Source organism: Treponema bryantii NK4A124, assembly GCF_000421345.1.
Classification (GTDB): domain Bacteria; phylum Spirochaetota; class Spirochaetia; order Treponematales; family Treponemataceae; genus Treponema_D; species Treponema_D bryantii_B.
The window spans coordinates 112,737-228,079 of the sequence record NZ_ATWV01000005.1; the positions used below are offsets into that span (position 1 = coordinate 112,737).

Genomic DNA, 115,343 nt, shown 5'->3' on the forward strand with positions numbered 1-115,343 from the left:
TTTCTGATTACGCCGCTTGGGGCGTTGAGCCAGGCTCCGTCGCCAAAATCCCAGTTAGTAATGGCCGTAACAAGAGGATGATTTTCAAAAAGATTTCTGTACATCTTTTCAAGGTCATCTGCCTGTTTTTGCTCCAGCTCCGGAGTTGCGGCATCGTCATCGTAGTGGGCATCCTGCAAATCATCAAGAGAAGGATCAACAAGAGGCCCTGCAACAATTGTGTTTTCCGTAAAGTGAATAGGAAGTCCAAAGTGCTCAAAGCGGCTTAAAATCTCTTCTGTCTTTTCATATGACCATACGCCCTGGTGCTGATGAGACTGCAGACCGATTTTCTTAATAGGAACGCCTGCATTCAGACAGCCGTCAATCAAAATCTCATAGTTTGTGGAAAGATTAAAATCATTAATAAGGAAGATTCCATCCGGATTACTTTCCTGAGCTGCATCGAAAACTTTCTTAACGAGTCCAACGCGGCCAAGCTCCTTACAGATTCTTGTGATGGCGTTATCATATTTGTCGTAAATAGGCATGATTACAACCTCATTGATAACATCCCACATATCAATTACGCCTTTAAAGTTGCCAACGTCGCGGTGAATGCGCGCCAGCTGCTTTTCAAGAATTGTCTTGTTGTCATAGTTCATAAGCCAGGGTACACAGCCGGTGTGCCAGCAGAGAGGATGGCCCTTAACTGTTACGTCCTTGCTCTTAAGAAACTTTGCGGCCGCCATGAGCTGCTCTGTGTGTGGAGAGCCTTCTTCCGGCTCAAAGCCGCCCCAGTAAAATGGCAGGGTTCCGTAGTTGAAAAGCCCCAGCCACTTTTGCATGCGGTCTTCTTGTGTGGCGTTGGGAGTGCCGTTAGTGTAAGAAAGTGTTTCAAAGGCACCGCAGCCAAATAAAAACTCGTGATTAATCTGATTAATATGAACCTTTGTATTTGCAAGAGCTTTTCCGTCTGCTCCCTTTATCTGAACCTTAGCCTCAGCTTTTCTGTGTGATAAGTCTGCCATTTTATTTCTCCATTGTCATTGCGAGTCGCTTAGCGACGAAGCAATCTGTTATTAATCTCATCAATACTCAAACCTGTCTTGCGGGCAATTGCCGCCAGGTCTTCGTATTCATATTTTTCTCTTTTTACGCCGTAGCCTTCTGCTCTTTTTATTCTGATATCTCCAAACTCTGTGTTTACAGTTTCAATGCTTCGGTCCAGAAAATAGCGTCTGCTGATATTTTCGCGGACTCCGAGAGTTGTCGTGTGCTTGAAGATTGTCTGAAGAATCTTATCTTTGTCGCTCTCGCGGCACATTACGCAAAGCAGGTTACCGGGACGCGACTTTTTCATTGTTACCGGAATTGTATAGGCTTCTATTGCGCCTGCCGCAAAAAGCTGCTCCATTGCAAAGGCAATTCTTTCTGCGCTGATGTCGTCGAGGTTGCAGGTGTATTCCAGAATCTGCTCAAGCTCTTCGTCTCCTTCTCCAAGAATTGCACGTACGCAGTTTGCCGCTTCAAAATCTTTTTTGCCCATGCCGTAGCCAATGTCTGTGATTTTCAACTGTGGCATGTTTCCAAAGCTGCTTACAAAATGCTTGAGCAGGGCAGCCCCCGTAGGAGTACAAAGCTCTTCTGTAATGTGGCCGCTGTAAAGCGGAACTTCTTTTAAGATGAAGGCAGTAGCAGGGGCCGGCACCGGTAAGATTCCATGAGCGCAGTGAACGTGACCCGAGCCCACATTTACGGCAGACGCACAAATCTTTGCGGCGCCAATTTTATTCATAAGCAGACAAACTGATGTAATATCTGCAATGGCGTCCATAGTTCCCACTTCGTGAAAGTGGATGTCTGTTACAGGAACTCCGTGGGCATTGCTTTCTGCTGCCGCAATCAGCTTGTAAACTTCTATTATATCTTTTTTTACGCTGTCCGGGATTTTAAGGGAATTAATGATTCCTTCAATTTCTGCCATGCTGGAATGATGATGGTGATGGTGCCCATGCTCGTGGTCATGATGATGGTCGTGTTCATGGCAATGCTCTTCGTCGTGATGGTGCTCATGCTCGTGGTCATGTGAATGTTCGTGTTCGTGGCAGTTCTCTTCTTCATGATGATGGTGCTCGTGTTCGTGCGCATCATGGCTTTCTTCTTCTTCGCCTTCAATCAGTACCTTAAAATGAGTTCCTGTAATTCCGCACTTAACGGATTTTTCTGCATTAACAGTTACGCCAGGAATTCCGGCCTTATTTATTTCTTCAAGAAATGCTTTCTTTTCTTCATCTGATAAAAGCTCATAAAGAGCCGCGCTGAGCATGTCGCCCGCAGCGCCCATTGGTAAGTCTAAATATAGGGTTTTCATTTTGTTTCCTTTGCCTCCACATGATTAATCATGCTTGCCTGATATCCTGCTCCAAATCCGTTATCAATATTCACAACCGAAACTCCGCTTGCACAGGAGTTCAGCATAGAAAGCAGGGCAGAAAGCCCATTGAAGGAAGCTCCGTAACCAACACTGGTTGGAACCGCAATTACCGGGCAGTCAGCAAGACCTCCAATTACACTGGCAAGGGCACCTTCCATTCCGGCAATTGCGATAATAACTGTTGCAGACATTATTTCATCAAGATGGGCAAGCGTTCTGTGAAGGCCCGCAACTCCTACGTCATAAAGACGGCATACCTTGTTTCCCAAGACTTCTGCGGTAAGGGCTGCTTCTTCCGCAACTGGAATATCACTTGTGCCGCCGGTTGCAACAACAATTGTTCCGATTCCATCAGCTTTTGGCAGCTTACCAACGATTCCTATTCTCGCATCCTTACGATAATCGAAAGGAATGGCAGACGCTACAGCCTTTGCTTTTTCTTCATCAATTCTTGTAATAAGAATTGTTTTCTGGCCCGCTCCCTGCAGCGACTTTACAATGCCGATAATCTGTTCTGCAGTTTTTCCTGCTCCATAGATTACTTCTGCAGCTCCCTGACGTGCCTTGCGGTGCAGGTCAATCTTTGCATAACCGAGGTCTTCAAAAGGTTCTTTTTTTATTTCAAGAAGGGCATCTTCAACAGAAACGCTTCCATCGCGGACGCCCTCCAGTAATTTCTTTATTTCATTCTTCATTGCGTGTCTCCAGATCTAGCAGTATTTTGCTGTAATTAACTTTTAACGCAGATAGTATTTCTTTGCGTTTTTCTATAAAGAGGGGAATCTGTTCCTCAGTAATTTCAATTTTAGCGAGCGGGGCCGCGTCGGGAGTGTCGGATGTGCCAGACTTACTGGCTCTATTTTCAAGCATCCTTACACGGAAGTTTTTAAAACCCAGTCCCATTAAAAAGTTTTCATACTTTTCAGTAACTTCCAAACGTTCGTTAGTTATATTACTACCGACAGGTAGTCTTGTGGCAAGACAGGCATAAGAAGCTTTGTCCCAGGTAAAAAGACCTGCCTCTTTAGAAAGTTCACGAATACGCTGTTTTGTTAGTCCGCACATGCGGAGAGGAGACAGAACTTTTAATTCTTTCAGCGCCTTCATGCCGGGTCTGTCTCCCGCATCATCACTTGCGTTGGTTCCATCAAGGATTTCAGTAAAACCATCTGCAGCAGCCTGCTTTACTATCTGAGAAAAAATTGTCTGTTTGCAGTAATAACATCTGTCCGGCGGATTAGAACGAACCTTTTCATTTGCTAATACATCAATAGAAATTATACAAAGCTTAATACCAAGTTCTTCTGCAAGACGTTTTGCATCATTAAATTCAAAGGCCGGCTGAAATGCAGATTTAACGTAATATGCACGAACTTCTTCGGCATATTTTTTTGCGGCATATAAAAGGTAGGCAGAATCAACGCCGCCGGAGAAAGCAAGAGCGACCCGGCGGTGTTGACGGAAAAAATCTTCTAAGTTCAAGTTATAATTAATTTTTCTTAAAGAGAGCAGCTTTTACAGTGCCCTTAGGATCGCGCACAAAAAGAATCACAAGCCAGATAATCAGCCCAAGTGCAACGACAGAAAGTCCAAGATAAAAATCATTGAGCATATCAAGAGGAGCCGGAACAAAGGCTTCTGCACCAAGTTCAGCATACTCAAAAATTGTGTCAATGAGCCACATCAAAGAAGCGCCCCAGTACATAAGGCAGAGAGTTCCAACCTTGAGAGTGCGGGCTTCTTCCTTTTTATACCAGAGAATTGTGCAGATTATTGCTGCAAAAACAGTAGTAAGAAGTGTCATACCAGACCTCCGGCAAGTTTTTCTGATTTATTGTTCTTTGCTTTTTTCTCTATCATAGAAACTACGCCAACCATAATTCCCCAGGCAGCGGTTACAAGCAGTGCCATGCAGACACCGGCCGTTGCCATTTCGTGAAGCATTTCAGAAGCTTCTCCGTCTTTTACGGCTGTAAGGAATGGGAAGAAAGGAACAACCTCTCCGTGCCAAACGTGCTCAAAAGCGAGAAGTGCAGAACCACCCCAGAGCATTTTATTGAGCCAGCCGATTTTTGTAGAAAGGCTGATTTTTGGTGTCTCATTTTCATCAGCTTTTGTATTAACAGCACCGGAAAGTGCCATTTTCTTTTCTTTAGATTTAATTATTCTCTCTGCGACTGTTGTAATGATTGCTTCTGCAGCAGGAACTGTAAAACATGCCATGTTTGTCCTCCAAGTTATAAATACATTCTATATTATATAACAAAAACTGTTAAAATATATAAAAATTTTATAGAAAAATTGTAAAAATTTATTCTGTCACACGGATTCGATTTTGCTACGCAAAATCTTTTTTTAAGGTTCTTTTAATTAAAATACAAATAAAAATAGAAACAGCGTAGCTGTTTCGAATCCGTGTGACAAATGTTGTATTTGTCTAATCGTTGTTGTTTCTATATAATAGCTTGTATTATGAAATACTCACTTGCGATTTTTGATATGGACGGAACCATCCTTAATACTCTGGATGATATGACCGACTCTTTGAATGTAATTCTTGGAAAATATAAGCTGCCCCTCCACACTCTGGACGAGGTGCGTTTTATGGTCGGAAACGGCATTCCAAAACTGATTGAACGTGCCATAGAAGGTGGCAGAGAGAATCCGGATTTTGACAAGATCCTCAAAGATTTTATTGCTTATTACGAAGAGCACTGTGCAGTTAAGACTGCCCCTTATGAGGGAATCCCTGAATGCATAAAGGCCCTTCGTGCCGCAGGAATCAAAATTGCCGTAAACACCAACAAGGTAGAGCCTGCCGCAATTGCTCTTTGTGATGATTATTTTCCTGGCCTTTTTGATATTATTTCGGGCAGCCGCCCTGGTATGCCTCCAAAGCCCGCTCCAGACGGCATTTATGAGATTTTAAACCGTGCAGGAATGGACGGAAAGTCAGAAGGGCAGAAAGCCGTATTCATTGGTGACTCAGATGTTGATATGCAGACAGGTACCAATGCCGGCCTTGACGTAATCGGCGTAGACTGGGGCTTCCGCGGCAAAAAGTTCCTGGAAGAACACGGCGCCAAAGTGATTATGCTGAGTGCCGAAGAACTCTCTGAATATCTTGTAAAATAACCTATCTTTATGGTAGACTATGCCCGTGTATTTCAATGGAAGCAGGTGCAAGGCCTGAGCTGAATGCGCAACGGTATGCAGTTTGCGGTGCACACGGTGGTTGCGGTGGTTGAGTAGACACGAAGTGTCGTATCGAAACCACCAGAGAAAAACCACTATAAAAACACCGCATACATCCGAAAACAGCCACTGGACCGTCCGGTCTGGGAAGGCTTCAGATGTAATTGCTGCAAGCCCGGAAACTTTGGTACGCGCCTTTCGTATGAAGGGATATCTCAACTTTTGGAAAGTGCGCAAGTTCGCTTTCCGGGTAGGAAATAAATGAAACATTTAAAATTTTCTCATTTGTTTGCAGCGTTTGCTTTCGTTGCAGTATTGTCATTGGCTGGATGTAAACCAGTAACCGAAGAAGTAATTAAGGAAGTAGAAGTAACTAAAGAGACTACTGTAGAGAAAGAAAAAAAGGTTATAATTCGTCCTCTTTTGTCTGATGATGCTGTTGTTGCAACTTGGTCTGCAACTTATGAAAAATACGAAATTGGTACAAATACTTTTAAGAGTTTTTTTCCAGGTACAAGTGAAGGTTCATGGGATGAATCATATACAGGTAATACCTTATGTGTAAGATATACAAGTGCTACTTCAGGTTATATTTATATGAAGTATACAAAGGCTCTTTGTGCGACTCATTCAGATTTTGATCATTATATTTACACATATGATACAGATGCTCCAGATGTAGGTAAATGGTATGCAATAGCATTTAAGGATTTGAATACTTCTGTAACTCCTAATACAATTAAACTTTCGGGAGCAGCTGGCGCAGTCACTTCAACAGCTACTCTTGATGAAGCAATAGATACCTTTACAATTGAAAATGGTTATTTTGACTATTTCAGTGATTTGGTGAAAGAATAAAGAATTCTCTTTCTTCTAACTGGCATAACCGGTTCTGTCCCGGTGGTTTCGATACGATGCTTTGCATCACTCAACCACCGGAAGCTCTACGGTGATTTCGATACGCCTGCTTTGCAGGCACTCAATCACCGGAAACATCTATGAAAAAGTTCCTTTTAATACTATCAATCGTTAGTTTTAGATTTTTCTCATTTGCCCAGGAAGCGGAAATTACTCTGCCTCAGGTTACCACATACATTCCGGCTGCAGTGGAACAGAAACTTGTGATTACAGCGGAGGAAATAGCTGCGGCTCACTACGAAGACCTGAGTGACCTTGTTGAAAGAGCAGGCCTTCAGGTACTCAGCTACGGGCCTTACGGACTGGAGAGCAAGCCTAGTATCCGCGGTTTTACAGATGAGACAGTTCGCGTTGTAATTGATGGTATCTGTGTGAATAATGCCCAGTACGGAACTTTTGATTTTTCTTCGATTAATCTGAATGCGGTGGAACGCATTGAAATTGTACGCGGCGGCTTTACAGAAGGGGTGGAAGACGAAGGTGCTGTTGGCGGCGTTGTTTACATAACAATGAAAAAAAATGAAATGTCTTCTTCTCTGAATGCGGAAGTGGCAGCAAAAACATTTTTTAATACAGAAAGCTTCCTTGATTCTGCTTTTCAAAAACTTTCTTACGGAGGCAGGCTGGGAGAAAATACTTTCTTAAATGCCGACGGTACTTTAAATTATGCAGGCAATCATTATCTTTATAAAGTAGATGGAAATCTTTCTCTTTGTGACGGACCTTTTGGAGCTGGTGAAGGTTACTTTCTTGGTGCAAAAAATGCTCAGGTTACAGACGGCCATGGCAATGCCAGTCTTACTCATTATTTTGGAGATGGTAATTATTTTTCTTTCGGTGAGATTTTTTACGGCGGGCATAAAAACACGCCTGGGCCGGTAAACTCAAAAAATCCGGGCCTGCAGAGAGACTACAACAATAATTTTAGTTTTTCTGTATGGAATCCTGCTCTTGCAGACGGACTCTTTAATTTGAAAAACAATCTTGTCTGGCTTTGCAATAACCGCTTTTATAAAGATGAAAGTGGCAGCGAAGACAGTCAGCATTTTATAAATACAATTAAATATACAGGCAGTGCAGATTTTACCTCACTGGCAGGCGGGCGAATCCGCCAGATGATTGGTATTTCATCAGATATTACAAATCTTGATTCTACTAATGATGGACAGCACATTCAGTTTTCCGGTGTAATCAAGGAGACAACAAAAGTTGCAGCTGCAGGAGGCTGGTCTTTCAGCCTTCCTCTTGCCATTAAGTTTTGTGCAAATGATGATAATATCAATTTTGCCTTTGTCCCGAAAATTGGAACTGCCTGGGAAGCCGGAAAAATCAAACTTTTTGCAGACCTTTATCGCATGGTTCAGTTCCCTAATATGGACGATTTATTCTGGGATGGAGCAGGCTATCACGGTAATCCGGAATTAAAGCCGGAAAGCGGCTGGGGAGCTGATTTAGGTTTTACCTTACGCGGAGAAAAACTTAATGGCGGCCTTACTCTCTTTTCAAATTACTATAAAGATAAAATTCAGTGGGGTAGTGGTACTACACAAAATCTTTCTTCTGCTTTTTATCTTGGTATTGATTTTAATTTTAAAGCTGATTTATTTGCCGGTTTCTGGACGCTTGATTTCAACGGTGAATATCTTTATAACCGTCTGTTAGATAAATCTAACAAATATACTTACGGCAAGCGGATTATGTGGACTCCGGATTTAACCTGTACTTTAATTTCTGCCTGGAATTTTGAACTTGTCAGAATATCCCTTAGTGCAGCTTACACCGGCCGCCGTTATACTTCAAACCTCAATGTATATTATTTAAAGCCTTATCTGCTTCTTGGACTTGCAGCCGAAGCTGTTCCTGTAAGAGGAAAGTTTACTCCTTATCTTAAAGCCGACAATCTATTGAACTGGCAGTACCAGTCTGTAGACGGTTATTCAATGCCTGGTATTTCATTAACCCTTGGTGCAAAATATAAGTTCTTCTGATTTTTCTGCTTATTTTGCTTCTGCAGTTTTTTTCTGCTCCTGGGAATCTGCAAACTCATCCATCCAGTGCTGAATGCATAGACGCCAGTCTGAAGAATACTTACTTTCCAGAAGGGCTCTGTCATACATATAATAAAAGTATTCAATTATTTCCTTTCTGGTGGCTTCGTCAATTTCACTTGCAGTTACAAACAGGCAGTCAATAAAATCTATGGCATCATGTGCAGAAAAGAAAGATTTATTCATTGTTGAAGTAAGCATATAGAGAGCGAGCGGAATACAGTTTACGCTGTGCTGCTTTACAAAGAGAACACTCTCAACAATTGCAACAGCTTGAGTTTTTATTTCTTCAAGATAGGCAGTTTCTTCTTCCTGAGTAAATAAACCCATGTGGAAAAACTGCTTAAACCAGGCATATACTCCGGCAGAAATTGCTACATGAATACTGGGAACACATAAAAGATGGGGGTCAAAAAAATGAATGGTACGGAATTTTCGTGTCTTCAGATAACGGGGGCGGGTAGTTGTTGTCATTGTATAGCGATAGATGCTTGCGGCGTTCCTGTATATGCTGGTTAAAAACTTAATGTAAACACAAAGATAAGGAGCTGCCTTTTTAAAACCAAGTTTATGCTTAAGCATATCCATAGGTTTTACAAAAAAACTTACAAAGCTGAGGTAAGCAAAAATTCTCTGAGGTACAAAAGGAATCTTTTCGTCTATTTCTGTATCAACATTGATTACCCTTCTTTTTGTAATATGAAACCTTTGCAGATGCTGGAGAATGAAAAAGTCTCTTAAAATCGTAAAGATATAACCCCAGGCGTGGCGGGCAGTGGACAGTCGTACAGGCATATAGAAAAATGGTGCAACACTTGAGTAAGAGCTTATCGGTCTATGCTGATCTTTTTTTAAAGTAGTTTTCATATCTGTCCTTCTGCATGAAGTGTGTCTAACCTTGAAAGGCGGGCTTTATCAGGTTCAATGCAAAGATTTTTTTCCTGGGTCGGCAGTACCAGACCTTTGGGTCCGTTTTTTGCACGGCGCAGGTATTTTACATGTGTGTAATAAAGATCTGTTTTTCCGGCGTTGCGGGCCTTTGAGTAATAAACAGCCAGGTTAGCAGCATCTAACAAAATATCGAGAGGAACAGTTTTTCCTTTTCGTGCCTTTATAAACACATAGCCGCCCGGAAAGTCGCGGACATGCAGCCAGAGATCATCACCCCTTACATGGTGGCGGAGTAACTCATCATTTTCGTTTGCATCGCGGCCAACCAGTATATACCAGCCGTTTACTGTGTAGTCGAGTCCTGGATGAGTTTTTTTCTGCTGCTGTTTTGGAGTAGTGTCGCGTCTAAGCAGCTGCTCAATTTTTACAGGATTCTGTTCTTTTTTTATTTCTTCATACTGGGCGTCGAGTTTTTCCATCTGCTTTTTGGTTATCTCAATGTCGTGGGCAAGCTCTTCGGTACCGCTTACAGCTTTCTTGTATTTTTTATAATATTCAGCTGCATTTTCCTGGGCTGATTTTTTAGGGTCTATCATAAGGCGGATTGTTTTTCCGCTCTCGTAGTCTTCACATTCAAGAAAATTACTGGAGCCGTCCAGCATATATCCGTAGCTCAAAATCAAATCGCCCTGGTGTTTCAGCTGGTCCGCATTCTTAAAAGCTTCCTGTTTTTCTTCAAGGTTTCGTAGTGCCGACTCCTTTTTGGAACGGGCAGAGTTGTACCATTTTTCAGCCTTTTCCAGCAGGGCTTCGCGAGAGAGTGTGTCTGAATGCTCTGAATACCACCAGTCAATATAGGAATTGAATGAGGGGCAAGCCTTCCAGTCTCTCACCGGGAATTTTGCAAGAACTTCTTCTTTTGACTGGTCCCGAATTTCTACCTCAAATTTTTCATCCTTTACTTCACCGCGCTCGGGCCTGCGGAACATAGGTTCAAGAATCGTGTTGCCGGTGTCGCAAAGTAAAACGTTTGCCGCATTATTCCAGAGTTTTATATAGAGGATGTAGTTTTCTTCGGTTTCAAGAGGCTCGCCCTGTGCCTCAAGCTCTTCTTTGCTGAGTATCGGTTTTTTTACAAGGGAAATATGAACAGTGCCTTTAGCTGCACCTTTTGGCTTTTCCTGCACCATGCGGCTGAGTTCCATTTTTACAACGCGTTCAAAGCCCAGCTGTTCTATAGAGTTTATACGGCAGCCTTTAATGTGAGCACGGAGAAATTCCATAAAGCGCAAAGGCTTGTCATTTTTTGTTATTTTTTTTCTTGTTTCATTAATGCGCACTGAATTTTGAGCCGTGCAAATCAGCAAAGTTTTTGCAGAGCCTTCTTTATATGTATAAAGTGCAAGAGTATCAAAACCTGGCTGAATGATATCCTGAATGAAAGCACCTTCAAGCTTGAGTTCATCCAGAATTAAATTGATTTCATTACAATTAAGCGACATTTTAATTGATTATAAACTAATTGAGATAAAAAGTCACATTTAATTATGGCCGAGGAAGAGCTTTCTGCAGTTTTCTTCAACTATAGAAGCGAGCTTTGAGCCTGCTATATCTCTTTTCGCAGAGACATAATCGTAAATATAGCTGATATTGCCCGGCTTGTTTTCTGTGTTTTTAAGAGGTACAGGGGCATAGTAAGGCGAGTCTGTTTCTATAAGGATTCTGTCTTTTGGAACATAACTTATGAGGTCTGCCATGTCTGCAGCGCCTTTTTTACCTGCATAAGTTACTTCGCCGTTAAAACTTATGTACCAGCCTAGATCCAGAAAGAAATCCAGCTCAGATTTGCTGTAGGAATAGCCGTGGATTACGCCCTTATTCCATTTTACTGCCTTAAGTACATCAGCAGTCTCCTGAAAGCCTTTTCGTGAATGCACAATTACCGGCATATTCAGCTTCTTTCCCAGTGTCAGCTGCAGGGCAAAGAGGTCTTTCTCATCAGAAATTGTATCGTGATCAAAATAATCATGCTCGCGGCCTTCGTATTCTACAGACTCCCAGTCGTGGTCTATTCCGCAGGGGCCTATTGCAACAAGCTTGTCTGCAAAATCATCACCGGAATCTTTAAAACTTGTGATTGTATCTTCCAGATTTTCGATATATTCGTAACGGTTTTCTACAGAATCCAGGTCAGGCATAATGCCCGCACTAAAGTAAATCATCTGGCGGGCCAGGCGCTTTGCATCATCATCATCAATTAATTCAATACATTCCTTAATTGTATCAACTCTGGCCCAGATATCGTCTGCTTTGATTCCGCTGTTCAGGGCAAAAAAGGGCTTAGAGGCAGTCATTTCTTCCAGTATCTGAGCTCCAAAGTCTGTTCCCGAGTTGTTTATCATCTGTGTAAAATTAAAAAGAATGTCCGAATTCATAACCTATATATTATCGGATAGAATGGAGCTTTGCCATACTGTCTTGTAAAATTTTATGACCTCTTGACAGAATCGGTAAAATTTGGAAAATAAATGCTATGAAATTCAATGCTTTAGTCAAAGTCGTAGCAGTCCTCGTCCTTGTGGTTAAGAAATAACCAGAGAGTGAATGTTATATACTTTGTGATAAGCAAAAAATATAAAAGAAGCTCTCCGGTTCGGAGGGCTTTTTTATTTATATACACGGTGGTTGAGTACGTGCGAAGCACGTGTATCGAAACCACCATACAGGAGATTTATAATGAAACACACTGGCGCACAAATCATTGTTAAGTTACTGGAAATGTATGGTATTGAAACCGTAGCAGGAATTCCGGGAGGTTCAATTCTCCCTCTCTATGACGAACTCAACCGCTCTTCAATCCGACACGTCCTTGTGCGCCACGAGCAGGCAGCCGGATTCATTGCCCAGGGTATGGCACGTTCAACCGGAAAGCCTGCAGTTTGTCTTGCAACCTCAGGTCCTGGTGCCATGAACCTTCTTACTGCAATTGCAGATGCCCGCGCAGACTCAATTCCTATCATTGCAATTACAGGACAGGTAAATACAAGTCTCATCGGTACCGATGCCTTCCAGGAAGCAGATACCTTTGGTCTTTCCTTCCCTATAACAAAGCATTCTATTTTTATCAAAACTCCATACGATTTGCTCGAAGCAATTCCAAAGGCTTTTGAGATTGCAACAAGCGGACGCCCTGGACCAGTTTTAATTGACGTTCCACGCGACGTTCAGCTTAAGGAATGTGATTTTGATGCCTGGCCTGACATCAAAAAAATCCGTCTGCACGACATCCGTTTCCACACACCAATTGATGAATATTCAGAAAAGATGGGAAAGATTACTGACCTGCTGGCAGCAGCAAAGCGCCCTGTATTGTATTGTGGTGGTGGCTGTGATTCAGAAGAGGCTGCAAGTGGAATTAAAGCCTTCCTGCAGAATTACAAGCTTCCTGTTGTAACAAGTCTTATGGGCCTGGGCTGCGTTCCTGAAAGTTCAGAATGTTTTATCGGCATGGTTGGTATGCACGGAAGTCACGCGGCAAATGTTGCAATGCACGACAGCGACCTGGTAATTGCGGCCGGAGTTCGTTTTGATGACCGCGCTACCGGTGTAGTTGCAAAGTTCTGCCCTGATGCAAAAATTGTTCATATTGATATTGATGCCGCAGAAGTTGATAAGATTCTGGAATCTTATATTTCTGTAGTAGCTGATGTTGAATCTGTTTTCCCGGTTATCGCACAGCTTGTAAGTGAAAAGAAAATCAAAGCTGACGAAGGCTGGCTTAAAAAGATTTCTAAGATTAAAAAGGAATGCCACTCTGTAGAGTGCGGCCGCCCGAAAGGTGAGAAGCTTGCTAATCCAAGAGAAATTATTTCTAAAATTCCTCAGCTGGCATGCGAAGCAGGTCTTGCGCCAGACGGACTTATTGCCACAACAGACGTTGGCCAGCACCAGATGTGGGCTGCCCAGTACTACCCTGTTGAACGACCACGCAGCTTCCTAACGAGCGGTAGTCTTGGCACAATGGGCTTTGGTCTCCCTGCCGCAATCGGAGCCGCAATCGCAAATCCTTCTAAGCGCATTGTTTGCTTCTCTGGTGACGGTTCTATCATGATGAATGTTCAGGAAATGGCAACTCTTGCGGAACAGAATCTGCCGGTAACTATCATCGTATTCCAGAACGGAACTCTTGGTATGGTTTACCAGCAGCAGAAATATCTTTTTGAAAAGAATTACTCTGCTTCTGTTTTCGGCCGCGAGCCAGACCTTCTTTCAATTGCCCGCGGTTTTGGAATTGAAGCAATTGATGGTGACAGCAATCCTGAATGGTACAAGAAAGCCTTTGACAACAATCGCCAGAACAAACCTTGCTTTGTTCGCTTCAGCGTAGACAGCGAAGAAAACGTACTTCCATTTGTTCCAGGTGGTAAGGCAAATATAGATTCGATAAGAGATTAACGTTCAATTGTAAAGAAGGCAATTTCGCTCTTCCACTCAAAAATAGTGCGGTCGCAGGCGGTTATAAGAAGATTTACGATTTTCTGCAGGTCTGCGTTGCCGCAGGCTTCGCTCATCTTTGCACCGTAGGCTGAGCTTTCCGGGGTAAACCATTTTTCAATTTCAGCCTGGCTTATACGGCGTTTTTCGACCAGTGTTTGGGATGCGACGCGTACGGTAAAGCCGCGCTTACGGAAGAGGTTAGCGATGTAGATTCCATCCCATGAGAAAAGCGGATTGTCTCTGTCGCCAAAGAATTCCTGTTCTGCAGCTTCCATTTTATCCAGTGTCTCTTTTAGCGGTCCTACGCTTTCCGGTGAAAGCACCTGCTTTCTTACAAGCTCGCTGATATGCTGGCCGTGGCAAGGAATCTTTTGAGAAATTACAACCTTCCAGCCGCTTGCAAGCGGACATTCATAGGCAAAGTCTTCTCCAGCACTTTCTTCGTTTTTATCTGTATCAGAATAAGGAACTGCCGGAGTATCAGCTTCATCAGCTTCCTTCTGAGGGGTCATAATACCGGCAAGAGAATCTGCAAGTGCAATAATGGAAGGCTCGCTTGCGAAAGGATCTGTAAAGAATACTCTGTCAAAAACCGCTCCGTTATACTGGAACTTTACGAGAATATTATAAAAATCCTTTTGAGTAAGAAAATCAGTTGAAATAGAAGAACCACGGTACTGCAGAATAGGGCGGTCAAGGCTGCCAAGGGTGCGGCCATACTGTTCGAGAATCTGCATTCCTTTTTCTGTGCGGCAAACACCACAGGTAACTCCTTCCGGAGTTTTTCTTGCTATATCCCAGAGTAAAAGTCCATTGTCTGCATTCCATATAAGGGAGCGGTGGTGCCGCAGCAAATCAGCCATGGAGATCATTGTGTCGCGGATTCCAAGCAGAACCTCGGCGCGGTTAGAATCAAGGCGCTGGCGCCAGAAGCGGTCTGCTCGGTCGAGTACAACTTCCTTTGCCATGTCCTTAGGACTGAAGGTAAGATTTTCTCCGGACTTTACGCTGCCGCTCTTAAAATGCTCATTAACCCACCATTCGGAAATTGGATTTTCTCCATATTCGCTCTTTTCAGCATCCGTATTTGACTTAAGAGGTTTGAAGATATTGATTGAGCCAGTAGTTTCCGGAGATGATGCAAGTTCGTCAGAAGTGTACTGTTCGTGGCTCTGGGCTTTTTCAAGAATTGCCGCAATCTGAAGTTCACGGCGGGAAAGAACGCCTTCGCGGATACTTGCTTCATACCCCTGTGTGCTCGGATTATAAAATACACGGCCGCTTAAAGTATCCGGCAGATACTGCTGGGCAACCCAGTGGTCGCGGTAGGCGTGAGGGTAGAGGTAGCCGGCTCCGTGTCCAAAACCTTCTGCATCACGGCTGCTGTCGCGCAGGTGGTTAGGTACTTCTGCATCTTCTTTTTCCACACTGGCCAGAGCATCAAAAAAGGCCATGCTGCTGTTAGACTTAGGTGCAGTAGAAAGATAGAGGGCTGCATGGGCTAAAAAGTAGCGGCCTTCCGGCATACCAACGCGGTCAAAGGCGTTTGCACAGCTTTCAACAACAGTAATGGCATTCGGATCTGCAAGACCAGTGTCTTCGCAGGCAGAAATAAGCATGCGGCGGAAAATAAAATGCGGGTCTTCGCCTGCGGCAACCATACGGGCAAGCCAGTAGCAGGCTGCATCAGGATCGCGTCCACGAAGACTTTTTATAAAGGCGCTTATTATATCGTAATGATAATCTCCATCCCGGTCGTAAAGAACAACCTTTTTCTGAATAGATTCCTCTGCGGCTTCTTTGCTTATATAAATCTTAGTTCCGTAAGCCGGAACCGGGGGGTCTGCATAAGGAGCCCATTTTTCCGGAGTGGTTTCAATTGCCAGTTCCAGAGCATTCAAAAGGGAGCGGGCATCACCGTTTGCCGTTTCAATCAGGTGTTCAAGGGCACCTTCTTCAAACTCTACCTTCCAGTGACCATATCCGCGGTCTACATCAGTTAATGCCTGGTGTGCGGCTTTTTCCAGGTCGTTATAGGTGAGCGGTTTAAGCTGAAAAACACGAGAACGGCTTACAAGAGCCTTATTTACTTCAAAGAAAGGGTTTTCGGTGGTAGCGCCAATAAGAATAATGGTGCCGTTTTCTACCCAGGGTAAAAGCGCGTCCTGCTGGCTTTTGTTCCAGCGGTGAACCTCATCTACAAAGAGAATTGTTCTGCGGTCGTAAAGATTATAGTAATCTTCAGCCTGTTTAATTGAATCCCGGATATTCTGAACTCCGGTAAGAACTGCATTTAAGGTAATAAAGTTTGATTTTGTATGATTTGCAATAACGCGGGCAAGGGTTGTTTTTCCGCTTCCCGGTGGACCGTAAAAAATAACTGATGTAAGCTGATCTGCGGCGATGGCGCGGCGTAAGAGCCGGCCTTTACCAACAATATGGTCCTGACCTATGTACTCATCAAGATTTCGTGGCCGCATTCGGGCGGCCAATGGTTCATGAGTTCTTTTTATCTGCTCAAAAAGGTCTTCTGCCATTTATTCCCGGTTCCAGTCGCCTCTTTCAGGGTAGTAAGACCAGAGTCCTATATTTCCAAAATTATATGCAACACCAGAGAAGGTTATTGCTGCATAAAGGCCGCTTTCAACTTCGCGCTTTTCAGGTGAAGCGTTAATAAGGGCTGTAACAAAATAATCACTTGTAATCTGGAACTGGGCATTAGAATTAATGTCAGCAAAAGAAGCAAGTTTATCATCAGGAACTCCGTCTGTAAGAAGAACTCTGTTTATGCCGCCTGCTGTAGAATTTGTTTTTCCATGACCAATAAGCATGGAATCTGCAGTAACAGCAAGAGTTGAAATTACTTTTTTTGCATCAAGAGCATTTATTGCAGTACTTCCGTCACTGTAGTAAATATCTGAATCTCCGTTTGTGTAATAATAGTAAGTAGCATCACTTGTATAAGTTTCGTTTGTTGTAGAAGCCGGTGATGTAAAGAACTTATAAGCCCCATTGAAGTAGACGGCAGAAAGGGCCAGAGGAATATAATCTTCATCTGTTGAAGGTTCCGGATCAATAATCGATTCTGCAGGGAGTGAAAATTCAACAGGGGCAGAAGTTCCGTTCAGCTGGAAATATTTGTATGTTTCATTATCTAAATCATAAGAACGGATAAATACTGCACGGTGTTCCTTTTTTGGAGTGTTTGTCTGGAATACTCTAAAGCCTGATAAGAAGTATTCAGATTTTGAGTCTACATAAACAGGGAATATGTCATAATCTCCTGCTTTTGTAGGAACAGATGTCCATTCTCCGTCTGTATTCCAGGTAGTGCCATTTGCAGTAATGTTTTTTGCATAAAGCTTAATAGTAGAAGGATAAGATGTTCCTTCAACGCTTGTGTGATCAAATTCGGCAGTAAGCAGATAAAGAAGAGAAGAGTCTGCAAGAACTGCAAGAATCTGTTCTCCGCTGTGGCTTGAAGAATCAAAATCATAATGGTGCAGATCAAAAGGAAGAGGATAGGTATTCCATTCGCCATGATAATTCAAATCTTTATGCTTGTATCTTAAACCGTCATCTGCAGCAAGTACAAGAAATTCCTGGTCACTGGCGGTATAACGTGTAATAGTAGTGATGTTTCCGGAAACTGTAGCTTCTTCCGGTTCAACGTCTTCTCTTATTGCCTCGTAAATCGGATCAAAACAAGAAGTTACCAGAAGACATAAGATAAAAAGAAGTGAGCTTTTAATTGTAAGTGATTTATATTTTCTCATTTTTATATCCTGTTTTAGAAGTGATAGCGTACTGTAAGTCCGGCAGTAGTAAAGAATGCCTGATCGTATTTACCTTCATACCACTGAGGGGTCCAGAAAGTAGTTGATGAAATACCGAAAGACCAGGTTTCAGTAAATCTGTAATATGCACCACCTGTAAATTTAGCTGTAAAAGCCGGAAAGTAGGTCATAGACTGACAGGTAATTGTTGAAATACCAATATTGAACATCAGAGGAAATTCAAATTTTCCTAGGTATGGCTGATACATTATTCCAAAAGTAACAGGAACCTGGAAAAGCGGCTTTTTACCGATAGAAACATTATAACCGATAAGAACATCGCCGCCTAAAGCAAAATATTGATTCAAAAATCTGTAATAACCGATAGAAACAAGACCACCGATATCAAGCTGTGAGCCGAAATTTAAAGGAAAGTTTGCACCTAAATCAACTTTTATAAACTGATCTCCGGCACCATTCTGTTCATATACAAAACCATCGTCGTATTCATCGCCTTCTGTATCCGCAAAAACAGCAGCAGATAATAAAAGAATGGTAGTTAATATGGAAATAAAGCGTTTCATATTGCGACCTTTTTTTTATTTCAGTATATTTTGTTACTATAAGAATATACTGTTTTTATAGCAGTTTATCAATAAAACAGAAAGGAGCGTTGAAGGTTACATGAGCGCAGTTATCATAGACGGAAAACAGGTTGCGGCAGATGTCCGCGCAGAGGTTGCATCAAAGGTTGCACAGTTAAAAGAAAAGGGAATTGCACCTTGTCTGGCAGTTATTCTGGTTGGTGAAAATCCTGCCAGCGTAAGTTATGTTACCGGAAAGCAGAAGGCCCTTGCAGAAGTTGGTATGGTAGACCGCTCTGTTCATCTTCCGGAATCAACTTCAGAAGAAGAACTTCTTAAACTGATTGACCAGCTTAATGCAGACGACAGCGTTCACGGAATCCTCGTTCAGCTGCCACTTCCAAAGCATATTAATGAAGAAAAAGTGATTATGGCTATCTCTCCTGAAAAGGATGTAGACGGCTTCCATCCTGTAAGCGTTGGTAACCTTATGATTGGCCGCCCTGGCTTCCTTCCTTGTACTCCACATGGAATTATCGTGCTTCTTAAAAAGGCCGGAATTGAAACCAGCGGTAAGCATGCAGTTGTAATCGGCCGTTCTAATATCGTTGGAAAGCCTGTTTCTATCCTGCTTGCCCGAAAAGATACAAACTGTACTGTAACAATGTGCCACACAGGTACTAAAAATATGGCCGAAATTACCCGTCAGGCTGATATTATCGTTGTTGCAAGCGGTCATCCTCATACTTTGACAGCAGATATGGTAAAGGAGGGCGCGGTTGTAATTGATGTTGGTGTAAACCGCATTCCTGACAGCAGTAAAAAGTCCGGTTTCCGCCTGATTGGAGATTGTGATTTTGATGATTTGAAGGAAAAAACATCATTTATCACACCTGTTCCTGGTGGAGTAGGTCCTATGACAATAGCTATGCTTATGCAGAATACTCTTGAAAGTGCGGAGAGACGCCTCAATGCGTGATATTCAAAACGAAGAAGATACCCGAGCCATTCCCCTTCAGAAAGTTGGTGTAAAGGGGGTTAAATATCCTGTAGTTGTTCTGGATAAAACAGCTTCAAAACAGCACACAACAGCTTCTGTAGATTTATTTGTAAATCTCCCTCATAACTACAAGGGAACCCATATGTCCCGTTTTATAGAAGTGTTTCATAAGTATCATTCTGATATTTCCATGCATCACTTTCTGGATATGCTGGAAGAAATGCGGACAAAGCTTTCGGCTCAGAAGGCTTTTGGCCGTATAGAGTTCCCGTACTTTATAGAAAAGAAAGCTCCTGTTACTCAGGCTGCCGGAATAATGCAGTATAAATGTTCTTATGAAGGCGAGGTTAGTGAAGACGGAAGCAGAAAGTTCTATATTTCCATTCAGGTTCCTGTTGCAACCCTTTGTCCCTGCAGTAAGGCAATAAGTGATTATGGTGCTCATAACCAGAGGGGTCTTGTAAGTGTAAGGCTTTTGTATAATGACTTTTTCTGGATTGAAGATGTAATCAGTATGATAGAAGAGTGTGCTTCAACACCTCTTTACGAGCTTCTTAAACGTCAGGATGAAAAGTATGTTACTGAGCATGCTTATGATAATCCTCGTTTCGTAGAGGATGTTGTCCGCGAAGTATATCTTGGCTTAAAAAAGCTTGGATTTAAAAAGTTCTCGGTAGAAGCAGAAACAGAAGAAAGCATTCACAACCACAACGCCTACGCCTTTGCTGAATATTCCGAATAATGTTAAATGACAGAGCCGTTTGATGACTACCCGATAATCATCAAACGGCTCTTATAACGTACGTAAAATACTAAAAACAACCCGATACTTTTTTTAAATAATTTGTTTTTCTTTTAAATCATTTTTAAATCTTTTTTTTACTTATTTTTTAATAATCATTTTTAATTGTTTGTTTTTAACTTTAGGTTAACTTTTCCTTAACCTGTTATTATAGTAATATGACTTGAGTAATATGTCAAGAAAAAATTAAGAAAAAAGTTTAAAAATTGTTGAAAAAAGATAAAGAATGGGGAATTTTTAATATGACTTCAGTCATATTCTGGTAATATTGGGCTTATTTTGCTTTTCTTACTGAATCGCGTATGACAACATTGCCATGAACAACCTTTTTACCAATGTGGACGTTAGGATTTTCCAGTTTGAGGGCAATGCTTTCGGCTGCAAGCTGAGCCATAGTGTTATAATTTATGCTGTAGGTAGTAAGTTTTGGAATTCCGATGTCTGCAAAGATACCATCATCAAAAGCGGCTACAGAAATGTCTTTTGGAATGCTGTATTCAAGACCTTCAAGGTTGTGAATAAGCTTATAAGCAGTACGACAGTCGTTACAGATAAAAGCATCTGGCATTTTATCCGGAAGAATCAGGCTTATTTCTTCACCAAAGTCGGTAACATCTGGAATTAAGAATTCTTTTTGAATTTCTAATCCGCGGTGAAGCAGGGCTTTTGCAATACCCAGGTAGCGGTCCATAACAATTTCTGCAAACTGAATGTTTCCGACAAATCCTATAGATTTACATCCCTGATCAATCAGGTAATTGGCAAGGGTGAATCCTCCATAGAGATTATCAGTAATAATACCGCCTTGATTAATATCATCATAAATATGTGCAAGGCACAAAAATGGTTTATTAGTATTTGTCAAAATCTGTACATATTCCTTGCTCATCTGACCAAGAATAATAAATGCACTGACTTTGTTTTCTTTTAATATTTTAGGAAGAATGAGAAGATGTTCGGTTTCGTCAGAGATAATTTCTGTAATGCCGTAGTAATTAAGCTGTGTAAGATTAGTAATAAGCGGCTGCTGCAAAGACATGTATGAGGCATTGGCATTCATACTGCGTTCTGCAATCAGAATGCCTATATTGTGAGAAGAACCGTCATCAACAGCAGATGTGTTTGCTTTTTTGTAGCCAAGTTCATCAGCTTTCGCAAGAATCTTAGCCCTTAAATCTTCACTTACACCATCTTTACCTGATAACGCTTTTGATACTGACATAACTGTTATATCAAGTTCATCAGCTATGTCTTTCATTGTTACAAGGTTTCTCATTAAGGTTATTATATACTATTATTAAAGTTAACGCAAAGGTATTATCCATATATTTATAAATTCTTATTTTTCCTGTATATTAGAAGTGTATGAAGACATATTTTTTTGAAACCTACGGCTGCGAAATGAATATTGCAGAATCTGCAGCTGTTGAACAGCTATTTATTGCCCGCGGATGGAAAAAATCAGAATCTGCCCAGACTGCTGACCTGGCGGTAATTAATACCTGTTCAATCCGTGAAACAGCAGAAAACAGAATTCTTGGCCGTCTCGGCTGGTTTTCCGGCCTTAAGGCTGTGCGCGAATGCCGTCCTGGGGCAAAAGCTAAAATGCTGGAAGAAGCAGCTGAATATGTTCGCGACGGTGCAAAGCCCCTTACTCTTGTTGTTATGGGCTGTATGGCAGAACGCCTTTTGCAGAGCTTTCAGAAAGATTATCCTTTTATTGATTATGTTGTAGGAACTTACGCCAAGCATCATTTTGCAGAAATTATTTCTGCAGTAGAAGAGGGCAGAAAGCCTTTTCAGATTGATGATTCTGAACAGTATCGTTTTGCATCGATTTCTGCCGAGCCTGGTGCTTTTTCGACCTTTGTGCCTATTATGCACGGCTGTAACAACTTCTGTACCTATTGTATTGTTCCTTATGTGCGTGGCCGTGAGCTCAGCCGCCCTGTAGATGAAATTCTAAACGAAATTGATTTACTTGGCAAAATGAAGGTGCGCGAAATTACCTTGATTGGCCAGAACGTAAACTCATACCACGGGACCAGCACTAAAGCTTCTGCTGATGACGTAAACTTTGCAGGGCTTTTGCAGAAAATTGCAGATCATCTTCGCGATACTTCTTCTCCTATTAAATGGGTGCGCTTTATGTCTTCTCATCCAAAGGATTTTTCTGATGATGTTATTGATGTAATCGCCCGCGAGCCGGTTATCTGCCGTCATATTCATCTGCCGGTTCAGAATGGTTCTACTGCAGTGCTTAAGGCTATGAACCGCCGCTACACCCGTGAGCAGTATCTGGAACTGGTTGGCAGAATTAAGGCCCGTATTCCTGAAGTTTCTCTCACAACTGATATTATGATGGGCTTCCCTGGCGAAACCGAAGCTGATGTAGAAGATACCCTTGATTTAATGCGACAGGTAAAATATGAATCTGCAATGATGTATTTTTACAACCCGCGCGAAGGAACTCCGGCTGCAAAAATGGAGCAGCTTCCTGTTGAAGTGCGCAAGGAACGTTTGCAGCGGGTAATTGATTTGCAGCTTGAACATACTCATGAGCAGATGTCTAAGCGGGTGGGCTCTACTGTTATGGTTCTGGTAGAAGGTGTAAGCCGTGATGATAAGACTGAGCTTCTTGGTCAGACAGAACAGCATGAAAAAATCGCTTTCAAGGCCGACAAGTCAAAAATCGGCAGTTTTGTAAATGTTAAAATAACCGAACTCAGCGGAAATACCTTCCGCGGCGAGTTACAATAAAAACACCGGTGGTTGAGTAGCCGCAGAGCGGCGTATCGAAACCACAGTTTATGGGAGATTTATTATGATAGTAACCTTAATTCTAATTCTTCTTATTGTAATCTTCATGGCCTTTTTTATCGGCATGAACCTCAGTAATGTCTGCACCTTCTGGTTTTTTAAGACCTATACAGACCTGCCGGTTGCAGTTCTTGCTTTGATTGCCTTTGGTGCCGGAATTATTTTTGCCCTGCTCTTTATTCTGGTTGCAAAAATGAAGGCTCCTCCAAGCGATGCAGAAGCCCGTGCCCAGAAAAAGCTCGAGAAAAAAGCAAAGGCAGAAGAAAAACTCCGCCAGGCTAAAGAAAAAGAAGCTGCAAAACAGGCTGCTAAAGATGCAAAAAAAGGAAGTCAGGTTAGTAAATAAATAGCCCGTCATTGCGAGGAGCGAAGCGACGTGGCAATCCATATTAACAATCCTTCGCTTTTTACCGATACATTATATATGAAGAAAATTATTTCCTTTGTTCTTACCGTCTTCCTCTGCACAGCAATTTTTGCCGCAGAGCTCACAGCCTCATTTATTACGTCTGAGGCTGCAAAAAAAGATTCAGTAGAAGAATCAGTTTCTTATCTCAAATCTCAGATTTCTAAAATGACCGTGGCCGCAGAAAAACGTGCTGCCTATATCTTTCTGGCTTCACTTCAGGAGCAGATGGCCCTTTACGACGATGCCCAGAAATCCTATGCACAGGCAGCCGCAATTGCAGCCGGTGATGCAGAAGGAATGCAAAAAAAGACAAACGAACAGATTGTTCTTGATGCAGTACGCTGTGCTCTAAGCTGCGGCGACTATGCAACTGCCGACTCTTATCTTAATTCAGCCGTAAGAAATTCTAAAAATGCAAGTGTACAGGCTTATATCAAACTCTATACCCAGTGGTCTGCTCTTTGTAAGGCAGATGATGTAGCAGGCATTCAGGAACCGGTTGTAATGCTTCAGGCTTATCTCAAGGTTGATTCTATGAATGCAGTAAAGCCTGCTGTTCTCCTTACCCTCTGGTATGTTACCGGCGAAAAATCATATTCGCAGCAGATTACAAAGCTTTATCCAAAATCAATTGAAGCTTCTATAGTTCGTGGCGATGCACAGCTGCTTCCAACTCCTTTCTGGTTCTTTGTTCCTAAGAGCGGCGAAGCAGAGCAGGGCACCGGAAGTATTGCCATGCCGGAAGAGCCAAAGCAGACCGCAGCAGAAAAAGCCTCTGCAGCTGCCGAAGCCTCTGTTGCCCCTGCAAAGTTCACAAAATGGCAGCTGGGCCTTTTCCGAACAGAAAGCAATGCCAAACTCCTTGCAGACGAGGTTAAGGAAAAGGGCTTCGATTCATACATCACAACAGAAAAACGTGCCAGCGGTACAACTTACTTTATTGTACTTGTCCGCGAGGACAAGACCGGCAACGTAGCAGACCGCCTGCGTTCTTCTGGTTATGATTGTTATGGTGTGGAGTGATAATTCATAGAAATCCGTAAAATGCCTCCTCTTTCGTGAAAAAAAAGCCCTTGGCCAACGGGAATGATGTTGTCCAAGGACTTTTTTTTCACTACGAGGATGCACATAAACGAGTTGTTTCTATTTAAATTATCCATTAAAATCATAAGCAACAATCATAATCAGGAGACCGCACTATGGCAAAAACATTTGACGACAAAAAAATCATATACACAATGGACCGCGTTACACGTTCTTATGGAACTAAGGTGGTTCTTAAAGATATCAGTATTTCCTATTACTATGGTGCGAAAATTGGTGTTGTAGGACCTAACGGTTCCGGTAAATCTTCGCTTTTTAAGATTCTTGCCGGAAAAGATACAGACTTCGCCGGTGAAACTTCTCTGGCGCCCGGCTACACAATCGGCTACCTTGAACAGGAGCCTGAACTCGAAGCCGGAAAAACCGTTATGGAAATTGTAAAGGAAGGTGTAAAACCAATTACAGACCTTCTTGCAGAATTCGATAAAATCAACGAAGCCTTTGGCGACCCGGATGCAGATTTTGATAAGCTCTGTGCCCGCCAGGGGGAGGTTCAGGAAAAGCTGGATGCCCTTGATGCCTGGAACCTCGACAACAATCTTGAGCTTGCTATGGACGCCCTCCGCTGTCCTCCTGCAGACCAGGTTGTAGACGTACTTTCCGGAGGTGAGCGCCGCCGTGTTGCTCTCTGCCGCCTTCTTCTTCAGAAGCCAGATATCCTCCTCCTCGACGAACCTACAAACCATCTTGATGCAGAAACTGTAGCCTGGCTTGAAAAACACCTCCACGACTATCCTGGAACTGTAATTGCCGTTACCCACGACCGTTACTTCCTCGACCAGGTTGCCGGCTGGATTCTCGAGCTTGACCGCGGTGAAGGATACCCATTCAAGGGTAACTACTCAAGCTGGCTTGAACAGAAAGATGCCCGCCTTGCCCAGGAAAATAAAAATGAATCTGCCCGCCAGAAAGAAATCCAGCGCGAGCTTGAATGGATTCACATGGGTGCTAAGGGACGCCAGGCAAAGCATAAGGAACACATTACCCGCTATAACGAGCTCATGGCTCAGGAAAGCAAAAAGCAGCTTAAAGATACACAGATTTCTATTCCTGCCGGCCCTCGTCTTGGCGGACAGGTAATTGATATTGAAAATCTTACAAAGTCTTTCGGCGACAAGCTCCTCTTCGAAAACTTGAACGTCCATATTCCAGCAGGTGCTATTGTCGGAATCGTTGGACCTAATGGTGCTGGTAAAACAACACTTTTCAAGATGATTGTTGATGCGGCTGGTCTTGAAGGCGGCGAAAAGCCTGATTCAGGAGAAATTAAAGTTGGTCAGACAGTTAAGCTTGTTTATGTAGACCAGATGCGCAGCGGTCTTGATATGAATAAGACTGTTTATGAAACTCTTGGCGGTGGCGGAGACCTGGTAAAACTCGGCGCTGTAGATGAGAAGGGACGTGCCCTCGAAGGCGGTGTACGCGAAGTTAATGCCCACGCCTACTGCGGCTGGTTCAACTTTAACGGTCCTGACCAGAACAAAAAGGTAAGCGTACTTTCAGGTGGTGAGCGCAACCGCCTCAACCTTGGTATGATGCTTAAGGAAAGTGGAAACGTACTTCTTTTCGACGAACCTACAAACGACCTGGACGTAGAAACAGTTCGCGCTCTCGAAGAAGCCCTGGAAGACTTTGCCGGCTGTGCTCTTGTAGTAAGCCACGACCGCTGGTTCCTGGACCGTATCTGTACACATATTCTGGCCTTTGAAAACAACTCAGAAGTTCGCTTCTTTGAAGGAAACTGGTCTGAATACGCAGAATGGAAGCTCAAGGAATTCGGTGAAGATGCCGGAGTTCCGAAACGAACAGTTTACCGCAAGCTTAGCCGTTAAAATTAATCAAATGGATTGCCACGCCCTTCGGGCTCGCAATGACGTTGTTTTGTCATTGCGAGGAGCGTTAGCGACGTGGCAATCTATAATAATACAATAATCAGAGATATATCTGACTGTCCAAATCTTCATACTTCTATTATAGTTAGGGGTATGAAGATTTTTTTTAACCATAAAATACGAATCCTTTGTTTAATGTGTTTCGCAGTATTTGCCGTTTCCTGCAAGGGTAAATCTGCAAAATCTAATGAAGCAGCCTTCAGCAATCCTATGGCTGAAGCTTTTATGACTGCCCAGAAATCAGAGAAGCCAAAGACAAAAAAAGCTGCAGCGTCAGAAGAAAAGAAGGCAGAACCGGCACCTGTTACACAGGTAAATCCCCTGGAAATTATCAGCTTTAATCGCACTAATGCTGTTGTTGATACAGGTTCAAAAGCTTTTAAACAGATAACTGCAATGGAACTTGTACGTGATATGAAAACCGGCTGGAATCTTGGTAATACCTTTGATGCTACCGGTGGCGGAAAAGGCCTTGAATCAGAAATGAGCTGGGGCCAGCCTAAAACGACAAAGGCAATGATAGATGGTCTTGCTGCTTCCGGAATCAAAACAATCCGTATTCCTGTTTCATGGAGCCGTCACATCGTAGATAATAATTATACAATTTCTACAGCCTGGATGAAGCGCGTAAAAGAAGTTGTGGACTGGGCTATTGAAGATGACATGTATGTTGTTTTGAATATCCATCATGATAACTATGAAAAAAATGCGAAAATGCCTCGATTCTCTGGCTTTTATCCAACAGATGAAAACTATGAAGAGTCAGCAAAATTTGTATGCAATACCTGGGCTCAGATTGCACTTGCCTTTAACAATGGTTATGATGAGCATCTTGTTTTTGAAGTATTAAATGAACCTCGTCTCTGTGGAACCAGTGAAGAATGGTATTATAATGCGGTTTCCCAGAAATCAATAAGCGCAATGAAAAATCTCAACAAGCTTACTCAGAATATTCTTGATGTAATTCGTGCAAGCGGTGGAAACAATAAATTGCGTATGGTTGCAGTTCCTTCTTTACAGGCTTCGCCGGAATCAGCTCTTAATCCAGCCTTTAAAATACCTAAGGACTACGATGGCAGTAAGGATCGTCTGATTGTTTCAGTGCATATGTATACACCATATAACTTTGCAATGGAATCTCCTGGAATCAAAGTTTATTCAGACAGTGTTAAAAAAGAATTTACTTCAATGTTCAAAAAACTGAATGATCACTTTATTGCAAATGGTTATGCTGTTTATATTGGTGAATATGGAGCAACTAACAAAAACAATCTTGAAGACCGTCTGGCCTGGTTCCATGATTTTATCAAAGAATCTCGTGCCTATGGTATGCCTTGCTTCCTTTGGGATAATGCTGTCTGGAAGGTTGAAGGTGATAAGTATGATGAACACTATGGATATTACAACCGCTATGATCAGACCTGGTACTTCCCGGAAATTATCAATGCAATTAATGAGGAGACTAAGTAAATGAGCTTTAGAAAAGATTTTATGTGGGGAGCAGCAACTGCTTCCTTTCAGATAGAGGGAGCCTGGAATGAAGACGGAAAGTCTCCTTCCATCTGGGATGAATTCTGCCATCGCGGTGGTAAAATTGAAGATAACTCAAACGGCGATATTGCCTGCGATCATTATCATAAATATAAGGAAGATGTAAAGCTTATGGCAGAGCTTGGTCTTAAGGCTTACCGTTTTTCTATTGCCTGGACTAGAATTCTGCCAGAAGGAACCGGCCGGATAAACGAAAAAGGCCTTGAGTTCTACTCTGACCTCGTAGATGAACTTTTAAAATATAATATCACACCATTCGTAACTCTTTACCACTGGGACCTGCCTTATTGCCTGCAGCTTAAAGGCGGCTGGACCAATCCGGAAAGCCCTCTCTGGTTTGAAGAATATGCCACTGCGGTTATTAAAAAGCTTGGCGACCGTGTAAAGAATTTCATAACTTTTAATGAACCTTCTGTTTTTATGGGCTGCGGTTATGCCCAGGGCTCACATGCTCCAGGCTACCAGTTGAGTACTCATGATCTTTTACATATAGGACACAATATTCATCTGGCTCACGGCAGGGCAGTTAAGGTTGTGCGCTCTCTGGCACCTGATGCTAAGGTAGGAATTACTCTGGCAAGTCTACCTGCAATTCCTTTTACAAAAAACGATGAAGAAGCTGCATATGAGAGTCATTTTTCGATAAGTCGTGAATTCTTCTTCTGGTCAGATGCCTACTGGGCAGACCCGATTGTTTTCGGAAAATATCCGGAAAAACTTTTAGAAGAAACAAAAGATATTTTCCCGGCTTTTACAGATGAAGATATGAAGCTGATTAGTCAGAAAATTGATTTTATTGGCCTTAATATTTATCAGGGACATTACATAGGGGATTATAAACGCCTACCTGGAACTCCTCATACAGAAATCGGCTGGGATACCTTTGATAATGCTCTGGAGGCTGGAGTAAAGCATTTTACAAAACGCTACAACATGCCGATTTACATTACAGAAAACGGACTTTCCTGCCACGACTGGGAAAGTCTTGATGGAAAGGTTCATGACCCTAACCGTGTAGACTTCCTGCACCGCTATCTGCGTGGGCTCAAGGCTGCGGCCGAGGCAGGATGCGATGTACGCGGATATTTCCAGTGGTCTTTCATGGATAACTTTGAATGGGCTAAGGGGTATAATCCTCGCTTTGGAATGGTTTTCTGCGACTACAAGACGCTCAAACGCATTCCAAAGGATTCTGCCTACTGGTATAAAGAAGTGATAGAATCTAACGGCGAGAATTTATAAGTACTTCTTCATTTCCTTACTTACCGGAATGCTGTTTTGTGCACTTCCGGTGGTAAATTCCATAAAGTTTGATTTTCTTGAAGTAAAGGCATCCCATTTTGGTAATGGCTGGCCGTTCAAATCAAGTCCATTTGGATTTCCGGTCTTTATGAAGTTACACAGGTAGTCGCACATCTGGCGGGCTACATCGTAGTGAACTCCAGAGAATGGTCTCCAGCATTTTGCAAGAGTTTCGAACCAGAACCACAAATCAACAGAATGGAACTTACCCGGATGATCCCAGCCAGGAATAGGCACATCAAACTTGTAGCAGTAATTCTGAAGCTTAAGTCCTTTTGCCTCTTCTTCTTTCATCAATTTTCTGATTCCCATTTCAACAGCGTGAAGACCACCGAATATAAATTCATCAGTCGTAAAACCTGTAAGAATAGGAACAGGACTACATTTGCCATCTTTTACAAGATCGTAAAGCTGGCCCTTGTTAAACTGATTGTCAAAAACCGGTGTCCAGCTGGCAATTGATTTGGGATATCCGCCCCATTCATCCCATTTTTTACGAAGCTGGTCAGTAGAAAGCTTTCTTGCTTCTGCTAATGATTTACATCCACAGAATTTAAAAAACTCCAGGCCAAGCTCTTCTGCATCTTTTACGCTTCTTTTTGGGAAGATGTCAGGCATATGAGGTGTATAAATAAGGCCGCTGTCTACAACAGCACGCTTAAAATATTTACGGCTTTCTTTATTTGCAATGTGGAATAGTACGCTTCCGGCACCTGCAGACTGACCACCGATTGTGATATTGTCCTTATCTCCGCCAAAAGCCTTAATATTTTCGTATACCCATTTGAGTCCAGCCTGCTGGTCCTGAAGACCCATGTTGGCAGGAGTTTTTGGATATTCTTTTGTAAGCTCCGGATGACAGGTAAAACCAAAAAGATTTACACGATAATTTACGGTAACTACAACAATTCCGCGGCGGGCTATACGTTCTCCGTCAAACTCCATTTCTGCAGTGTGGCCAACCTGCCAGCCGCCACCGAAAATCCAGAAGTAAACAGGAAGTTTTTCATCTGCTTTTTTTGCAGGTGTCCAGATATTAAGATAAAGGCAGTCTTCACTTACCGGAATATCAGGGTCTACAGACCACTCACGCGAATATACATCCTCCGGCGGAGGATTGCGGTTAGGGGAGGGCTGAACCGGAATTAGGGGGAACTTATAGCACTGGCGAACTCCTTCCCAGGGCTCTGCCGGCTGAGGCGGTGCAAAGCGTAAGTTTCCTACAGGTGGCTTTGCAAAAGGAACAGACTTAAATGCAGTAATTCTAGGGTCAGCGGCTGGAATGCCCTCGACTGTACCGAGTTTTGTTTTTACAATACGCAGCATTTTATTATCTCCTTGTTTTGGATTGCTTCGTCGCTGCGCTCCTCGCAATGACGAAGGTTTTCCATAAAAAAAGGGTGGATTTTCATCCACCCCTTTATGCCTGATGATTTTTAGGATTACTCCTTTACACCACCAATTGTCATACCTACTACGAAGTATTTCTGTACGAATGGATATACTACGAGGATAGGTAATGTTGCAACCATAGTGATAGAAGAACGGATACTGATAGGTGTTGATTTAGAAGCTGTAGAACCAGCTCCAGCAGCAAGTGCCATAGAGTTAGCATCGTTTGCATTTGTAGACTGGTTCTGACTCTGCTGGAGGAATGACATCAATACATACTGTAATGAGTGCAACTTTGGTTTGTTAGAACAATAAAGATATGTATCGAACCAGCTGTTCCATGCACCAACGGCAGTAAAGAGACAAATCATAGCAATTGAAGGAACAATAAGAGGCATAATAATCTGCAGGTAGATTTTGAACTCATTTGCACCATCGATGCGGGCAGATTCAACAAAGCTGTCTGGTAATCCATTGATGTAAGTTCTTACAAGAATGAAGTTGAATACATCAACAAGACAAGGAACAATGTAAACTGCGTATTTTCCAAGAAGGTGAAGTCTCTTGATGAGCATGTATCCTGGAATCAAACCGGCATTGATATACATAGAAATAACGATGATTGTTGTAAGATATCTTCTAAGTACGAATTCTTTGCGGCTCAAAGCGTATGCAAGAAGTGATGTACAGAATACACTTAAAACAGTCTGAAGAACAGTACGTGTTACAGAAATAATACCGGCATTAAAAATACGGTCTGTCTGGAACAAGTCTGCATAGTTTTTCCATGTAAACTTACGAGGCCAGAGTTTAATTCCGCCTTTAAGAGAATCAAGACCATCGTTCAAAGAAATTGCAATTGTATTCCAGAAAGGATAAACAGTTACAATAACAACAAATAAAAGTACAAGGTAAATAATAATATCAAAAACTAAGTTACTGATATTAGTGCGCCTTTTGGCTGCTGCATAGTCAATTGTTTTTTCCATTATATCAGACGCTCCTCACCACTCTTCTTAGCAATTGTATTAGCTATGATAAGAAGAAGAATATTAACTGCATTCTTAAAGATACCTGCAGCAGTTGCAAGACCATAGCGGGAAAGCTTGAAACCGTACTTCAATACATAAATATCAATAGTTTCAGCTACGTCCTGAATCATACCATTCTGTAACAAGTATGGCATTTCAAAGTTAGCATCAAGGATATGACCGGCAGACATAATCATCATGATGATGATTGTAGGCTTAATTCCCGGGAGGGTAATGTGCCAGATTTTGCGGAGACGACCACAGCCGTCAATCTGAGCAGCTTCATAGAGACAAGGATCAATAGCAGTCATTGCACCAAGGTATACGATGGTGTTCCAACCAACTTCCTTCCAAACGTATGTCCAACCAATGATATGCCAGAAATACTTTTGAACGGCGAGCCACTGAATAGGCTGCTTTACGATACCAAGTCCCAATAATATATCATTCAAAATACCGTCTTCAACGGAAAGTACATTCGCAACTAAACCTGTAACTATAACCCAAGAAAGGAAGTGTGGGAGATAAGATACAGTCTGAACAAAGCGTTTTACACCAATATAGCGAACTTCGTTCAGGAATACTGCAATTAAGATAGCAGTAATATATCCAAGGGCTGTAGAAATAAGGCTCATGCCTACAGTGTTTCTTAAAGAAAGAAGGAATTCTTTCTCAGTAAACAACTGAACGAACCATTTTAAACCAACCCAATCCTGCTGTGAAAAAGTTTTGTATGGCTTATAATCCTGAAAAGCCATTGTCCATCCCCAAAGAGGAATGTATCGGAATAAGATAATGTATAATACAAAAGGAAGAGACATGAGAATAAGCATTTTCTGCTTACCTAAAAGCTTCCATTTGTTCTTTTTATTTGCCATTTCTGCCGCTTTTAAGTCTGGCGAAACAGCAGCTTTTTTACTTTTCATAAAAAACACCCGTCAAAAAATAGTTAAAAAAAAGTCCACAGAAAAACTCCCGTGGACTTTTTTTTGACAGGTGAATGTGGTATTCACCTGTCACTGGTCAGACTTGATACAAGGTATCAAAATCTGACTAGTCCTTCTTACTGTTCGCCACCGAATACTTCTACACGGTGATCAAGCTGCTGCTGCATGAACTTGTTGTAAACATCTGTAAGAGGCTTGAGCAATGAAGCATATTCATTCCAAGTCTTTTCGAAGTCCTCTGGTTTACCCATGATCATCATAGGGAGGTACTTGCGCTGTACAGTTTCGAAACCTGTCATAGCAACTGCTGCTTCTTCTTCGAATCCACCGTTTTCAGCAGATGGGTTACACTGCCACATTGGATACCATCCAGTGTTCTGTGGTGGGTTAGGATCTACGAATTCAGCATATGAGCTAACTCCGTAAGCTGCCCAGAGGTCAAGGTCAACCTGCTTCTGTGAGAGAGCATATTCCCATGGAAGGTCGTCCATAGAGCGTGAGTATCCAGAAGGCATTGTTCCTTCAAGTTTTGGAGCTTCTTCTGTCCAAAGGATAGCGCGGTTCTTCTGGAGCCAGTTAGGATCCTTCTGATCTGCACGCATCTTGTCTGTACGATAAGCTGCACCCTTTGTTCCTGTCTTAGATCCGTCTGTATCGATGAGGTAATCTTCACCTTCGAATCCCCAGTAAAGAACTTTCTGGTTTTCTTCTTCAAGCATCTTGTCCATGAACTGGATGATCTTGATAGCCTTGTCTTCAGGACACTTTACAGTGATACCATAACCTCTCTGAAGGTTTGGAAGTGAACGATCGCGGTAGTGTGGGCGAATGGATTCATCAAATGTCAAAGCGAGTGGAGCATAAGTTCTTTCATCTTTTCCAGCTGTCCAGAGAGTCTGTTCTGGTTCACCCATGAACTGCCATCCCTGAATGAACATACCGAGTACACGACCCTGTGCAATCTTAGCATAGTACTGGTCACGGTTGTCTGTGAATGAAGCTGGATCGATCAAACCACGCTGGAAGTAGCCGTTAGCGAGTTTGAACCACTGCTTAGCGAATTTGTCTGTGAAGATATCATAGTAAACATATTTGCCGTTTTCTTTGATAACGTGTCCGTTACCATCGTTAGGGTTTCCAGAAAGGAACTGTGGTGGGTTCCAGAGGTCAAATGCTTCCCAGTCAGCAGTAATGATATTGAATGGGATTGTTGGCATTCCGTCGATTGTTGGATATTTCTTATAGTATTTTTCGAGGAGATCGAAGTACTGATCAACTGTCTTAATCTTTGGATATCCGAATTCCTTAAGAACAGCTTTCTGTACCCACCATCCGTTACCATTGAAGTATGTATCAGATGGAACTCCATCGATTACACCATAGTTTGGAAGAGAGTAGATGTGCTCTTTTACGATGTTTCCCTTAGCATCCTTTTCAGAATCCTGGTCAATCATCTTTTTCCAAGCTGTTGAGTAGTGCTTCATAAGGTTTGGACCATATTTTTCAACGAGTGGCTTAAGGTCGCGAAGACAACCTGCACCCTGGAACTTCTCTGAGTCTACTTCTACGAGGTCAGGAAGGTCACCAGAAGCGATAAGTACACCAATTTTCTGGTCTTTATCACCTACAAGGATATCCCAAGAGAAAGTTACACCAAACTTCTCTTCAATCCATTTGTAAGCTTTGTTGTCAGCAGGAGGCTGCTCTCTCTGCTGGATAGTGAAGATAGAGATGTTCATAGCGTCTTTCTTTCCAGAATTTCCGCCTTTACATCCCACCAGGCTCAATGCCAGTACTGCTGCTGCAGCAACTAACATAATTTTTTTCATAAAAGTCCTCCATTTATAAACTTTTAGTTAAAAACATGGTAAAACGTTTTTATAATATGATAAAACCGTTATTTTGCTAAAAAAACACTCAAAGTATCATATAATTTATAAAATAGTCTGATTTTACATTGAATTTTGAAAAAATCCGTATTAAAATGGCAATATGGACAATGAAAGCAGAATAGAACGGCAACCGGTTGCCTTGCGCTTTTTAACCCAGGATGGCTACTCAGAAGACCCTCAGAGGCAGATAGAATACGAATTGTTATATGTTGAAAAGGGGCGGGGCAGGCTTTTTTTTACTAATTCAGCTGTCTTTATTGATGCCGGAGATTTGATTTGCATTAATCCCTTTGAGGAGCATTATTTTAATATTGATTCGACCGGCCCTGCATTCAGATGCTTCAGGATTCTTTTTGATATTTCGGCCCTGGGAACTGCTGACGATCCCTGCAGAATATTTTTTGAAGGAATAAGGTTATATCGTTTTCTGAAAATGCCGGAGGAACTTGAAAAGCGTTATTTTAAAATTTCTGCCATGGAAAAAAATGCAGAAGGAAGTCCTTTAATTTTACGTTCTTTGCTGCTGGATATTATTTCCTATGCGGTTGAAACCGGACAGTTTGAGCGATTTTCACAATTATATGGTTCCGAAAGCCGTAAACTTTCGGCAATTGATAATGCCCTTCATTTTATCCGTGAAAACTATAGTGAAAACCTCAGCCTTAAATCTATTCTGGAATTAACCAACTACAGTAAAAGCCACTTTATCAGGCTGTTTAAAGAAAGTACGGGAATGTATGTTTCTGAGTATATCAATAAATACCGGATAGAAAAGGCCTGTCTTGATTTGATTTATACAAATAATAACATTACTGAAATTGCTACGGCGAGCGGCTTCAATAACATTCAGTATTTCTCGCGAAAATTCAAAGAATACATGAAGTGCACGCCCAAGCAATATCAGAAGAAACGCAGAAAGCTAACTGAACGTACGGTGGTTGAGTAGCCCTAGGGCGTATCGAAACCACCGCAGATTTCAAAAAGGTGATTTCGATACGGCTTCGCCTACTCAATCACCAATTTTAAAGCCTTTAAACTGATGGCTGCCGCCGCCGACAAACTTAAAGTAAAGCTCGCCGACTCCATCCGGGATTGAAATGTCTGCAGAGAAGCTCTCCCAGATATTGCTTCCGATTGGAGTGATTTCTGCCAGCACAGGTCCATCCCATTTTGTGCGAATTTCGTACTTACCGTAAACATAACCGCGGGTTGTTACCGAAATCTTTTTTACGCCCTTAAAATCAAAGAACTTAAAGCCAAGGGTGTAGCCGTTCTGCATATTTGCTACATAGCCTTCTTCCTGGTCTCCGTCTTTGCCGTCCTGAGTTATGCGGGGATGCTTTATATCAACAATAAAGTTCTTTTCATCCGGATTAAAGATATTGCAGGCAATGTAAGCAGGGTAGAAGCCTTTACCTTCGAGTGGACCACCATTAAGTCCGCAGGAAGTAATCTGAACCTGAGGAATTGTTCCGTCTGGCAGCACCTGCATTTTTTCTGCACATCCCTGGCGGTTGAACCAGTTTCCGTTTGTGTGGCGGTGATAGAAAATGTAGTACTGACCGTTTATCAGTTCAAAGCCGCCGTGATTGTTTGCTCCAAAGCAGGTCGGCATATCAGCTGGTTTATATGAATCTATATGAAGGTCTACGTTACTTACAATTACACCGCGGTAGGTAAAGCCTGAGGTTGGATTTTTACTTGTTGCATAGCAGAGCTCGTGCATAACCTGAGAAGAGAAAACAAAATAATAGGTGTCTCCAATCTTTCTGATTGATGGGGCTTCGAAGAAAGCGTGGTCTTTATATCCCTTCCAGTTTTCAACCGAGTCCTGAGGGTAAGGACATTCAGTTTCAACAGGGGCAGTTACGTCGGTGTAGCAGTCGCCCGGAGCAATGATGACAGGCTCTTCTTCGATTGTAAGCATATCAGGGCCAAGCACTGTCGCCATGGCACCAATTCTGTCTTTCATATGATTTCCGCAGAAGCCTGTGTAAAGGTAGGTGCGGTTTCCTTCTGTAAGAACTCCCGGGTCAAACTGAGGCATATCGCCCTTGCGGTCTCCAAGTCTTGTTCCATCCTTGTAGTGAACATGTCCGTAGAATTTATACTTTCCGGCAGGGGTGTCGCAGACTGCAACAGAAACAAAGCCAACCTTGTCGTAAACGTAGTAGAGGTAGTAGCGGCCATCCGGGCCCTGAGTTACATCAGGAGCATAAAGGCACATGTGGCCGTCTGCATTCATTTCTTCGGAAGTTTTAGGATAGATTACTCCTTCGTAACGCCAGTCTGTCAAATCAGTTACAGGGGCAGAGTAGCAGACATAGTCTCCCTGGCAGAATACCCAGCCGTTAAAGAAATCGTGCGAGCCGTAAACGTATACCCGGTCTCCGAATACGTGTGGTTCTCCGTCCGGAACATGTTCCCAGGACGGCATATATGGATTAAAAATTTGTTTTTTCATGTGTTTCCCCTAAATGTTAGTTAAACGTTTTACTTTTTTATGATAAAACTGTATATTGAAATTATGAAAAGTGCAAGAGTGTATACTCGAATAAATGGATTGCTTCGTCGCTGCGCTCCTCGCAATGACGTGTATCGTGTCAGTTCATTATTATTTTTAATTTTTACTGGAGGATTTTTTATGTCTTGTTCAAACGAAGAAATGATTACGGCAACTCCTGTTAGCGAGATGCAGAAGCTTATGGCCGAAAAGGCTTTTAAGATGCCTGGAGAAAATAATCCTGTTATGGCTCATAAATACGGAGCAGACCCTGCTGTTCTGGAATATAATGATACTCTTTATGTTTATTCAACAAACGATATGCAGCAGCTGGAATTTACAAAGGGTAAAATTGATAACGGCTACAATAAGATTACCTCTCTTAACGTCTTCTCTACAAAGGATATGGTTAACTGGACAGACTGCGGGGAGATTAAGGTTGCAGGTAAAAATGATTATATAGGTGCTGCAAAGTGGGCTGCTAATTCCTGGGCTCCTGCAATTGCTTATAAAAAGATTGATGGAAAAGACAAGTTTTTCCTTTACTTTGCAGACTCCGCAAACGGAATCGGTGTTTTAACTGCAGACTCTCCTACAGGACCTTTTACAGACCCTCTTGGAGAAGCTTTGATTTCCCGCAAGACTCCGACCTGTGACAAAATCAACTGGCTTTTTGACCCGGCTGTTCTTGTTGATGAAAAGGGTAATGGTTACCTATACTTTGGAGGCGGCCACGATCCTGATAAATACGAGCACCCTAAAAATGCCCGCTGCGTTGCTTTAGCTGATGATATGATTCACATTGTCGGCGAGCCTGTGATGATTGATGCACCATTCCTTTTTGAGGATTCGGGAATCAATAAGATTGGAGATACCTGGTATTACACCTACTGTACAAACTGGCAGGACAGAAAGGATACAAAAGATCCTGATAAAATGCCGATTGCAGTAATCGGATATATGACTTCAAAAAATCCGCTGGGACCTTTTGAATATAAGGGCTACACTCTGGAAAATCCTGGAACTGTATTCGGTGCCTGGGGAAATAACCACCATTGGATTTTCTCTTTCCGTGGTAAGTGGTACATTGCCTACCATACACAGGTTCTGGAAAAAACTGTTGGCTGCGAGAAGGGCGGTTACCGCAATATCTTTATAGATAACTTTGAAGTAAATGCAGACGGTTCGCTCCCAAAGCAGAAGATGACTAAGAAGGGAGTAGAGCAGGTCAGCAACTTTAAGCTTGGTAATGAAGTGCCTGCTGCAACCTTTGCTGCTTCCCGCAATGTGGCTGTAACAACAAAGCAAACCTTAGTTAGTGTAAAGGACGGGGCTTACGTTTGCATTAAGGGCGTTGAGTTTACTGGTGGCGAAAAAGAGTTTACAACTCAGTGCCTGCCGGTTGATGGAAAGTCAATCAAGGTTCAGATTGACGGCTTTGGCGGCAACGGTAATGAGATTGCTGAAGTAAAGCTTGGAAAGAAGAGTGAAGTTTCTGCAAAGCTTGCTGCTACAAGCGGAGTGCATGATTTGTACATAATTCTGCCGGAAGGTTGTGAACTTATAAACTGGTGTATCAAATAAAAGACTTCAGTGTCATTGTCCGGCTTGACCGGACAATCTATACAGAACTGGGAGGGATAGATTCCCCGGTCAAGCCGGGGAATGACACGGAATGTCTGCCGGGGAATGACACTTAATTACACGTATTTGATATTATAGAAGAAAATCACTATAATAAGGCGCTATGAGTAACGAAAATCAGAATAATGAAAAGAGAGATCCACTGCTCTGCCACTGGGCAGATCAGATGGCAAGCCAGATTATCCGCGAGAAGGGAGATCTGGATTTATACACCTGTGCTTCAGGTATTACACCAAGTGGAACTGTTCACCTTGGAAACTTCCGCGAAATCATTACAGTAGACTTAGTAGTTCGCGCCCTTCGCGACCGCGGTAAGAAAGTACGCTTTATTTATTCCTGGGACGATTACGACGTATTCCGCAAGGTTCCTGCTAACATGCCTGACCCTGAAATCCTTGAAAAATATCTTCGCTATCCAATTACCGAAGTACCAGATACAACCGGCCGCAACGAAAACTATGCCCGCCATCACGAGGTTGATATTGAAACTCAGCTTCCACGCGTTGGCATTCAGCCGGAGTTCCTTTATCAGGCAAGCCGCTACCGTGCAAACCGCTATGCAGAAGGAATGCGTAAGGCTATGCAGAACCGCGATGTAATCAAGGAATGTCTTAATGAATACCGCGATGACGCTCACAAAATGAAGCCTGAAGACGTTTACTGGCCTGTAGCAATTTTCTGCGGTAAGTGCCAGAAAGATACAACTGAAATTACAGACTACGACGGTGAATACGGAATTACTTATAAGTGTGAATGTGGTAACTGCGAAACTGCAGATATCCGTACTTTCAAAGGCGCAAAGCTTGGCTGGCGTGTAGACTGGCCAATGCGCTGGAATGAAGAAAAGGTAGTATTCGAGCCGGGTGGAAAAGACCATATTTCTCCGGGCGGAAGCTACGATACTGCAAAGCTTGTAAGCAAGCGTATTTATGGCTGGGATGCTCCTGTTACAATGCGTTATGACTTTGTAAACCTCAAGGGGGTTCCTGGAAAGATGTCTTCTTCTAAGGGTAAGGTAATTGCTCTTCCTGATGCACTTGATATCTACCAGGCAGAAGTTCTCCGCTATCTTTTTGCGGGAACTCGTCCAAATACAGAATTTGCAATCAGCTTTGATATGGACGTTCTCAAGGTTTATGAGGACTATGACAAGACAGAACGTATTGTTTACGGAATTGATAAGGCAAAATCTGATGACCACTTCAACAAGGAAAAGCGTATTTATATGCTCAGCCAGATTGATGGAAAGATTCCTGAGGTTATGCCATATCAGATTACAATCCGCCAGCTTACAACTCTTCTTCAGATTTACTCTGGTGATATTGATGCTGTAATTAAGGCTCTCGGAGATGTAAAACCTGAGCAGGAAGAACGCCTCCGCCGCCGCATTGAATGTGCATGGTTCTGGGTAAAGCATTCTGCACCGGACTGCGCACCAGACTTCTGCTTTGAACTCCGTAACGACGGCAGCAAGGCAGACCTCTCTGGCGACCTTTTGACAGCTGTTAAGCGTGTTCGCGATGAAGTTCTTCCAAAACTCGATACTTTCCAGCTTGATAAGGAATGTCAGCAGGCTATGTATGACATTGCTACAGAGATGGGACTTGAGTCTAAGGCTCTCTTTACTGCACTTTACCAGGCTTTGATTGGAAAAGAGCAGGGACCAAGACTCGGCAGCTTCTTCCGTATTATTGGAAAAGACAAGCTTGAAAAGATTTTGAGCGTATATTAATGGATTGCCACGTCGCTGCGCTCCTCGCAATGACGCGGCAGTAATTGTCATTGCGAGACCTGAGCGTAGCGAAGGTCGTGGCAATCTGTAAAATACCTTGAATTTAAAAAATCCTGTGGTACAATGTATTTATTACAAAATATCACAGGATTTTTTTATGAAACTGAATCACAAATTTTCTTTTATCATCCTTTTTACTATAGTACAGGCTTTTGTTCTTACCGTTTTTTCCGTAATCAATTTAAATAATATCCAGGACATTAAGGATTATCAGATAATTGAAACTAAAACTGAGGCTCAGCTAAGTTCCATAATCGATTATCTGGAGAGAATGGATTACTGGGATTTTGATATAGAAAACGCCTATAAAAGTTTTACCGATCAGAAAAAAGAAATTACGGAATCATTTAATTATCTTATGGAAGCTCCGGTAGTAAGTAAATTTCCGGAAGAATTTACCACAAACCTTAAGCATGTAAAGCTAACCTGGGGTCTTATTAATGATGATCTTGCTCCGATTGAAGAAGTTTTACAGTCTATGGAGAAGTCTGATATCAGCTCCGGAATGAGAACTAATATCAAGAACTTCGGCTTTCGTGAAACTTCAAAACTGTATGTAAATAACGAAGCAATGGATAATCTCATGGAACAACTGGATGAAGCCCATCAGCATTTGAGAAAAATCCGTTTGACTTATGTTTCCTTAATGTCCTTGAACCAGAAATCTTCTGCAATGGTAGAAGAGGTTATGATTGCTACGGAAAAACGCTTTTTGATGATAACCATCATTTTTGCCGTAATCACAACAATAATTCTTTCTATATTAATCCTTATTGTAACGTCTCGTGTTTCAAGGAGAATTGTAAAAGTCCGCAATATGACTACAACCCTTGCAGATAAAGATTTTACTGTAAATATCCAGCCGGAAGGCAGCGATGAAATGTGGCTTTTGATGTCGAACATCAACAACATGGTTACTCAGGTAAATGAATTCTTCCAGCTTGTAAAATCTACTGCAAAGAAGGCTCTGAATGCAGAATCTTCCATTAATAAGTCTGCGGGTAGTACGGCAGAAGCTTCTTCTCTTATCGATAACAATATTGATAATCTTACAAAGCTTTTCTCTGAGGCAGTAACTGTTGTTAACAGTGCAGTCGGAGTAATTTCAGAGATGAATTATCATGTAGATACTCTCGTCCGGGGAAATACGGTTCAGACTAAGGCAATTGAAAACAGCAACAAGGCTGTAAATGAGGTTGTGGCTACTCTTGATTATATTAATAAGATGGCCGAAGAACGTGTAAAGAATGCCGGTGAAATGCATAACCTGGTTGCAGACGGTGATGAAAAAATTACTTCAACAAATGAGATTCTGAATCAGGTAGCCCAGCAGCTTGATGAGGTTTACGAGGTTGTAACAATCATCAATAATGTTGCCGAGCAGACAAACCTTCTTTCCATGAATGCGGCAATTGAGTCTGCGCATGCGGGAGAGGCAGGAAAAGGCTTTAGCGTTGTTGCTGAAGAAATCCGCTCGCTTGCAGAAGAGACCTCGGAAAATGCGGATAAGATTTCAAAGGTTGTTAATACTATCGTAGAAGCCGTAGAGAATGCAAACAAGTCGAGCCAGTCTGCTTTTGTTGCCTTTGAAAAGGTAAGTGCTCATGCAGATCAGATTGTAAGTTCTTTGCAGGAAATTACCGGCGGTATTGGTAAGATTGATAATCAGATGCAGCAGATTAAAGAGAGAAGTGAAGAGACTTCTACTGCAGCAGATGAAATGAGTCGTTATTGTGGTGAGCTTGTAGAAAAACAGAAGGATGTATCTGCAAAGGTTGATAATATGAACGATGTGTTTGTTAATGCAATCGGTTCTCTGCATAAGATAAAGGATGAAACTGCAGACATTGTTCACAAGATGAAAAATGTTAGTCTTTCGAGTGATGAAAGCTATAAGAATCTTACTGAACTTGAAAACGTACTTGAGGAGTTTAAGACAAGTGGCGCTGAAATGCCGGGCGATTCCGAAGAGTCTTCTCAAGCGTCTGTCGAAGTGACCGGTGAAGTGCCTGGAGATTCTGAAATTACTTCGGGAGAATCAGAAGAAGCGAAACCAGATATGGAAGAGAAATCAGAAGAGATGTTGGAATCCCTGTAATGTAGTTCTGAATGTTTGCTGCAAAAATATCTGCCAGACAGAAGATGATAACCGCTGCCACAATGCGCAGCGGCTTTTTTTTGCCTAAGAAAACTGCGGCGAGGGCCATCCAGCCGCGGCCGCTGGAAATGTTTGGTACAAAGGAAGAAAGCCTTAATGTCAGGAGAATACCTGCAAGTGCAGCGTACAGGGCGGCAAGGCACCAGGAAAGGCTGCGCAGGTTTCCGGGATTTACTCCCTTTGCTTTTAAGACATCCGCATCGCTCCCCGTTACCCTCAGATAAAGTCCGTGGCGGCTGTACTTAAGAAAAACTACCGCCAGCGCTACAAAAACCGCAGTCACAGAATCTGCCGTCGCCCGCGCCGTCCAGGCAGAAAAGGCAAAACTTTCGTTTGTTAAAACCCCGCGTGTTCCAAAAATCAGTGAGGACATGCAGGATGTAAGCGCTCCAAATAAGAGGTTGAGGGCAATGGCGGCAATAAAGCGGTTTGCACGGCCGGCTTCAATCAGGGCTGAGAAGGCAAGGGCCAGGGCGGTGGCGGCCAGACATGTGAGCAGGGCAGCCAGAAGGGGCGAGCCGGTGGTTACTGAGAATGTATAAAACAAAAAGGCCGAGAAGGAAACGAGTCCATCTAAAAAGAGGGCCAGGCAGCCTGCGAACTCGGAGAAGAGGGCGCCAAGGGAGCAGAGTATGAGGGGGCAGGAATAGGCGAGGGCGGAGAATATTGCTGTGAGACTTGTCATTTGCCAGACCTCCGGAAAGAGCGGGGCAGGTGGGCCGGAAATGCAATTGCAAAAAGAATTACTGCCTGAATCAAGCTGCTTATATCAAATCCAAAATTATGAAAAAGTGCATAGCGGTTTGCGTAGGTTGTCATAAAGCCCATGAGGCCTGCTGCAGGAATTAAGGCCAGTGGATTTGCTCCTGCAATAAGAGCCGAGCTTAGGGCGTTCCAGCCCATGCCGGCGTAAAAGCCCTGATGGCAGGTAAAATAGGTGCCAAGGATTGCGACTGCCCCGGTAAGGCCGTGCAGGGCGCCGGAAAGCAGGGCGGAGGATAAAGTAAGTTTTTTACACTCAAAGCCTGCAAAGCGGGAGAATTCCGGCGATGTTCCCAGTATGCAAAGCTGTCTTCCCCAGCCTGTGCGGAAAAGCAGTAACCATGCTGCGACACAAAGTGCAAGTGCAAATATAAAAGAGGCATTAAGCGGCGAGGGCTCTAAAATAGAAGGCAGCCTTGCTGCTTCCGGGATAAAAGCTGTGGCAAGAAGGTTGTCGGTCTTGCTTCTGGCAGGTCCGCTTATTAAGCCGTCGATAAATGGAATTATTGCGGCAGAGGCTATAAACGAAGTAAAAAGAAAATCGGCATTTCTCAGAATCTTTAATACTGCAGAGAGGGCTGCCAGCAGGGCAGAGGAAACTGCGGCTGCCGTTACTGGAAGCTGCAGGGCAAGGGCAGCGGGGATGCCCGGATTTGCAAGGACTCCTTCATTAGCCAGTGCTGCAAGTATTACAGCACTTACAAAACCGCCAAGGTAAATCTGGCCTTCGCCACCTAAATTAAAGTCCCCGGATTTTATTGAAATCAGGGCACCGCTTCCGGCAATCATATAAAGTGAGGAAAGATTTAATGCTGAGCCTAAATAGTAAACGTTCATTCTGCCTTTCCTATTATGATTTTTGTTCCCTTTTTTGCAAGCCCTTCAAGTCTTGTATAAAGACGTTCTGTTGCCTCAAGGTCCAGTCCGTGTGTAGGATCAAAAAGATAAAGCTCTTCCGGATTTTCTGCCAACTCGCGTTCAAGAATAAGACGCTGCAGCATACCGCCGGAAAGACACAAAGCTTTTTCGTGTAGTTTTATATTTACATCGGCCTTTTTAAGAAGTGCCTTTGAGTATTCTATGAGGACTGCCTGCTTAAGGCTTGTGTGATAAGCCGTACAAAGCTGAAATATAGTAAGATTTGGATTCGAGGCGCGGAAGGTTTTATCGGATGGGATATAGCCGATTGAATGGCCTGTCATCTTTGAGTTTGCAACTTTTGTCATCTTCGGGCTTGACCCGGAGATCTCCTCCCTGAGCTTCATAACTTCTTCTTCGGTGATATCTTTTTCTTCTATAAAATCCGGGGGTGTAAGCTCTTTTGTAAGTCCGAAAAGCTTTTGTCTTATATCTTCTTCTGTAATCTGAGCTGCAGGTGTTTTTTCGAGAACACAGCCATCTTTAAGCAATACTACCTGGTCTGATTTTTCAATTGCTTCCTTAAAGCTGTGGGTAATGATGATTATGATGAGTCCTCTTTCTGCAAGTTCCCTGATTTTCTGAGCATCTAAAAAGGGCGGTTCATCCAGAATCAGCAGACATGGACTTTTTAACAGTGCACCGGCAAGCGAAGTATTGAAGGCTTCCTCTTCACTGAGATTTTCTACCAGTTCTGAAAGGTCCCGCCCAGGGAGCCAGTTTTTCGTGATTTCCGGGATTTCTGCAAGCTTTTTATGGCTGATGCCGATTTTAAGATTATCCCGGATAGAAAGTGAAGGAGCCAGCAGCGGTCGCTGATGAACACAGACAATGCCGCTTTTAATTGCATCCTTTGGCTTTCTGATTTTTAGTTTTTTTTCATTAAGATAAATGCTTCCGCTGGTCGGCTCGATATCTCCGCAAAGTACATGAGCCAGTGTAGACTTGCCCGCACCGTTCTCACCCAGGAGAGAATAAATCTTTCCCTCTTCGAAGTCTAAAGAGACTCCTGTGAGTACGGTTTTGTATGAATATTGTACGCAGATATCTTTTAATGAAAGCATACTCTGAAATTGTGGTTTCGATACACGCACTTCGTGCGCACTCAACCACCGGTGGTTGAGTAGGCCGAAGGCCGTATCGAAACCACATTATTTATTTAATTTCAACCTTTCCGGCACGAATGTCGGCAAGTAAGGCTGCCATCTTTGTACGAATATCTTCCGGAACTGTCTTAATGTAGTTCGGGTCATCCTGTACAAAGTCAACAAAGCCTTCCTTGATTCCTACCATCTTTGCGCTGCCCCATGGAGTAGAGCCTTCAATGAACTCTTTTGTTACATTGTAAGACATTTTCTTCTGTTCCATAACGCTGGAAGAAATGATTGTTCCGGGAGCCTTTGCAAAGCCGTTGTCATCAAACCAGGTAACGTAAATCTTATTGTTTACTGCAGATTTTATTACACCCTGCGAAGCACCGCCGCAAATAGGGAGAATTACATCCACGCCTTTTTTTGCAACTGCGTCTGCAATTTCTGCACCCTTTGATGCGTCGTACCAGTTACCTACAATTCTAAAGTCTACAGTAGAAGCGGAGTTTGCAGCCTTTGCACCCTTTTCGAAATAAGGATAGATAACATTATTCATTACCGGATATTCCTGCGCAGCAATCAAAGCAAGCTTATGGCTCTTAGACATGAAGCCTCCGATATAGCCTGTAAGGTATGACTGCTCATACTGATTGTAGCAGACTGTATGGATATTTTTGTTTCCTTCTTTTGTTGCATCAAGAAGGATAAACTTCTGATTTGGGAAGGCTTTGAGAATTGGTTCTACAAGGTCTGGCAGGGAAGGGTTAGATGAGATAATTACATCATATTTTCTTTCTGCACAGAGGGCTGTAATTTTTGGGCCCCATTCAGCCTGATTTGTACCGGCTTCCATAACAAAAAGGTCGAGCTTGTTTTTCTTATCAAGGCCCTGATTCTTTTCTTCAACAGCGGCTTTTACGCCCTGAACCAGCATATTGTAAGTAGGACTGTCATCAATGATGCCAGGAACAAATACGGCAATAGAAGTTTTTGGTGCCTTTTTAGCTTTAGCAAATCCCAAAGAAAGGATTGCGGCGAAAATAGTTGTAAATAAAAGTATCTTTTTCATGAGTGACAATATAGTTTTATATAAAACTATTGTCAAGCCGTATAGCTAAAAAAAATCCCACTGCGTGCCTAAAAAAGCATGTTGCCAACGGGATGATGTTGTCACCATACTTTTTTTTGCACTCCGTGGGATTTTTTTTACTTATCCGTTTTCCTTTCCGGTAAGGAAATTCTTTTTGATTTTCAACAATGACTGAAAAAAGCTTTCTTTTTCTTCATCTGTAAAGCCGTTGTAGAATGTGGACAGCAATTCTTTTGAAAGTTGACAGGCGGTATTATTAAACTTTTTTCCCTTTTCTGTCAGATAGATTACTCGGCTTCTTTTGTCGGTGGGATCTGACTCTCCGGTGATGAAGCCGTCTTTTTCCAGCTTGCGGACCAACACTGTTGTAGTGGACTTATCGCGGTTGATTTTTTCTGCAAGGTCTCCCATGGTCATTTTTTCGTTTACACTAAGTTGAAAAAGAATATTTCCATGTGATGAGGCAAAATCAGGGAAGCCTCGTTCCTTCAGCTTTTCTGTTATAAAATCTGCAGTAATAGTATGAATATTTGAAAGTAAGGAAATAGAAGAATTTACGTCCATATCTTGATTTTACCACGAAATCTTCTTGTATTTAACTATAATAATTGTTAAATTTTAAATATGTTTGGTTTTATATTAAAAAAGAATTTCTGCGATGGCTGGGATAATCTTATTTCAGTTATTATTTCAAACCTTGTTTTCCTTTTTACAGGAATTGGTCTTGTTTTTCTAAATGCCTTTGCTTCTTCAAATGGTATTCTTGCTCTTCTTTGCATTCTTGTAAGCTGTGTAGTTCTGTCAATACTGGTTTTTGCATTCAGTGATTCTGCAGCGCATATTGCAAATTTTGAAGGCATTCATATTCTGGACTTTTTCAAGCAGATTCCGGGTTCTCTTAAAGATGGTGCCTTGTTTGGTCTTATGAACGCGGGTGTATTTCTTATTTCAAGTTTTTCTATCCGCTATTACATTGTAGAGTCTGGCAGTTTACTGGGCTTTGCATTAGGCTGTGCAATTTTCTGGGTAGATTTTTTCTATCTGCTTGCAATGCAGTGGTTTATTCCAATCCGCGGCCTTATGCATAATAATTTCAAGAAATGCTTTAAGAAGAGCTTTATTATTCTTTTTGATAATACCGGCTTTTCTCTTTTGATGGGCCTTTACAATCTGATTCTTCTTGCCCTTTCTGTTGTTTGTATCGGATTCTTTCCTTCAATGTCCGGGCTTCTGATTGCTAATACAAATGCCCTTCGTGTTCTGCTTTATAAATATGATTATCTGGAAGAGCATCCTGAACTTAAAACAAAAAAAGAGCGCCGCCAGATTCCCTGGGATGACCTGCTCATGGAAGACCGTGATATTCTCGGGCCTCGACCAATCCGCAGCTTCCTCTTCCCATGGAAAGACGACCAGCGCCAGGATTTGTAATGTGTGTTTAAAATAAAAATACCACACGGATTAGGGAATTGCTAACGCAATTCCTTTTTTTATTTATGATTTTGCGTTAGCAAAATCCAATCCGTGTGGTTTTTGTTAATTATTCGTTAGCACTAAACAATTGATATGTATTTCCTTCTGAATCTATAAGAACAAATTTTGATTCATCGGTTTCTTCGATAGATGTAATATCAGCAGCTGTTCGTGGAGAACCAATTATAAATTCTTCATTTGCAAGTCTAAAAGTTGTATCTCTATCAAGTTTAATCTGATTTGTGTGCAAATATAAATCTGTAGATCTGCTTGAATAAACACAGAACCATACCTCATAATAATCTTTTGAAAGATCATCAATATAGTCATATTCTCCTGGAGCAACCATGCAATAATCTTTTGATGCTACATGATTATATCCGTCTGCATCTTTTACATACCAGTCATAGACATGCTGTGTGTAGGTATCGTTATAAAAATATATTGTATATTTTGGTTCTTCTGCAATAATGATACAGCTTGAAAGCATAATGGTTGTTATGGCTACAAGTAAAATCGGTATAATTTTTTTCATATAGGTCTCCTGTCTAATTACGGGTAATATTATAAAGTACTATGACACTATTTTACAAGTGTAATTTCTGAACCATCGGAACCAAGAAGGTAGAGTTCGGGGGTCAGGCCTGCAGAACGGCATTCTACAGTGTAAGTAGAATTTCTTTGATAAAGGCAATAAGTAACATCCTGATTAAGGTAAACGCTGTCACTGCTGAAGTAATCATCAGGATTGAGCTGATAATCATCTTCAAAACTGAAATAAATCTTGTAGTAGCCTTCAGGAAGGTCTGTAATCATGTCTTCTCCACCATCTGGTCTGATGGCGCGATTACTACCAGAGTTTGCATAAGTTACAATGTTGTCTTTTTTTACACACCAGTCTGTTACAACAAAATGTGTCATATTTTTGCAGGTGATGTTGTAGGTGTCAACTGTAGGGGTAGAGGTTGTTGTTGAAACGGCTGTTGTAGATTTCTTTTCAACAATAATTTCATCATCCGGGTGAACGATAATACAGCTTGAAAATAATAAAGAAGCTACTGAAGCTAAAATCAGTACCTGTGTAGTTATAAGATAAGTGATGGTCTTTTTCATATAAATCTCCCATGTTTGAGTTTGTTTACATATATTTAGACACGCGGGAGATAAAAAAAGTGCACTTTTCAGTGCACTTTTTTTAGTTTTTTTATGCTTTACACATCAAAAGGGTTTTTGCATCAAGGTTTACTTTTCCTTCGCCATTTTTTAGGATGGCAAGTGAAAGAGCCTTGCCTTCCGCTGCAAGGTGAGCAACTGTTGTAAAGTTTTCAAGCTTGTCTGCATCGAGCGTACCTTTGAGGTCTGCAGCTTCGTTTGTAAAGCTGAACCAGGCTGTCATTTTTTCTGCCTTAATGAAGTCTGCAAAGCATTTTATGTCTGCGGCAGAAGCTTTATTCATATCAAGACCATCAACTACAATAGTGCTGATTTTAATGCCGCCGTCTTTCATTGCTTTAAGTGTATTAACAACCTTTGGCAGTGTGAAGGTTTCCTGGTTAAAATTCAAAATTGTGCGGTTGCGGACAATTTCTTCATTTACATCATCAAGATTAAGGCTCTTTTTCTTTGCGATTTCTGCAAGAACGCTTGAATACCAGGCAATTACATTTGATGACTGCTGGTCAAAAGAAACATGAACGAGAGCTTTGTCATTTAGAAGGCTGTCAATTCCGAACTGAACCAGAATAGAAGTCTTTCCAAGTCCTTTTTTAGCTGTGATAAGTCCCATTTCGCCGTCTTTTAATCCTGCATTTGTTACGTCGAAATATCTCACTGGGCTGTGAGCAATTAAATCTTTTTTATCCATAGTTGACCTCCTGAGGTGCAAATATTTTTAAATCAGCTATCTGATTACTTTCTATATTCTAAACTATGAATTAAGATAAAGCAAACATTTAAAATAAAAAAACGGTGGTTGAGTGCTTCGCGAAGCGAAGTGTACCGAAACCACCGTTTCATGTATGCTTGTGGTTTCGATACGCCCTATGGGCTACTCAACCACCGACTTTTACAACTTATTTCTTACCAGCTTCCTTTGCTGCCTTGTGCTTAGCGATGAGTTCATCAGCAACAGCATTAGGAACCTTACCGTACTTGAGGAATTCCATTGTGAATTCACCCTTACCCTGAGTTGAAGAACGGAGGATAGTAGAGAATCCGAACATTTCTGAAAGTGGAACTTCTGCGTTTACAGTAGATGTGTTGTTTTCATCAGTTGAATCAACAATTACACCACGGCGCTGGTTGATAAGACCGAACAAGTTACCCTGGAACTCTGTAGGTGCAGTCATCTGTACCTTCATGATTGGTTCGAGGATTACTGGCTTAGCCTTGAGGTAACCTTCACGGAAAGCACCAATAGCGGCAATCTGGAATGCGTTATCGTTAGAGTCTACAGGGTGGTACTGACCATCATTAATTGTGATCTTAACACCTACGATAGGAGCTCCAATCAAAGAACCTTCCTTCATAGCCTTCTGGAAACCTTTATCACAAGAAGGGATGTATTCGTTAGGAATTGCACCTCCCTTAATTGCGTCTACGAACTCGTAGTCTTTCTCTGAATCTGGTTCCATGAATCCGGCAACACGACCGTACTGTCCAGAACCACCAGTCTGCTTCTTATGAGTGTAGTTGAAGTCACCCCGCTGAGTGATAGATTCACGGTAAGCAACCTGTGGAGCACCAGTTGTTACTTCACAGTTATATTCACGGCGCATACGTTCTACGTATACTTCAAGGTGAAGTTCACCCATACCCTTAATAATTGTTTCGTTAGATTCTGGGTCTGTGTATACACGGAATGTTGGGTCTTCTTTTGTAAAGCGGTTAAGAGCCTTAGACATCTGCATAGAAGCCTGTTTGTCTTTTGGAGTAATAGACAAAGAAATTACAGGTTCTGGAACGTACATAGAAGCCATAGAATAGTTAATTCCACCACTTACGAATGTATCACCAGATGCACAGTCAACACCGAAGAGTGCAACGATATCACCTGCACAACCTTCGTTGATATCTTCCATCTGAGCAGAGTTCATACGTACAAGACGTCCAACCTTGAACTTCTTCTTTGTACGTGTGTTGTAAAGTTCTTCTCCCTTCTTAATTTTACCCTGGTAAACACGAGTATATGTAAGCTGACCATACTGACCATCATCAAGTTTGAAACCAAGTGCAACACAAGGTTTGTTATCAACTGATTCAAGTTCAACTTCAGCTTCGTTGTTGTCGAGGTCGAGAGCAACGTTGCGTACTTCGTTTGGAGCAGGGAGGTAGCGTACTACAGCGTCGAGAAGAGGCTGAATACCCTTGTTTACGTGAGCTGAACCACAGAATACACCTACGAACTGCTCAGCAAGAGTTCCCTTACGGATAGCAGCGATAATCTTGTCTTCTGCAACTCCATCGTAACCCTTTTCCATGATTTCTTCCATCAAAGAATCATCGAACATAGAAGCTGCGTCGAGGAGTTCTTCGCGGTACTTTTCTGCATCGTCTTTCAAGTTTGCAGGAATTTCTGCGATGCGGAGATCTTCACCGTTTGGTCCGTCGAAGTAGATAGCCTTCATTCCAACGAGGTCTACAACACCTTCGAGCTTGTCTTCCAAACCAATTGGGAGCTCCATCATATATGCGTTCAAACCGAGCTTTTCGCGGAGCTGGAGACGAACGCGGAGTGGGTTAGCACCCTGGCGGTCACACTTGTTTACAAATGCAACACGAGGTACATGGTAGCGCTTAAGCTGGCGGTCTACAGTGATTGACTGAGACTGAACACCGGCAACGGCACAAAGAATCATGATAGCGCCGTCGAGTACGCGGAGTGAGCGTTCAACTTCTACAGTGAAGTCAACGTGACCCGGTGTGTCGATAAGGTTGATTGTGTAGTCTTTCCACTGAACCTGAGTAGCAGCAGACTGGATTGTGATACCACGTTCACGTTCCAGTTCCATGTTATCCATTACAGCACCAACACCGTCCTTACCACGAACTTCGTGAATTGCGTGAATCTTGTTACAGTAGAACAAGATACGTTCTGAAGTTGTTGTCTTTCCAGAGTCAATGTGGGCACTGATACCGATATTTCTTACTTTTGAAATATCCCAAGCCATATTAATACCTCTTTTAAAAAAAATATTCCTAAAATAATAGTGTCTGTCTATTTTAATGAAAAATTGCGACCTATTCAATAGTTGCAGACAGTTTTCCTATAATCGTCAGCATTTTATAGTTAAATCTGCAGTTTAATGAAGCTGAAATTTTACGGTCTGCGATTTCTCCATCTTCAGTAGAAAAACTGAAGGCACAATTGCTGCTGATTTTATAATTTTTTTTATCCGGGGGAAAAGAAAGACTTGTTGAAAACTTGTAATGACCTGCTTCTAAGGTTGTTGAAAAAGCTGGAGTTATTTTTTTCAGATTCCAGGAATTTTTGATTTGAAAAGTGAAGCTGTCTTTTTCCAGAGACTGAGGCGGAGTGTCGGGAGAAGGTGAAAGTATTTTTGAATCTGCAGAAACGGAAAAGGAAATTGCTGTTAAATCCGAAGAGAGTTGAATGCCTGTATTAATACGAAGAGGATGTTCTTCTTTTGTAAGGTTTATTCGTGTGAAGGCATTAATACCATATTTGATAAATAATAACTTCTGACTGCCAGTAAGAAAAGGCTTTTTGCTTATAAAACCGGCTTTAAACTGGGTGCAGGGATCCAGCTCTTTTCCGGAGCTTGTAAGGGTGTCTTCGTATTCATTTAAAAAGGCAGAAAGAAAAAACTCTGTCCTGTGAATATTGAATTTTAAATCACTTCTATAAATTACTGTATAAGGGCCAAAGGGAGATTCATAGAATGCTGCCATAAAAGCAGAATGAATTCCATTTCTGCTCTTTTTTTTCCGGTAATCCGAGGAAATTTGTAATAGAGAACAAAAGCCTTCATCTTCCGCGTAGTAGGGAGAATCAAGAAACCATGAAGAAGAGTTCTTGTCCTCATATATGAAAGAGCCGCTTGTAAACGAAGCTGATAATGATAATTGATTTGAGAAAAACTTTTTTGAAAGGAGAGTTGAAAAAAGAGGAGAAGAAGTTTCCGGATTTACGGCCATGTTCATAGTGAGTAAAAAGGGGAGCCTTGCCAGGTGATTCAGCTTCATCTGCATGAAAGCACTTTCAGCTTTAGAAAAAGAGGAATAACCCGGCAGATTTGCAGTGACACAGCTCGCAGAAAGGCTGCTGCTTGAAAAAGGAGATGTACCATTGCTCAATTCCGGAGAGTTCAGCTTTGAAAGTGAACCTGCAAAAGAAAGATTCCCGTATTTAAACTCTATGGGTAATTTTTTGAAAAGATTTTCACTTGTAAAGAGTAATCCGAAATTGATTTTTTCTGGCCTGCTTGCCACCCGAAATTCTGTTACAGGTGTTGAAAATCGGGTTCCGCCGGTTTTTTGAGAATCACCGTATAATTCCAGGTGATAGGGCTCTTTAGCATTACAGAGATTTACTGCAGCTGCTGTAATCAGAATTGCAAATAAATATAATTTCCTCACACCTTATAAGTAGTATAAAGTGTGTCAAAAAAGGAAGTTTTTTTAGAAAAAAGTTAAAAAAAATACCGGTGGTTGAGTGATGCGAAGCATCGTATCGAAACCACCGGCCTTTCTCAATAATGTATAATTAGATTGTAGTACTTGTAATATAACTGTCGTTAGCATTATCAATATCGCTGATTTTGATAATTCTTGTTCGCCAGTATTCTGCTTCGCTCTTTGTTGTGTAAGGTCCTACACGAACGCGGTAGTAAAGCTTGTCTTTGTTATCTCTGTAAGTAAAGATATCTGAAGGAATCTTGTTTTCATCAAGAATAGAACGTGCTCCTTCTGCACCTTTTTTATTGCTGTAAGCGGCAACCTGTACCCAGTACTGAGTTTTCTTTGGCTCTGCTTTTGGAGCAGGTGCTGCCTTCTGTGTATTAGCATTTGCAACTGCATTTGTTTTAGGAGCTTTTGCTGCCTTAGCAGTTTTTTCAGCTTTTACTTCGGCCTTCTGAACAGTTTTTACTGTGTTTACAACTGGTTCCTCTTTTGCAACATATGGAGTTTCTGTTTTAGGAGCAACTTTTACTTCTTCCTTTGTTTCTGGAATATTAACTGTAATGTTGATGTTCTGTGGCTGAGCCTGAAGCTGAGTATCTGTTACAAGTTCATTTTTAAGTGCATTCAAATCGATTGTTGTGCCATTGCCAGAAGGAAGTTCTGTATTCTGTGAATAGATTGTGGCATTATCAGCAAGTACTACAAGATCATTTACCTTTGCAGCTTCAACATCTGCTGCCGGTTTTGTCCAGCCTCCCTGAGAAGTCTTTTTTTCTACCGGAGAGATGCTTGCATAAGCGGGAACGGGATTTCTTGAAGGATAATGAAGGATTGCCGGTACTCCAAGAACTACCAGCAGAAATACGCCTACTGCGGCAATAATCCATAATGTCTTTTTCTGTTCCATAAATTTTCCTCTTTGCACCGGCGAAATCCACCGGCCACCTTATTAAAACTATCGGCATTCGGTTGATTAAGTTTAGAAAAAAAGTTTTTTATTTACAGTTTTTTATATTCGTACCCGTAGTGAAAAAAGTCTGGCGACAACATCATCCCGTTGGCGACAGGCTTTTTTCACGGGAGGGGACGAATATAAGTTCGCGTTGATTTGAAAAACTTTTTATCATTTAATATAATAGAAGAATGCAGATAGATTTAAACAATTTAGTGAGGGTTTACGACTCTGCCGACGGACTTTCAAAGGTTGCAGCCGTAAATGATATCTCCCTTACAATTCCTTCAAATCAGATTTTTGGAATTATCGGAAAGAGTGGTGCGGGAAAATCTTCCCTTGTGCGCCTTATCAGTATGATGGAAAAGCCGGATTCCGGTGAAGTTTTATATGATGGTCAGCGGGTAGACAACCTTGATGAAAAAGAACTGGTTATGCGCCGCCGCCGTATTGGCATGATTTTTCAAAACTTCAACCTTTTTTCTTCACGTTCGGCTGGTCAGAATATTGCTTATCCAATGGAAATCTGCGGGCTTCCAAAAGATGAAATAAACCGCCGCGTAGATGAGTTGCTGGAAATTGTAGAGCTTTCGGACCGCAAAAATGCCAGAATCAGCACTTTGAGTGGTGGTCAGAAACAGAGAATTGCAATTGCCCGTGCTCTTGCAAACAAGCCTGATATTCTTTTCTGCGATGAGGCAACTAGTGCGCTTGATCCGCAGACAACAACATCAATCTTAAACCTTATCCGCAAAATCCAGAGCCAGATGAATCTTACAGTTGTAATGATTACCCACCAGATGGAGGTTGTTCGCGATGCCTGCAGCCAGGTTGCGGTAATCAACGAAGGTAAGCTGGTAGAAGTCGGCTCTGTAAATGATATCTTCTTAAATCCTAAGAGCCCTGTAACCAAGGATTTTATTTCTCATATCGGTAGCGACCGTAAGCCTGATGCAAACGGTTCTGACATTATCCGCTGGTCTACAGAGGGTGGTGAATATGAACTCAGCTTCCCTAGCGACAAGCAGGGGGCTCCGGTTCTCAGTAATGTAGCAAAGAAGTTTGATGTTGAATTTAATATCAGGGCGGCTGGTGTTCAGCATCTTACAGATGGTGACATTGGTAAGATGATTGTAGACTTTACCGGTTTTCAGGTTTCTGAAGCCCTCGAATACCTTAGAAGTCAGAATATAATAGTAGAAAAGGCAGGTGAGTAATATGAGTCCGGAATTAGTAAAGTATTTGTCTGTAATTGGAGAGGCTACCTGGCAGACCCTTATAATGGTATTGTTTTCTACTATATTTAGTATGATTCTTGGTATTCCTCTTGGAATTCTGCTTTGCACAAGCGACCCGGCAGCGGGCTTAAGACCTAAAAAGCTTTTGTATCAGATTCTTTCTGTGATTATTAATATTCTGCGTGCAATTCCTTTTGTAATTCTTGTAATTCTGCTTTTTCCTTTTACACGTGTAATCGTACATACTGCAATTGGAACAAAAGCTTCTATTGTACCGCTTACAATTGCAGCAGCGCCTTTTGTTGCCCGTGTAATTGAGTCCAGCCTTAAAGAGGTTGACCCGGGAGTAATTGCCGCAGGACGCTCAATGGGCTCTACAGACCACCAGCTGATTTTTAAGATTCTTTTGCCGGAAGCACTTCCTTCTATTGTAAACGGTGTAACTTTGACAATTATCAATCTTATTGGTTATTCTGCTATGGCCGGTACTGTAGGCGGTGGCGGACTTGGAGACGTAGCAATCCGTTACGGCTACCAGCGCTACCGTGTAGAATACATGGTAGGCTCGGTAGTGATTATTCTTTTGATGGTAGAGATTATTCAGGTAATAGGAACACGAATAAGCAATAAAATGCAGGCTATGCGTTAATTGATGTAAGTCTGCATCAGCTGAACGAAAAGATAAATCTTCTTGTAGATATTTACGCTGAATTCCTTCATTGGTTCTTCAATGTATTTTTCCAGTTCCTTCCAGTTCTGTACGATTACAGGCTTAGGAAGGACGTAATCTTCAATAAGCTGTTTTACAGTCTTACCGATTGTAATAAGATTCTGGGTTCCCTGAATTATGTAACCGCGGGCTGTTTCGTTTGCATCTGAAACAACGCGGTTTATGATGTTTTCAGCACCGGCATCATGGGCAGTTTTTGGAAGCAGGGTTTTTACTTTTACGCCCATAGTTCCTTCTTCTGCCATCATTTCATCAAAACTTGTTACTTCATCAGAAAGTTTAAGCAGTTCCTGATATGCGTTAGACATAGGAGCGGAAAGGGTAGCATCCCACTGACCTCGGATTACTACAACATCATAATATTCGCGGATTGCCTTTTTAACAAACTCAACAAGGAAGGTTTTAAGATAGTTGAGAGGTTCTGTGTACTCAAGAACAGAAAGACCTTTCTTTTCGAGAGGTGCGTTGAACTCTGCTGTGTAATATTTTAAGCTCTGAGGATCTGCTGTTCCAAAAATCTGCATACAGATAGAAGAAGCCTTTGATTCCTTCTGTTCTGTTTCGATTTTTGCCATAAGATTTCTTGTGTCAGTTTCAATTTTTTCGATATAAGGCTCGATTACAGAGGCATGATGATAAGAGGTTTTAGTCTCGTAGGTAAAATCCTGTGAAATATGCTGTACAATATAATCAAGCGATTTTGAAGACTGAATATTCTTAATCTTAGCAATTATCTTTTTCCAGTTTCCCATAGAAATGAGTTCGCGGCTTTGTGTTTCCTTGAACATATCAAAAAGAACATTCCAGTCTACAGAATCATCTGTAATGCTGTAGGCAACGGCGAGGAAGTCCTTAAGGTCATCAATAATATATTCGCCGTTTACTTTTTCCAGACGAGGCAGGGCATTGAATGAAAATTCCTGATATGAAGAATCAAACTTCTTGAGAATCATATAATAATCAAACTCGCAGAAGTCCTGGAAAATTGAAAAGGCTTTTTCAAGAGTGTCGGCTTTAGTAGCGCGGGTTTCGTTAAAATCATTTGTGAAAACCTGGAGCTTATGCTCAACATCCTGCTGAAGCTTTGCAAAAGGAACTGTTCTGGCCTGTTCAAGAATTTTCTGTTCATCAAGTTCATCGAGAAGAGTCATCTGATTTTCAGAAAGAACATAGTTTATAATCTGGCGTTTGAAAATCTGCGGATTCTGTGTATTGCGGAAAAAAGTCTGTGCCGAAGAAACTGCTTTGTACAAATCAAACATCAATTTTCCGAAAGGTCCCAGCATTTCGCCTGTAGAAGGACGATAATAGGCATGGTATTTTGTCTTGGAAATTGTTTTAGCAAGATTCTTTAAGCGGCGTTTTTTCTCTGCTTCCGGATTAGAGGATTTAAATAATGAAGAAAGCAGCGACTGAAAGAAACTTTCTTTTACAGCCGGTTTATTAGATGAAGCGCTTTCTGATTTATTTTTTGTACTGTCCATGTTTACTATAATATGGTAAAAACTACAATAATTCAAGGATATGTGCATAAAGAACAATAAATCAATGGTAACTTGCAGTCGCTTTGATTTATGAATATAATTAATTAAATTATTATAAAAACGTTGCTTTTGTGAAGCAGCGTTGTTTTTTTTGTGAATACTACTTGTGAAGGAGATTTTATGAAAAAACTATTATTCACGTTATTTGCAGCAGGCATGCTTTTGACAGCTGCATATTCTTACAATCCGCCGGCAGGAGGAGAGGACTTAAATATGCTTGCAAGTCCTGTAAATCTTTCTGGTGCTAATTCTGTTACAGGTGGTGCTTTGTTTGATGCAAATGCAGATTCAATTCTTGTGAATCCGGCACTTACTGCAAGAGAGCAGCGTGTAAACCTTACTGCAGGTTACACATTCCTTTATTCAGCAAATGATATAAATGCTAAACATATAGGTCATGCTTTCCAGTCTGGAATACTTATTCCTTTTAAGCGATTTATATTCAGCGGACATGTAGACGGTACTTTTGCTGAATTGTATGAACTTCCTCTTGGAAAATCTATCAATTTCAGAGCTGGTCTTTCAAAAGAAATCACAGACCAGCTTAGCGTTGGACTTAATGCAGGAGGCGGATTTATCTGGGATCCGGATAATGACTGGTCTGTGTATGCAGATGCAGGTGCTCTTTATACCCTTGGAAATCTTGGACCTTTCAGCGATTTCCGTATTGCTGCTTCTGTACTTAATCTTGGAAAGATGTATACAAATATCGCAACTTGGGGTGTTGATGAAGAAGAGGAAAACACACCATTCCCGACACTTGCAACACTAAAGTTTGGAGCCGCAGGAACAATTCTTGATACAGAAATTGCAAAAATCGGTTTAGGTCTTGATTTTTCAGTTCCATGCTTCCAGAATCTTATAATAGATTTCAACGCACAGGTTGCATTTAAGAATGCTTTTTATATAAGCCTTGGAGAGAAGTTTAATCTGAAAGAAGCCGTAAATGGCAAAAACAGCTATATTCCTTCTGTGTCTTTCCTCTATAAGTTCTCATTCAACGTAAAAAATAATCAGTATCTTGAAGATAATGGCTGGAGCCAGAGCGAAATGGCAGTTTCAGCCGGTTATAAGAATTTTGACGAAACTCTTCATGCAATTTCTGGTGGAGTAGACATTGACCTGGGTATGGCAGACAATGAAGCTCCTAAGATTCTTGTATGGGATGAAAAAGAATAGCCGGTAGGAAGGAGATGATGATGAATAAGAAGATTTTAATTTCTGGCCTTCTTCTGGCCTCAGTTACAATTTTTGCTGCTGCTGAACCAAAATATATTTCACCAAACAGCGATGGTATTCAGGATGAACTTGTAATACCAATGAAAATTTCGGACAAGCGTTATGTACAGGGCTGGAGTCTTGTAATTATGGATTCTAACCACAATGTTGTCCGCACAATTGAAAATAAAATTGCTCGTCCTGCAAAGCTTACATTTAAGGCTTTCTTTAAGCAGCTTTTTTCAAAAAAGCAGGGTGTAACAGTTCCAGAGTCTGTTATCTGGAATGGTGCAATGAATAATGGTGAAACTGCTCCGGACGGAAGTTATTTTTATTACATAACTGCAACTGATGATAACGGTAACACAGGTAAAACAAAGGAATATGAGGTTGTAGTTGATACTCTTGCTCCTGATGTAGAGCTTTCTCAGCCTTCTGACAAGATTTTTGGTGAAGGTGCAAAATCTGCCCTCAGAATCAAACAGACAGGTTCTGTTGAAGATGAATGGGTTGGACTTTTCAAGAGCGCCGATGGAAATGTTGTTAAAACTGTAAAATGGGTAAATGCTGAACCTGCTGAATTCCAGTGGAAGGGTACAAACGACCAGGATTCTCAGGTATTTGACGGCGTTTATTCATACGAGATTTCTGCAACAGACCGTGCAGGAAACACTTCTGCACCAGCTTCAATCACAAACATCATTTATTCTGCAGAAAAGCCTGCTACAAACCTTTATGTAAAGGGTTCCCGCTATTTCTCTCCTAAGACAGAAAGCAAGAATGGAGTTGTTACTCTTGATGTAACTATTCCTGTTCCGGAAGAAAAATCTGGTAATAAGCTTGTTGAATGGGCGGTTACAGTAAAAGACAATGGCGGAAAGGTTGTTCGAACTTACAATCAGAATAACAGTGGGGCTGTGCCTCCTGCACAGATTGTTTTTGACGGAAACGATGAAAGCGGCAAGCAGCTTAAGGATGGAAAGTATCAGGCTGTAGTTACTGCTAAATATCTGAATGGATACGAGCCGGCTCCAATTTCTTCTCCGGTTCTCGTTCTTGATACAGAAAAGCCGGCTGCTCAGATTGTCGCTTCTGAAAAGGTATTTGGTGCCGGTTCTAAAGACACTGTTACCTTTAAGATTACACCGGTTCCTTCTGATGGAGCTACAGTTCCTTCATGGAAGGGTGAAATCCAGAATGCAGCAGGTAAGGCTGTTAATTCTTACGACTTTGGAGAATATCCTCCAAGTGAAGTTGTATGGAACGGTATTGCCTCTGACGGTTCAATTGCAGACAAAGGTCAGTACCGCTTTGTTTTGATTGGAACAGACCTTGCGGGAAATACAGGTGTGAGCCAGACAACAGAAGCCGTAACCTTTGATACAACAGAAGCTCAGCTGCTTCTTGCTATGTCAGACAAGGCTTTCTCTCCAAACGGTAATAAAGTAAAGGATACAATTACCTTTACACCGGTAACTGCAACAAAGGATGTTGCTTCATTTGAATTTATCATCCGCGATAAAAAAGGAAATACAGTTTATTCTGTAAAGGAAAACAAAAAGCTTCCTGTAAACTTTGTATGGGATGGAAAAGACAGTGCAAAAATGCTTTGTGCAGACGGAGTTTATTCTGCTCAGCTTTCTGTTCTTGCTGTAAACGGTTCTACAGCTTCTGCTTCAACACAGGACTTTGAACTGGATACAGCTGCTCCAAAGCTTGCTGCTGAAATTCCATGGTCTTCATTCTCTCCAAACGGAAACGGTGCTCAGAAAAATATTCCTGTAAGCATCAAGGAAAGCACTGCAGAAAAGCTCTGGAATGCAGAGGTTCGCGATGCTAAGGATAAGGCTGTCCGCAAGTTCTCATGGAACGGAAGTAAAGATAACTTTACCTGGGATGGTACTGATGAAGCAGGTAATATGGCAGCTGATGGAAAATACAATATCGTAATTTTCTCAACTGATGATGCCGGAAACAGCTTCTCTACAGAACTCAAGGGAATTACTCTTGATAACCGCGAAACAAAGGCTTACATCACTGCTGAATATGAAGGAATCTCTCCTAATAACGATGGCTACCTCGACCTGCAGAAGTTTGAAGTTCGCACTTCTGTAGCTGATAATATCAAGTCATGGAACTTTGATGTTCGCAAGGAAGACGGTACAAGTGTTTATTCTCTCTCAGAAAAGGATAGTGCAAATCTTCCTGCAAGCATCAACTGGAACGGAGCCGGCAAAGACGGGCTTGCCTGCGAAGGAACCTTTACAGGAACTCTTGAAATTGTTTATGTAACAGGAAATAAGGTAAGTGCAGTTTCTGCTCCATTTATCTGTACAGCAACTGCTCCAAAACTCAGCGTTAAGACTGCTCCAGAATACTTCAGTCCGGATAATGATGGTGTAGATGATGATTTGTATATCAAGCTTTCTGGTTCTACAAAGGCAAAAATCAAGAGCTGGTCATTTACAATTAAAGATCCTAAGGGTAAGGATTTCTGGAAGACTTCTGGAAAGAGTCAGATTACAGAAAGAATCATCTGGGACGGTTTGAGTAATGTTCAGAAGGACGCAAAGGGAAATGCTGAACGTGTTCAGTCTGCTATGGATTATCCATATGTATTTACAGTAACAGACAACCTTGGAATGACTTCTACTGTAAATGGTGTAATTCCTGTGGATGTTCTTGTAATTCGCGACGGAAACCTTTTGAAGATGGCTGTACCTTCTATCATCTTCGAGTCTGACGCTGCAAACTTCCAGACTGCAAATGCTAAGCTTGATTCTGCTAAGGTAGATAACAATATTAAGGTATTGAACCGTATTGCAGATATTCTTAAGAAGTTCAAGGATTACAAGGTTACTATCGTAGGACATGCTAACAAGATTACCGACAATCCTAACGAAGAGACTGTAGATAATCCTCAGGAATGGGGACGTGCTTCTATGCCTCTTTCTAAGGAACGTGCAGATGCAATTAAGGCTTACCTTACTAAGAAGGGTGTAAGTGCCTCAAGTCTTTCTACAGATGGAAAGGGTGGTACACAGCCTGTTGCAAATCCAAAGGATAAGGATAACAACTGGAAGAACAGACGTGTAGAGTTTATTCTGCAGAAGTAAAAACGTTATCCATCATAATATCATCCGGTGTTGTGGGAAGTTCAGGGAGCAGCTGCTCACTGAAGCACACGCCGGATTTTTTTATGTCAAAAATCTGGGGCAGGCTTGAAAGGTAGATGTCGTAAAAGCCTTTTCCGCGGCCAATGCGTTTGCCGCTTTTTGTAAAGGCGCGGCCGGGCACCAGAATCAATATGTGCTCTGCAGCTTGTGAAGGCTCCGGAATATCTACATAGTTAGAAGAGTGGGCTGCCGGTGAATATTCATTTATAGACATTTTTTCGAGAAAGCGGGAAAAACTTTTTGCATCATCGGGGGCGGGTTCCTGTATTCCAAAACTGCCTGCCGAGGTCTTAGTGTCGGCCTCGTAGCGGTAAAATTCCATTTTGTTTGAGTCCGGAAAAACCCGGGGTAAAAACACTTTTTTGCCTTTTTTCAGGGCATCTGTAATTACGGGTAAAATATCAACCTCGTCTGCAAGGGGCATGTAGGCCAGAAGAGTAGTGCAGGAAGTATAACGGCTTGAAGATAAAATAAGCTCGCAGATTTTTCTTGATTGAGAAGGAAGCCCTGCTTTTATAGTCGTTAGAGTTTCTTTGATTTGTTTTCGAACTTCGGCTTTGGTCATGTTTTGATTATAACATAAATATTTAAAAAAATGCACAAAAAATCTATTCTGACCTATTGACAGAAAGGTGTGTTTTCAATATATTAATATTCACGTTCAGCAATGAGCTGATGGTTCCTTAGCTCAGTCGGTAGAGCAATGGACTGTTAATCCATGTGTCGCTGGTTCAAGCCCAGCAGGAGCCGCCTAAAGCCTTCTTGAGAAATCGAGAAGGCTTTTTTTTATACTTTCTGTTTTCTTTGTTTTCCTTTATACTGTTTCTTCAGCGAGGTTTATATGAAAAAGAATTTTGGAAAACAGACTTATCTTTACCCTATGCCGGTTTTGATCATTGCAACTTATGATGAAAATGGAAATCCGGATGCCATGAATGCAGCCTGGGGTGGAATTCACGATACAAATCAGATTGGAATCTGTCTTGATAAAAGCCATAAGACTACAAAAAACATTGCGGCACGTAAGGCCTTTACCGTAAGCATTGCAGACGCAGCTCACGTAAAGGAATGTGACTATCTTGGAATTGTAAGCGGTAATAAAGAGCCTGATAAAATCAAGAAGGCTGGTTTTTCAGTTACTAAGTCTGAGTTTGTTGATGCACCTGTTCTTAATGAGCTTCCTATGGTGCTTGAGTGCGAAGTTGCTCAGATGAGCGAAGACAGCGATTACATTGTCGGTAATATCATAAATGTTAGTGCAGATGAGTCTGTGCTTACTGATGGTAAAATTGATGCTGCTAAGCTCAAACCAATATGCTATGACCCGGTAAGCCATAATTACAATGTTCTGGGCGAGATAGCAGGCAAGGCTTTCTCTGACGGTAAGGCAATTAAATAACACTCTTGTAATTTAATACGGTAATTAACTGATGACATTCTCTTTATAACGTGCTAAAATATATTTAACTAGAATACTAGTATATTACACAAGGCAATAAGAGGCATTTATGAACGATACATTAAAGCAGATTGGCGCAACCGGGATTGTACCGGTTGTTGTTTTGAATAAGGTGGCTGATGCTGAGCCACTCGCTGAAGCCCTGATTAAAGGTGGGCTTCCCTGCGCAGAAGTTACCTTCCGTACTGATGCGGCTGAAGAAAGCATCCGCGCTATTTCTAAAAAGTTTCCGGATATGTTTGTTGGTGCCGGTACTGTTCTTACAACAGAGCAGGTTGATCGTGCGATTGGAGCAGGCGCTAAGTTTATTGTTTCGCCTGGCTTGAACCCTAAAGTTGTTGAATACTGTATTAAAAAGGGATACCCAATCACACCGGGAATTATGACTCCTACTGAGCTCGAGGTTGCGCTTGGCTTTGGTCTTGATGTTGTAAAATTTTTCCCGGCAGAAAATGCGGGCGGCCTTAAGATGATAAAGGCTATGAGCGCTCCATACACAATGATGAAGTTTATGCCGACCGGCGGAATTAACGCAACAAATGTTCGTGACTATCTTGCCTGCGACAAGATTCTTGCCTGCGGTGGCAGCTGGATGGTGAAGGGCGACCTGATTAACGCAGGTAATTTTGCAGAAATTGAGAGATTGACTAAAGAAGCTGCAGGAATCGTAAAGGAAGCAAGAGGATAACCACACGGATTGGATTTTGCTAACGCAAAATCTTAAAAAATATGGAATTACGTTAGTAATTCCGAATCCGTGTGGCAATTATAATATGAGGAGAAATACTATGAAAGTTGTTACATTTGGAGAAATTATGTTAAGGCTCGAGCCAGAAGGATATTTTAGGTTCGTGCAGGTTGATAAAATGACTTCTACCTTTGGAGGCGGTGAGGCTAACGTTGCCGTTTCTCTTGCAAACTACGGACTCGACGCTTATTACGTAACAAAGCTTCCAAAGCACGAAATTGGTCAGGCCGCAATCAACAGCCTCCGCCGCTATGGTGTAAACACATCTTATATTGCCCGCGGCGGCGACCGTGTTGGTATTTACTACAATGAACGCGGTGCAAGCCAGCGCGGTTCAAAGTGTATTTACGACCGCGCACACAGCTCTATTGCAGAAGCAAAACCGGAAGACTTCAACTGGCCTGAGATTTTCAAGGACTGTAAATGGTTCCACCTTACAGGAATTACTCCGGCTCTGGGCGGAAACCTGGTTCAGATTTGTATAGAAGCATGTAAGGCTGCAAAGGCTGCCGGTGCTACAGTAAGCTGCGACCTCAACTACCGCGGTAAGCTCTGGACCCGTGAACAGGCCCGCGAAGCTATGACTCAGATTTGCCAGTATGTAGACGTTTGTATTTCTAACGAGGAAGATGCAAAGGATGTATTCGGAATCGAAGCAGAAAACACAGATATTACAGGCGGAAAGCTCAACAAGGAAGGCTATAAATCAGTTGCAAAACAGCTGGCAGACAAGTTTGGCTTCCAGAAGGTAGCAATTACTCTCCGTACTTCTATCAACGCAAACCGCAACAACTGGGCAGCCCTTCTTTATGATGGAAAAGATTACTGCTTCAGCAAGGAATACGAAATGTACATCGTAGACCGCGTTGGTGGCGGCGACAGCTTTGGCGGCGGACTCATTTACGCCCTCCTCAACGGCAAGTCAACTCAGGATGCCGTAGAGTTTGCCGTTGCTGCAAGCTGTCTCAAGCACACAATTGAAGGCGACTACAACATGGTAAGTGTAGACGAAGTAGAAAAGCTCGCTGCCGGCAACGGATCAGGCCGTATACAGCGATAAATTTACTTTTACTTTTCATAAATCATCGTGTATAATTAACGTTATGTTAGATGTACTTACCGATGCCGACTATGAATTATTCCGCAAAGTAATTTACGATGAAAGCGGAATTACTTTTTCGGCTACAAACAGATCTATTCTCGACAGCCGTATTAAGGAAATGCTTCGTAAGAAGAACCTTACTACGCCACAGGAATACTATGAACTGATTTCTAAAGATCCTGAAGAAATGAAGATTATGCTGGATGCGGTTACAACAAACCTTACCCGCTTCTTTAGAAATCAGCCTCATTTTGATTCATTCATCAATTATGTAATTCCACATGTAATTGAACATAAAAAGGCAGGTGGCGACCGTACAATTAAAATCTGGAGTGCCGGCTGTTCTACAGGTGAAGAGCCTTACACAATTGCGATGATAATGAAAGAAATCTGTCCGCCAGATTTTAACTTTCATATTACAGCTTCTGATATTTCGCTTAAGTCTCTTATGACTGCTCAGCAGGGTTTTTATCCTGAAGCGAGGGTTGATGGAGTTCCGGAAAATTATCTGAACAAGTATTTTACAAAGGTTGATGGTGGATATCAGATTAAGGATGATATTAAGAAAACAATCCATTTTGACTATCATAATCTTAAAAACGATTCGGGTGCTCGAAATCTGGATGTTGTTTTCTGTCGTAATGTACTTATCTATTTTGATGAACCGGCTCAGCTCGCTGTAATTAATCATTTCTATGATTCTATGGGACCACAGTCATATCTTTATATTGGTCATTCTGAATCATTGTTTGGAATGAAAACTAATTTTGAATTTATCAAAACCGAGTGGGCATGTTTCTACGGTAAGAACATTAATAAATAATTAATTGACACACGGGGAAAATTTACAATGGATGATATTTCAGTAATGATATGCGATGATTCTGCCTTGATGCGGAATCTAATCGGTAGGATTGTTGATGAAACTACTGGTCTTTCAGTATGCGGAAAAGCAGAAAATGGACAGGACCTTATTGAAAAATTAAAAACTGCAAAACCGGATGTAATTCTTCTTGATATTGAAATGCCTGTTATGACAGGTCTTCAGTTCCTTAAAAAACGTAATGAGCTTCATCTGGATGTTCCGGTAATTATTCTTTCAAGTGTTGCTACAGAAGGTGCTGCAGTAACTATTGAATGTCTTGAACTTGGTGCTTCAGACTTCATTACAAAACCGGGGTCTTCTGTAACCCTCAAAATCGGTGATGTAACAAACGAAATTATTGAATATATAGCTTCTTACGGTGGTGCCTATGCAATTATGCATGGCAAGCAGATTCCGGATCCGGAATTCTTTACTCATCAGATTAAGCTTAAGGAAGCAGAACGCTTTGTAATCAAAAAGAAGGGTGAAGAAACTGCAAAAGCTGTATCAATTACAAAGAACGACGTTGTTCCTTCTACCTGGTTCCAGCCAAAGGTAAAAGAGCCTGTTGTAATTAAACCTGAGCGAGAGGGTGGTAAGATTGATATTATTGCCATTGGTATTTCTACCGGTGGACCAAACGCTCTCCGCGACGTTTTCAAAGATATTGATCCTAACTTAAAACAGCCGATTCTTGTTGTTCAGCATATGCCTGCAGGCTTTACTGCAGAATTTGCAAACAGTCTGAATAATATCTGTCCTCTTGAAGTTACAGAAGCAAAAGACGGTGAGCCTATTCTCGGTGGACATATTTATATTGCGCCTGGAAGCTTCCATATGTTTGTAGAGCACAAGCCTCTTGGAAACTTTATTAAGCTTTCACAGACTGAGCCTCGTAACGGACACAGACCTTCCTGCGACGTTCTTTTTGAATCTGTAGCAAATATCTATAAGAACCATGCCCTTGGCGTTATTATGACCGGTATGGGCCGTGATGGTGCTGCTCAGATAACAGAAATGCGTAAGAAAGGTGCCTGGACACTGGGACAGAACAAGGAATCAAGTATTGTTTACGGAATGCCAAAGGTTGCCTTTGAAATGGGTGGTGTCCAGAAACAGGTTGCCCTTGCTGATATGGCAAAGGAAATCAGTACGCTCGCAAAAGAGCATCAGATGGTTTAAGTGGTTTCGATACGCCGCTTCGCGGCACTCAACCACCGCTTTATTCCTGATTTCTACTGAAAATCCCGATCTTCATGATCGGGTTTATTTTTCTTGTTTTAATAAAAACAAAGATAACTGAAAGAATAAAAAGCAGGGCAGAGCAGGCGAAACGGAATATTTCCGGAACCTGCTCTTCTTTTTTTGTTATAAGAGTCCAGAGTGGGGCAGCAAGGAAACATCCGCTAAAGGCAAGTGCAATTGGAACAAAGAGATATAAGGTGTCTATGAGACGGCGCAGATTTGTTCTGTGAATGTTTTTTTCTACTATTGTGATGTTGTTTTCCGGGGCTTCCTGTATATCCTTCTTATTCATTATTTTTCTATCTCCTTAAGACGGGCATCGCAGGCTGCTTCTCCTTTTTTATTTCCAAGTACAGAATAGGTGTCGCGCAGGTTGTAGATTGCATCTGTATAATAAGGATTAATGGATACTGCCTGTTCAAAATAACTGGAAGCTTCTTCGTAATTTTCTGACTGGAAATCTGAAACGCCCAGAAGATTCCACATATGAGGGTTAAGAGGATTAAGATCTAGGGAGTCCATGCAAATCTGCTGTACCTTTGACAGTTTTTTCTGCATAAGGCAGATAGTTGCAAAGGTTTCGGCAACATCTTCTTTTTCTGGTGCCATACGGAAGGCTGTTTCCAGGGCGTTTTCTGCTTCGCAAAGGTCTCCTGCGTCGCGGTAAGTAACACCAAGATTATACCAGAGAAGATAGTTTTCCTTGTCTATTACAATAGCACGCTTAAAGCAGGCGATTGCTTCGGTGTAGGCACCGTCTGAAGCGAGGATTATAGCCTGATTATTAAGTGTATCTGATCTTTCTATCATCTGAAATTCTCCGGTATCATAGAAATAAAGAGATCCTGTATTTCTTTTGAATTAAAGCGCTCACAACTTTGCTGAATGAGATTTTTTCCCTGTTCTGCTGCCTTTTCAATGCAGTTGCTTTCTTTTAACAGTGCAATGCATTCTTCTACGGCTGGGGAATCAATTCCGTTAGAGGCAGCTGTCTTCATGTATTCTGCAATTTTGGCCTTATCAGCAGGGCGGAGGGAAGAATGAATAAGGACAGGAAGGCTTTTTTTGCCTTCTACAATGTCGTCTCCGCGCTTTTTTCCTGGATTTCCTGTTGTAAGATTAATTACATCATCAATAATCTGAAAGCCAATTCCTATATCTGCGGCAATACTACCGAAATTTTCGGCTTCCGCAGCTGAAAGTCCGCCTGCTATGCAGCCAAGTTTTGCAGCGAGACTTGCCAGAGTTCCAGTCTTGCATTTTACCATTGCAAGGTATTCTTCTTGAGGAGGGAATACATCCGGATTACGGTGCCAGAAAATATCCATTGCCTGACCAAGGTGAAGGCGGCGCAGTTCATTAGTATAGGTTTTGTAGAGTTCAAGCTTGAGGCTGTCCGGGGCATTTAACTGATTAATGCAAACAGGTGCTTCAAAATAGAGCCAGGAGCCTGCATTAAGGGCTGTATCAAGTCCATAAGTGATGTGGGCTGCAGGTTTACCGCGGCGAAGGTCTGCATTATCTTCAATATCATCATGAATGAGACTTGCGGTATGAACAAACTCTACGAGAGGAGTTATGCTGTAGGTTTCTTCTTCTGAGAGGGCAGGAGAGCCGCCTTTAGAGGCAGATTTTTCCTTTGCCATTTTATAGCAGAGCATCATAAGAAGGGGACGCCAGCGTTTACCACCAAGGCTTACAAGAGCCCGGTTAGGTTCAATGAGTTTGTTTATATATTCTGCAGTGGCACCAGCTGGCAGGCTGCCAAAGGAATCTGGTGTCCAGCCTTCTGATGTGGCTGTCTGCGGAAGTGCCTTATTGAGAGATTTTTCTATATTTTCGAGTATCTGTTTAAAGTCCTTATTCATATCTATATTAAAGTATATAGAAGAATCAGAAAAAAGACAAATAAAAGAAATAACCTGGAAACCCACAGTACATAACATTTTACCCACAAGTTACCCACAATTTAAAAATCTTTGTGGGTCAAAATGACATGTCAATAGGGTTTTTAAAAAAAATTACGAAATTTTACGAAAATTTATAAAACCTTTGTAATTTCTTGTAATACAAGGAATTACATTGTGTAATAAAATTTGACTTTGTTTTTTACTTGTTATTTAATTAAAAAAACTTAAATTTTAGATGGAAATTAACAGAATAAATGACAATTTATCCACAGTTTATCCACATCCTAAAATCGAAGAATCGTTAAAAAAAAAGGACTGGCTTAAAAACCAGTCCTTTGTAAATCACTGTTATACAGTACTTTAGCCCAGAGAAACTTCTCCGTTCTCGTTAATAGCGAGAATTGAACGACAGCCTGAACAGCGGAATCGGCCAGACTTGGTAGCTCGAAGCTTTTTATTGCATACAAGGCATGAAATAACGAGAGGGAATACAGAATTGCTTGATGTAGTTCCACCATTGTTAAAGTATGCAATAGCTTCATCTGCAGTACTCTTAATGTTGAAGAACTGAGAGAAGCCAAGCAGCTGGAATACTTCGTATACCTTTGGCTGAATTTCAAGAAGAATTACGTCTCCACCCTTTGGTTTTACAACCTTAAGAAAAACGGTAAAAGAACCAATTCCAGTTGATGATACATAGTTCAATGATGAACAGTTAAAAATTAAGTTGATAAACCCAGCATCCATTACTTTTTGAATCTGCTTCTGGAAAAAGCTTGAATTGTAGGTATCAATGTATCCACTAAGATAGATAAACATTCCGTGTGGTACACCTTCAGCTTTTCTCAAAGAGATTGTAAGACTGTCGTCCTTATCGTTGTCGAATCCTGGAATAATTGCATTATTATCCATATTTAGTCCTATTACTATATTATATCTAAGAAATGTCTTTTATGTCAAACTTATTATCGGCATATAATCATTTTTTCTGCAAACTTTTTATATAGTAAAAAATATTATTTTTTTGCCGATAATATAGTGTATAATAACGCTGTAAAGGACAAATATGAAAAAAGCATTAAAATTAGCCTTAATTTATTTGATTGTACTTATAGTGGGAACAATTGCGGGAACTATATTATATTCATTTTATTTAAATCTGCTTGGATTCATTGCGGGCAGAGATATTATTTTCTTTAAGGATGAAGAGTTATTTAAGTCGCTTTTTTATGTATTGTTCTGTATGCAGGTTTTCATCCTTCCTTTGATTTCTTACTATAGGATACGAAGACCCGGCGGAACGCTGCAGCTGATTGTATATATCATTCTCTGTCTTTTGACCTGGGCTGTTCTTATGCCGGCTTCAATAAAGCTAAGAGACTTCTGTAATAAAAAGATTTCTTTTGAAAATAAAACAGAATATCTTTCACCGGATTATTTCCGTAAGGTAGATAACGACGTTTATTATTTTACAAGAGACTTTAATGTAAATGTTTCGGAAAGGGCTGCAGAAGCACCTGCTGTCATTATTGATACTTCAGAAAATGGTGGAGTGGAGTATAAGCCTGTTGCAGATTATCCAAGTCTTGCCCTTAACAGAAAAGCAGCTCCTTTCCGTGAGATTCAGTTGAAGAATATCTTTGGAGAAGATGAAAGTCCTGTTCCTATAGATTTTAAACTTCTTTATTCTATGATCAGCGGGGCATATTTTGGTGGTCTTGCTCATCTGCTTACATTGATTTCATTTATACTTCTTTTATGTTCTGTATATGGAATTACTAATTTCTTTGAATGGCGACTTTTAAATGCGGTTATGCTTTTTATTACAACTGCTTTAATTTTGTGTCTTAATTCTTTGTATTTTGCTCCTCAGTTTGATGCAATAAAAGCACGAATTATGAGTAACGGATTTTTCAGAGCCTTTGGTGGAATAGTAAGTGAACCAGTTCTTTTTATACTCAACTGTCTTATTGCTGTAATTTTTATTACCAGTGGTATTATTAAATACGTGGTTCGTAATCATGTTAAAAAAGGCTAACAGGGGAAGGGGTATATGAAAAAAATAATCGGTATTCTTTCAATATTTATAGCAATAGGTTTAGTAGTAAGCCTTGTTGTCGGCTTTATGAGTAATATTCCTTCTGAGGTTCCTGAGGCTTCTGTTTTTGTTTATAAACTTATGACAAGTCTGCAGAACTTTGGCAGATATATTCCAGGAGTCGCTATTACTGGATTTGTCGTAAGCTGCTCGGTTCACTTTGGCCGTAATGCAGAAGGAAGTACAGAGCGTTTTTCTAAAGCAATGATGGATCGTTTTAAGATTGTAATGATTATAGCAATTGCTTTAGCCTTCCTTCTTACAATCTGTACAGAAGTAATGGTTCTCCTGACCGCAAACAAAAAAGCTTCAATCATAAACCGCCCTAAGATTGTTAATGATTATATAAATGTTGGTAACAAGCTTTTTGATAACGGCTACTATGAGCGTGCAATGAATTATGCAGATGCAGCTCTTAAATTGAGTCCTAACGAGAAAAAGGCTCTTAACTTACGCGACAGGGCAGATGTTGAGATTAACCGTGCCCGTACATCAAATCTCCGTTTTAAGCTTTATGAATCAGTAGAAGAAGCAGAGAAAGTTGACAGGGTAGTTATAGACGCAGCTCAGATTAACGAGGTATATCAGCTCTATCTTAAAGCCCAGGAAGCTTTTGAAAAAAAAGAATGGTTTAATGCTCACTATTATTCTGAGCTGGGTATCAAGCTTGCGACTCCTAAGGATCCTAATCTGGAAGAACTGAAAAAGATGTCGACAGCAGCCTGGAATAATCTTACTGAATATCATAATCTTGCAAAAACAGAGGGACAGTTGACTTTTGAAAGAAAGTATGAAGGTTATCTTGCCCTGGTTCAGAAGGATGATCTTAAGGCCTATTATATTTTCCGCGAGCTTTATCAGTCGTCCCGCGAAATGCAGTCGGACCCTGATGTAGTTTTTTATCTTGAGATTGCTGAAAACAGAATTAATGAACGCAGTTTCTTTGTTGATGAGACTTTTGAACTTAAGAGCTTTGAAAGCGCAAATGATGTTTATTTCGCTTACGAATATGCAGACGGCTCCCGCGATATAGTTTACTTTAAGGGAATGGCAACTGTTGCTTCTACCGGAAATTCAATTCAGTATCTTCGTGCCCTTACAATTCTTTCTGTGAGCCGGGCAGGGGAAGTTTTCAGAACCATGACTGTTCCTTACGCAAAGGTTCTTCCTGTTTCTGTTAAAACCCTTACACCTACAACTAAACAGCTTATGGGAATTGATGACAGCATTGATTGTGTTCCTTACATCATGCTTAAGTCTGTGGGCCGGGATTCACCGGATATTCATCATGAGCCGCTTTATACCTACCAGAATGGTGAAACTGCAACTACCCCTGAGTATATGCTGCTTTCTATTCCTTATGATGATTTTCTCCTGCTGGAAAAATCAACTTCTACACCGGAATCCATGCCTTTACCTTCTTTGATTAAGCTTGTACGCATGGCAGCAAATTACGGCTTCTGTACCGAGGTATACGGACAGGCCTTAATGAACAGACTTTATTATCCTTTATGGATTTTAGTACTCTTTGTACTACTTGCATGCTTTGGCTGGAATAACAGAATTGGAGCAACTCAGTACTTTAAGTTTTCATGGGCCTTTGCCTTTATTCCATTCATTCTTATTTCAATGCTTTTTTATAAGATGATTATGTTCCTCTTCCGTCTCATAAATTACGTTATGTTAGGTGGACTTGGAATTTCGGGCGGTATGATAACAGGTCTTGTGATTTACATTGTTGCCTTGATTGCTGCTTCAGTTTTGTTTGTTTCGAGAAAGTCCACGATATAATGGATTGCCACGCCTTCGGCTCGCAATGATGGGGTACATTGAATGTCATTGCGAGGAGCGTCAGCGACGTGGCAATCTATTTGTTATTAATAATCTCAAGTGGTATTTTTGTTTTCTGATACTCTTTCAGCAGATTGCGCTGGGCGTGGAAGCGGCGGAGAATCTGTCTTAGAGGCAGATGGTCGCGGCGGCGGGCACGGCGCAGGCGGGTGAGCAGGGGCGCCGTTACAAAAATGATTTTTTCGCAGCGGGCTAAAAGCTCAGGTGTTTTATAGAGAACCGTTGCGTTGATAATTGTTTTATCGTGGCCGTCTATAAAGTTTTCTATCTGTTTTGTGATAATCGGGTAAACAATTGATTCCTGAATTGCCAGGAGCTCCGGAAAAGAGAAGAGCAGACTTCCCAGAGCCTTGCGGTCAATACTACCGTCCGGGTGTGTCAGTTTGATATTCTGGGACTCTGCGTAGGGGATAAAGGTTTTGAGGATTTTATCTTTTACCAGCTCAATTGCGTCGTGAACGAGGATGTCTGCATCTACGGCAGCCCAGCCTTCTTCCTTGAGTTGATTACAGATGTAGTTTTTGCCGGCTGCCATGGGGCCGACAACTGCGATGATACTCATTAATGGAATTCTCCCCAGTTTTTACCGTATTCAATGCTTACACGCAGAGGAACATTGAGTTTTACTGCGTTTTCCATTTTATCTTTGATGAGGGCGATTGTTGCGTCGATTGTTGACTGGTCGTCCGGGCATTCGAAAATAAGTTCGTCGTGAACCTGGAGCAGGAGGCGGGCAGGAGATTTTTTCTTTGCCAGGGCCTCGCTTACTGAAAGCATTGCAGTTTTTACTATGTCTGCGGCAGAGCCCTGAACAGGAGTGTTTACGGCAATGCGTTCGGCTGCGGCTTTTTCCAGCTTGTTGCGGCTGTTGATGTTCATGATAGGGCGGCGACGGCCGAAGAGGGTTTCTACCCAGCCGGTCTCTTCTGCCTTTTTGATTGTGTCTTTGATAAAGGCGTCTACGTTTGCGTACTGCGCAAAGTAGTTTTCGATGAACTGAGATGCCTGTGTGCGGCTTATGCCGAGGTCGCGGGCCAGTCGGAAGGCAGACATTCCGTAGATTACGCCGAAGTTGATTGTTTTTGCTGTGCGGCGCATTTCAGGTGTGACGTCATCCGGGCTAACTCCGTAGATGAGGGCGGCGGTGGCCTTGTGTACGTCTGTGCCGTCTATGAAGGACTGGCTCATATTTTTGTCGGCAGAAAGGTGGGCAAGAACAACAAGTTCAATCTGAGAATAGTCTGCTGAAATGAGGACTTTTCCTTCCGGCGCGGTAAAGGCTGAGCGGATGCGGCGGCCGGCTTCGTTTCGGACAGGGATGTTCTGCAGGTTTGGGTCGCGGCAGGAAAGGCGGCCGGTAGCGGTTCCGGTCTGTACGAAATCTGTGTGGATGCGGCCCTGGTCGTCTGTAAGCTTTGGCAGAGTTTCTACATAGGTTGATTTAAGCTTTGCCATTTCGCGGTAGTCGAGAATCATGCGGGGAACAGGATCTTCGAAGGCAAGTTCTTCGAGGACGCTTGTGTCGGTTGAGTAGCCGGTTTTTGTTTTTTTGCCTGCTTTGAGGCCACGTTCTTCAAAGAGAACTGTCTGCAGCTGCTTTGGAGAAGAGATATTGAATTCGTGGCCGACTTCCTTGTAGATGGCCTGCTCCGCCGCGGCGATGCCTTCTGTGAGCTCCTTGTTGTAAGCGTGGAGGGTGGCAGTGTCCAGGTGGATTCCGGTAAGCTCCATGCGGGTAAGGATTGGAAGGACCTTCATTTCAAGAGAAAAAAGATTTTCGAGGGGTGGTCTCGATACACCGCTATCGCGGCACTCGACCACCGGCGATACACCGCTGTCGCGGCACTCGACCACCGGTGGTTGAGTAGGCGAAGCCGTATCGAAACCACATTTTTGCTGAGCCTGTGCCAGTTTTAGTGTAAAGTCTGCGTCTTCGGCGCCGTATGGGGCTGCTTTTTCCAGAGGTACGTCTGCAAAGGTCTGGCCTTTTTCTACAATGTCAGAAAACTCAATGCCTTTGAGGCCGAGAAGCTGTTCGGCGAGTGATTCAAGCGAGTAGCTGTTTTTGCCGGTGCGCTCCGGATTCTGAAGCCAGGCGTAAATCATTGTATCGTAAATAGAAGATTCTAAGATTTTGTCTGTAAGCTCGGCATTTTTGAAGCCTGCTTTTTTGATGTTTGTGGCAAGGACTTTGAGGTCGAACTTTGCGTTGTGCATTATAACTGTTACGTCTTTTGCCTGGAAAAGGCGGAGCAGCTGTGTGAGGGCATCTTTTAGCAATATGCCTGTGCTGTCTGCAAAAAGGTCACCGGACTCGCGGGCGATTGGTATGTATACGGCTTTGCCCTCTTCGTAACAGAGGGAGAAGCCGAGAATGTTTGCAGTGATTGTGTCGAGGCCGTCTGTTTCGCTGTCGTAGGCTACCTGTGGGGATTTGAGGGCGGCGTCGATGTAAGAAGTGAGCTCGGACAGAGTTGTGAGGGCACGGTAGTTTGAAGTGTCGTTTTGGGTGAGTGTAAGAGGGGTGGTTGAGTAAGCCGAAGGCTGTATCGAAACCACACCAGATGTGTTTTCGGTGGTTTCGATACGCTCGCTTTGCTCGCACTCAACCACCGTACTTTTCGACATCTTTTCAACTCCAAGACTTGCATACTGCTTGGCAACGGCAGGAACTCCGTACTTCATAAGGATGTCGGCTGCGGCGGCGTAATTGAAGGTGTAATTGTCGCGGGAAATGGCGGCGTCTATGTCCGGGCAGGGAACGGTGTCGCAGAGGCGGACCAGGTCGCGGCTAAAGTAGGCATCCTTTTTACCCTCGGCCAGCTTTTTCTGCATGGCACCTTTGATTTCGTCTATGTGGGCGTAAATGCCGTCGAGGTCGAAATAGTCGCCGATGAGCTTGGCTGCGGTTTTTACACCAACTCCGTGAACGCCCGGAATATTGTCGGCTGAGTCACCAAAGAGGGCAAGAAGGTCGAGGAGCTGAGGAGGCTTTACGCCCCATTCGGCTTCTACTCCTTCGATTCCTGTTACCTTCCAGGTTTCGCCGCCTGTTACTGGTTTTAAGATTTGAGTAGATTCGTCTACCAGCTGCATGAGGTCTTTGTCTCCGCTGAGGATGCGGCAGGTGCGGCCAGATTCGCGGCACTTGCGGGAAACGGTTGCGATGATGTCGTCTGCCTCGTAGCCGTCGCACTGAAGGACGGGGATGCCGAGAGCCTCGAGAACTTCACAGATCCATGGCACCTGGGCGTGCAGGTCTTCCGGAGTTTTAGGGCGGTTGGCCTTGTACTGATCGTACATTTCGTGGCGGAAGGTTTTTGTTTTACTATCCATAGCGGCTACAATATAGCCGGGTTTGTAATGCTGAAGTATATAATGGAAGTTTCTGAAAAAGCCGAAGAGGGCCGAAATGTTCTCGCCCCGCTGGTTTGTAAGTGGGCGGCTGATGAAAGCAAAGTAACAGCGGAAAATCAATCCATAGCTGTCCAGAATGTATACAGTTTTATCATCGAATTCGTTTGTTGACATGAGGATATTTTAGACGAAATAAGGTACGCGTGCAAGTTCGGAAGGAAGGTAATTGTAGAATTATTATGATAAAAAATCTAAGTGGCGGAGCAGGTGCGGGGTACAAACTGCCTCTTGAGTTTTTTGGCGCTTAGCCATAAAAAGAATCCGAGGACTTTCGGAACGAAAGCCGCAGGATTCTTACACAAAAAAAGGAAAGCGAGCAGTTTTGTGCTCCAGCACCAGCGGGAGCCACTTAGATTTTTTTATGAGCCGGTATTTTTACAATTACCTTATTTACGGCACCTGTTAAGCGCATCAGTAATATTGTCAAAAATATTCTCACGTCCAAGCTTATCTGCCATGCCTGTCTTTTCCAGCAGCAGATAAGGCTGTGTGTGAATACCGCTGATTACGATTGTGATTCCCTTGCGGTCGCAGGCTGCCTTACACTGTTCCAGCGCTTTGATTCCGCCGGCGTCGAGGTAAATTGTGTTTCTCATGCGAAGAACAAGATACTTGCAGTCTGACTGGGCGCGTTCTGTTGCGAGTTCAAACTTACGTACTGTTCCAAAGAAGAGAGGTCCTTCAATTTCGTAAACAAAAGTATTTGCCGGAATATCCAGATTTTCAGCAGGCTGATCTTTTCTGATACCGCCGGTAATAGTTTCTCTCTGATTCTGAACTTCAGACAAATCAATCATTTTCTTGATGAAGAAGAAGGCAGCAAAGCCAAGACCAACTTCAATGGCAACTGTCAAATCAACAAAAACAGTAATAAGGAAAGTTACCGCAAAAACACAGATATCAGATTTCTGACCTTTAAGAAGTGCACGGATTGCAGGGAAGCCTGCCATGTTCCAGGCAACGTTGATAAGCACTGCGGCAAGAGCGGCCATTGGAATGTAGGCTGCGTATTTTCCTGCAAAGAGGAGAATTATGAGCAGTGTGATTGCGTGGATGATTCCGGCAACCGGAGTTTTGCCTCCGTTTTTAATGTTTGTTGCTGTGCGGGCAATTGCGCCTGTAGCAGGTATTCCGCCGAAGAGAGGGCTTGCGATGTTTGCAATTCCCTGTGCAATAAGCTCAGTGTTTGAATCATGCTTTGTACCAATCATACCGTCTGCAACTACAGCAGAAAGAAGTGACTCGATTGCGGCCAGTACTGCGATTGAAATTGCAGTAGGGAAAAGTGTTGTGATTGTCTTGATGCTGAGGGCCGGCAGCTGTGGCTTTGGAAGTGTATTTGGAATTACAAAGTGCTGTGAGCCGTCGGCAAACTTTCCGATTGTGTCTGTATGGAGGCCAGCTGTTTTTTCAAGAATGATACTTACGACTGTTGCAAGAATGATTACAACGAAGCTTCCAGGAATCTTCTTTATAAACTTAGACCAGATAAAAATGAAGGCAAGGCAGACTGCAGCCATGATTGTTGAGTAAAGGTTGAAGCTTGACGCCGAGCGGATGTACACGATGATTTTTGGAAGGAAGTCGCCAGGCATTTTGCTGTATTCTTCACCAAGGATCATCATCGGCTGAGAGAAGTCCGGGCGGAGTCCGAAGAAGTCTCCGAGCTGGCCTGCAGCGATTGTTACTGCGATTCCGGCTGTAAAGCCTGTTACGATAGTATAAGGAATGAACTTTACAAGGCCGCCCATCTTAAAGGCGCCGAGGAGAATCAGCATGATTCCGGCCATAACGGTTGCTGTTGCGAGTCCTGAAAGTCCGTACTGGGCAACAACGCCGTAAACGATTACTGCAAAGGCACCTGTAGGGCCGCCAATCTGAACGCGGCTGCCGCCGAAGGCAGAAATACAAAAGCCTGCGATAATTGCGGTAAAAAGTCCCGCTGCAGGATTAACGCCTGAAGCAATGGCAAATGCGATTGCAAGGGGGAGGGCGACGATTCCGACGATAAGGCCGGCAATGAGGTCGCTGATAAAGGTTTTCGTGTTGTAAGTTTTGATTGAATTAATGAGTTCTGGTTTAAACATAGTGAAAATGATTATAACGAGTTTGCGGGTTTGTGTCATTTGGTGTATAATTTTTGTATGAGCAAATCACAGTTTAAGAAAAGAGGAAGCGGCGTTCTCATGCATATTTCGTCGCTGCCTGGACCTTTTGGAATCGGTACCCTTGGTAAAAATGCATATAAGTTTATAGATTTCCTTGCAAAAGCGGGGCAGTCTTACTGGCAGATTCTGCCGGTTTGTCCTACAGGTTACGGTAACTCGCCTTATCAGAGCTTTTCGACCTTTGCAGGAAATCCTTATTTTATTGATTTTGATTTATTGAAAAAAGACGGCCTGCTGGCGAAAAAAGACTATGACGGAATCGACTGGGGAAAGGACCCGACCTCTGCAGACTTTGGTCTTCTTTATGTAAAGCGCAATGAGCTTTTTGAAAAGCTGCAGAATAATTTTGAAAAGAAAGTTCCAGCAGATTATAAAGCCTTCTGCCGCAAGAATAAATTCTGGCTGGAGGATTTTGCCCTCTTTATGGCTGTAAAGGATGCACATAACGGTGCTTCATTTATGGACTGGGAAAAAGATATAAGACTGCGAGAAGACAAGGCATTGGCTGACTGGAAAAAGAAGTGTGCTCGTCGCATCGAATACTACAAGATGCTGCAGTACCTCTTTTTTAAGCAGTGGAAAGAGCTTCGTGCCTATGCGGCATCTAAGGATATTAAGATAATCGGTGATATTCCGATTTACGTTTCTGCAGACTCCGCCGACGTCTGGACTCATCCGGAAAACTTTTTGCTGAGCAAGAAGGGAGTTCCGCTTGAGGTTGCAGGTTGCCCTCCTGATGCCTTTACCGACAAGGGCCAGCTCTGGGGTAATCCGGTTTATAACTGGAAGGCTCTGAAAGAAGACGGTTACGGCTGGTGGAAGCAGAGAATTAAGTCCAGCCTTGAGATTTATGATATTTTAAGAATCGATCACTTCCGTGGCTTTGAATCCTTCTATTGTATTAAGTACGGGGCAGAAGATGCTAAAAACGGAAAATGGCGCAAGGGACCTGGAGTTGACTTATTTAAGGAAGTTGAAAAGGCCCTGGGTAAGGTTCCGATTATTGCTGAGGATCTGGGCTACCTAACTCCCCGTGTTCACAAAATGCTGCGTGATTGCGGTTTCCCTGGAATGAAGGTGATTCAGTTTGCCTTTGGAGGAGATGATACAAATACTTATCTGCCTCACAACATTCCTGAAAACAGCATTGTATATACCGGCTCACACGACAACGACCCGATCAACGGCTGGGTTGAGTCGGCTAGCCCGGCTGAACTCGACCACGCAATGAAATACTTTAAACTCACCGATAAAGCCCAGATGCGCGAGACCATGATGAAGGCGGCGCTTGAGTCTAAGGCTTTTGTCTGCATCCTTACAATGCAGGATCTTATTGGTCTTGGCCACGAAGCAAGAATGAACTTCCCGTCATCAGTTGGAGAAAACTGGAAGTGGCGTGCGACTGAGGAACAGATTACTGCGGACCAGGCTAAGTGGCTGAAGCAGGCAAGTAAAGCTGCGGGGCGGAACGAATAGATCCCTGCCCCTTCGCAGCACAGCTGCTCGGAGACTCGCTCAAAATGCTCCACTGGAGCATTTTGCCGGCTTACAGCCGTCGCTCCCTAAGTTCGGGATGACAGTCGCTGGTCGTCATGCTGAACTTGTTTCAGCATCTATAAGTGAATCTGTGTGTCACGCTGGATTACTGTCGAACGTGCGGCTTCCAGCGTGTCGTAATCTGCATAAATATAAGTTGCTCCCTCGGTTCGTGTAATTGCGGTATAAGCAATCTGTCGGTTCAAGAGGGGATGGCCCGGCTGGTCTGGCAGAAGTACCAGAATTGCCTTGTAGCCGGAGCCCTGCGATTTATGAATTGTGATGGCATATGCAGTTTCAATAGATTCTTTTGGCAGCAGGTGAAGAGGGTAGAAAAGATAACTCCCCTTCTGGAAAATGCCCTGCTGTGCTAACGAACGGTCGTTAGTGGTTGCTGCATTTTGCAGGTCTGAAATATTTTTTATTTCTTTTTTAACCATCAGATATTTTAAGCCATTCTTTTCTACTACAATCCCTGAGTCTCCGTTGTAAAGACAGAAGATAGACTGATTCTTTGTGAGCATGAGAAGCTGACCGGTGAAATAGTCCTCATTAGCAGCCTGTGGAGTTTTTTTCAAACTGTTGCAGATTTGATTATTGATTGACTCAACACCCTGAAGTCCTTTGCGTTCTGCACAGAGAATGCGGGCTTTGCTTGCGGACTGCCAGAGAGAGTCGAGTTTATTCTTTTCAAAATCCTGGGAAGCGGCAAGAGCCTGGGAAGTCAGATTTTCATAAAAAGCCTGGTTCCACGTATTTATTATTTCTTCAAGCTGGACTGTTCTGTCAGAATATTTCTTTTCCGGTACAAAGCTCGTAACAGGGAATGCTCCCTGTGGAATATCAGAAAAATTATGAGTCAACTTCCAGTTATCCCATTGGGTAAAGAAGGCAAGCTCTTTATCCAGAGCTTTTTCTTCTTGCATTGCTTTTTTCAAGCGACCGACATCAGAATTATCATTAAAGCGGCTTGACTGCTTGAGCTCTGCAACGCTGTTAGTTTTCTTTGCAAGAAGCTCACCAAGCACCGCACCTGCCTGAACAGAAGGCAGCTGGTCTTTATCACCAAGAATGAAAACTCGTGCTCCTTCAGGAATTGCTTCGAGCAGAGCACTAAAAAGTGTGATATCTATCATACTTGCTTCATCAATTACAAAAATAGACTTTTCATCAAACTGATTTTCCGCGTTGTAGCGGAAGCCGTTGGTCGAAGGATTAAAGCTGAGAAGACGGTGAATCGTAGAAGACTGGGCGCTGTTAAGTTTAGCAAAAACCGCCTGAGCTTTGTCACGCTCCTGACTGGTTGGAATAGCATTAAGATTTAGTCGGGCAAGAGTTTCGGAAATACTTTCCTTCATTCGGTCAGCAGCTTTTCCACTTGGGGCTGCAAGATAGAGAGAATAATCCATGACATCTTTTGTGAGGAAAAGTTTCCACAAAAGATAGCAGACTACAGTCGTTTTTCCGGTTCCAGGACCGCCGGTAATAATCAGATTTTCGTCCAGTCCTCGGAGGAGGGCTTCAAGCTGTTCGTCCTTAAGAGTCATTGGAGAGTGGCCTTCGAAGCCTGTGAGGTTTTTGAAGTATTCAAGTGTTGCCAGCTTTTCTTCCTCAAGAGGCTTAATCGTATTGTGCTTCATTATCAGCTTGATTCTGGTTTCTATACTGATTTTTGCCTTGTAGTATTTTGTTGCAAAAAGCCAGCCGGCATCTATTATAAAGGGTTTGAAAAAGTTTCCCTCGGCTATGAGGTTTGGAAGCTGTGTTGAAGAAATCTGTGGCAGGCCTTTGTTGATTATATCTGCAAAATATTTATCATCATCAGCTTTCTGGGCCAGGAGGCCTTCCTGCAAAAGAAGTCCTTCCCATTTTTTCTGCCACTTATCTATGAGTTTTCCTTGGCTTACAGGAATACAGATATTGCCGTCATCAAGGAGTGAAAAATAAATGCAGATTACGGCAAGCGCTTCAAAGCTGACATCGGGTTCAAGCTGAATAAGTACCTCAAGAACCTTTTCCCAGACGGGGGTGATGCAGTTCATGTCGGAGAGTTTTTTGAAAAAATCTGTAAGTTGTTTTTTATCTGCTTTCATGTTCTGCTCCCATTATTTTTCTGTATGCGGCTTCCAGCTCCTGCCAGTTTTTCCAGGTTCGTGCATATATTCCGCTGCAGGTGTTTGCATGACAGCCGCGGACGTAAGCATAATAAATTCCGCCAAAATGGTTTTCAAAAACCTGTGCTTCGGTTTTATCTCTATAGAATGAAGCAAGCCATTTTATGAGACTGTAAGAATATAAAACACGCTGAATTGAATAGCGGTCATCGGTGTGAGTCTTGAGAATATTGCCGTCTGAATATTCGTCTGTTTCGAAGGTATCACTTTTCCAGTCGAGAATGGAATAAATGTCTCTGCCTTCGATATTGCGTTTGAAGACGAGGTCGATAAAGCCGTTGCAATAATTTTTTAGGATGGCGGAGGTCTCCGAGCTGGCCGGGGCGCCCGCGATTATGTCGGCATTCATGTTGAACTCGGCTTCGCTGATCCGGTCTTCGGTTGCAAGCTCGCTGAGCTTAAAATAGCGGCCTGTCTCTGTGCAGCCGGTAATTTCCGGGAGTTTTGCGTTGAGAGTATTCCAGAGGAGGGTGGCTGTGTATGTGAGCCAGTGATCTGGATCGTCCCCGGGGATACTTAAGGTCTGCTTTTCGAAGCAGGTCGTTATGAGACGGCGAAGACCTTCATCACTTTCACTAACTCCAAAATCAACTTTTTCAAAAACTTCATGAAGCGCAATACCAAACTTGGTTCCCTTAGGATAGTTGTAAGGAGCTGCAGGGGCCGGCGGGCAAATCTCGTCTGAGCCAGGGATAGCAACATAAGAAACAGGATTTGTTGACAGGTCAAAGCCTGCAAGAGAATACTTCTGTTCTTCGGCGCCTTCTTTATCTGCGCGTCCGCCGTTGGCTGTCATTTCTTCTGTAACAGCTTTCTTGTGTGAAAGGGAAGAATAGGAATGTTTGTGTATAGAAAGAGACGGTATCCTGGAAGAGAGAGCTCTTGTCGCATCAAGCTGTTCTTCTTCGCTGATATCCTGTTTAGTTATGCGTTCTGCATTTTCTTCATCTTTGATTTTTTTGAATTCCTGAAGTATAGTCAGTGCATCAGCCTTTAATTCATCATAACTTTTTGTGCTTTCTGAAATACTTCTTGTAAGAGGATTTCCTTCTTTATCTATTTTATCAGAAAGAGCTGTAATGTTGTCATTTAAGAAATTATAAATACCGTCTTTAGCATCCTTATCTTCTTCAGATTCCCATACATCATAAACAGGAAGCATAAGAATGGATGAGGCGCGTGTGTAAGCAACATAGAAAAGTCTTTCTCTTTCATAATCTTCTTCTGTCTGATATTTCTTTTTTCCGTAATCACAGAAGCTCAGTTTTGCATTTCTATCTTCATCATGATAAAGCCATGCCCGGGCTCCCTGTTCATTTCTATTTCTTAAGCCGGCCGGTACAATAACAACAGGGAACTCAAGTCCCTTTGACGCATGGATTGTCATAAGTTGAACACAGTCAAAATCAGTTCCTTTTTCAACAATATCACCTTCATCTATAGAAGTATCAGATGAGGTTGAAAGACGCAGAAGGTGTTTGCTCAAATCTTCAATAGAACTATCGCTTTTATAAAGATAATCAACCGCGTATTTACCAATCTGACGGATTTTAGAAAGTGACTGCATTTGACCTAAATCAGAAAGACGGTTTTCTATATTTGTAACTTCAAAAATATTCTCAAGAAGCTTTGCCCATTTTCTCTGACGTGCAATCTCCTGCCATTGAATTATAATCTGTCTTTGCTGACAGGAAGGATTGTCAAATTCTTCACTTTCAACTGATTCAAGTGGAATACAGAAAAAATCTGTAAAAAGAGCTTCACTTAAAATTGCTCTTTTTTGTCCTGTAAAATCTTTTGCGGTTATTGCATTAAAAAGAGCAAGCCATTGTGTGCATTCTTTTCCTGCAAAAAGGTTTGCGTCCTTATAACGCAGAGACGGAATACCGGCTTTTTTTAGAGCCCGCTCAATTTCTGCATATTCAGAAGATGAACGAACTAAAATGGCAAAATCATGAAAGCTTACATTGCGGAGTTCAGAACAGTTACCGGTAGCATCTTCCTTATCTTTATCGAAAACCTGAAGCTTTGTTTTTCCCTTTACAAAAGAACAGCAGTCTATAATCTGCTGAACGGCAATTGTGGCAAAGCTTTCTTCTGTTGTCCTGTGTTCAGAGTTTCCGGCTATCCATACCGGCTCTATGATTTTTTCGCAGTATTGTGCAGGGGCTTTTTTATGAGAAGGCTTTGAGTCAGAAAATGTAATTCCGGATTTCTGACTGAAAAAAGGCGTACAGTTATTTTTATTCCGGAATAAATCATTACATCTTTCTACCATGGAGTCAGTTGAACGGAAGTTTGTGGCAAGATAGTATTCTCCACCTCCATTTGCAGCAATTGACTGAATGGCATTTTCATAAACGTTTACATCAGCTCCCTGAAAGGAATAAATGGACTGTTTAGGGTCACCTACAACAATAATTACGTGGTCTGAGTCTTTCATAAATACTGTTTTGAAAATGTCCCACTGCTTCTGATTTGTGTCCTGGAACTCATCGATAATTGCGTATTTATATTTTTTCTGAAGCTGCTTTTTTAGTGCCGATTCCGGCAGACAGACTGCTTCCCGTACACTTCTGAGCATATCATCGTAGCTCTGCATTTTATTGTTTTCTTTTTCCTGCTGCCAGGCAATGTAAAGATTTTTGAGCTGCGAGATATAGAATTTCTTAAGTGCCAGAGTAGATCTTTTTTCAAGAAGCTTTTTATATGGATCTTTAAGATTCTTAAAGTAGAGGAATACTTGGGTGATTTCTTCTCCAATCCATCTCTCCTGTATGCTTCTTCCATCAAAACCAAAAGTGTGATTTTGACTGATGTTTGATAAAATCGAGTTCCTTAAATCTTCAGCCTTTTTTGCATAGAGATTATCATTCAGTTCTGTCCAGGCCTCTTCAAAGCCCTGGATAATAAAAAGATCTTCTATTCTTTGAGGGGCTGTAACCTGTTCAAAGTCAGCAAAAGAGAGTGGCCTATCTTCAATGAAAATAAAGTTGTCTTCATCAAGCTTTACAATGCTTTCAACTTCATTATTCTGATAATCAAGATAATATTTTGAGAGCGCCTGTTTGAAATCTCTTTTTAGATTGTTTATGAATGTTGATTGTTTTTCTGCATCTACAAATAGCTGCCTGAAATCAGAATTGTTTTTCAGTACATCTCGAATCCAGCGGTCAATAAAATCATCAATTGCATCATCAGCAACAAGAGAAAGCGATGCACACTGATTTGCTGTAAATGAGAATTCGCTGAGGGTCTTTTGACAGAAGGAGTGGATTGTAAAAATTGCTGCATTATCAACATCCTCTTCTGGACATTTTGCCCTGATACGGTCGCGTAATTCTCCAGCTGCTTTTTCGGTGTAGGTAACCACAAGAATCTCTTCAAGCCTGACTTTTTTATCAATGAGTTTTTTAACAATGCCGGTAATGTTATAAGTTTTTCCTGTTCCTGCAGAGGCTTGAATATACATTGATTTTGTAATGTCAGAATAATTATCTAAATTAAATTCTTTAAGTGCCATTCTATTTTCCCCTGCCTGTAGTATTCGAAGCACTTTGTGCTATGTATTGAATAAGTTCGGTCTGATGAGCTTTTGAAGCCTGCCACTCTTCTGCAAAATTTTCATGAGTATAGCCGATGTCTTTGTCTAAATCAAAAAGCTTACGTTTTGAAAAATACTGCCATTCACTTTTTCCAAAGGTGTCATTCAGATTTTTCTTAAAAGTCTGGAAGGAAATCTGATCATCAATATTTTTCTTAAAATCATCTTTTACAAGTTTAGCAGGAGCACTCTTAGAAAATCGTGAAATAAACATTGCATTATAGATTTTGTTGAGAATAGTACGTGCGAACTGTGGCGTTGTCTTATATTTCTGATATTTAATTCTTGCCTGTCCATCCGAGAGAAGGACTGCATTCAAGGTTATGCTGTATTCGCTGGTGTCACTTTCTGGTTGAGATGCAAGCAGAAGAAGGGAGCTTATATAACCTGTAAGGACGTTTTCTGAATTCGAAAGCTCCAGCGTATTAATAATTTTTGTCTGATTAAAGTCGCTGTTATACCAGGCAAGCTCTCCGGAAATAAACCAGTCTTTTGGCGTGATTCCTGGAAGCTGTTTAATCAGCAGCATAGTGTTTTCATTAAATACAAGATTTCCGGCGAAAGGACAGGCCTGTATTATTTCAAGAATTGTCTTACTGTTTTCCAAAACAATTTCGGCTGCTTTTTCTCCAAAGAAGTCATCAGGAAGTGCATTCTGAATATTCAGTTCAAAAGAAATGCTTTCAGCTGTAATTGTATTTTCATTCTGGAGTTTTGATTGAATATAAGCTTTTCTGATGTCAGAGCTGATTTTTGCATTCAGGGACAGGGGTTCAAATTCCAGCTGCTCTTTTTCTTCATCATCATAATTATTATTCAGCTTCTGATAAACCATGAAGATAAAAGGTTCCTGCAAAAATACTTTCATCTGACCTATTGTTATTCTGTCTGGAAGGGCAGAAACTGTGTCTGATGCAGTAGAGGATTCTTGTGAAGCTTCGACGTGCTGTGTCAACTTTTCAGTTTGAGCCGTTTCGCTTTCCTGAAGCTTTATAAAGTTTTTCTTATTTCGGAATTCACGCTGAGTGTACAGTTCACTCCAGAAACGATCTTCATCAATATTTATCTGAGTCTCGTAAAGCTGCTTTTTTATTTTTTTATTTAATGGATAAATTGTCTCGAATAAATCCTTAAGAACAGAAGACATAAAAAAGTCCTCGTCCTTCTGAAGATTTTTATTTACGTAGCTGATAAAAAGACCTTCGCGTGCAGCCATGAGCTGGCAGAGGAAAGCATTTTTATTTTTAAGCGGAATTGATTCATCTCCGGGCTGACGGTCTCCGTTTAGTTTTCTGAGATCAAGCTCCTTGTCGTTGTCTACGCCAGGGAAGCTTTTTGAATCAAGCCCCATAAAGAAAATATACTTTGCTGAGAGGACACGGTTTGATTCAAAGTTAGCGAAGGTAATGCCCTTTGTTAAAATATTTGCACTGTGAAGGGTTACTGCTGCGGAACGATCAAAAAGCGCATTCGCAAAACAGTCTGCAAAAACTTCTGTGTCAGCAGTAATACGCTGGCGTTCTATTTCTTCAACGACATTCTGGAATACAAGACTTTCATTGTAAAGCCCGTCTGGAATATTGTCCTCAAGAAGAAGCCAGTTTTTCAAAAGTTCTTCAAGACGATTTATGTCATTTACATTAAACTTGTCTTTAGTTGAATATTCTGCCCATTCTTCAAGTTCATCAATTACCTGAATAAATTTGTAGAGGGAGTCACTGTCTGCGGTCGACATGGATTCAAACGGAAGAAACTTACTTTCGGTAGTTTCAACAAGGTCACTTGTGAGACGTGCCAGCAGTAACCGGTTTTTTGCCTTCTGCCATTCTTTATGCTTTTCGCGGTCCCTGTAGATATTCAGTTTTGATGCCCAGTCTGCCCAATTCGAAACTTCTTCATCTGAGATGCCACGGACAGTCTGAACCAGATAATTATGAAGAAGTTCAAAAACATCTGAACGGCTAAGATAACCTTTTTTCAAAATTCCAAAAAGAATATGCAGGGCTTCTGCGGTAAGGGAACGCTCGCCGGAAAAATCTGCGATTGTATATGGAATATATGGGAAAGCAGAATCTGCGTTAAACTGTTCTGTCTGATCAATCTGGTCAAATACCTGTTCGATTGCAGTTTTATATTCTTGAATTTGTGGAGCAAGAACGAGAATATCTCCAAGCTGAGTCCCGTCATTTTGCGCAAGCAGTTTACAGATTTTAGAATGTACAGCTTCAACTTCACGAAGACGGGTAGGAGCACCTGTGAGTGTAAGAGAATTATCTTTTTCGGAATATTGTTCTGTTATTAGTGCAGAGTTTTCTGCAATTGACTTTTGAACACGGTGAAGAATTGTATCGGTTTTAGAATATGAGTCGGAAGAGGTCAGGTTGTGAGCAGAGGTGTCTTTTGTCCAAAGCTGAAGATGCTCCTGACCAAATTCTGCCCATTTTTTAAGCAGCTGATTTTCTGCCTTTCCATAATCAGAAGTCTGAAGAAAAACTTCGAGTGTATGTTCCTTTGAAAAAGCATTCAGAATATTACGGTAAATCTGACCAAGGCCGGAAAAGCCAAAAATGAAAACAGGTCGTTCTGCCGGCCAGTTAAAAGTCAGCGAATTATTGTTTGTTTTTTTATTCAGCTCTTCAAGCTGGAAGAGGGTAAGATAACTTATGTTATTGATTTTTATTTCATCTTTCTGATTCAAATCTGAATAGAGTTTTTTCTGCCAGTGTGATTTTTCAAAAACTTCATTAAGAGTATCTGGTCTGACATCTTCATAATCCATAAAAAGACTGGCAATTGTTTCAGAAAAATCATAAAGATGATTTGCATTGATTGATGTAGAGCCGCCTGTAATGTAAGCTTCTACCTCTGCAGCGCCGAGTGTCTGAAAATAATACTTTTCTGAGTCGTCTTTTTCTGTGAGCTTTGAAATTATAACATCACGCAGAAGTTCAACAGAAAGTTTTTCAATATTATTGGCTTCAGGACTTTTTGAACTTACTAAATCAAAAAGAAACTGCTGGATGCGGAGAGTTTTGAGATTCATCAGAATAGAATTACCGGTAGCCTTGCTTTTGAGCCAGTGCAACTTAAACCACTGCTCGGTTTTCGGATCGGTAAAGACAACTGCCGGCGAAGAAAAAGGAGTTTTCCAGTTCTCGATGATTTTTTCAATCATTTTGTCGGCAAGAAGATCAAGATTCCAGGAAGTGTAAACGTTTTTCATCAAAAGTCTCCTGATATAGTATAGCATGTTTTATCTCATTTCGTGATAGTTACTTTATTTTTTTGGATGGAATTTATATATTTTATGTATGAAGAAAAATAGTAAAAGATTTTTTGTGTTTGTTATTGCGGCTCTTTTGTGTGCTGCCGCTTATTTTGCCTGGGATTATTTTGACGGGCGGGAAGAAAAGCTTTCCTATATTGATTTCTGGAACTGTGTTGAGGCCGGAGATGTTGCTTCCGTAAAGTTTGACGGAGATGTAATTCATTTTTCAACAAAAGCCAGCCCAGTAAAATTTAAGACTCAGAATCCAAATTCGCCTTTGCTCCAGGAAGAGCTGATGAAGAGGGCAATTGAGGTGACGGTTGCGAAGGATGATGCAGAAATTATCTCTCTGATTTTCGATGCAATTTTCTATCTCTTTTTCTTTGGAGTAATTATCATTGCCTTCAGGAAGTTTATCAGCCCTAACACCTTTAAGGTTGTTCATAAGACTGGCGTTAAGTTTGATGATGTAGTCGGCATGGATAAGCTCAAGCGCGATATGGTGCAGGTTATGGAAATTATGAAAAAGCCTGCCGAGTTTGCTAAGAAGGGGATCCGTATGCCAAAGGGAATTCTTCTTGAGGGCGATCCGGGAAACGGAAAAACTCTTTTTGCCAAGGCGCTGGCCGGGGAGGCGAAAATCAATTTTATTCCTGCCAAGGCAACAGATTTTGAAAGTATGTTTATGGCGATTGGTCCTCTTAAGGTAAAGCTTCTTTTTAAGAAGGCCCGCCGCCGCGCTCCCTGTATTGTTTTTATTGATGAGTTTGATGGAATTGGTACAATCAGAAATTACAATGGTTCTGCCCTGGAGACTGAAAATACACGAATTGTAACGGCGCTGTTGAATGAACTTGACGGCTTTGAAGCTTCGAAGGGTGTGCTTGTGATAGCCGCGACTAACTCGATTAAGGCTCTGGACCCGGCTTTGATAAGACCCGGCCGTTTTGACGCAAAGCTTACTGTTCCTTATCCGGATGAGGCTGCAAGACGCCAGCTTGTTGAAATGTATAGCCGTGGAAAACAGCCGGCAGCAGAGTGCAGTCCAGAAAATCTCGCCCACGAGTTCCAGGGCTTCTCCTGCGCAAAAATCGAAAGCGTGCTGAACAGCGCTGCCTTGCTTGCGGGCCAGGCGGGAAGGGAAGAGTTTACGTTAGAAGATGTAAAAGCTGCCTGTTCGGAGGTTGAGTAGGCCGAAGGCCGTATCGAAACCTTAAGCCCGCTCCGCCAGTTCTTCCCAGCGCGGATATTTTTCTGCCAGCAGAGCGTCAATTTCCTTGTAGCGGTCTCCGGCGGCGCGAACCTCGTCAAAGTTGCTTGAGGCCATTTTTTCTTCAAGGGCTTTCTGTTCAGCCTCCAGCGCCGGGATTTCTTCGTTTAATTGTTCGAACTCTTTTTGTTCTTTGAAGGAAAGTTTTTTCTTTGCTGCGGTGGTTGAGTTAGCCGAAGGCTGTATCGAAACCACCTCAGAACTCTGAGACTTATTATTTGATGCGGTGTTTTTTGTGGTTTCGGTGGTTTCGATACACCCGCTTCTCGGGCACTCAACCACCGTATTTTTTTTGAGTTCTTCGCGATACTCAATATACTCCGAACACTTGCCTACAAAGCCGCTTATGTCTCCGTTTTCTTCCATAATAAAAAGACTGTCCACGGTTTTGTCCATAAAGTAACGGTCGTGGCTTACAAGCAGGAGACAGCCCTCGTACTGTTCAAGGAACTGTTCGAGTATATTCATTGTAAAAATATCAAAGTCGTTGGTAGGTTCGTCTAACACAAGAAAGTTAGGATTCTCTAACAAAAGTCTTACGAGGTAAAGTCTCTTACGTTCACCGCCACTGAGGGTACTTACAGGGGAGTGCTGAATCTTTCCTTCAAAACCGAACTCTTCGAGAAACTTTGTTGCGCTTACTTCTTTCTTACCCTTATTGAGAGTCATGTGTTCTGCGGTTTCTTTTATGTATTCAAGAACAGTTAAGTTAGTATCGGCAAACACAGGATTTTGTGTGTAGTAGCCGAACTTTGTGTTTTCGCCCACGACTACACTACCGCTGTCCGGGGCCAGCTGGCATGTGATTATATTGAGGAAGGTTGATTTGCCGGAACCGTTGTCGCCGAAGATTCCGATTTTCTGACCCTTGGTAAAGACGTAGGAGAAGTTTTTGATAACCGGAACATACCCCTCTGTCATCCCGAACTTGTTTCGGGATCTATTATCAGGAGATGCTGAAACAAGTTCAGCATGACAGTCATCTGTTCCAACATATCCCTTAGGATAATTCTTTGAAATATTATGGAGCTCGAGAACCTTGCCGCCCAGACGCTTTCCTTTAACCTCAAAAGTAAAGCCCTTGTCGGCCTGAAACTTTTCACGGTTTATAAGCTGTTCGTCGCGCTGAATGCGGGCCTTGATTTTTGTACCACGGGCGCAGGGACCTCGCAGCAGCCACTGGCGTTCAAAGCGGAGAACAGACTCTATGCGGCGTTCGGTGTTTGCTTCTATTTCGGCCTCGGTTTCTTTTTTTTCAAGGTACTGGCTGTAGTTGCCCTCGTAGAGCTTGAGGCGGTTGCGGGCCAGTTCATAAATATTTGTACAAACGGCGTCGAGGAACCAGCGGTCATGAGTTACCATAAGAACAGAACGTTTTGTGTCGTGAAGATAATTCTGCAGCCAGTAAATTGTCGTAATGTCCAGATGGTTGGTAGGCTCGTCTAACAGGAGAAGTTTTGTGTCTTCAACCAGAACCTGGGCCAGAGCAACCTTTTTACACATTCCGCCGGAGAGTGTTCCCATGCGGCGGGTCATATCTGTAATGCCGAGTGTGCTGAGAATTGAACTGATCTGTGCTTCGTAATTCCAGAGGTCGCCGGTATCCATTTTGTGCATGATATCTTCGTAACGGTGCTGGAGTCCGGATGAAATAGTGGTGCCTGCAGTACCTGTGTCTGACGAAGTCCCGCCCGCATTTGCCATCTCTTCGCAGATTTCTTCGTATTCGCGGATTACGGCCAGCTTTGGAGAATCGTTCTTAAAAATATGTTCGCGGATTGTATCGTTTTCGTTGAAAGAAGGTGTCTGTGGCAGGTAGCTCACACCGGCCTCGCGGTTAATTACCACGGTTCCTTCATCGGGTTGCAGAACGCCCGCAATTGTTGCAAGAAGGGTAGACTTACCGGTTCCGTTACGACCGATGAGGGCTGCTTTTTCGCCCTCCTGAATGCCAAAAGTAACTCCGGTAAAAAGCGGCTTTTCCCGCCCGATTTTAGAAAGATTATTAATAGAAAGAATGTTCACAAAATTGATTATAACGATTTACTGAGAGTGTGAAAATTGGGGGCGAATATGATGAAGAGGGCGGGGAGGTGATTTTTCCGACAAAATGGGGGTAAGCGAGTGGTATTGTCGGAAAAATACAATGTTATTTTTAGCTGATGAAGTTGTTTTTTCCGACAAAAGTTAGGGTTGAGTATTGTTTTGTCGGAAAAGTTGACGATTATTTGGTGCAAGAGAATTGATTTTTCCGATAAAACGACAGTTGTGGGGTGATTTTGTAGGAAAATTGCAGATTTTCAACATTCTTGATTTCTGAATATTCCGACAAAACGACTATCTGTGTGGGCTTTTGTCGGAAAATACCCTGGTTGTAAAAATTATGATTATAGATATTTCCGACAAAAAGTGTTGGAAATATGAGTTTTGTCGGAAATGTCATTATCTCATTCAGTTTTTGTGATATAATAGCTGATTATGGGTGGAAAAAAGAAGTCTAAGAAAAATCAGAAATCAAAAGTAATATATGTTTTGCTGGGCCTTGTGCTGCTGCTTGCTGCCGGAGCCTGGTATCTTTACGGCAAACCGACTTTTGTAGTAGACGAGGACGGCTTAGCGCTCGTGCAGACTGAGCCGCCGCTGATTAATGAAATTAAGGCGGAGCTTTCGGCGGCTGCAGAAAATCTGGGGGGAGCCGGAGACAACAGCTCCGTAACGCCAGCTGCCACTACTACCGGAAATGCCGGAGAAAACACTGGCGCCTCTGACGCCGCCAATGCAACAAACGCCACCGGCACCTCCGGCTCCAATCCGGCCCTTGACCAGGGCCACGCAGAGAACTCTCCTCTCTTCTGGGGAAATCCTTCTGACTCAATAGCCGACACTGCCGCCTCAAAAAACTACCTCATGGAAAAGCCGCAATTCACAATCTGCTACAACAGCGAAACTCTGAATCCCAACTGGGTGGCCTGGCATCTTGCCACTTCTGACCTGGGAGAAGCCGACCGGGCAGACACCTTCCGCCCGGACACTGAGCTGCCCGCCGGCTGGTACGCAGTCCGCAAAAACGACTATAAGTTTACCTATTACGGCTTTGACCGCGGCCACATCTGTCCGTCGGCCGACCGCACTGCCAACACCGAAGACAACAGCATGACCTTCCTAATGACGAACATGGTACCTCAGGCTCCGGATAATAACCGCATTGTCTGGGTAGCCCTGGAAAAGTTTGAGCGAGAACAGGTGCTTGCCGGTAAAGAAGCCTACATTTTTGCAGGTCCTTACGGTAAGGGCGGCAGTGGCGACAAGGGCTATTTTGAAGAAATTCCGATTACGCTCAAGGACGGCAGAGAGCTTTCGATTACGGTTCCTTCTCACACCTGGAAAATCATCCTCTTTATGCCGGAAGGGGAGAATGATTTTGAACGCGCCACCCGCAGCGGTCAGACAGAAATTATTGCCGTAAACGTTCCTAATGAAAAAGGCTGCGGCAAAAACGGCAGCTGGGAGCAATACCTTTGCTCTGTTAATTATATAGAAGAAATCACCGGTTACGACTTTTTCGAACTGCTCCCCGACGATGTAGAAGAAGAAATTGAATCTTCTGTTATGTCGTGGTAAGATTTGATAATAATTTTATTTACGATAATTGTGAATTGTGGCAGCGGGACGCAGGCAAAATGAAAAAGGGGGTCCCATGCTTCTCAATTTTGCGCAGCAAAATTGAGAAGCATGGGACCCTGGGGGATTACTTTTTCAGTTTTGCCGTCACTGGGACCCGATGTCACAATTCAAAAATCTCTCATTTTAAGGATAAATAATGAATAATAAGATTAAAGATTTATTATCAAAACTCACCCTCGAAGAAAAGGCCGGCCTTTGTTCCGGCAAAGATTTCTGGCGTACAAAGCCTGTAGAAAGACTTGGTATTCCTTCCGTTATGGTAAGCGACGGACCAAGTGGCCTGCGTACCCAGTTTGATAACGGTGTAGACGAAAACGATTCCCGCCCGGCCGTAAGCTTCCCGTCCGGCTGTGCAACCGCTTCCAGCTTTGACCGCTCACTTCTGCGCCACCTTGGCGAGATTCTCGGCGAAGAAGCAAATAACTATAATGTTTCAACAGTACTTGGCCCTGCAATCAATATCAAGCGTTCTCCCCTTTGCGGACGAAACTTCGAATACCTTAGCGAGGATCCTTATGTTTCCGGAGAACTCGGTGCTGCTTATATCAGCGGAGTTCAGTCAAAGAATGTAGGAACTTCGGTAAAGCATTTTGCCGCAAACAATCAGGAAACAAACCGCTTTTCTGTCAGCGAAGAAGTCGACGAGCGAACTCTGCGCGAGATTTATCTTCCGGGTTTCGAGACCTGTGTAAAAAAATCAGCTCCTACTACAATCATGTGTTCATATAACGCAATCAACGGCGAGCTTTCAAGCCAGAACAAGTGGCTTCTTAAAGATCTCCTCCGCGATGAGTGGGGCTATAAGGGAATGGTCGTTTCTGACTGGGGCGCTGTTTATAACCGCGTAAAGGGAATTAAAGCCGACCTCAGCCTTGAGATGCCATATTCAGGCGGTCATACAGATAATGATATTGTGGAAGCAGTTAAGTCCGGCGAACTCACTATGGAAGAACTCGACGAGGCAGTTTCTCATGTGCTCGAAATGGTTTTGAATTATACAGAACATAAGCAGTCAGGTGTCTTTGATATGGAAAAAGATCACGCTGCCTCTGCAAAAATTGCGGAGGAATCCTGCGTACTGCTAAAAAATGAAAACTGTCTTCTTCCTCTCAAAGCGCCAGCTGAGAAAATCCTCTTCACCGGCTGCTTTGCAGAAAACCCGCGCTATGGTGGTGGTGGAAGCTCTAAAATCAAATGCTACAAAATGACAAGCGCTATAGACGCAGCCCGCGAAGCCGGCCTCAATGTAAAATACGTAAAAGGTTATAACGACGACTTTGTAACAACAAGCCCAGCCCTCACTGCAGAAGCCGAGCAGGCAGCCCGCGAAGCCGACACTGTAGTAGTTTTTGCAGGACTTCCTGAAAGCTTTGAGTCAGAAGGTGCAGACCGCACAAGTCTTGATATGCCTCAGGTTCAGAATGAACTGATTGAAAAACTCGCTGCCGTGAACCCACACATTGTTGTAGTTCTTCACAACGGTGCTCCTGTAACAATGCCTTGGGTAGACAAGGTTGCCGCAATTCTTGAGTGCTACTTAGGCGGAGAAAATATCGGAACTGCACAAATCAATATCTTGTTTGGTAAGACTAACCCAAGTGGTAAGCTTGCAGAAACTTTCCCTCTTCGTCTGGAAGATACACCTTGTTATCTGACCTATCCTGGAAACGGCCGCACCTGTCATTACACAGAAGGAATCTTTGTAGGTTACCGCTGGTACGACAGCCGCAAAATGCCGGTTCTTTTCCCATTTGGTCATGGGCTCAGCTACACAAGCTTTGAATATTCAGACCTCAAACTTTCAAAAACTGCCTTCGAAGACAGTGAAGGGGTGGATGTAAGTGTAACTGTAAAAAATACCGGCGACCTTGAAGGAAAAGAAATAATCCAGCTTTATGTCTCTGACAAAACCGGTGTAGAAATCCGCCCGGAAAAAGAGCTTAAGGGCTTTGAAAAAATCAGCCTCAAGCCGGGTGAGTCAAAGAAAGTAACTTTCAAGCTGGACCAGCGTTCTTTTGCCTACTGGAATACCGATACTAAAGAGTGGTACGCTCCAAGCGGAAATTACATCATCAGCATTGGTGCTTCAAGCCGCGACATCCGCCTTACCGCAGAAGTTGATGTAACCTCATCAGGTAAAAAAGCCTTTACAATCACACCTCAGACAACAATGGGCGACATGCTCCGCAACCGCGAAATGGCAGCTCTTATTCATGATGATTATATGAAGGCACGAAAGTTCCTTGATGATATGACTGATGAAGAGTTTGAGGCCAAGTTCCCATTCCCTAAGGAAGGAATGCTTGGCATGATTTTGAGTAATCCATTCCGAAGCAACCGCGGTCGCGACGGAAAAACTATGGAAGATATTCTGAAGCAAGTAGAAGACTATAATAAAGCACTGGAAAAATAACTATACTTCCACATGCACCATAGTGGCAACTGCCTGTGCCTGTACGTTAGCGTAGACACTGCGGTTTGCCTTATATGGATTCTTAAAGCCCGCGATCTGCGATTTAAGCTGTTCAATGTGAACGCGGAGCAGGTCGCGGTTGATAGCATTCTGTTTAAGCACTCTGTCCTGCAGATCAGACAAATCATTTTGAAGTTTTGCGATTTCAGCATCTTCTGCGGCAGAGACAGCGGCACTGGCAGTACCATTTCCGGCATGATACATCTTTGCCATTGGCACAATCACTTTCTGAAGACTTGCGATGTTCTTTACAACCTGCTGCTCAAGCTCTGTATGTGCAAGGAGATTTTCCGGATTTTCAGAGGTGATTGAATCCTGCTGTTTTTCAAGAACTGTAAGATATTCGCGGAATTTACCCCTCTGTTCTTCCAAAAGACTTCTAAAACGGCGCAAGATTGCAACGCGTTCGTTTAATTCTTCCTGTGTGATTTCTGCCATATTTTCCCCCTGGACGGTCCCCACCGTTACCCCACAATATTCAAAGTATTTGCAACCTTTGCAGCCGGAGCATTTGCCGTAGAATTAGCAATTGTTCTCCATGCATCAGCAAGTTCATCAACCTTACTTAATACAAACTCAATTTTCTGCTTATTATGGCTGATTGTTGCATCCATCAATTCTTCATTAAAATAAACATACAAAGACATAAGATTGCGCGAAATATCTCCGCCTTTTTCCATATCAAGCGAAACCTGAAGTTCAGTAATGATGGCCTGTGTCTTCTGCAGATGAATACCAAACTGTTCGATATCTCCGGCCTTTATTTTGCCATTTGCATCAAACAGATTAAGTGCTGCCTTAAGATGCTTTACAGCACCCTCATAAAGTAAAACAACCAGTCTTCCCTGACTTGCAGTGTTTACATTAGTTTTCTGATATGCAGCATAAGCGTTCTGGTAACCCATTGGCTTTCCTCCTTGAATTCCGAATTTCCGCGTAAAATGCGGGTATTCTTATCTGATTTTCGGATTTCTAAAATTTTACTTTAGAACTTTTTTCGTTTTTTAGTGGAAAAAATTACATATCTTTACTATATTTAATAGTAACAAACGATTTTTACTCAGGAAACATACTATGGCAGAAAATCAGAACGACGAAAACAAACCACAGAACGATGAGGACGATCCATATAAGTTCTTCAAATTCCCTGGTCCGCAGGATAACGACGATAAAGACAAAGATAAAAATAAAAAGAATAAGAACGGAAAGAAAAAGCTCCCTTTCTGGCCTGTTTTGCTGCTTACTCTTTTTGTTGTTGCCATGGCAGAATACTTCATCTTCCCTAAAAATGATGATTTAATAGACTATTCTGATTTTAAGGCCAAAATTGAGCGTGGTGAAATCAAATCTGTAGTAATCAGCGACTCTTATTTCATTGGTTATGGAACTGTTATAGAAACTGATGTTGGAAACGGCAAGGGGCTTAAGCTCTTTAATGTACCTTCTGCTAAGGCTGCAATTCAGTACAAAACTTCTGCAGTTCTTACCCAGAGCTTCCTTGATTTCCTGGAAGAGAACAATATTCACTATAAATTTGCCGCAAAACAGAATAACTGGTTCATCCAGCTGCTTTTGAACCTGATTGTGCCATTCGGCCTGATTTTCCTTATGTACTTCTTCCTCTTCAGAAAGATGGGAGGCGGAAACGGCGGTGGAATAGGCTCTATTTTCAGTGTAGGTAATTCCCGGGCAAAGGTTGTAGAAGAGGGTAAAATCAAAACCCGCTTTACAGATGTTGCCGGTGTAGACGAGGCTAAGGAAGAGCTTGTTGAAGTAGTTGATTTTCTTAAGAATCCTAAAAAATATACAGAAATCGGTGGTAAAATTCCTAAGGGAGTTCTTCTTGTTGGTGACCCTGGAACCGGTAAAACTTTGCTTGCCCGCGCTGTTGCAGGTGAGGCCGGTGTACCATTCTTCAGCATTTCCGGTTCAGACTTCGTAGAAATGTTTGTCGGTGTTGGTGCTTCCCGCGTCCGTGACCTCTTTAAGCAGGCCCGCGAAAAAGCTCCTTGTATTGTTTTTATTGATGAAATTGATGCCCTTGCCAAGAGCCGTGCAAATGGCTTCAGTTCAAACGATGAGCGTGAACAGACTCTCAACCAGCTCCTCGTAGAAATGGATGGTTTTGATAATGAAAAGGGCTTGATTGTACTTGCCGCAACCAACCGTGTAGACGTTCTTGACCCTGCAATCCTTCGTCCTGGCCGCTTTGACCGTCAGGTTCCGGTTGAAAAGCCTGATGTAAAGGGCCGCGAAGAGATTCTTCGCATTCACGCAAAAAATGTTAAACTTGATAGTGATGTTGATTTTGAGTCCATTGCTCACGGAACTACAGGCTTTGCCGGTGCAGACCTTGCAAACGTAGTAAATGAGGCAGCCCTTCTTGCAGTTCGTAACGGCCGCAAGAAAGTAACTATGGAAGATTTCAACGACGCTATAGATAAGGTAAGCATTGGTCTTAAAAAGAAGAGCCGCAAGGACAATAAAAAGCAGATGCGCCTTGTTTCAGTTCACGAAACAGGACACGCCCTTGTTGCAGCCTTTAATCCTGACCACGAGCCTGTAAATAAGATTACAGTTGTTCCTCGCAGCCATGGAGTAGGCGGCTTTACCCAGTACCGCGAAGAAGGTGAAGAAAAGTTCAACATGACCCGCAAGGACATGATGGACGAGATCGACAGTCTGCTTGGTGGCCGTGCCGCAGAAGAGGTAATTCTTGGAGATATTTCTACCGGCGCTTCAAACGATATTGCCCGCGCAACAGAAATTGTAAAGCGCATGATTACAGACTTCGGTATGTCAGACAAGTTCAAGAACATGACACTTGGTAAGGGTGTGCTCGGCAGCCGTGGCGGAGATGCAAACCTTATCCGCGAGTTCTCAGAACAGACTCAGAATTATATTGATGAAGAAATTGCTCGAATCATGGACGAGCGTTACAAGTACGTTGTAAAACTGCTCAAGCAGCATAAAGAACTTCTTGAATACATAGCAAACCGCCTGGTAGAAGTAGAAACCATGGACGGCAAAGAGTTCTATGAAATTGTGAAGGGCGAACAGCACTGCAAAGAGCTTGCAGAAAAGGCTGGTAAAAAAACAGAGAATTCTGATTCTGAAGTAACGACAGAAAAGAAAACTCGTAAGCCACGTGCTAAGAAAACAGAAAACTAATAATACGAGACGGGCTCATGCCCGTCTTTTTTAATATTTTACAATAACTTTTCAAACAGATAAAAAATCACTATAATTGCAAAATATTCTCATTTTACATTTGTGTCATCTTCGGGCTTGACCCGGGGATCTGTACTGTAAGGACAATATCATGGCAACGACAAACTTGGAAAAAATGCGCAACATAGGAATCATGGCGCATATTGATGCTGGAAAAACCACAACAACAGAACGTATTCTCTATTATACAGGTAAAATTCATAAGATTGGCGAAATTGACGACGGCCAGGCTACTATGGACTGGATGGCTCAGGAGCAGGAGCGTGGAATTACAATCTGCTCAGCTGCTACAACAACTTACTGGAAAGACCATCAGATAAATATTATTGATACTCCGGGCCACGTAGACTTTACTGCCGAGGTTGAGCGTTCGCTTCGTGTACTCGACGGCGCGGTTGCAGTAATTTGTGCCGTTGATGGAGTTCAGCCACAGACAGAAACTGTATGGAAGCAGGCAGATGAGTTTGCTGTTCCTCGTCTCTGCTTTATGAACAAGATGGACCGCATTGGTGCAGACTTCTTTGGTTCAATGGCTGACGTTGCCGAAAAATTTGGAGTTGAAACACTGGCGTTGCAGATTCCAATCGGCGAAGGCCAGGACTTTGAAGGTGTAATTGACCTTCTTAATATGAAAGAAATCCGCTGGCACGAAGATGACGAAGGCGAAACCTTTGATGTAACTGATGTTGATTCTTCGCGCCTGGCACAGGCTCAGGAATGGCGCGAAAAGCTGGTAGAAACAGTTGCCGGCAGCGATGATGCCCTTATGGAAATCTACCTTGAAGGCGGCGAAATTACTGTAGATCAGCTTAAAAAAGCAATCAGAGCTGGAACAATCAGCCGTGCCTTTGTGCCATTTGTAATGGGTTCTGCCCGCCACAATCAGGGTGTTCAGCCGCTTATTGATGCTGTAATTGATTATCTTCCATCTCCTCTGGATATTCCTCCTGCAAAGGGAATCCGCATTAAGAAGGATACAGAAGAAGAGGTTGATGTTCCAACTGATGTTTCAAAAATGCCTCTTGGTCTCGTATTTAAAATTCAGTATGACCGCGAAATGGGACCTCTCTGCTATGTCCGCATGTATTCAGGAAAAATTCAGGCCGGAACTCAAATCTTCAATATAAATAAGAAAAAACGCGAGCGGGTAAACCGCATTCTTCGTATGCACGCAAATAAGAGTGAGCCTTGCGATTCAGTTAGCGCAGGTGATATCGCAGTATTTATCGGTCTTAAGCTTGCTCAGACTGGTGACTCTATCGGAACTGAAGCCTTCCCGATTTTGCTTGAACAGCCAAAGTTCCCTCAGCCTGTAATTTCTGTTGCCCTTGAGCCAGAAAGCATGAGCGAAAAGGACAAAATGAACGAAACTCTCGAGATTTTGAGCCGCGAAGACCCAACCTTTACAAGCCACGAGGATGCAGAAACAGGTCAGCTGATTATCAGCGGAATGGGTGAACTTCACCTGGACGTTCTTGTTACCCGTATGCGCGATGATTTTGGCGTAAAGTGTAATGTAGGTGCTCCTCAGGTAACTTACCGCGAGTCTGTAAGCGGAAGCGCCGAGGCTACAGAAGACTTTAGCCGCGTACTTGCCGGAAAAGAAAATACAGCCGGCCTCACAATCACAGTTGAGCAGCGCGAGCAGGGTAGTGGTAACTCCTTTGAAATTACCTGCCGACATGCCGAAGTTCCGGATGAAATTATTGAAGCAATTAAGAGTGGCTTTATGTCTGCCCTTAATTCAGGTATCCGCTACGGTTACCCATGTACAGACGTTGGTGTTAAGGTTACTGCAATCAAGTATGATGAGCTTACTTCAAGCACTTTCGCCTTTGAGGCTTGTGCTGCTCAGGTTTTTGACAAGGCCTGTACAGCCGCTAACCCTGTAATTCTTGAGCCTGTTATGAACGTAGATATTTCATGTCCTAAGGAATTTGTGGGCCCGGCCTCAAGCCAGCTCAGCCAGCGCGGCGGAAACATCATGGGCCAGGATTCCAAGACAACCGGCGAAATTATTCACGCCCAGGCTCCAATGGCAAACATGTTCGGCTTTACAACAAACCTGCGTTCAGCAACCCAGGGCCGCGCAAGCTTCTCAATGGAGTTCAGCCACTTCCAGCTTAAGGTTGGCGGGTTGGGATAATATTTTTTTACTGGCGGACTGGGATAATATTTTTTTTACTTGACTTCTGAATGCTTGTATCTTATATTATAAGCAGTTGGGAGCGTTCCTGCCCTTAAAGTGGAAGATATAATTCTAGGTGCACTTCTACCTTTAAAATGAAGGATATAATTCTAGGCGCACTTCCGCCTTTAAAGTGAAGAATATAACGGGCGGCATAAATTGCCGCCTTATTTTTTGCCGGAAAAATATGTTTTATACGATTACAGATGAATATATTGATTATTTGAGCAAAGAAAATCCTCATGTTATGTCTAATAAGCAGGAAACAAGAACTTATCATAGAAAATACATAGGTCTTGTAACAGAATTAAACGGACATAAATACTTTGTTCCTATGTCATCTCCAAAAGATGTTGATTATCTTCCAAATGGTGATATTAAGAAAGACAGTCTTATTAAGATTTATATGCGCAATAAAAAAGTCCTTTATGGAACAATTAGATTCAATTATATGATTCCAGTTCCTGCATCTGAGCTTGAAGAAGTTACTGTTAATGATGAAGGCGACTTTAAGTATAAGATTCTTATGCAGAGTGAATATTTCTTTATCAATTCAAACCGAGATAAAATTGAAAAAACGGCCGTAAGGCTTCATAAAATGCGTACAACTTATAATCCAGAACGGAATAAAAACAAGCTTATGGAAATAACATTGGATTTTGTAAGTTTGGAAAAGATGTGTGATGCATATAAGAAAAAGTAGTACATAATGCTGATTTTTATTTTCCCTTGTCATTAAATGACTACTTATATTCACTATAATAGCATTGCAGAAATAGGATTTTAGGATTAAAATTAAAACTATGTTATTGACAAAAGTTTTGCCTCAGTTCAGACTCGACAACTCGACAACTCGACAACTCGACAACTCGACAACTCGACAACTCGACAACTCGACAACTATAGGCGAACTATGTTCTAGCAGAAAAATCAATATAATTTATATACAACAAAAGGACAGGTCTGTCGCACATGCGGCAGACCTGTCTTTTTGTTTTTAACGAAATAGGAGGTAATTTATGGATACAGATGTTTATTTGTTATGTCCATTTTGTAAAAAAGTAACAAAAGCTGTTTGCAGTGGAGATGGTATCGATAATGTACATTGCAATGAATGTGGAAACTCATTTAAAGCTTCTCGAACAATTGATCATTATCAAGAGTTTAGTTTGTCATGTCCAACAGGAACGCTTCGTCATAATGATTCATATTTATATGTTCCTGTGAATATAAAAATGATTTAGAAGTTTATAATTGTGAAAAAAAAATGTAGAGGTGAAAAAATGAAAATTTTTAAGTTTATTGGAAAATTAATTGGAATTGTACTGGCACTCTTTGTTGTGGTTATAATAATTGGCGTTGTTGTAGATGATGATGATAGTAAATCTAATACAACAACAAAAACTGTAAAAACAAAGAAATCTAAAGGGCCTGTATATACTCTGGATAATCCAAATCCAATTTCTGATTTTAGATATGAGTTTACAGAAGATCAGAAAGCTATTGTTATTAAATATTATGTAGGTGACTCCAGTACAGTAGTGTTTCCTGAGAGTATAGAAGGTTATCCTGTCAGACGAATAGATGACATACCATCTTCTGAATATCATGGAATTTATAAAAATATAATAGTTCCAAAAAGTGTAAAAGAACTTGGCCGAGGTGCTTTTTATAATGTCAAAGGAAATATAAATATAGATTTAACAAATCTACAATATATAGGAGAGGGTGCTTTTTCCAGTTCAGATTTAACTGGTACCGTAATTATTTCCAAAAATTGTATTTATGATGTAGATTGGAGTGAACATCTTAAAACTTTCGCAGTTGGGTGGGGAGATCGTAATTCTCATTGTTTTGCATATTCAAAAGTAACATCTGTTATAATTGAAGAGGGGGTAACAATTCTTCCTGATGCTATGTTTTATAGCTGCACTGAATTAAAATCTGTGAAAATTCCTTCTTCTTTGAAGTATATAGGGGATGATGCATTTAGTTGTTGTAATTCGCTAACTGAAGTTATATTTGCAGATGGTCAAAAAATAAAATATGAAAATGACCATGTATTTGAAGGGTGTGATTCTTTATCTTTGGCAACTCGCACAAAACTAATTCAAAGTGGATATGATGGAAGATTTACTGTCTTTTAATAATCTTTTGAATGTAAAAAAAGTGTCTCATCAGTTGTCTCCAAAAGACAAAGCTATGCTATGAAAAAACTTTTGATATTGCTTATTTTTACGCTGTCATCAACCTTATTTGCGAATCCATGGGATTGTTATTGTGATGATCCCGGTTTACGAAAAAGGTTTGACAGCATAAATAAACAGTATTTTAATTCTGAATTAAAAGTTGATTATATCAACTTCAATAATGAACTGCCGGATGACAGTTTTGCAATTACCTATCATTGGTCTCCCTATACCGCCTTTCCCGACAGAGAAGTTATAGCTGTAAATCCTAAATTAATGGAAAAAGAAGAAAGTGTTATTATGTCGGTTATTGCCCACGAATGCTGCCATGTGTATGTAGATCAGAATGATCCTGATGTAAGATATAATGGATATACTTGTGACGGGCATGATCACGAGATGTTTCATGCAATTATGAAAAAATTACATGATGCGGGATGCACTTTATGGATTCCACTGGGCTGGGAATTCTAGATGATTTTACACCTTTTGATTATGAAGGAGGCTAATTAATTTTCATGAAAAACTTGCAAAAAATTATCTGTATCTTGTTTATTACGTTCATTACTACAGCAGTGTATGCAGCGTCTCCAACTAAGCGTGATGGATACGGTGTATTGTGTAATCCTGAAACAACAGTTGTTACCTGCAATGTTGATGTAACTTCTGCTATATGGGGGGAGGAGCCTCATGATGGAGAGTACTATGCAATGGTTTATAGATCACCTGGATCTGACTCATGTTCGATGTTGCTGCGGGATGCGGATTTCTCGGAAAGTTATGATATTGATTTCTGTGATGGAAATTATTCACAGGACTTGTTAAAAGCATTAGATGTATTCACATTTCAGTGGAATACAGGTATGTATAGAACAGCTCTTATTGTAACAGTAAAAGATTTACATATCGTGAAGATTCATTCTGATGATGAAGCCTGGGATTCATATGCTCGTTGGGTAAATAAAACATTTTATGGTAAAGAGGGATATGCACTCATTAACTGAGTTTTGTAAAAAAATAAAAAAAATCGAAAAATCATCGTTTTAGATGTTGACACAAAATGATGATTTCGATATATTAAACATCACATTCCGCGGGGGTGGTGGAATTGGTAGACACGCAAGCTTGAGGTGCTTGTGGCGCAAGTCGTGGCCGTTCAAGTCGGCTCCTCCGCATAAGGGCTTCCAGATTGGAAGCTCTTTTTTTTTTGCCCGGGCTTTCCGGGGAGTTGAGGTAAAAATGTTAGCAGTATTTGTAAATTGCGGCGCGGTAATTCTTGGTTCAATAATCGGTCTTTTGTTTGCCAAAAAGTTTACAGAAGAGCTTTCTGATATGATTCAGACTGCCTGTGGTGTAATTACTCTGGTTCTGGGAACTCAGATGGCCTTTAAGCACAACAATATTGTTTACCTTGCTCTTTCTTTGATTTTGGGTGCAATTGTCGGCTACGCTCTTGATATTGACGGTGCAATCCTAAAGCTTGGCGGCAAACTCGAAAAGCTTACAAAAAAAGGGGAGGCTTCCGGCTCTTCTAACTTTGCCTACGCCTTTTTGAACTCTTCGGTGCTTTTCTGTGTTGGGGCTATGTCAATTGTGGGCTCCTTTGAGGCCGGTGTAAATCATAACTATACAACAATCTTTACAAAATCAATTCTCGACGGCTTTATGGCAATCAGCTTTACGGCCGCAATGGGAATTGGAACTGTTTTTTCTGTAATTGCAATTCTGATTTATCAGGGCGGGCTCACTCTGCTTTCGGAGTTCCTGCAGCCTTATGTATCTGAACTTTTAATTCAGGAACTTTCTGCCTGCGGCGGTGCGCTCATCATAATGATTGCGATTAACCTTCTGGGACTCAAAAAAATCAAAACTGCAAACTTTCTGCCGGCCCTGGTGTTTGAGATTTTGTTTGTAATACTTGTGCCGCTTGTTTTGAAACTGTTCTCGTAAAACCGGGGGTTTTAGGGGGTGCCCCCCTAGGAGAAGGGGTAGCGTAAGACCGCTTGCGGGCTGAAGCGAGGGGGAGACTTCCCCCTCCTGAATGCCCGAAAAAATCACACTTATAAGAAATTTCTCTGTTGACTTCTGCCTTAGATGTGCTAGAATAGGTATAATAATATAACCCTTAAGGAGGCCACATAAAATGGCAAAGGTAGAACTTAAAGGTATTGGTAAGGTTTACGACGGCGGTGTTCGTGCTGTAAACAATGCTAATATCACTATTGAAGACAAGGAATTCTGCGTATTCGTAGGTCCTTCTGGATGCGGTAAGTCAACAACTCTCCGTATGATTGCTGGTTTGGAAGATATTACTGAAGGTAAGCTCTTCATTGATGGCGTTGAAATGAACGACGTTCCTCCAAAGGATCGTGATATCGCCATGGTATTCCAGAACTACGCTCTTTATCCACATATGACTGTTTATGATAACATGGCATTCGGATTGAAGATTCGTAAGATGGACAAGGCTGAAATTGACCGCCGTGTTCGCGATGCTGCTAAACAGCTCGACCTTACTCAGTATCTCGATCGTAAGCCAAAGGCCCTCTCTGGTGGACAGAGACAGCGTGTTGCTGTAGGTCGTGCTATCGTTCGTAATCCTAAGGTATTCTTGTTCGATGAACCTCTTTCTAACCTCGATGCTAAGCTTCGTGTAACAATGCGTTCTGAATTGGCTGCTCTTCACAACAGACTTCAGGCTACTATGATCTACGTAACACACGACCAGATCGAAGCTATGACACTTGGTACAAAGATCGTTGTAATGAAGGACGGAGTTATCCAGCAGATTGGTGCTCCACTTTACCTCTACAACAACCCAATCAACAAGTTCGTTGCAGGCTTCATTGGTACACCTCCAATGAACTTCCTCACTGTAAAGGTTCTTGAGAAGAACGGAAAAATCGTTTGTGATGAAGGTTCTTTCGAAATCAACCCTACAGACGAGCAGGCTAAGAGCTTGAAAGACTATGTTGGTAAGGAAGTATCTTTCGGTATTCGTCCTGAAGACCTCACATACGTTGACAAGCCAGCTGCAAAAGATGATATGCAGATGAAGATTACTAACAAGGAACCACTTGGTGCTGAAACTCACCTTTACCTTGTTTCTAACAAAGGTCAGTCTATCATTGCTAAGACAACTGCAAATGCTGAATTCCGCCTTGGTGATTCAGTAAACGTTGTTCCTAACATGGAAAAGGCTAAGTTCTTCGCTCTCGACGAAGGCGAATTGAACATCTGCGATACTATTGAAAAGAAGTGGTAAGCCATTACGGTGGTTGAGTAGACACGAAGTGTCGTATCGAAACCACCCGGTTTGACCCGTCGCTGAAAAATCACTAATATAAAAAGCGTGGTACTCTTGAGTGCCGCGCTTTTTTTTTGGAGGATTCTTTTATGAAAAAGATTATTGCTCTTGCAGCAGCTGTTCTGCTTATTTCAGCTTCTGTTTCTGCACAGGTACTTAGCAAACAGGGTGTAAAAAATACTTTATCAACTTCTTTTGGCATGCCTTATGACAAGGCTGGTAATTCTGACAGGAGTGGAGTTCGTCTTTACGGACTTCTGGAAACGCTTCAGGTTCGCCTTGATGTGAGTAAGTTTACTGCAGAAGGCATGCTCAACTGGGGTGCTTTAACCTGGTGGGATGCCAGAGGTGGTTTTGACAGCATAACATTTGAAAATACCGGAATTACACCTTTCTTCTATACAAACAATAATAATGAAGGCGGCTGGTGGACTAATCCTTATATCAAAGGTTATTACGTTAATTTTCTCTGGCATGCAACAGATGGTCTTGATTTTGGTATGGGAACAAGATTGAACTGGGTAATAGGTCCGGCTCCTTCTTCTCTGGATAATTACTGGAGCTATAAAGCTCATGTTACTCAGGGCGGACTTGAAGATGCTGCCCCTGGTGCGGCTGATGTTGCGGGTTATACTTATTATGCTAACTGCTATACATCACTTTATGAACTTAATACAAAGTCGGCTATTGGTGTACGTTATAGATATGAAGATTTTATTGAAGCAGGTATAACCATTCCTTCTGGTGTTACTACATCGACACCTTTGTTTAATGCTGCTTTTAAAATCCATCCGGCAAAAGTCTTTACAGCAAGCATTGCTTACGAAGGAATTCTTCGTTCAAATGGAAATCTTTATACAGGACTCACTCTTGATTTTGATTATATAATTCTCGATGCTTACCTTGCAATTAATTTCAGAAATACAAGACTTATTGCAGATTCTTCTCCTGATCAGTGGGGAAGTCATTGGGGAACCGGTGCTGCAATCACCATCAGTATTCCTAAAATTAATATGATTCTGCGTCCGGAAACCGGTTTTTCTTTCTATAATGATTCTAATTACACAATGGCCTGGTATGTTGGTGGAAGACTGGATTTTGCCTTTGCTGATAATTTTGTTCTGGGTGCCTGGTCTTCATTTGCTCTGGGGGCTTCTGATAAGCGCTGGCATGATAAAGGAAGTGCTTTATATAATCCGGATTATACCGGAGGAAATGTGTTCGATATCAGACCTGAACTTACCTGGAACATGAATAAGAACAATGCTCTTACAGTATATTTTGATTTCCAGAATCGTCTGAAGTTTACAAATCAGAATTATAATGCCTGGGCATCTGGCCTTTACTGGACATATAGCTCAAACTAAATACGGATAACTATGAATAAAAACTCTCTTGTGCTTTATAAAAATCAGTGTGCTCTTGTAACAGACCGCGACGGCGATAAATATCTGATTCGCTTTTGCAGTCAGCCGGCAACTCCCGGCGGTAAAAAAGCGGTGTATGGTGAGCAGAAAGTTCGCGAAAAGGATGTTGTGCTCTTGCATGAAGGTCCGGTTTCTTCGCTGGAGAATGTGCTTGCTTTTTCTGATGATAAGATTTCTGCCCAGCTGGAAGAAACTCATGAACTTTTACTGAGCGATGAGTCTACTGCAGGTGAAGCAATTTCGCTCTCTGATTTAGCTGAGTATGCAAGAGGAGCTTTTGCTGCAGATGAAGCCTGGGCTTTTTATTCTGCTGTAGGTTCTTCCGTGCTTTTTGCAGCGGATGCAGAAGCCTTGAAAAATGGAAAAATTCAGTTTATTCCAAGAAGTTCTGAAGAGGTTGAAGCTCTGAATAAAAAGCAGTATGAAAAAGAGCATGAAGCTGAAATAAGGGCGGCTTTTATAAAGCGTGTGAGGGAGCGAAAACTTGATCTTCCTGATGATGCAAAATTTATGGGTGAGGTGGAAGCCTTTGCTCTCTGTAAAACTGATAAGTGCCGTGTTCTTGTCGATGCTGGAGTTGCTCAGACTATTGAAGCGGCTCATCGTCTTTTGATTGATACGGGTATCTGGGATTTTACAAAGAATCCTTATCCGACTCGTTATGGTTTTTCTTTTGATTCTGCTAAAGATCAGCTGGGGGCTATGCCTTCTGAGGAGAGACTTGATGTGCCGGGCGTAGCCTACGCAATAGACAGTGAGCATTCTGCCGACCCTGATGATGCGGTTGCTTTTGACGGCGAATATCTCTGGGTTCACATTGCAGACCCGGCTTCTTCTGTAGAGCCTGATTCTAAAATTGATATTGCAGCGCGAGACCGCGGTACCACCTTATATATTCCTGAGGGAACTTCGCGTATGCTTTGCGAAAGCTGCCTTGAAGATTATGCACTTGGTCTTAAGGAAGACAGTCATGCTCTTTCTTTCAGAATTAAGCTTGATGGTGAAAGCCAGATTGAGGAGTGTCAGGTTTTCAAGACCAATGTTAAGGTAAAGCGTCTTACTTATAAATATGCCGAAGAGCATAAGGAAGACGCGGAGTTGAAGCCGCTTTTTGAAATTGCCCGCAAGAATAAGGCTCGCCGCGAAAAGAATGGTGCCGTAACAATTCAGATGCCTGAGGTTGATATTTCTGTAGATAAGGAAACTAAGAAAGTTACGATTGAACCTGAGGCTCGTCTTGAATCTAACGAAATGATTGCAGAACTGATGATTCTGGCCGGGGAGGGTGCTGCCCGCTTTGCTTTTAAGAATCAGATTCCTTTTATGTATATAAGTCAGGAAGCTCCGGATTTTCCCGGAAATCTTCCGGATGGCTGGGCTGGCCAGTTTGCCCGCATTAAGTGCATGAGAAAGCGTTCTGTTGGAATAACTCCTGCTCCTCATGCGGGGCTTGGAGTATCTTTCTACAGTCAGGTTACATCACCTTTGCGCCGTTACGGTGATTTGATTTCTCACGAACAGCTTCGTGCCTTTATTGACGGCCGCCACCTTATTGCAAAAGATGATATGTTGGAGAGGGTAGCTGCCGGTGACGCCGCATCAATTGCCGCAAAAAAAGCCAGTCGCCAGAGCGATACTCACTGGAAGCTTGTTTATCTTCTTCAAAATCCGGATGCTGAATACGAGGCCTTCTGTATCGACCGCCGCGGAAACGATGCCCTCTTTTTGATTCCGTCTCTTGATATGCAGGCTACCTTGCGCAACTGCAGCGACGTAAATCTGAATGATGCCGCTGTTCTCAAAATGTCAAAGGTTGATATTCCGGAACAGAAAGTGGACTTCAGCCGAATAAGATAACGCCGGTGGTTGAGTAGCCCGAAGGGCGTATCGAAACCACAGGTAACTAAAGTCACCCTATAAGATAACCTCCGTTACCCCAAAAGTAACAAGTGTTACCCCAAATGTAACCATTGTCACTCTTGTTTTCTCACCAGATAGACCGTATATTCAAGGTGTCATGCCGAACTTGTTTCGGCATCTCAGGAGGTAGACATGGATAGTATTATTTCAGTTTTAGCTGATAATCTTCCCTGGGTTTGGGTTGCGGTGACAATCATCTGTGTTGTGATTGAATCGCTTACTCTTTCCCTTACTACCATTTGGTTTGGAATCAGTGGTTTTCTGATGGTTTTTCTTGCCTTTACGCCACTTCCATTTCCAGCTCAGTTATTCATATTTGTAGCTGTGGCTCTGCTGCTTTTGATCTTTACAAGACCAATCGTAAAGCAGAAGTTGAGTCAGAAAAAAATCGCTACGAATTATGAGCGGATAATTGGACAGATCGCCGTAGTGACAAAGAAAATCACAGCACTCGACAAGGGGGCTGTAAAAATCAATGGTATGGAATGGACTGCTGCAGTTCGCGAAGACATTGTTCTCGAAGAGGGCAGCAAGTGCATTATCGAAGAAATTGCCGGTGTTACGGCATATGTAAAACATGTGTAAGCCCGCTGGCGGGCGGTGTTAAATGGGAAACCGTTAAAAAAAATGCGAAAGCATTTTTTAGGTTGTCCTTATTGAAAAGGAGGATTTAGAAATGATTTACGTAATTATCGCAGTTGCAGTTTTGATTATGATTCTGATTATCACAAACATCAGAATTGTTTCTCAGTCAAATGCTTTTGTTATTGAGCGCCTTGGAGCTTATCAGGGAACCTGGAATGTAGGACTTCATGTTAAGATGCCTTTTCTTGATCGCATTGCCAAAAAGGTTTCTCTGAAGGAAAAGGTTTTTGACTTTCCGCCACAGCCGGTTATCACCCGCGATAACGTAACAATGATGATTGATACTGTAGTTTATTTCCAGATTACAGATCCAAAACTCTACACTTACGGTGTAGAAAAACCAATCAATGCTCTGGAAAATCTTTCGGCTACTACACTTCGTAACATCATTGGTGAACTGGAGCTTGATGAGTCTCTTACAAGCCGTGACGTTATCAATACAAAAATGCGTTCTATCCTGGATGAAGCAACAGACCCTTGGGGAATCAAGGTAAACCGTGTAGAGGTTAAGAATATTGAGCCTCCACAGGCTATCCGCGATGCAATGGAAAAGCAGATGAAGGCTGAACGCGAACGCCGCGAACAGATTCTTATTGCAGAAGGTCACAAGCAGTCTGCAATTCTCGAAGCAGAAGGACAGAAACAGGCTTTGATTCTGCAGGCAGAAGCTCAGAAGGAGTCTGCAATTCAGAAGGCAAAGGGTGAAGCAGAAGCTATCCGTGAGGTTCAGCAGGCTAAAGCCGAAGGTCTTAAGATGCTCCGTGATGCCGGAATGGACGACAAAGTTTTGAAGCTCCGCAGCCTCGAAGCCTTTGAAAAAGCCGCTGATGGTCAGGCAACAAAGATTATTGTTCCGTCTGATTTGCAGAGCCTTGCCGGTGTTGTTACAAGCGTTGCTGAAATTGCAAAGAAATAGATTGCCACGTCGCTTCGCTCCTCGCAATGACGATTAATTACCGTCATTGCGAGCGCAGCGAAGCAATCCATATCATGGAGAATCTGTATATGAAAAAAAACTATTTAATAATATTAATTTTGCTCACTTTTTGTATTACATCTTGTAACAAATCAAAAAATAAAAATTCTACGCCGGCTTGTTATTATGATGTACTGAAGGTTAAGGCTGATTTAGCTGCTTCTTCCATGAATTCAATGTATGATCCTTCCGCCTTTGATCAGCTGGAAGAAGATATTCTTGCCGGAAAAGTCAGCAGTACTGACTGTTATTATAGAATTGCAAAAATTCTTAGTACTTATCACGTTGCTCATGTTTACATTACAAGAAATGAACCGGATCCTTTTGTACTTCCTTTTGACTTTTATAATTTTGGAAAGGAAATCCATATCAACAAAGCAACAAGAAAATATAAAAAGTATCTTGGCTGGAAAGTAACTAAAATCGGTGGTTTGGAAATTGATGAAGCCGTCGATAAAATTACAGATTTTTATTCTTATGAAACAGTTATAAGTAAAAGATATTATCTGGAATTCCGGAATCCTTTTAATGATTATAAGTATGCTGGCCTGCTCGACAAAAAAGGAAAATTACACCTGACTCTCGAATCGCCCGAAGGAAAATCTGAAGAGCTTGTCTTAAAAGCAGTCGACATAAGAAAAAATGCATATATTACAAATATGCCAGAAATAAAAAACGAGTATCTTCCTCATTTTGTGACGGAAAAATATTCTTTCAAGCCCTGTCCTGAAAAACGCACTTTATATGTGCCATATCGTTCATGTACAGCAAGGGAAGATTATCCAGCAGATGTCTGGTTTTCAGATATCATAAAAGAATTAAACAGCGGCTTGTATGATACTCTTGTATTTGATTTAAGATATAATCGCGGCGGCTATAATCTTACCTGGGGCTTTCCTGAAAAATATCAGGATGAGTTGAATAAAGTAAATATAGCCCTTGTCGCTGGCGGAAGAACTTTTTCCGCAAGCACAATTTTTATGGAATCAATTTTGAAGGTCTGCCCGAATGCAAAAATCTTTGGAGAAGAAACCGGTCAGGCAATCTATAATTATACAGGTACAGTAAACGAAGTCTTGAAAAGTATGAATTGCAGAATTTATATTCCAAGATTCCTTGATGAAATAACTCCTCTTCCAGAACTTAAAAAGAGAACAGATTCATACTATCGCGGCATCATGCCCGATGTTGAAGTTTACGAAAACTATGAAGATTTCATGAAGGGTGAAGACACTATCTACAATGCTATTTATGAATACTTTAATAAATAACGTACGTCATTGCGAGCGAAGCGAAGCAATCTAATTGTCGCAATGCCAGAAAATGTGTGGTATAATAGAATTATGAATTACAAAAAGTTTCTGGACAAACCTTTTCGACTCATGGCTTTGATTGGCTGTATCTATCTGATTGCCATGCTGCTGCTGAATATATTTACAGATTTTTCTTACGAGCTGAGTATCATGCCTTTTTCGAGAGTTGTTTCCTATTCAACTCAGGGAGTGGCGCTGCTCCTTTGTATTCTTTCCTTTTTCTTGTATACACACCACAGTATTTATTATATTGCACTTGAAACTCTGACCATTTCTTATCTCTATACAGGCCGCATTTATACAGCACTTTTTTTGACTGCAATTTTATTTGTCCTTCTTTTGCTGGAAAATAGACTTGCTTCCAGATTGCGGCTAGGAATATATCTTGCTCTGGAAGTTGTAAAGCTTGCTCTGGTTATTCCTTATGGAGTTAGAAGCTTTTTTGAGTATCTTGGAATTTCTCTTTTTGCCCTTGCAACAATCGGCTGTATAAATCTTTTGTTCCGCCATGCCTATGAAAGAAAGGGGAGTGGGGCAATTAATCTTGATGATTATAAATTTACAGATCGGCAGCTGGACTGCATTAAAGAAACTGTTGTAAATAATACGACAATTAAAGCGCTTGCAATTACTCACAATGTAAGTGAAAGTGCAATTAAAAAAGATCTGGCTCATATTTATAGTGTTTTGGGAATTACTGGAAAAGCTGATTTAAAGGCTTTGTTTATCGGATATCAGTTTTAATTTTTTTTTCAAAAAAAAATTAAAAAAAAGCATAAAATTCACGTATCAGCTATTGACGAAAAGTTTAGAAAGAAGTATATTCATTTTCACCGTCGCAACACAGCGGCGCTGCTCTTTGACAGATCAGGGAAG

At 42.0% G+C, this 115,343-nt stretch carries 91 protein-coding genes, 2 tRNA genes and 1 riboswitch (1 of these 94 only partly in view); of the genes, 49 read left to right on the top strand and 44 right to left on the bottom strand.

Annotated features, from left to right (window positions below):
• The 6 genes in view from G626_RS0106530 to G626_RS0106555 are tightly spaced (at most 29 nt apart) and all read right to left on the bottom strand, a layout consistent with a single transcriptional unit that may run on beyond the window.
• Nucleotides 1-1,010, bottom strand: the 5' portion of a protein-coding gene (locus tag G626_RS0106530; RefSeq protein ID WP_022931984.1) for an endo-1,4-beta-xylanase. Its footprint begins 172 nt before the window's first position; the window shows 1,010 of its 1,182 coding nt (coding positions 1-1,010); its start codon is at nucleotides 1,008-1,010; its stop codon lies off the left edge, out of view.
• A gap of 29 nt (nucleotides 1,011-1,039) precedes the next feature.
• Nucleotides 1,040-2,353 carry a nickel pincer cofactor biosynthesis protein LarC gene (gene larC, locus G626_RS0106535; protein WP_022931985.1) on the bottom strand — a complete coding sequence of 438 codons (1,314 nt, stop codon included), beginning with the start codon at nucleotides 2,351-2,353 and terminating at the stop codon, nucleotides 1,040-1,042.
• Nucleotides 2,350-3,111: a nickel pincer cofactor biosynthesis protein LarB gene (larB, locus tag G626_RS0106540; RefSeq protein WP_022931986.1), complete on the bottom strand. Its 762-nt coding sequence runs from the start codon at nucleotides 3,109-3,111 to the stop codon at nucleotides 2,350-2,352. Before larB ends, larC begins: the two co-directional genes overlap by 4 nt.
• The gene (gene larE / locus G626_RS0106545; RefSeq protein ID WP_022931987.1) at nucleotides 3,101-3,898 is read right to left on the bottom strand and encodes an ATP-dependent sacrificial sulfur transferase LarE; all 798 of its coding nucleotides are present in this window, start codon (nucleotides 3,896-3,898) and stop codon (nucleotides 3,101-3,103) included. Before larE ends, larB begins: the two co-directional genes overlap by 11 nt.
• A gap of 7 nt (nucleotides 3,899-3,905) precedes the next feature.
• Nucleotides 3,906-4,220, bottom strand: coding sequence for a hypothetical protein (locus G626_RS0106550; protein WP_022931988.1), 315 nt, complete (start codon nucleotides 4,218-4,220; stop codon nucleotides 3,906-3,908).
• Nucleotides 4,217-4,639 (bottom strand): hypothetical protein, encoded by a 423-nt coding sequence (locus G626_RS0106555; RefSeq protein ID WP_022931989.1) that lies wholly within the window; start codon nucleotides 4,637-4,639, stop codon nucleotides 4,217-4,219. Before G626_RS0106555 ends, G626_RS0106550 begins: the two co-directional genes overlap by 4 nt.
• 249 nt (nucleotides 4,640-4,888) lie before the next feature.
• Between G626_RS0106555 and G626_RS0106560 the strand changes: the two genes are divergently transcribed.
• The 3 genes from G626_RS0106560 to G626_RS0106570 all read left to right on the top strand — a co-directional run bounded on the left by G626_RS0106560 (nucleotide 4,889) and on the right by G626_RS0106570 (nucleotide 8,517).
• Nucleotides 4,889-5,551, top strand: a complete 663-nt coding sequence (locus G626_RS0106560; RefSeq protein WP_022931990.1) for an HAD family hydrolase — start codon at nucleotides 4,889-4,891, stop codon at nucleotides 5,549-5,551.
• Between the two features lie 37 nt (nucleotides 5,552-5,588).
• A riboswitch (cobalamin riboswitch) is annotated at nucleotides 5,589-5,794 on the top strand.
• Between the two features lie 78 nt (nucleotides 5,795-5,872).
• Nucleotides 5,873-6,469 (top strand): hypothetical protein, encoded by a 597-nt coding sequence (locus tag G626_RS0106565; protein WP_022931991.1) that lies wholly within the window; start codon nucleotides 5,873-5,875, stop codon nucleotides 6,467-6,469.
• Between the two features lie 140 nt (nucleotides 6,470-6,609).
• Nucleotides 6,610-8,517 carry a TonB-dependent receptor plug domain-containing protein gene (locus G626_RS0106570; protein ID WP_022931992.1) on the top strand — a complete coding sequence of 636 codons (1,908 nt, stop codon included), beginning with the start codon at nucleotides 6,610-6,612 and terminating at the stop codon, nucleotides 8,515-8,517.
• Between the two features lie 9 nt (nucleotides 8,518-8,526).
• On the opposite strand, the gene G626_RS0106575 is transcribed toward G626_RS0106570, so the two are convergent.
• From G626_RS0106575 to G626_RS0106585, 3 genes are read right to left on the bottom strand one after another with little or no spacing between them, the layout of a single operon-like run.
• The gene (locus G626_RS0106575) at nucleotides 8,527-9,444 is read right to left on the bottom strand and encodes a hypothetical protein (protein WP_022931993.1); all 918 of its coding nucleotides are present in this window, start codon (nucleotides 9,442-9,444) and stop codon (nucleotides 8,527-8,529) included.
• Entirely contained in the window at nucleotides 9,441-10,970 is a 1,530-nt protein-coding gene (locus G626_RS0106580) for an NFACT RNA binding domain-containing protein (RefSeq protein WP_022931994.1), read from the bottom strand. Before G626_RS0106580 ends, G626_RS0106575 begins: the two co-directional genes overlap by 4 nt.
• Nucleotides 10,971-11,009: 39 nt before the next feature.
• Entirely contained in the window at nucleotides 11,010-11,903 is an 894-nt protein-coding gene (locus tag G626_RS0106585) for a TatD family hydrolase (protein WP_022931995.1), read from the bottom strand.
• 301 nt (nucleotides 11,904-12,204) lie between these two features.
• On the opposite strand from G626_RS0106585, the gene ilvB reads away from it, so the two are divergent.
• Nucleotides 12,205-13,923, top strand: a complete 1,719-nt coding sequence (ilvB, locus tag G626_RS0106590; RefSeq protein WP_022931996.1) for a biosynthetic-type acetolactate synthase large subunit — start codon at nucleotides 12,205-12,207, stop codon at nucleotides 13,921-13,923.
• On the opposite strand, the gene G626_RS0106595 is transcribed toward ilvB, so the two are convergent.
• From G626_RS0106595 to G626_RS0106605, 3 genes are read right to left on the bottom strand one after another with little or no spacing between them, the layout of a single operon-like run.
• Nucleotides 13,920-16,502, bottom strand: a complete 2,583-nt coding sequence (locus G626_RS0106595) for an AAA family ATPase (protein WP_022931997.1) — start codon at nucleotides 16,500-16,502, stop codon at nucleotides 13,920-13,922. The two genes, ilvB and G626_RS0106595, sit on opposite strands and share 4 nt — an antisense overlap.
• Nucleotides 16,503-17,741, bottom strand: a complete 1,239-nt coding sequence (locus tag G626_RS0106600) for a hypothetical protein (RefSeq protein ID WP_022931998.1) — start codon at nucleotides 17,739-17,741, stop codon at nucleotides 16,503-16,505.
• Nucleotides 17,742-17,755: 14 nt separating this feature from the next.
• Nucleotides 17,756-18,325 carry a TP0733 family outer membrane beta-barrel protein gene (locus G626_RS0106605; RefSeq protein ID WP_022931999.1) on the bottom strand — a complete coding sequence of 190 codons (570 nt, stop codon included), beginning with the start codon at nucleotides 18,323-18,325 and terminating at the stop codon, nucleotides 17,756-17,758.
• Between the two features lie 100 nt (nucleotides 18,326-18,425).
• Here G626_RS0106605 and folD point away from each other — a divergent pair, with 100 nt between their 5' ends.
• Together folD and folE2 are read left to right on the top strand one after the other, a co-directional pair.
• Nucleotides 18,426-19,304, top strand: a complete 879-nt coding sequence (gene folD, locus G626_RS0106610; RefSeq protein ID WP_022932000.1) for a bifunctional methylenetetrahydrofolate dehydrogenase/methenyltetrahydrofolate cyclohydrolase FolD — start codon at nucleotides 18,426-18,428, stop codon at nucleotides 19,302-19,304.
• A complete protein-coding gene (folE2, locus tag G626_RS0106615) occupies nucleotides 19,297-20,067 on the top strand; it encodes a GTP cyclohydrolase FolE2 (RefSeq protein WP_022932001.1) in 771 nt (256 codons plus the stop codon). Before folD ends, folE2 begins: the two co-directional genes overlap by 8 nt.
• A gap of 334 nt (nucleotides 20,068-20,401) precedes the next feature.
• Here folE2 and G626_RS0106620 read toward each other — a convergent pair whose 3' ends face one another.
• The gene (locus tag G626_RS0106620) at nucleotides 20,402-21,403 is read right to left on the bottom strand and encodes a LacI family DNA-binding transcriptional regulator (RefSeq protein WP_022932002.1); all 1,002 of its coding nucleotides are present in this window, start codon (nucleotides 21,401-21,403) and stop codon (nucleotides 20,402-20,404) included.
• Nucleotides 21,404-21,492: 89 nt separating this feature from the next.
• Between G626_RS0106620 and miaB the strand changes: the two genes are divergently transcribed.
• The 6 genes from miaB to G626_RS0106650 all read left to right on the top strand — a co-directional run bounded on the left by miaB (nucleotide 21,493) and on the right by G626_RS0106650 (nucleotide 29,145).
• Entirely contained in the window at nucleotides 21,493-22,887 is a 1,395-nt protein-coding gene (gene miaB / locus G626_RS0106625; RefSeq protein ID WP_022932003.1) for a tRNA (N6-isopentenyl adenosine(37)-C2)-methylthiotransferase MiaB, read from the top strand.
• Nucleotides 22,888-22,951: 64 nt separating this feature from the next.
• The gene (locus G626_RS0106630; RefSeq protein WP_022932004.1) at nucleotides 22,952-23,293 is read left to right on the top strand and encodes a LapA family protein; all 342 of its coding nucleotides are present in this window, start codon (nucleotides 22,952-22,954) and stop codon (nucleotides 23,291-23,293) included.
• 78 nt (nucleotides 23,294-23,371) lie between these two features.
• Nucleotides 23,372-24,379, top strand: a complete 1,008-nt coding sequence (locus G626_RS0106635) for an SPOR domain-containing protein (protein ID WP_156003222.1) — start codon at nucleotides 23,372-23,374, stop codon at nucleotides 24,377-24,379.
• 176 nt (nucleotides 24,380-24,555) lie between these two features.
• Complete coding sequence (gene ettA, locus G626_RS0106640; RefSeq protein ID WP_022932006.1) at nucleotides 24,556-26,292, top strand: energy-dependent translational throttle protein EttA; 1,737 nt, start codon at nucleotides 24,556-24,558, stop codon at nucleotides 26,290-26,292.
• A 153-nt stretch (nucleotides 26,293-26,445) separates the two neighbouring features.
• Nucleotides 26,446-27,822, top strand: a complete 1,377-nt coding sequence (locus tag G626_RS15665) for a glycoside hydrolase family 5 protein (RefSeq protein WP_156003225.1) — start codon at nucleotides 26,446-26,448, stop codon at nucleotides 27,820-27,822.
• Nucleotides 27,823-29,145 carry a GH1 family beta-glucosidase gene (locus tag G626_RS0106650; RefSeq protein WP_022932008.1) on the top strand — a complete coding sequence of 441 codons (1,323 nt, stop codon included), beginning with the start codon at nucleotides 27,823-27,825 and terminating at the stop codon, nucleotides 29,143-29,145.
• On the opposite strand, the gene G626_RS15670 is transcribed toward G626_RS0106650, so the two are convergent.
• From G626_RS15670 to G626_RS0106670, 4 genes are all read right to left on the bottom strand, one after another.
• Nucleotides 29,140-30,531 (bottom strand): carboxylesterase/lipase family protein, encoded by a 1,392-nt coding sequence (locus G626_RS15670; RefSeq protein ID WP_022932009.1) that lies wholly within the window; start codon nucleotides 30,529-30,531, stop codon nucleotides 29,140-29,142. The two genes, G626_RS0106650 and G626_RS15670, sit on opposite strands and share 6 nt — an antisense overlap.
• A gap of 116 nt (nucleotides 30,532-30,647) precedes the next feature.
• Nucleotides 30,648-31,586, bottom strand: a complete 939-nt coding sequence (locus tag G626_RS0106660) for a carbohydrate ABC transporter permease (protein WP_022932010.1) — start codon at nucleotides 31,584-31,586, stop codon at nucleotides 30,648-30,650.
• The gene (locus G626_RS0106665) at nucleotides 31,586-32,554 is read right to left on the bottom strand and encodes an ABC transporter permease (RefSeq protein ID WP_022932011.1); all 969 of its coding nucleotides are present in this window, start codon (nucleotides 32,552-32,554) and stop codon (nucleotides 31,586-31,588) included. The genes G626_RS0106660 and G626_RS0106665 overlap by 1 nt, the downstream gene beginning before the upstream one ends.
• 137 nt (nucleotides 32,555-32,691) lie before the next feature.
• A complete protein-coding gene (locus tag G626_RS0106670) occupies nucleotides 32,692-34,404 on the bottom strand; it encodes a type 2 periplasmic-binding domain-containing protein (protein WP_022932012.1) in 1,713 nt (570 codons plus the stop codon).
• A 163-nt stretch (nucleotides 34,405-34,567) separates the two neighbouring features.
• Here G626_RS0106670 and G626_RS17360 point away from each other — a divergent pair, with 163 nt between their 5' ends.
• Nucleotides 34,568-35,413 carry an AraC family transcriptional regulator gene (locus G626_RS17360; RefSeq protein WP_022932013.1) on the top strand — a complete coding sequence of 282 codons (846 nt, stop codon included), beginning with the start codon at nucleotides 34,568-34,570 and terminating at the stop codon, nucleotides 35,411-35,413.
• 63 nt (nucleotides 35,414-35,476) lie between these two features.
• On the opposite strand, the gene G626_RS0106680 is transcribed toward G626_RS17360, so the two are convergent.
• Entirely contained in the window at nucleotides 35,477-36,931 is a 1,455-nt protein-coding gene (locus G626_RS0106680) for a family 43 glycosylhydrolase (protein ID WP_022932014.1), read from the bottom strand.
• Nucleotides 36,932-37,111: 180 nt separating this feature from the next.
• Here G626_RS0106680 and G626_RS0106685 point away from each other — a divergent pair, with 180 nt between their 5' ends.
• The 3 genes from G626_RS0106685 to G626_RS0106695 all read left to right on the top strand — a co-directional run bounded on the left by G626_RS0106685 (nucleotide 37,112) and on the right by G626_RS0106695 (nucleotide 42,504).
• On the top strand, nucleotides 37,112-38,554 hold the full coding sequence (locus G626_RS0106685; RefSeq protein WP_022932015.1) for a glycoside hydrolase family 43 protein: 1,443 nt from the start codon (nucleotides 37,112-37,114) through the stop codon (nucleotides 38,552-38,554).
• A 163-nt stretch (nucleotides 38,555-38,717) separates the two neighbouring features.
• Nucleotides 38,718-40,346 carry a lysine--tRNA ligase gene (gene lysS, locus G626_RS0106690; protein ID WP_022932016.1) on the top strand — a complete coding sequence of 543 codons (1,629 nt, stop codon included), beginning with the start codon at nucleotides 38,718-38,720 and terminating at the stop codon, nucleotides 40,344-40,346.
• Between the two features lie 157 nt (nucleotides 40,347-40,503).
• The gene (locus G626_RS0106695) at nucleotides 40,504-42,504 is read left to right on the top strand and encodes a methyl-accepting chemotaxis protein (protein ID WP_022932017.1); all 2,001 of its coding nucleotides are present in this window, start codon (nucleotides 40,504-40,506) and stop codon (nucleotides 42,502-42,504) included.
• Here G626_RS0106695 and G626_RS0106700 read toward each other — a convergent pair.
• The 5 genes from G626_RS0106700 to G626_RS0106720 all read right to left on the bottom strand — a co-directional run bounded on the left by G626_RS0106700 (nucleotide 42,431) and on the right by G626_RS0106720 (nucleotide 46,989).
• Nucleotides 42,431-43,249, bottom strand: coding sequence for an ABC transporter permease subunit (locus G626_RS0106700; RefSeq protein WP_022932018.1), 819 nt, complete (start codon nucleotides 43,247-43,249; stop codon nucleotides 42,431-42,433). The two genes, G626_RS0106695 and G626_RS0106700, sit on opposite strands and share 74 nt — an antisense overlap.
• Complete coding sequence (locus G626_RS15680) at nucleotides 43,246-44,163, bottom strand: ABC transporter permease (protein ID WP_022932019.1); 918 nt, start codon at nucleotides 44,161-44,163, stop codon at nucleotides 43,246-43,248. Before G626_RS15680 ends, G626_RS0106700 begins: the two co-directional genes overlap by 4 nt.
• Nucleotides 44,160-45,308 (bottom strand): ATP-binding cassette domain-containing protein, encoded by a 1,149-nt coding sequence (locus G626_RS0106710; protein WP_022932020.1) that lies wholly within the window; start codon nucleotides 45,306-45,308, stop codon nucleotides 44,160-44,162. The genes G626_RS15680 and G626_RS0106710 overlap by 4 nt, the downstream gene beginning before the upstream one ends.
• A 91-nt stretch (nucleotides 45,309-45,399) precedes the next feature.
• On the bottom strand, nucleotides 45,400-46,404 hold the full coding sequence (locus G626_RS0106715; protein WP_022932021.1) for a BMP family ABC transporter substrate-binding protein: 1,005 nt from the start codon (nucleotides 46,402-46,404) through the stop codon (nucleotides 45,400-45,402).
• Nucleotides 46,405-46,545: 141 nt separating this feature from the next.
• Entirely contained in the window at nucleotides 46,546-46,989 is a 444-nt protein-coding gene (locus G626_RS0106720) for a MarR family winged helix-turn-helix transcriptional regulator (protein ID WP_022932022.1), read from the bottom strand.
• A gap of 60 nt (nucleotides 46,990-47,049) precedes the next feature.
• On the opposite strand from G626_RS0106720, the gene G626_RS0106725 reads away from it, so the two are divergent.
• On the top strand, nucleotides 47,050-47,856 hold the full coding sequence (locus G626_RS0106725) for a hypothetical protein (RefSeq protein WP_022932023.1): 807 nt from the start codon (nucleotides 47,050-47,052) through the stop codon (nucleotides 47,854-47,856).
• Between the two features lie 109 nt (nucleotides 47,857-47,965).
• Here the strand turns inward: G626_RS0106725 and G626_RS0106730 are convergent, their stop codons facing one another.
• From G626_RS0106730 to G626_RS0106755, 6 genes are all read right to left on the bottom strand, one after another.
• Nucleotides 47,966-48,433, bottom strand: coding sequence for a hypothetical protein (locus G626_RS0106730; RefSeq protein WP_022932024.1), 468 nt, complete (start codon nucleotides 48,431-48,433; stop codon nucleotides 47,966-47,968).
• Nucleotides 48,434-48,480: 47 nt separating this feature from the next.
• Nucleotides 48,481-49,011, bottom strand: a complete 531-nt coding sequence (locus G626_RS0106735; protein ID WP_022932025.1) for a hypothetical protein — start codon at nucleotides 49,009-49,011, stop codon at nucleotides 48,481-48,483.
• Nucleotides 49,012-49,102: 91 nt separating this feature from the next.
• A complete protein-coding gene (locus G626_RS0106740) occupies nucleotides 49,103-49,762 on the bottom strand; it encodes a circadian clock protein KaiC (protein WP_022932026.1) in 660 nt (219 codons plus the stop codon).
• A gap of 208 nt (nucleotides 49,763-49,970) precedes the next feature.
• The gene (gene fusA / locus G626_RS0106745; RefSeq protein WP_022932027.1) at nucleotides 49,971-52,067 is read right to left on the bottom strand and encodes an elongation factor G; all 2,097 of its coding nucleotides are present in this window, start codon (nucleotides 52,065-52,067) and stop codon (nucleotides 49,971-49,973) included.
• A 70-nt stretch (nucleotides 52,068-52,137) separates the two neighbouring features.
• Complete coding sequence (locus G626_RS0106750; protein ID WP_022932028.1) at nucleotides 52,138-53,496, bottom strand: hypothetical protein; 1,359 nt, start codon at nucleotides 53,494-53,496, stop codon at nucleotides 52,138-52,140.
• Between the two features lie 127 nt (nucleotides 53,497-53,623).
• Entirely contained in the window at nucleotides 53,624-54,448 is an 825-nt protein-coding gene (locus G626_RS0106755; protein ID WP_022932029.1) for an SPOR domain-containing protein, read from the bottom strand.
• A gap of 236 nt (nucleotides 54,449-54,684) precedes the next feature.
• Between G626_RS0106755 and G626_RS0106760 the strand changes: the two genes are divergently transcribed.
• Nucleotides 54,685-55,710 carry a methionine ABC transporter ATP-binding protein gene (locus G626_RS0106760; RefSeq protein WP_022932030.1) on the top strand — a complete coding sequence of 342 codons (1,026 nt, stop codon included), beginning with the start codon at nucleotides 54,685-54,687 and terminating at the stop codon, nucleotides 55,708-55,710.
• 1 nt (nucleotide 55,711) lies between these two features.
• Nucleotides 55,712-56,380, top strand: coding sequence for a methionine ABC transporter permease (locus G626_RS0106765; RefSeq protein WP_022932031.1), 669 nt, complete (start codon nucleotides 55,712-55,714; stop codon nucleotides 56,378-56,380).
• Here G626_RS0106765 and G626_RS15685 read toward each other — a convergent pair.
• Nucleotides 56,377-57,945, bottom strand: coding sequence for a hypothetical protein (locus G626_RS15685; protein WP_022932032.1), 1,569 nt, complete (start codon nucleotides 57,943-57,945; stop codon nucleotides 56,377-56,379). The two genes, G626_RS0106765 and G626_RS15685, sit on opposite strands and share 4 nt — an antisense overlap.
• A gap of 180 nt (nucleotides 57,946-58,125) precedes the next feature.
• Here G626_RS15685 and G626_RS0106775 point away from each other — a divergent pair, with 180 nt between their 5' ends.
• Together G626_RS0106775 and G626_RS0106780 are read left to right on the top strand one after the other, a co-directional pair.
• Nucleotides 58,126-59,184, top strand: a complete 1,059-nt coding sequence (locus G626_RS0106775; protein ID WP_022932033.1) for a PorV/PorQ family protein — start codon at nucleotides 58,126-58,128, stop codon at nucleotides 59,182-59,184.
• 20 nt (nucleotides 59,185-59,204) lie between these two features.
• Nucleotides 59,205-62,339, top strand: coding sequence for a FlgD immunoglobulin-like domain containing protein (locus tag G626_RS0106780; RefSeq protein WP_022932034.1), 3,135 nt, complete (start codon nucleotides 59,205-59,207; stop codon nucleotides 62,337-62,339).
• Here G626_RS0106780 and G626_RS17365 read toward each other — a convergent pair.
• Nucleotides 62,323-62,964, bottom strand: a complete 642-nt coding sequence (locus G626_RS17365) for a 5-formyltetrahydrofolate cyclo-ligase (RefSeq protein WP_022932035.1) — start codon at nucleotides 62,962-62,964, stop codon at nucleotides 62,323-62,325. The genes G626_RS0106780 and G626_RS17365 overlap by 17 nt on opposite strands.
• Nucleotides 62,965-63,076: 112 nt before the next feature.
• On the opposite strand from G626_RS17365, the gene G626_RS0106790 reads away from it, so the two are divergent.
• The 6 genes from G626_RS0106790 (at nucleotide 63,077) to G626_RS0106815 (ending at nucleotide 67,755) form a co-directional block, all read left to right on the top strand.
• Nucleotides 63,077-63,149: transfer RNA gene (locus G626_RS0106790), tRNA-Asn, on the top strand.
• Between the two features lie 91 nt (nucleotides 63,150-63,240).
• A complete protein-coding gene (locus G626_RS0106795) occupies nucleotides 63,241-63,798 on the top strand; it encodes a flavin reductase family protein (RefSeq protein WP_022932036.1) in 558 nt (185 codons plus the stop codon).
• Between the two features lie 109 nt (nucleotides 63,799-63,907).
• On the top strand, nucleotides 63,908-64,546 hold the full coding sequence (locus G626_RS0106800; RefSeq protein ID WP_022932037.1) for a bifunctional 4-hydroxy-2-oxoglutarate aldolase/2-dehydro-3-deoxy-phosphogluconate aldolase: 639 nt from the start codon (nucleotides 63,908-63,910) through the stop codon (nucleotides 64,544-64,546).
• Between the two features lie 100 nt (nucleotides 64,547-64,646).
• The gene (locus G626_RS0106805) at nucleotides 64,647-65,666 is read left to right on the top strand and encodes a sugar kinase (protein WP_022932038.1); all 1,020 of its coding nucleotides are present in this window, start codon (nucleotides 64,647-64,649) and stop codon (nucleotides 65,664-65,666) included.
• A gap of 43 nt (nucleotides 65,667-65,709) precedes the next feature.
• On the top strand, nucleotides 65,710-66,531 hold the full coding sequence (locus G626_RS0106810) for a CheR family methyltransferase (protein ID WP_022932039.1): 822 nt from the start codon (nucleotides 65,710-65,712) through the stop codon (nucleotides 66,529-66,531).
• Nucleotides 66,532-66,558: 27 nt separating this feature from the next.
• Complete coding sequence (locus G626_RS0106815; protein ID WP_022932040.1) at nucleotides 66,559-67,755, top strand: protein-glutamate methylesterase/protein-glutamine glutaminase; 1,197 nt, start codon at nucleotides 66,559-66,561, stop codon at nucleotides 67,753-67,755.
• Between the two features lie 40 nt (nucleotides 67,756-67,795).
• On the opposite strand, the gene G626_RS0106820 is transcribed toward G626_RS0106815, so the two are convergent.
• The 4 genes from G626_RS0106820 to G626_RS0106835 all read right to left on the bottom strand — a co-directional run bounded on the left by G626_RS0106820 (nucleotide 67,796) and on the right by G626_RS0106835 (nucleotide 70,640).
• The gene (locus G626_RS0106820; RefSeq protein WP_022932041.1) at nucleotides 67,796-68,110 is read right to left on the bottom strand and encodes a hypothetical protein; all 315 of its coding nucleotides are present in this window, start codon (nucleotides 68,108-68,110) and stop codon (nucleotides 67,796-67,798) included.
• Nucleotides 68,110-68,628, bottom strand: a complete 519-nt coding sequence (locus tag G626_RS0106825; protein ID WP_022932042.1) for a tetratricopeptide repeat protein — start codon at nucleotides 68,626-68,628, stop codon at nucleotides 68,110-68,112. Before G626_RS0106825 ends, G626_RS0106820 begins: the two co-directional genes overlap by 1 nt.
• Nucleotides 68,625-69,686 (bottom strand): polyprenyl synthetase family protein, encoded by a 1,062-nt coding sequence (locus tag G626_RS0106830; RefSeq protein WP_027727024.1) that lies wholly within the window; start codon nucleotides 69,684-69,686, stop codon nucleotides 68,625-68,627. Before G626_RS0106830 ends, G626_RS0106825 begins: the two co-directional genes overlap by 4 nt.
• A gap of 402 nt (nucleotides 69,687-70,088) precedes the next feature.
• The gene (locus G626_RS0106835) at nucleotides 70,089-70,640 is read right to left on the bottom strand and encodes an STAS domain-containing protein (protein WP_022932044.1); all 552 of its coding nucleotides are present in this window, start codon (nucleotides 70,638-70,640) and stop codon (nucleotides 70,089-70,091) included.
• Between the two features lie 154 nt (nucleotides 70,641-70,794).
• Here G626_RS0106835 and G626_RS0106840 point away from each other — a divergent pair, with 154 nt between their 5' ends.
• Together G626_RS0106840 and G626_RS0106845 are read left to right on the top strand one after the other, a co-directional pair.
• Entirely contained in the window at nucleotides 70,795-71,766 is a 972-nt protein-coding gene (locus tag G626_RS0106840; RefSeq protein WP_022932045.1) for a hypothetical protein, read from the top strand.
• A 15-nt stretch (nucleotides 71,767-71,781) separates the two neighbouring features.
• Nucleotides 71,782-73,617, top strand: a complete 1,836-nt coding sequence (locus G626_RS0106845; protein WP_022932046.1) for an energy-coupling factor transporter transmembrane component T family protein — start codon at nucleotides 71,782-71,784, stop codon at nucleotides 73,615-73,617.
• Between the two features lie 76 nt (nucleotides 73,618-73,693).
• On the opposite strand, the gene coaE is transcribed toward G626_RS0106845, so the two are convergent.
• The 3 genes from coaE to G626_RS0106860 all read right to left on the bottom strand — a co-directional run bounded on the left by coaE (nucleotide 73,694) and on the right by G626_RS0106860 (nucleotide 79,181).
• On the bottom strand, nucleotides 73,694-74,239 hold the full coding sequence (gene coaE / locus G626_RS0106850) for a dephospho-CoA kinase (RefSeq protein ID WP_022932047.1): 546 nt from the start codon (nucleotides 74,237-74,239) through the stop codon (nucleotides 73,694-73,696).
• A complete protein-coding gene (polA, locus tag G626_RS0106855) occupies nucleotides 74,239-77,208 on the bottom strand; it encodes a DNA polymerase I (protein ID WP_022932048.1) in 2,970 nt (989 codons plus the stop codon). The genes coaE and polA overlap by 1 nt, the downstream gene beginning before the upstream one ends.
• Nucleotides 77,209-77,480: 272 nt before the next feature.
• Entirely contained in the window at nucleotides 77,481-79,181 is a 1,701-nt protein-coding gene (locus G626_RS0106860) for a SulP family inorganic anion transporter (protein ID WP_022932049.1), read from the bottom strand.
• Nucleotides 79,182-79,238: 57 nt separating this feature from the next.
• Between G626_RS0106860 and malQ the strand changes: the two genes are divergently transcribed.
• Complete coding sequence (gene malQ, locus G626_RS0106865; RefSeq protein ID WP_022932050.1) at nucleotides 79,239-80,738, top strand: 4-alpha-glucanotransferase; 1,500 nt, start codon at nucleotides 79,239-79,241, stop codon at nucleotides 80,736-80,738.
• A 137-nt stretch (nucleotides 80,739-80,875) separates the two neighbouring features.
• On the opposite strand, the gene G626_RS0106870 is transcribed toward malQ, so the two are convergent.
• Genes G626_RS0106870 through G626_RS0106880 form a run of 3 tightly spaced genes read right to left on the bottom strand, consistent with a single transcriptional unit; the run spans nucleotide 80,876 to nucleotide 89,799 of the window.
• A complete protein-coding gene (locus tag G626_RS0106870) occupies nucleotides 80,876-82,891 on the bottom strand; it encodes an ATP-dependent DNA helicase (protein WP_022932051.1) in 2,016 nt (671 codons plus the stop codon).
• A complete protein-coding gene (locus tag G626_RS0106875) occupies nucleotides 82,878-86,495 on the bottom strand; it encodes a UvrD-helicase domain-containing protein (protein WP_022932052.1) in 3,618 nt (1,205 codons plus the stop codon). The genes G626_RS0106870 and G626_RS0106875 overlap by 14 nt, the downstream gene beginning before the upstream one ends.
• Nucleotide 86,496: 1 nt before the next feature.
• Nucleotides 86,497-89,799, bottom strand: coding sequence for an exodeoxyribonuclease V subunit gamma (locus G626_RS0106880; protein WP_022932053.1), 3,303 nt, complete (start codon nucleotides 89,797-89,799; stop codon nucleotides 86,497-86,499).
• Nucleotides 89,800-89,887: 88 nt separating this feature from the next.
• On the opposite strand from G626_RS0106880, the gene G626_RS0106885 reads away from it, so the two are divergent.
• Nucleotides 89,888-91,036 carry an ATP-binding protein gene (locus G626_RS0106885; RefSeq protein ID WP_022932054.1) on the top strand — a complete coding sequence of 383 codons (1,149 nt, stop codon included), beginning with the start codon at nucleotides 89,888-89,890 and terminating at the stop codon, nucleotides 91,034-91,036.
• Between the two features lie 21 nt (nucleotides 91,037-91,057).
• On the opposite strand, the gene abc-f is transcribed toward G626_RS0106885, so the two are convergent.
• Nucleotides 91,058-93,139: a ribosomal protection-like ABC-F family protein gene (abc-f, locus tag G626_RS0106890; RefSeq protein WP_022932055.1), complete on the bottom strand. Its 2,082-nt coding sequence runs from the start codon at nucleotides 93,137-93,139 to the stop codon at nucleotides 91,058-91,060.
• A 453-nt stretch (nucleotides 93,140-93,592) separates the two neighbouring features.
• Between abc-f and G626_RS15695 the strand changes: the two genes are divergently transcribed.
• Both G626_RS15695 and G626_RS0106900 read left to right on the top strand, forming a co-directional pair.
• Nucleotides 93,593-94,735 (top strand): DNA/RNA non-specific endonuclease, encoded by a 1,143-nt coding sequence (locus G626_RS15695; RefSeq protein ID WP_022932056.1) that lies wholly within the window; start codon nucleotides 93,593-93,595, stop codon nucleotides 94,733-94,735.
• A gap of 199 nt (nucleotides 94,736-94,934) precedes the next feature.
• Nucleotides 94,935-97,211: a glycoside hydrolase family 3 C-terminal domain-containing protein gene (locus G626_RS0106900; protein WP_022932057.1), complete on the top strand. Its 2,277-nt coding sequence runs from the start codon at nucleotides 94,935-94,937 to the stop codon at nucleotides 97,209-97,211.
• Here the strand turns inward: G626_RS0106900 and flgN are convergent, their stop codons facing one another.
• Both flgN and fliS read right to left on the bottom strand, forming a co-directional pair.
• Nucleotides 97,212-97,709, bottom strand: coding sequence for a flagellar export chaperone FlgN (gene flgN, locus G626_RS0106905; RefSeq protein WP_022932058.1), 498 nt, complete (start codon nucleotides 97,707-97,709; stop codon nucleotides 97,212-97,214).
• A 26-nt stretch (nucleotides 97,710-97,735) separates the two neighbouring features.
• Complete coding sequence (gene fliS, locus G626_RS0106910; protein WP_022932059.1) at nucleotides 97,736-98,176, bottom strand: flagellar export chaperone FliS; 441 nt, start codon at nucleotides 98,174-98,176, stop codon at nucleotides 97,736-97,738.
• Nucleotides 98,177-98,345: 169 nt separating this feature from the next.
• Here fliS and ftsH point away from each other — a divergent pair, with 169 nt between their 5' ends.
• The 16 genes from ftsH to G626_RS0106990 all read left to right on the top strand — a co-directional run bounded on the left by ftsH (nucleotide 98,346) and on the right by G626_RS0106990 (nucleotide 115,211).
• Nucleotides 98,346-100,442 carry an ATP-dependent zinc metalloprotease FtsH gene (ftsH, locus tag G626_RS15700; protein WP_022932060.1) on the top strand — a complete coding sequence of 699 codons (2,097 nt, stop codon included), beginning with the start codon at nucleotides 98,346-98,348 and terminating at the stop codon, nucleotides 100,440-100,442.
• 151 nt (nucleotides 100,443-100,593) lie between these two features.
• Nucleotides 100,594-102,648 carry an elongation factor G gene (fusA, locus tag G626_RS0106920; protein WP_022932061.1) on the top strand — a complete coding sequence of 685 codons (2,055 nt, stop codon included), beginning with the start codon at nucleotides 100,594-100,596 and terminating at the stop codon, nucleotides 102,646-102,648.
• A 229-nt stretch (nucleotides 102,649-102,877) separates the two neighbouring features.
• Nucleotides 102,878-103,393, top strand: coding sequence for a type III toxin-antitoxin system ToxN/AbiQ family toxin (locus tag G626_RS0106925; RefSeq protein WP_022932062.1), 516 nt, complete (start codon nucleotides 102,878-102,880; stop codon nucleotides 103,391-103,393).
• Between the two features lie 316 nt (nucleotides 103,394-103,709).
• Nucleotides 103,710-103,934 (top strand): hypothetical protein, encoded by a 225-nt coding sequence (locus tag G626_RS0106930; RefSeq protein WP_022932063.1) that lies wholly within the window; start codon nucleotides 103,710-103,712, stop codon nucleotides 103,932-103,934.
• A 39-nt stretch (nucleotides 103,935-103,973) separates the two neighbouring features.
• Entirely contained in the window at nucleotides 103,974-104,837 is an 864-nt protein-coding gene (locus G626_RS0106935; RefSeq protein ID WP_022932064.1) for a leucine-rich repeat domain-containing protein, read from the top strand.
• Nucleotides 104,838-104,897: 60 nt separating this feature from the next.
• On the top strand, nucleotides 104,898-105,353 hold the full coding sequence (locus G626_RS0106940) for a SprT-like domain-containing protein (protein WP_022932065.1): 456 nt from the start codon (nucleotides 104,898-104,900) through the stop codon (nucleotides 105,351-105,353).
• Between the two features lie 44 nt (nucleotides 105,354-105,397).
• Nucleotides 105,398-105,883 (top strand): hypothetical protein, encoded by a 486-nt coding sequence (locus tag G626_RS0106945; protein WP_022932066.1) that lies wholly within the window; start codon nucleotides 105,398-105,400, stop codon nucleotides 105,881-105,883.
• 89 nt (nucleotides 105,884-105,972) lie between these two features.
• Nucleotides 105,973-106,054, top strand: a tRNA-Leu gene (locus tag G626_RS0106950).
• Between the two features lie 64 nt (nucleotides 106,055-106,118).
• Nucleotides 106,119-106,829 carry a DUF554 domain-containing protein gene (locus tag G626_RS0106955; protein ID WP_022932067.1) on the top strand — a complete coding sequence of 237 codons (711 nt, stop codon included), beginning with the start codon at nucleotides 106,119-106,121 and terminating at the stop codon, nucleotides 106,827-106,829.
• Nucleotides 106,830-107,022: 193 nt separating this feature from the next.
• Nucleotides 107,023-108,144: an ABC transporter ATP-binding protein gene (locus G626_RS0106960; protein ID WP_022932068.1), complete on the top strand. Its 1,122-nt coding sequence runs from the start codon at nucleotides 107,023-107,025 to the stop codon at nucleotides 108,142-108,144.
• Between the two features lie 131 nt (nucleotides 108,145-108,275).
• Nucleotides 108,276-109,553, top strand: coding sequence for a hypothetical protein (locus G626_RS0106965; RefSeq protein WP_022932069.1), 1,278 nt, complete (start codon nucleotides 108,276-108,278; stop codon nucleotides 109,551-109,553).
• 12 nt (nucleotides 109,554-109,565) lie between these two features.
• Nucleotides 109,566-111,470, top strand: coding sequence for a ribonuclease catalytic domain-containing protein (locus G626_RS0106970; protein WP_022932070.1), 1,905 nt, complete (start codon nucleotides 109,566-109,568; stop codon nucleotides 111,468-111,470).
• 195 nt (nucleotides 111,471-111,665) lie between these two features.
• Entirely contained in the window at nucleotides 111,666-112,118 is a 453-nt protein-coding gene (locus G626_RS0106975; protein WP_022932071.1) for an NfeD family protein, read from the top strand.
• Between the two features lie 91 nt (nucleotides 112,119-112,209).
• Complete coding sequence (locus tag G626_RS0106980; protein ID WP_022932072.1) at nucleotides 112,210-113,094, top strand: SPFH domain-containing protein; 885 nt, start codon at nucleotides 112,210-112,212, stop codon at nucleotides 113,092-113,094.
• 89 nt (nucleotides 113,095-113,183) lie between these two features.
• Nucleotides 113,184-114,425, top strand: coding sequence for a hypothetical protein (locus tag G626_RS0106985; protein ID WP_022932073.1), 1,242 nt, complete (start codon nucleotides 113,184-113,186; stop codon nucleotides 114,423-114,425).
• Nucleotides 114,426-114,497: 72 nt separating this feature from the next.
• Nucleotides 114,498-115,211 (top strand): helix-turn-helix transcriptional regulator, encoded by a 714-nt coding sequence (locus tag G626_RS0106990; protein WP_022932074.1) that lies wholly within the window; start codon nucleotides 114,498-114,500, stop codon nucleotides 115,209-115,211.
• Nucleotides 115,212-115,343 lie beyond the last annotated feature (132 nt).

Coding starts and splice junctions, on each gene's coding strand:
- larC (WP_022931985.1), bottom strand. CDS start 2,353: ATGAAAACCCTATATTTAGACTTACCAATGGGCGCTGCGGGCGACATG.
- larB (WP_022931986.1), bottom strand. CDS start 3,111: ATGAAGAATGAAATAAAGAAATTACTGGAGGGCGTCCGCGATGGAAGC.
- G626_RS0106550 (WP_022931988.1), bottom strand. CDS start 4,220: ATGACACTTCTTACTACTGTTTTTGCAGCAATAATCTGCACAATTCTC.
- G626_RS0106555 (WP_022931989.1), bottom strand. CDS start 4,639: ATGGCATGTTTTACAGTTCCTGCTGCAGAAGCAATCATTACAACAGTC.
- G626_RS0106560 (WP_022931990.1), top strand. CDS start 4,889: ATGAAATACTCACTTGCGATTTTTGATATGGACGGAACCATCCTTAAT.
- G626_RS0106565 (WP_022931991.1), top strand. CDS start 5,873: ATGAAACATTTAAAATTTTCTCATTTGTTTGCAGCGTTTGCTTTCGTT.
- G626_RS0106570 (WP_022931992.1), top strand. CDS start 6,610: ATGAAAAAGTTCCTTTTAATACTATCAATCGTTAGTTTTAGATTTTTC.
- G626_RS0106575 (WP_022931993.1), bottom strand. CDS start 9,444: ATGAAAACTACTTTAAAAAAAGATCAGCATAGACCGATAAGCTCTTAC.
- G626_RS0106580 (WP_022931994.1), bottom strand. CDS start 10,970: ATGTCGCTTAATTGTAATGAAATCAATTTAATTCTGGATGAACTCAAG.
- G626_RS0106585 (WP_022931995.1), bottom strand. CDS start 11,903: ATGAATTCGGACATTCTTTTTAATTTTACACAGATGATAAACAACTCG.
- ilvB (WP_022931996.1), top strand. CDS start 12,205: ATGAAACACACTGGCGCACAAATCATTGTTAAGTTACTGGAAATGTAT.
- G626_RS0106595 (WP_022931997.1), bottom strand. CDS start 16,502: ATGGCAGAAGACCTTTTTGAGCAGATAAAAAGAACTCATGAACCATTG.
- G626_RS0106600 (WP_022931998.1), bottom strand. CDS start 17,741: ATGAGAAAATATAAATCACTTACAATTAAAAGCTCACTTCTTTTTATC.
- G626_RS0106605 (WP_022931999.1), bottom strand. CDS start 18,325: ATGAAACGCTTTATTTCCATATTAACTACCATTCTTTTATTATCTGCT.
- folD (WP_022932000.1), top strand. CDS start 18,426: ATGAGCGCAGTTATCATAGACGGAAAACAGGTTGCGGCAGATGTCCGC.
- folE2 (WP_022932001.1), top strand. CDS start 19,297: ATGCGTGATATTCAAAACGAAGAAGATACCCGAGCCATTCCCCTTCAG.
- G626_RS0106620 (WP_022932002.1), bottom strand. CDS start 21,403: ATGAGAAACCTTGTAACAATGAAAGACATAGCTGATGAACTTGATATA.
- miaB (WP_022932003.1), top strand. CDS start 21,493: ATGAAGACATATTTTTTTGAAACCTACGGCTGCGAAATGAATATTGCA.
- G626_RS0106630 (WP_022932004.1), top strand. CDS start 22,952: ATGATAGTAACCTTAATTCTAATTCTTCTTATTGTAATCTTCATGGCC.
- G626_RS0106635 (WP_156003222.1), top strand. CDS start 23,372: ATGAAGAAAATTATTTCCTTTGTTCTTACCGTCTTCCTCTGCACAGCA.
- ettA (WP_022932006.1), top strand. CDS start 24,556: ATGGCAAAAACATTTGACGACAAAAAAATCATATACACAATGGACCGC.
- G626_RS15665 (WP_156003225.1), top strand. CDS start 26,446: ATGAAGATTTTTTTTAACCATAAAATACGAATCCTTTGTTTAATGTGT.
- G626_RS0106650 (WP_022932008.1), top strand. CDS start 27,823: ATGAGCTTTAGAAAAGATTTTATGTGGGGAGCAGCAACTGCTTCCTTT.
- G626_RS15670 (WP_022932009.1), bottom strand. CDS start 30,531: ATGCTGCGTATTGTAAAAACAAAACTCGGTACAGTCGAGGGCATTCCA.
- G626_RS0106660 (WP_022932010.1), bottom strand. CDS start 31,586: ATGGAAAAAACAATTGACTATGCAGCAGCCAAAAGGCGCACTAATATC.
- G626_RS0106665 (WP_022932011.1), bottom strand. CDS start 32,554: ATGAAAAGTAAAAAAGCTGCTGTTTCGCCAGACTTAAAAGCGGCAGAA.
- G626_RS0106670 (WP_022932012.1), bottom strand. CDS start 34,404: ATGAAAAAAATTATGTTAGTTGCTGCAGCAGCAGTACTGGCATTGAGC.
- G626_RS17360 (WP_022932013.1), top strand. CDS start 34,568: ATGGACAATGAAAGCAGAATAGAACGGCAACCGGTTGCCTTGCGCTTT.
- G626_RS0106680 (WP_022932014.1), bottom strand. CDS start 36,931: ATGAAAAAACAAATTTTTAATCCATATATGCCGTCCTGGGAACATGTT.
- G626_RS0106685 (WP_022932015.1), top strand. CDS start 37,112: ATGTCTTGTTCAAACGAAGAAATGATTACGGCAACTCCTGTTAGCGAG.
- lysS (WP_022932016.1), top strand. CDS start 38,718: ATGAGTAACGAAAATCAGAATAATGAAAAGAGAGATCCACTGCTCTGC.
- G626_RS0106695 (WP_022932017.1), top strand. CDS start 40,504: ATGAAACTGAATCACAAATTTTCTTTTATCATCCTTTTTACTATAGTA.
- G626_RS0106700 (WP_022932018.1), bottom strand. CDS start 43,249: ATGACAAGTCTCACAGCAATATTCTCCGCCCTCGCCTATTCCTGCCCC.
- G626_RS15680 (WP_022932019.1), bottom strand. CDS start 44,163: ATGAACGTTTACTATTTAGGCTCAGCATTAAATCTTTCCTCACTTTAT.
- G626_RS0106710 (WP_022932020.1), bottom strand. CDS start 45,308: ATGCTTTCATTAAAAGATATCTGCGTACAATATTCATACAAAACCGTA.
- G626_RS0106715 (WP_022932021.1), bottom strand. CDS start 46,404: ATGAAAAAGATACTTTTATTTACAACTATTTTCGCCGCAATCCTTTCT.
- G626_RS0106720 (WP_022932022.1), bottom strand. CDS start 46,989: ATGGACGTAAATTCTTCTATTTCCTTACTTTCAAATATTCATACTATT.
- G626_RS0106725 (WP_022932023.1), top strand. CDS start 47,050: ATGTTTGGTTTTATATTAAAAAAGAATTTCTGCGATGGCTGGGATAAT.
- G626_RS0106730 (WP_022932024.1), bottom strand. CDS start 48,433: ATGAAAAAAATTATACCGATTTTACTTGTAGCCATAACAACCATTATG.
- G626_RS0106735 (WP_022932025.1), bottom strand. CDS start 49,011: ATGAAAAAGACCATCACTTATCTTATAACTACACAGGTACTGATTTTA.
- G626_RS0106740 (WP_022932026.1), bottom strand. CDS start 49,762: ATGGATAAAAAAGATTTAATTGCTCACAGCCCAGTGAGATATTTCGAC.
- fusA (WP_022932027.1), bottom strand. CDS start 52,067: ATGGCTTGGGATATTTCAAAAGTAAGAAATATCGGTATCAGTGCCCAC.
- G626_RS0106755 (WP_022932029.1), bottom strand. CDS start 54,448: ATGGAACAGAAAAAGACATTATGGATTATTGCCGCAGTAGGCGTATTT.
- G626_RS0106760 (WP_022932030.1), top strand. CDS start 54,685: ATGCAGATAGATTTAAACAATTTAGTGAGGGTTTACGACTCTGCCGAC.
- G626_RS0106765 (WP_022932031.1), top strand. CDS start 55,712: ATGAGTCCGGAATTAGTAAAGTATTTGTCTGTAATTGGAGAGGCTACC.
- G626_RS15685 (WP_022932032.1), bottom strand. CDS start 57,945: ATGGACAGTACAAAAAATAAATCAGAAAGCGCTTCATCTAATAAACCG.
- G626_RS0106775 (WP_022932033.1), top strand. CDS start 58,126: ATGAAAAAACTATTATTCACGTTATTTGCAGCAGGCATGCTTTTGACA.
- G626_RS0106780 (WP_022932034.1), top strand. CDS start 59,205: ATGAATAAGAAGATTTTAATTTCTGGCCTTCTTCTGGCCTCAGTTACA.
- G626_RS17365 (WP_022932035.1), bottom strand. CDS start 62,964: ATGACCAAAGCCGAAGTTCGAAAACAAATCAAAGAAACTCTAACGACT.
- G626_RS0106795 (WP_022932036.1), top strand. CDS start 63,241: ATGAAAAAGAATTTTGGAAAACAGACTTATCTTTACCCTATGCCGGTT.
- G626_RS0106800 (WP_022932037.1), top strand. CDS start 63,908: ATGAACGATACATTAAAGCAGATTGGCGCAACCGGGATTGTACCGGTT.
- G626_RS0106805 (WP_022932038.1), top strand. CDS start 64,647: ATGAAAGTTGTTACATTTGGAGAAATTATGTTAAGGCTCGAGCCAGAA.
- G626_RS0106810 (WP_022932039.1), top strand. CDS start 65,710: ATGTTAGATGTACTTACCGATGCCGACTATGAATTATTCCGCAAAGTA.
- G626_RS0106815 (WP_022932040.1), top strand. CDS start 66,559: ATGGATGATATTTCAGTAATGATATGCGATGATTCTGCCTTGATGCGG.
- G626_RS0106820 (WP_022932041.1), bottom strand. CDS start 68,110: ATGAATAAGAAGGATATACAGGAAGCCCCGGAAAACAACATCACAATA.
- G626_RS0106825 (WP_022932042.1), bottom strand. CDS start 68,628: ATGATAGAAAGATCAGATACACTTAATAATCAGGCTATAATCCTCGCT.
- G626_RS0106830 (WP_027727024.1), bottom strand. CDS start 69,686: ATGAATAAGGACTTTAAACAGATACTCGAAAATATAGAAAAATCTCTC.
- G626_RS0106835 (WP_022932044.1), bottom strand. CDS start 70,640: ATGGATAATAATGCAATTATTCCAGGATTCGACAACGATAAGGACGAC.
- G626_RS0106840 (WP_022932045.1), top strand. CDS start 70,795: ATGAAAAAAGCATTAAAATTAGCCTTAATTTATTTGATTGTACTTATA.
- G626_RS0106845 (WP_022932046.1), top strand. CDS start 71,782: ATGAAAAAAATAATCGGTATTCTTTCAATATTTATAGCAATAGGTTTA.
- coaE (WP_022932047.1), bottom strand. CDS start 74,239: ATGAGTATCATCGCAGTTGTCGGCCCCATGGCAGCCGGCAAAAACTAC.
- polA (WP_022932048.1), bottom strand. CDS start 77,208: ATGTCAACAAACGAATTCGATGATAAAACTGTATACATTCTGGACAGC.
- G626_RS0106860 (WP_022932049.1), bottom strand. CDS start 79,181: ATGTTTAAACCAGAACTCATTAATTCAATCAAAACTTACAACACGAAA.
- malQ (WP_022932050.1), top strand. CDS start 79,239: ATGAGCAAATCACAGTTTAAGAAAAGAGGAAGCGGCGTTCTCATGCAT.
- G626_RS0106870 (WP_022932051.1), bottom strand. CDS start 82,891: ATGAAAGCAGATAAAAAACAACTTACAGATTTTTTCAAAAAACTCTCC.
- G626_RS0106875 (WP_022932052.1), bottom strand. CDS start 86,495: ATGGCACTTAAAGAATTTAATTTAGATAATTATTCTGACATTACAAAA.
- G626_RS0106880 (WP_022932053.1), bottom strand. CDS start 89,799: ATGAAAAACGTTTACACTTCCTGGAATCTTGATCTTCTTGCCGACAAA.
- G626_RS0106885 (WP_022932054.1), top strand. CDS start 89,888: ATGAAGAAAAATAGTAAAAGATTTTTTGTGTTTGTTATTGCGGCTCTT.
- G626_RS15695 (WP_022932056.1), top strand. CDS start 93,593: ATGGGTGGAAAAAAGAAGTCTAAGAAAAATCAGAAATCAAAAGTAATA.
- G626_RS0106900 (WP_022932057.1), top strand. CDS start 94,935: ATGAATAATAAGATTAAAGATTTATTATCAAAACTCACCCTCGAAGAA.
- flgN (WP_022932058.1), bottom strand. CDS start 97,709: ATGGCAGAAATCACACAGGAAGAATTAAACGAACGCGTTGCAATCTTG.
- fliS (WP_022932059.1), bottom strand. CDS start 98,176: ATGGGTTACCAGAACGCTTATGCTGCATATCAGAAAACTAATGTAAAC.
- ftsH (WP_022932060.1), top strand. CDS start 98,346: ATGGCAGAAAATCAGAACGACGAAAACAAACCACAGAACGATGAGGAC.
- fusA (WP_022932061.1), top strand. CDS start 100,594: ATGGCAACGACAAACTTGGAAAAAATGCGCAACATAGGAATCATGGCG.
- G626_RS0106925 (WP_022932062.1), top strand. CDS start 102,878: ATGTTTTATACGATTACAGATGAATATATTGATTATTTGAGCAAAGAA.
- G626_RS0106930 (WP_022932063.1), top strand. CDS start 103,710: ATGGATACAGATGTTTATTTGTTATGTCCATTTTGTAAAAAAGTAACA.
- G626_RS0106935 (WP_022932064.1), top strand. CDS start 103,974: ATGAAAATTTTTAAGTTTATTGGAAAATTAATTGGAATTGTACTGGCA.
- G626_RS0106940 (WP_022932065.1), top strand. CDS start 104,898: ATGAAAAAACTTTTGATATTGCTTATTTTTACGCTGTCATCAACCTTA.
- G626_RS0106945 (WP_022932066.1), top strand. CDS start 105,398: ATGAAAAACTTGCAAAAAATTATCTGTATCTTGTTTATTACGTTCATT.
- G626_RS0106955 (WP_022932067.1), top strand. CDS start 106,119: ATGTTAGCAGTATTTGTAAATTGCGGCGCGGTAATTCTTGGTTCAATA.
- G626_RS0106960 (WP_022932068.1), top strand. CDS start 107,023: ATGGCAAAGGTAGAACTTAAAGGTATTGGTAAGGTTTACGACGGCGGT.
- G626_RS0106965 (WP_022932069.1), top strand. CDS start 108,276: ATGAAAAAGATTATTGCTCTTGCAGCAGCTGTTCTGCTTATTTCAGCT.
- G626_RS0106970 (WP_022932070.1), top strand. CDS start 109,566: ATGAATAAAAACTCTCTTGTGCTTTATAAAAATCAGTGTGCTCTTGTA.
- G626_RS0106975 (WP_022932071.1), top strand. CDS start 111,666: ATGGATAGTATTATTTCAGTTTTAGCTGATAATCTTCCCTGGGTTTGG.
- G626_RS0106980 (WP_022932072.1), top strand. CDS start 112,210: ATGATTTACGTAATTATCGCAGTTGCAGTTTTGATTATGATTCTGATT.
- G626_RS0106985 (WP_022932073.1), top strand. CDS start 113,184: ATGAAAAAAAACTATTTAATAATATTAATTTTGCTCACTTTTTGTATT.
- G626_RS0106990 (WP_022932074.1), top strand. CDS start 114,498: ATGAATTACAAAAAGTTTCTGGACAAACCTTTTCGACTCATGGCTTTG.